The sequence below is a fragment of the Xanthomonas sp. F14 genome, assembly GCF_014199865.1.
Window position 1 is genome coordinate 283,234 of sequence record NZ_JACHOM010000005.1, and the last position, 115,343, is coordinate 398,576.

The 115,343-nt window shown below is 65.3% G+C and carries 85 protein-coding genes (1 of these 85 running past the window's edge); 57 read left to right on the top strand and 28 right to left on the bottom strand.

What is annotated here, in order from left to right:
* The 11 genes from GGR73_RS17935 to GGR73_RS17985 all read left to right on the top strand — a co-directional run.
* Window positions 1-274 carry the end of a pyridoxal-phosphate dependent enzyme gene (locus GGR73_RS17935; protein ID WP_046344410.1) on the top strand. 1,097 nt of this gene lie to the left of the window's left edge, so 274 of the gene's 1,371 nt are visible here — the last part of the coding sequence; the start codon falls outside the window, past its left edge; it ends in the stop codon at window positions 272-274.
* 89 nt (window positions 275-363) lie between these two features.
* Entirely contained in the window at window positions 364-1,563 is a 1,200-nt protein-coding gene (locus GGR73_RS17940; protein ID WP_024938366.1) for a cystathionine gamma-synthase, read from the top strand.
* Window positions 1,560-2,939 (top strand): glycosyltransferase family 4 protein, encoded by a 1,380-nt coding sequence (locus GGR73_RS17945; protein WP_184458172.1) that lies wholly within the window; start codon window positions 1,560-1,562, stop codon window positions 2,937-2,939. The genes GGR73_RS17940 and GGR73_RS17945 overlap by 4 nt, the downstream gene beginning before the upstream one ends.
* 91 nt (window positions 2,940-3,030) lie before the next feature.
* Window positions 3,031-3,816: an ABC transporter permease gene (locus GGR73_RS17950; RefSeq protein ID WP_042827951.1), complete on the top strand. Its 786-nt coding sequence runs from the start codon at window positions 3,031-3,033 to the stop codon at window positions 3,814-3,816.
* Window positions 3,813-5,099 carry an ABC transporter ATP-binding protein gene (locus GGR73_RS17955; RefSeq protein WP_039525339.1) on the top strand — a complete coding sequence of 429 codons (1,287 nt, stop codon included), beginning with the start codon at window positions 3,813-3,815 and terminating at the stop codon, window positions 5,097-5,099. Before GGR73_RS17950 ends, GGR73_RS17955 begins: the two co-directional genes overlap by 4 nt.
* Before the next feature lie 39 nt (window positions 5,100-5,138).
* A complete protein-coding gene (locus GGR73_RS17960; protein ID WP_456363002.1) occupies window positions 5,139-7,427 on the top strand; it encodes a methyltransferase domain-containing protein in 2,289 nt (762 codons plus the stop codon).
* 49 nt (window positions 7,428-7,476) lie between these two features.
* Window positions 7,477-8,538 carry a glycosyltransferase family 4 protein gene (locus tag GGR73_RS17965; protein ID WP_039525345.1) on the top strand — a complete coding sequence of 354 codons (1,062 nt, stop codon included), beginning with the start codon at window positions 7,477-7,479 and terminating at the stop codon, window positions 8,536-8,538.
* Between the two features lie 20 nt (window positions 8,539-8,558).
* Window positions 8,559-10,307, top strand: coding sequence for a glycosyltransferase (locus tag GGR73_RS17970; protein ID WP_184458253.1), 1,749 nt, complete (start codon window positions 8,559-8,561; stop codon window positions 10,305-10,307).
* Window positions 10,307-10,942 carry a glycosyltransferase gene (locus tag GGR73_RS17975; protein WP_236613602.1) on the top strand — a complete coding sequence of 212 codons (636 nt, stop codon included), beginning with the start codon at window positions 10,307-10,309 and terminating at the stop codon, window positions 10,940-10,942. The genes GGR73_RS17970 and GGR73_RS17975 overlap by 1 nt, the downstream gene beginning before the upstream one ends.
* 77 nt (window positions 10,943-11,019) lie before the next feature.
* On the top strand, window positions 11,020-12,054 hold the full coding sequence (gene gmd / locus GGR73_RS17980) for a GDP-mannose 4,6-dehydratase (RefSeq protein WP_184458174.1): 1,035 nt from the start codon (window positions 11,020-11,022) through the stop codon (window positions 12,052-12,054).
* Window positions 12,038-12,979 carry an NAD-dependent epimerase/dehydratase family protein gene (locus GGR73_RS17985; protein ID WP_184458176.1) on the top strand — a complete coding sequence of 314 codons (942 nt, stop codon included), beginning with the start codon at window positions 12,038-12,040 and terminating at the stop codon, window positions 12,977-12,979. Before gmd ends, GGR73_RS17985 begins: the two co-directional genes overlap by 17 nt.
* 899 nt (window positions 12,980-13,878) lie before the next feature.
* Here GGR73_RS17985 and GGR73_RS17990 read toward each other — a convergent pair.
* From GGR73_RS17990 to GGR73_RS18015, 6 genes are all read right to left on the bottom strand, one after another.
* Window positions 13,879-16,059: a hypothetical protein gene (locus tag GGR73_RS17990; RefSeq protein ID WP_184458178.1), complete on the bottom strand. Its 2,181-nt coding sequence runs from the start codon at window positions 16,057-16,059 to the stop codon at window positions 13,879-13,881.
* 40 nt (window positions 16,060-16,099) lie between these two features.
* Window positions 16,100-16,516 carry a GtrA family protein gene (locus tag GGR73_RS17995; RefSeq protein ID WP_164739457.1) on the bottom strand — a complete coding sequence of 139 codons (417 nt, stop codon included), beginning with the start codon at window positions 16,514-16,516 and terminating at the stop codon, window positions 16,100-16,102.
* Window positions 16,513-17,463, bottom strand: a complete 951-nt coding sequence (locus GGR73_RS18000) for a glycosyltransferase family 2 protein (protein ID WP_039525359.1) — start codon at window positions 17,461-17,463, stop codon at window positions 16,513-16,515. Before GGR73_RS18000 ends, GGR73_RS17995 begins: the two co-directional genes overlap by 4 nt.
* Window positions 17,453-18,151, bottom strand: coding sequence for an NAD-dependent epimerase/dehydratase family protein (locus GGR73_RS18005; protein ID WP_039525362.1), 699 nt, complete (start codon window positions 18,149-18,151; stop codon window positions 17,453-17,455). Before GGR73_RS18005 ends, GGR73_RS18000 begins: the two co-directional genes overlap by 11 nt.
* Window positions 18,152-18,361: 210 nt before the next feature.
* A complete protein-coding gene (locus GGR73_RS18010; protein ID WP_047129352.1) occupies window positions 18,362-19,306 on the bottom strand; it encodes an electron transfer flavoprotein subunit alpha/FixB family protein in 945 nt (314 codons plus the stop codon).
* Complete coding sequence (locus GGR73_RS18015; RefSeq protein WP_016903938.1) at window positions 19,306-20,052, bottom strand: electron transfer flavoprotein subunit beta/FixA family protein; 747 nt, start codon at window positions 20,050-20,052, stop codon at window positions 19,306-19,308. Before GGR73_RS18015 ends, GGR73_RS18010 begins: the two co-directional genes overlap by 1 nt.
* 229 nt (window positions 20,053-20,281) lie before the next feature.
* On the opposite strand from GGR73_RS18015, the gene rfbB reads away from it, so the two are divergent.
* From rfbB to rfbD, 4 genes are all read left to right on the top strand, one after another.
* A complete protein-coding gene (gene rfbB, locus GGR73_RS18020) occupies window positions 20,282-21,337 on the top strand; it encodes a dTDP-glucose 4,6-dehydratase (protein ID WP_102253397.1) in 1,056 nt (351 codons plus the stop codon).
* A 62-nt stretch (window positions 21,338-21,399) separates the two neighbouring features.
* Complete coding sequence (gene rfbA / locus GGR73_RS18025) at window positions 21,400-22,287, top strand: glucose-1-phosphate thymidylyltransferase RfbA (protein WP_005991848.1); 888 nt, start codon at window positions 21,400-21,402, stop codon at window positions 22,285-22,287.
* Window positions 22,284-22,841, top strand: coding sequence for a dTDP-4-dehydrorhamnose 3,5-epimerase (gene rfbC / locus GGR73_RS18030; protein WP_039525371.1), 558 nt, complete (start codon window positions 22,284-22,286; stop codon window positions 22,839-22,841). Before rfbA ends, rfbC begins: the two co-directional genes overlap by 4 nt.
* Window positions 22,838-23,746 carry a dTDP-4-dehydrorhamnose reductase gene (gene rfbD / locus GGR73_RS18035; RefSeq protein WP_039814617.1) on the top strand — a complete coding sequence of 303 codons (909 nt, stop codon included), beginning with the start codon at window positions 22,838-22,840 and terminating at the stop codon, window positions 23,744-23,746. The genes rfbC and rfbD overlap by 4 nt, the downstream gene beginning before the upstream one ends.
* Before the next feature lie 115 nt (window positions 23,747-23,861).
* Here the strand turns inward: rfbD and GGR73_RS18040 are convergent, their stop codons facing one another.
* Both GGR73_RS18040 and GGR73_RS18045 read right to left on the bottom strand, forming a co-directional pair.
* Window positions 23,862-25,265: a mannose-1-phosphate guanylyltransferase/mannose-6-phosphate isomerase gene (locus GGR73_RS18040; protein ID WP_024938345.1), complete on the bottom strand. Its 1,404-nt coding sequence runs from the start codon at window positions 25,263-25,265 to the stop codon at window positions 23,862-23,864.
* A 45-nt stretch (window positions 25,266-25,310) separates the two neighbouring features.
* Window positions 25,311-26,657: a phosphohexomutase domain-containing protein gene (locus tag GGR73_RS18045; protein WP_024938344.1), complete on the bottom strand. Its 1,347-nt coding sequence runs from the start codon at window positions 26,655-26,657 to the stop codon at window positions 25,311-25,313.
* 141 nt (window positions 26,658-26,798) lie between these two features.
* Here GGR73_RS18045 and GGR73_RS18050 point away from each other — a divergent pair, with 141 nt between their 5' ends.
* A complete protein-coding gene (locus GGR73_RS18050) occupies window positions 26,799-27,530 on the top strand; it encodes a CoA transferase subunit A (protein WP_184458180.1) in 732 nt (243 codons plus the stop codon).
* Window positions 27,530-28,168 (top strand): CoA transferase subunit B, encoded by a 639-nt coding sequence (locus GGR73_RS18055; RefSeq protein ID WP_102580555.1) that lies wholly within the window; start codon window positions 27,530-27,532, stop codon window positions 28,166-28,168. The genes GGR73_RS18050 and GGR73_RS18055 overlap by 1 nt, the downstream gene beginning before the upstream one ends.
* 23 nt (window positions 28,169-28,191) lie before the next feature.
* Here the strand turns inward: GGR73_RS18055 and GGR73_RS18060 are convergent, their stop codons facing one another.
* Both GGR73_RS18060 and GGR73_RS18065 read right to left on the bottom strand, forming a co-directional pair.
* A complete protein-coding gene (locus tag GGR73_RS18060) occupies window positions 28,192-30,927 on the bottom strand; it encodes a rhamnan synthesis F family protein (protein WP_456363003.1) in 2,736 nt (911 codons plus the stop codon).
* Between the two features lie 109 nt (window positions 30,928-31,036).
* Window positions 31,037-32,686 carry an electron transfer flavoprotein-ubiquinone oxidoreductase gene (locus GGR73_RS18065; protein ID WP_154832653.1) on the bottom strand — a complete coding sequence of 550 codons (1,650 nt, stop codon included), beginning with the start codon at window positions 32,684-32,686 and terminating at the stop codon, window positions 31,037-31,039.
* Between the two features lie 127 nt (window positions 32,687-32,813).
* Here GGR73_RS18065 and GGR73_RS18070 point away from each other — a divergent pair, with 127 nt between their 5' ends.
* Window positions 32,814-33,413 (top strand): alpha-ketoglutarate-dependent dioxygenase AlkB family protein, encoded by a 600-nt coding sequence (locus GGR73_RS18070; protein ID WP_184458182.1) that lies wholly within the window; start codon window positions 32,814-32,816, stop codon window positions 33,411-33,413.
* Between the two features lie 467 nt (window positions 33,414-33,880).
* Here GGR73_RS18070 and GGR73_RS18075 read toward each other — a convergent pair whose 3' ends face one another.
* The 4 genes from GGR73_RS18075 to GGR73_RS18090 form a co-directional block, all read right to left on the bottom strand.
* The gene (locus tag GGR73_RS18075) at window positions 33,881-34,525 is read right to left on the bottom strand and encodes an ABC-type transport auxiliary lipoprotein family protein (protein ID WP_184458184.1); all 645 of its coding nucleotides are present in this window, start codon (window positions 34,523-34,525) and stop codon (window positions 33,881-33,883) included.
* Window positions 34,522-35,448, bottom strand: coding sequence for an MlaD family protein (locus GGR73_RS18080; RefSeq protein ID WP_011035876.1), 927 nt, complete (start codon window positions 35,446-35,448; stop codon window positions 34,522-34,524). Before GGR73_RS18080 ends, GGR73_RS18075 begins: the two co-directional genes overlap by 4 nt.
* Window positions 35,449-35,450: 2 nt before the next feature.
* On the bottom strand, window positions 35,451-36,293 hold the full coding sequence (locus GGR73_RS18085; RefSeq protein ID WP_054592900.1) for an ABC transporter ATP-binding protein: 843 nt from the start codon (window positions 36,291-36,293) through the stop codon (window positions 35,451-35,453).
* Between the two features lie 85 nt (window positions 36,294-36,378).
* The gene (locus GGR73_RS18090) at window positions 36,379-37,608 is read right to left on the bottom strand and encodes an MlaE family ABC transporter permease (RefSeq protein WP_372358572.1); all 1,230 of its coding nucleotides are present in this window, start codon (window positions 37,606-37,608) and stop codon (window positions 36,379-36,381) included.
* A 49-nt stretch (window positions 37,609-37,657) separates the two neighbouring features.
* On the opposite strand from GGR73_RS18090, the gene GGR73_RS18095 reads away from it, so the two are divergent.
* Window positions 37,658-38,917, top strand: a complete 1,260-nt coding sequence (locus GGR73_RS18095; RefSeq protein ID WP_024938335.1) for a threonine/serine exporter family protein — start codon at window positions 37,658-37,660, stop codon at window positions 38,915-38,917.
* A 60-nt stretch (window positions 38,918-38,977) separates the two neighbouring features.
* Here GGR73_RS18095 and GGR73_RS18100 read toward each other — a convergent pair whose 3' ends face one another.
* From GGR73_RS18100 to GGR73_RS18110, 3 genes are all read right to left on the bottom strand, one after another.
* On the bottom strand, window positions 38,978-39,430 hold the full coding sequence (locus tag GGR73_RS18100) for an H-NS histone family protein (protein ID WP_102251252.1): 453 nt from the start codon (window positions 39,428-39,430) through the stop codon (window positions 38,978-38,980).
* Window positions 39,431-39,574: 144 nt separating this feature from the next.
* The gene (locus GGR73_RS18105) at window positions 39,575-41,269 is read right to left on the bottom strand and encodes a proline--tRNA ligase (protein ID WP_184458186.1); all 1,695 of its coding nucleotides are present in this window, start codon (window positions 41,267-41,269) and stop codon (window positions 39,575-39,577) included.
* Between the two features lie 114 nt (window positions 41,270-41,383).
* Window positions 41,384-41,785, bottom strand: a complete 402-nt coding sequence (locus GGR73_RS18110; RefSeq protein WP_104626241.1) for a DUF4124 domain-containing protein — start codon at window positions 41,783-41,785, stop codon at window positions 41,384-41,386.
* Window positions 41,786-41,905: 120 nt separating this feature from the next.
* Here GGR73_RS18110 and pssA point away from each other — a divergent pair, with 120 nt between their 5' ends.
* The 4 genes from pssA to GGR73_RS18130 all read left to right on the top strand — a co-directional run bounded on the left by pssA (window position 41,906) and on the right by GGR73_RS18130 (window position 45,558).
* Window positions 41,906-42,679, top strand: coding sequence for a CDP-diacylglycerol--serine O-phosphatidyltransferase (pssA, locus tag GGR73_RS18115; RefSeq protein ID WP_016902892.1), 774 nt, complete (start codon window positions 41,906-41,908; stop codon window positions 42,677-42,679).
* Window positions 42,676-43,146 carry an alanine acetyltransferase gene (locus GGR73_RS18120; RefSeq protein ID WP_184458188.1) on the top strand — a complete coding sequence of 157 codons (471 nt, stop codon included), beginning with the start codon at window positions 42,676-42,678 and terminating at the stop codon, window positions 43,144-43,146. The genes pssA and GGR73_RS18120 overlap by 4 nt, the downstream gene beginning before the upstream one ends.
* Complete coding sequence (gene rimI, locus GGR73_RS18125) at window positions 43,143-43,625, top strand: ribosomal protein S18-alanine N-acetyltransferase (RefSeq protein WP_024939133.1); 483 nt, start codon at window positions 43,143-43,145, stop codon at window positions 43,623-43,625. Before GGR73_RS18120 ends, rimI begins: the two co-directional genes overlap by 4 nt.
* Window positions 43,626-44,424: 799 nt before the next feature.
* The gene (locus GGR73_RS18130) at window positions 44,425-45,558 is read left to right on the top strand and encodes a pectate lyase (RefSeq protein WP_024939132.1); all 1,134 of its coding nucleotides are present in this window, start codon (window positions 44,425-44,427) and stop codon (window positions 45,556-45,558) included.
* A gap of 85 nt (window positions 45,559-45,643) precedes the next feature.
* Here the strand turns inward: GGR73_RS18130 and GGR73_RS18135 are convergent, their stop codons facing one another.
* From GGR73_RS18135 to GGR73_RS18150, 4 genes are all read right to left on the bottom strand, one after another.
* Window positions 45,644-48,478 carry a valine--tRNA ligase gene (locus GGR73_RS18135; RefSeq protein WP_184458191.1) on the bottom strand — a complete coding sequence of 945 codons (2,835 nt, stop codon included), beginning with the start codon at window positions 48,476-48,478 and terminating at the stop codon, window positions 45,644-45,646.
* Between the two features lie 207 nt (window positions 48,479-48,685).
* Window positions 48,686-49,111, bottom strand: a complete 426-nt coding sequence (locus GGR73_RS18140) for a DNA polymerase III subunit chi (protein ID WP_016902887.1) — start codon at window positions 49,109-49,111, stop codon at window positions 48,686-48,688.
* Window positions 49,111-49,482 carry a hypothetical protein gene (locus GGR73_RS18145; RefSeq protein ID WP_024939130.1) on the bottom strand — a complete coding sequence of 124 codons (372 nt, stop codon included), beginning with the start codon at window positions 49,480-49,482 and terminating at the stop codon, window positions 49,111-49,113. The genes GGR73_RS18140 and GGR73_RS18145 overlap by 1 nt, the downstream gene beginning before the upstream one ends.
* Window positions 49,482-50,954: a leucyl aminopeptidase gene (locus GGR73_RS18150; protein WP_184458193.1), complete on the bottom strand. Its 1,473-nt coding sequence runs from the start codon at window positions 50,952-50,954 to the stop codon at window positions 49,482-49,484. Before GGR73_RS18150 ends, GGR73_RS18145 begins: the two co-directional genes overlap by 1 nt.
* Before the next feature lie 107 nt (window positions 50,955-51,061).
* On the opposite strand from GGR73_RS18150, the gene lptF reads away from it, so the two are divergent.
* Genes lptF through GGR73_RS18165 form a run of 3 tightly spaced genes read left to right on the top strand, consistent with a single transcriptional unit; the run spans window position 51,062 to window position 53,552 of the window.
* The gene (gene lptF / locus GGR73_RS18155) at window positions 51,062-52,144 is read left to right on the top strand and encodes an LPS export ABC transporter permease LptF (RefSeq protein WP_039814671.1); all 1,083 of its coding nucleotides are present in this window, start codon (window positions 51,062-51,064) and stop codon (window positions 52,142-52,144) included.
* Complete coding sequence (gene lptG, locus GGR73_RS18160) at window positions 52,141-53,247, top strand: LPS export ABC transporter permease LptG (protein ID WP_024939127.1); 1,107 nt, start codon at window positions 52,141-52,143, stop codon at window positions 53,245-53,247. The genes lptF and lptG overlap by 4 nt, the downstream gene beginning before the upstream one ends.
* Before the next feature lie 5 nt (window positions 53,248-53,252).
* Window positions 53,253-53,552 carry a hypothetical protein gene (locus tag GGR73_RS18165; RefSeq protein ID WP_154832648.1) on the top strand — a complete coding sequence of 100 codons (300 nt, stop codon included), beginning with the start codon at window positions 53,253-53,255 and terminating at the stop codon, window positions 53,550-53,552.
* A 130-nt stretch (window positions 53,553-53,682) separates the two neighbouring features.
* On the opposite strand, the gene GGR73_RS18170 is transcribed toward GGR73_RS18165, so the two are convergent.
* Entirely contained in the window at window positions 53,683-54,144 is a 462-nt protein-coding gene (locus tag GGR73_RS18170; protein WP_046344347.1) for an RDD family protein, read from the bottom strand.
* Between the two features lie 187 nt (window positions 54,145-54,331).
* Between GGR73_RS18170 and xerD the strand changes: the two genes are divergently transcribed.
* From xerD to GGR73_RS18265, 19 genes are all read left to right on the top strand, one after another.
* Window positions 54,332-55,303 carry a site-specific tyrosine recombinase XerD gene (xerD, locus tag GGR73_RS18175; protein WP_046344346.1) on the top strand — a complete coding sequence of 324 codons (972 nt, stop codon included), beginning with the start codon at window positions 54,332-54,334 and terminating at the stop codon, window positions 55,301-55,303.
* Between the two features lie 135 nt (window positions 55,304-55,438).
* Entirely contained in the window at window positions 55,439-56,242 is an 804-nt protein-coding gene (locus GGR73_RS18180) for a DsbC family protein (RefSeq protein WP_016902881.1), read from the top strand.
* 391 nt (window positions 56,243-56,633) lie between these two features.
* On the top strand, window positions 56,634-60,683 hold the full coding sequence (gene purL / locus GGR73_RS18185) for a phosphoribosylformylglycinamidine synthase (protein ID WP_184458195.1): 4,050 nt from the start codon (window positions 56,634-56,636) through the stop codon (window positions 60,681-60,683).
* Window positions 60,684-61,429: 746 nt separating this feature from the next.
* On the top strand, window positions 61,430-65,398 hold the full coding sequence (locus GGR73_RS18190; protein ID WP_184458198.1) for a YadA-like family protein: 3,969 nt from the start codon (window positions 61,430-61,432) through the stop codon (window positions 65,396-65,398).
* A gap of 83 nt (window positions 65,399-65,481) precedes the next feature.
* On the top strand, window positions 65,482-67,365 hold the full coding sequence (locus GGR73_RS18195; protein ID WP_184458200.1) for a S8 family peptidase: 1,884 nt from the start codon (window positions 65,482-65,484) through the stop codon (window positions 67,363-67,365).
* 547 nt (window positions 67,366-67,912) lie between these two features.
* Window positions 67,913-74,440 (top strand): ESPR-type extended signal peptide-containing protein, encoded by a 6,528-nt coding sequence (locus GGR73_RS18200; RefSeq protein WP_184458202.1) that lies wholly within the window; start codon window positions 67,913-67,915, stop codon window positions 74,438-74,440.
* 221 nt (window positions 74,441-74,661) lie between these two features.
* Window positions 74,662-76,545 carry a diffusible signal factor-reguated S8 family serine peptidase gene (locus tag GGR73_RS18205; RefSeq protein WP_016901936.1) on the top strand — a complete coding sequence of 628 codons (1,884 nt, stop codon included), beginning with the start codon at window positions 74,662-74,664 and terminating at the stop codon, window positions 76,543-76,545.
* A gap of 129 nt (window positions 76,546-76,674) precedes the next feature.
* Window positions 76,675-78,402, top strand: coding sequence for a type II secretion system ATPase GspE (gene gspE / locus GGR73_RS18210; protein ID WP_167709711.1), 1,728 nt, complete (start codon window positions 76,675-76,677; stop codon window positions 78,400-78,402).
* Window positions 78,403-78,577: 175 nt separating this feature from the next.
* The gene (gene xpsF / locus GGR73_RS18215) at window positions 78,578-79,795 is read left to right on the top strand and encodes a type II secretion system protein XpsF (RefSeq protein ID WP_047129329.1); all 1,218 of its coding nucleotides are present in this window, start codon (window positions 78,578-78,580) and stop codon (window positions 79,793-79,795) included.
* Between the two features lie 123 nt (window positions 79,796-79,918).
* A complete protein-coding gene (gene gspG, locus GGR73_RS18220; RefSeq protein WP_024939118.1) occupies window positions 79,919-80,350 on the top strand; it encodes a type II secretion system major pseudopilin GspG in 432 nt (143 codons plus the stop codon).
* Window positions 80,351-80,360: 10 nt separating this feature from the next.
* Window positions 80,361-80,870, top strand: coding sequence for a type II secretion system protein XpsH (gene xpsH / locus GGR73_RS18225; RefSeq protein WP_184458204.1), 510 nt, complete (start codon window positions 80,361-80,363; stop codon window positions 80,868-80,870).
* Complete coding sequence (xpsI, locus tag GGR73_RS18230; protein WP_029218999.1) at window positions 80,867-81,283, top strand: type II secretion system protein XpsI; 417 nt, start codon at window positions 80,867-80,869, stop codon at window positions 81,281-81,283. The genes xpsH and xpsI overlap by 4 nt, the downstream gene beginning before the upstream one ends.
* Window positions 81,280-81,915, top strand: coding sequence for a type II secretion system protein J (locus GGR73_RS18235; RefSeq protein WP_016901925.1), 636 nt, complete (start codon window positions 81,280-81,282; stop codon window positions 81,913-81,915). The genes xpsI and GGR73_RS18235 overlap by 4 nt, the downstream gene beginning before the upstream one ends.
* Window positions 81,912-82,763, top strand: coding sequence for a type II secretion system minor pseudopilin (locus GGR73_RS18240; protein ID WP_016901924.1), 852 nt, complete (start codon window positions 81,912-81,914; stop codon window positions 82,761-82,763). Before GGR73_RS18235 ends, GGR73_RS18240 begins: the two co-directional genes overlap by 4 nt.
* Window positions 82,760-83,881 (top strand): PilN domain-containing protein, encoded by a 1,122-nt coding sequence (locus GGR73_RS18245; RefSeq protein ID WP_024939114.1) that lies wholly within the window; start codon window positions 82,760-82,762, stop codon window positions 83,879-83,881. Before GGR73_RS18240 ends, GGR73_RS18245 begins: the two co-directional genes overlap by 4 nt.
* Window positions 83,865-84,518: a type II secretion system protein GspM gene (gene gspM / locus GGR73_RS18250; RefSeq protein WP_184458206.1), complete on the top strand. Its 654-nt coding sequence runs from the start codon at window positions 83,865-83,867 to the stop codon at window positions 84,516-84,518. Before GGR73_RS18245 ends, gspM begins: the two co-directional genes overlap by 17 nt.
* A complete protein-coding gene (gene xpsN, locus GGR73_RS18255; RefSeq protein ID WP_184458208.1) occupies window positions 84,508-85,299 on the top strand; it encodes a type II secretion system protein XpsN in 792 nt (263 codons plus the stop codon). The genes gspM and xpsN overlap by 11 nt, the downstream gene beginning before the upstream one ends.
* Window positions 85,296-87,587: a type II secretion system secretin GspD gene (gene gspD, locus GGR73_RS18260; protein ID WP_184458210.1), complete on the top strand. Its 2,292-nt coding sequence runs from the start codon at window positions 85,296-85,298 to the stop codon at window positions 87,585-87,587. The genes xpsN and gspD overlap by 4 nt, the downstream gene beginning before the upstream one ends.
* Window positions 87,584-88,423: a glycosyltransferase family 2 protein gene (locus tag GGR73_RS18265; RefSeq protein WP_046344326.1), complete on the top strand. Its 840-nt coding sequence runs from the start codon at window positions 87,584-87,586 to the stop codon at window positions 88,421-88,423. The genes gspD and GGR73_RS18265 overlap by 4 nt, the downstream gene beginning before the upstream one ends.
* Before the next feature lie 302 nt (window positions 88,424-88,725).
* Here the strand turns inward: GGR73_RS18265 and GGR73_RS18270 are convergent, their stop codons facing one another.
* The 4 genes from GGR73_RS18270 to GGR73_RS18285 form a co-directional block, all read right to left on the bottom strand.
* Window positions 88,726-89,454 carry a UTRA domain-containing protein gene (locus tag GGR73_RS18270; RefSeq protein WP_104541638.1) on the bottom strand — a complete coding sequence of 243 codons (729 nt, stop codon included), beginning with the start codon at window positions 89,452-89,454 and terminating at the stop codon, window positions 88,726-88,728.
* A 105-nt stretch (window positions 89,455-89,559) separates the two neighbouring features.
* The gene (gene pnuC, locus GGR73_RS18275) at window positions 89,560-90,135 is read right to left on the bottom strand and encodes a nicotinamide riboside transporter PnuC (protein ID WP_046344324.1); all 576 of its coding nucleotides are present in this window, start codon (window positions 90,133-90,135) and stop codon (window positions 89,560-89,562) included.
* Between the two features lie 199 nt (window positions 90,136-90,334).
* Window positions 90,335-92,500: a TonB-dependent receptor gene (locus GGR73_RS18280; RefSeq protein ID WP_184458212.1), complete on the bottom strand. Its 2,166-nt coding sequence runs from the start codon at window positions 92,498-92,500 to the stop codon at window positions 90,335-90,337.
* A gap of 32 nt (window positions 92,501-92,532) precedes the next feature.
* Entirely contained in the window at window positions 92,533-93,693 is a 1,161-nt protein-coding gene (locus GGR73_RS18285; RefSeq protein ID WP_184458214.1) for a phosphotransferase, read from the bottom strand.
* Between the two features lie 355 nt (window positions 93,694-94,048).
* On the opposite strand from GGR73_RS18285, the gene GGR73_RS18290 reads away from it, so the two are divergent.
* From GGR73_RS18290 to GGR73_RS18345, 12 genes are all read left to right on the top strand, one after another.
* Entirely contained in the window at window positions 94,049-94,888 is an 840-nt protein-coding gene (locus GGR73_RS18290) for a glycosyltransferase family 2 protein (RefSeq protein WP_184458216.1), read from the top strand.
* A gap of 129 nt (window positions 94,889-95,017) precedes the next feature.
* On the top strand, window positions 95,018-96,040 hold the full coding sequence (locus GGR73_RS18295) for a hypothetical protein (protein WP_184458217.1): 1,023 nt from the start codon (window positions 95,018-95,020) through the stop codon (window positions 96,038-96,040).
* A 13-nt stretch (window positions 96,041-96,053) separates the two neighbouring features.
* Window positions 96,054-97,961 (top strand): glycosyltransferase family 2 protein, encoded by a 1,908-nt coding sequence (locus GGR73_RS18300; RefSeq protein WP_024939104.1) that lies wholly within the window; start codon window positions 96,054-96,056, stop codon window positions 97,959-97,961.
* A 49-nt stretch (window positions 97,962-98,010) separates the two neighbouring features.
* Window positions 98,011-99,294 (top strand): hypothetical protein, encoded by a 1,284-nt coding sequence (locus GGR73_RS18305; RefSeq protein WP_184429086.1) that lies wholly within the window; start codon window positions 98,011-98,013, stop codon window positions 99,292-99,294.
* Window positions 99,276-100,244 carry a glycoside hydrolase family 113 gene (locus GGR73_RS18310; protein WP_126966652.1) on the top strand — a complete coding sequence of 323 codons (969 nt, stop codon included), beginning with the start codon at window positions 99,276-99,278 and terminating at the stop codon, window positions 100,242-100,244. Before GGR73_RS18305 ends, GGR73_RS18310 begins: the two co-directional genes overlap by 19 nt.
* A 156-nt stretch (window positions 100,245-100,400) precedes the next feature.
* Window positions 100,401-101,597: a nicotinate phosphoribosyltransferase gene (gene pncB, locus GGR73_RS18315; RefSeq protein ID WP_126966653.1), complete on the top strand. Its 1,197-nt coding sequence runs from the start codon at window positions 100,401-100,403 to the stop codon at window positions 101,595-101,597.
* Between the two features lie 175 nt (window positions 101,598-101,772).
* On the top strand, window positions 101,773-102,228 hold the full coding sequence (bcsD, locus tag GGR73_RS18320; RefSeq protein WP_104567975.1) for a cellulose biosynthesis protein BcsD: 456 nt from the start codon (window positions 101,773-101,775) through the stop codon (window positions 102,226-102,228).
* Between the two features lie 28 nt (window positions 102,229-102,256).
* Window positions 102,257-102,742, top strand: a complete 486-nt coding sequence (locus GGR73_RS18325) for a hypothetical protein (RefSeq protein ID WP_102580766.1) — start codon at window positions 102,257-102,259, stop codon at window positions 102,740-102,742.
* A gap of 92 nt (window positions 102,743-102,834) precedes the next feature.
* Window positions 102,835-104,979: a UDP-forming cellulose synthase catalytic subunit gene (bcsA, locus tag GGR73_RS18330; RefSeq protein WP_184458219.1), complete on the top strand. Its 2,145-nt coding sequence runs from the start codon at window positions 102,835-102,837 to the stop codon at window positions 104,977-104,979.
* A 44-nt stretch (window positions 104,980-105,023) separates the two neighbouring features.
* On the top strand, window positions 105,024-107,339 hold the full coding sequence (gene bcsB / locus GGR73_RS18335) for a cellulose biosynthesis cyclic di-GMP-binding regulatory protein BcsB (RefSeq protein ID WP_184458221.1): 2,316 nt from the start codon (window positions 105,024-105,026) through the stop codon (window positions 107,337-107,339).
* On the top strand, window positions 107,336-108,517 hold the full coding sequence (gene bcsZ, locus GGR73_RS18340; protein WP_243849256.1) for a cellulose synthase complex periplasmic endoglucanase BcsZ: 1,182 nt from the start codon (window positions 107,336-107,338) through the stop codon (window positions 108,515-108,517). Before bcsB ends, bcsZ begins: the two co-directional genes overlap by 4 nt.
* The gene (locus GGR73_RS18345) at window positions 108,499-113,034 is read left to right on the top strand and encodes a cellulose biosynthesis protein BcsC (RefSeq protein WP_184458222.1); all 4,536 of its coding nucleotides are present in this window, start codon (window positions 108,499-108,501) and stop codon (window positions 113,032-113,034) included. Before bcsZ ends, GGR73_RS18345 begins: the two co-directional genes overlap by 19 nt.
* A 238-nt stretch (window positions 113,035-113,272) precedes the next feature.
* Here the strand turns inward: GGR73_RS18345 and GGR73_RS18350 are convergent, their stop codons facing one another.
* Both GGR73_RS18350 and GGR73_RS18355 read right to left on the bottom strand, forming a co-directional pair.
* A complete protein-coding gene (locus GGR73_RS18350) occupies window positions 113,273-114,931 on the bottom strand; it encodes a PA domain-containing protein (RefSeq protein WP_046344304.1) in 1,659 nt (552 codons plus the stop codon).
* On the bottom strand, window positions 114,924-115,337 hold the full coding sequence (locus tag GGR73_RS18355) for a post-PEP-CTERM-1 domain-containing protein (RefSeq protein WP_024940595.1): 414 nt from the start codon (window positions 115,335-115,337) through the stop codon (window positions 114,924-114,926). Before GGR73_RS18355 ends, GGR73_RS18350 begins: the two co-directional genes overlap by 8 nt.
* Window positions 115,338-115,343: the final 6 nt, after the last annotated feature.

The window sequence follows — 115,343 nt, forward strand, 5'->3', positions numbered from 1 at the left end:
GCAGCTGCCGGTCATCGATGACGGCGAGCTGGTCGGCATCGTCGACGAGAGCGACGTGCTGCTGCATGTGTACGGCGACGAGGCACGCTTCCGCGACCCGATCTCCACCGCCATGGTCAGCAAGCTCGATCGCCTGGATGTCGCTTCGCCGATCGAAGCGCTGCTGCCGGTGTTCGACCGCGGCCAGGTCGCCATCGTCATGGACGGCAACCAGTTCCTCGGCCTGATCACCCGCATCGACCTGCTCAACTACCTGCGCCGCCGCGTGCAGTGATCGCAGCTGGCCGCGCGCCCGGATGGGACGCGCGGCACCGGCCATTCAGACCTGCTTGCTACAATCCGCCACTTTTTCCGGGAACCTCCATGTCCAATCGCACCACACCCAGCCACGATGGCGAGCGCGAACTCTCGCTCGCCACGCTGGCGATCCATGGAGGGCAGTCGCCGGACCCCAGCACCGGGGCGGTGATGCCGCCGATCTACGCGACGTCCACCTATGCGCAGTCCAGCCCGGGCGAGCATCAGGGCTTCGAGTATTCGCGTACCCACAACCCCACGCGCTTTGCCTATGAGCGCTGCGTCGCGTCGCTGGAAGGCGGCACGCGTGCGTTCGCGTTCGCCTCCGGCATGGCCGCCACCTCCACGGTGATGGAGCTGCTGGACGCCGGCAGCCACGTGGTAGCGATGGACGACCTGTATGGCGGCACCTTTCGCCTGTTTGAGCGGGTGCGTCGCCGCACCGCCGGCCTGGATTTCAGCTTCGTCGACCTGACCGATGCGGCCGCCTTCGAAGCCGCGATCCGTCCCGACACCAAGATGGTGTGGATCGAAACCCCGACCAACCCGATGCTCAAGCTGGTCGATATCGCCGCCATCGCTGCGATCGCGCGCAAGCATGGCCTGCTGATCGTGGTCGACAACACCTTCGCCTCGCCGATGCTGCAACGCCCGCTCGGCCTGGGCGCCGACATCGTGGTGCACTCGGCCACCAAGTACCTCAACGGCCACTCGGACATGGTCGGCGGCATCGCGGTGGTCGGCGACAACGCCGAACTGGCCGAGCAACTGGCCTTCCTGCAGAACTCCATCGGCGGCGTGCAAGGCCCGTTCGACAGTTTCCTCGCCTTGCGCGGCCTCAAGACCCTGCCGCTGCGCATGCGCGCACATTGCGAGAACGCCCTGGCGCTGGCGCAATGGCTGGAAACCCACCCCGCGATCGAAAAGGTGATCTACCCCGGCCTGGCCTCGCACCCGCAGCACGCACTGGCCCAGCGCCAGATGTCCGGCTTCGGCGGCATCGTCTCGATCGTGCTCAAGGGCGGCTTCGAGGCGGCCAAACGTTTTTGCGAGAAGACCGAACTGTTCACCCTGGCCGAATCGCTCGGCGGCGTCGAAAGCCTGGTCAACCATCCCGCCGTCATGACGCATGCCTCCATCCCGGTGGCCCGCCGCGACCAGCTTGGCATCAGCGATGCGCTGGTGCGGTTGAGCGTGGGGGTTGAGGATGTGGGGGATTTGCGGGGGGATCTGGCGCAGGCGCTCGAGGCATCCAGTTCTCCATGACCGCGTCGCCGCAACGTCAGGGCATCTTCGCGTATTGGCGGAGCGGGCTGGCCGGCCTTCGACTGCAGTCGTGGGTACGCCAACAGTCCTGGTTGCAGCGTATCTATCGCGTTTTCCCGCAGAGTTGGCGCGACCGCGTTTCTTCCACGCTGTCCGCCCGCTCTTTGGTTCAAACGCGGTTTCAGCGCACCGCCGCCTGGGAGCTGCGCGCGAAAGGCGCTGACACTTCCTTGCCGATGGACGCTGATTTCTCCGTCACCCGGATTCCATCGGTGGGGATCAACATTGCCGGCTATCTCCGTGGCGAATTCGGGCTGGCTGAGAGCGCAAGGATGTATGCGCGTGCGCTGATCAGCGCTCGCGTTCCCGTGTCGTTGTATGACCTGGACATGGGGCTTCCACACTCCTGGGACGACCGGAGTCTGGATGGTCTCATCGACCAGCGCATGCCGCACCAGGTCACCGTCGTCTTCGTCAACCCCGACTACCTCGAAGCCGCCTTAGAGAAGATCGGCCGGGCCCGTATGGACGGGCATTACGTCATTGCGTGCTGGTTCTGGGAACTTGAAGTGATTCCGCCAAGTTGGCTGAGTGCCATTGCGCTGGTGGACGAGATCATGGTGGCCTCACGATTCATCGAGGATGCGTTCCGCAACGTGACCGACAAACCGATCATGCGACTTCCGCTGCCGCTTTCTGACCAGCCTGATAGCGGCTTGCAGAGACAGGACTTCGGGCTGGATCCGGAAACCTTCGTCTTTCTTTTCACTTTTGATTTCCACTCCTTCGTGGCCAGGAAAAATCCCCAGGCCGTGGTCAATGCATTCAGGCATGCGTTTCCGGACGGCCGTGACGACGTGCGTTTGGTCGTGAAGTCAAGCAATGGGCATATGTATCCCGAACAAATGGCAGAACTCCTGGGCCTGGTCGCGGCAGACAAGCGGATCCTGCTGCGGGACGAGGTGATCGACAGGATGCACGTGCGGGCGCTGCAGCGATGCTGTGACGTGTATGTGTCGCTGCATCGGGCCGAAGGCTTCGGGTTGGGGCTTGCCGAGTGCATGTCACTTGGCAAGCCGGTCATTGCGACGGGCTGGTCGGGCAACATGGAGTTCATGACGGACAGCAACTCCTGCCTCGTAGACTACGACCTGGTGCCGGTTGCGGGGCGATATCCGGAGTCGGATGGCGCGCGCTGGGCAGAGCCCAGCATCGCATCTGCCGCAGCTGCGATGCGTCGGCTTGCGGACGACCCGTTACAGGCGCGGCGGCTGGGCGAAGCAGCCAGGGCCGATATCTGCATAAGGCTTGCTCCCCGAAGCGTAGCGGGACACCTGCTGGCAAGGGCTGCGAAGGTGGTCGCGTCAACGCACTGACGGTGACTGTTTTTGTCGATCCTGTGATGTAGCGATTTGGTTGCCCGCTTCACCAAAGTAGTGAACACTTTCAGAGGTAGTAACGTTGGACATGATCCGGTCCGTATGGGCCTTCCGATACTTCATCCTGTCGTCGATCAGGAATGACCTGCGTCTGCGCTTCCTGCGCAGCAAACTCGGCGCATTGTGGATGATCATCCACCCGCTCATGCAGGTGCTGATCTTTGCGACGATTCTTTCCGAGGTGCTGGCCGCGAAGCTGCCAGGCGTCAATAACAAGTTTGCTTACGCACTGTATCTGATGGCCGGAACGCTTTGCTGGACCCTGTTTGCCGAATGCATTGGCAAATGTGTTTCATTGTTCGTGGATAACGGCAATCTGATGAAGAAGCAGGCCTTCCCGCGGATATGTCTCCCACTCATTGCCGGCGGCACCGTCATGGTGAACAATCTGTTGCTGTTCCTGGCAATCATCATTGTGTTCGCTATCCTGGGGCACACCTTGGGCCCGCAGGCAGCTTGGCTGCCGCTACTGATGCTGCTGACGTTGGCTTTCGCGATGTCGATTGGATTGCTGCTCGGCGTCTTCAATGTCTTCGTGCGTGACATCGGGCAGGTTGTACCGGTCGTTCTGCAGGCAATGTTCTGGGTGACGCCTATCGTTTACACCATCGATATCCTTCCCGCGCAGACCCAGGAACTCTTCAAGCTCAATCCGCTGTTCCCGCTTGTCAGTGCATATCAGGGAGTACTTCTTTACGGACGTTCCCCGGCGTGGATCGAGCTTGTCCCGCTCATGCTGGCCACCCTCGTCCTGTGTGTCCTGTCGTTGGTTGTTTTTCGCCGCGCGAGTGCCGAAATGGTGGATGCCCTATGAGCCCTGTGTTGATGGTTGAGGGGCTTGGGAAGTCCTACCGTGTCTGGGGCAGCGAGTGGCTACGCGCTGCCAGCTGGTTCGGGTTGAAGGTCAAGCCGCGAGAGGAGCACTGGGTTCTGCGGAATGTCGGGTTCTCAGTCGCTCCGGGTGAGTCGATCGGGATCATGGGGCGCAACGGCGCCGGAAAGAGCACATTGCTCAAGCTGATCACCGGTACGTCGCAACCTACCGAGGGACGCATCATCCGGCACGGCCGTATCGCCGCGATTCTTGAGCTCGGCATGGGTTTCAATCCGGACCTGAGTGGCCGGGAGAATGCCAGACATTCTGCCGGGCTCATGGGTTACACATTGGAGCAAATCGACAAGGTGTTGCCCGAGATACAGGAGTTTGCCGAGATCGGAGAGTACTTCGATGAGCCGGTACGCACCTACTCAAGCGGTATGCAGGTGCGCGTCGCGTTTGCGGTGGCCACGGCATTCCGGCCCGATGTACTCATCGTCGACGAAGCATTGTCGGTGGGCGATGCGTATTTTCAGGCGAAGTGCTTCAAGCGCATCCAGTCTTACAAGGACGAGGGCATGACGCTCATCCTCGTCAGTCACGCGGTCGGAGATGTTGTCAAACACTGCGATCGTGCCATTTTGATCAAGGACGGTAGTGTTCATGCCGATGGGCCCTCGCGTGAGGTCTCCAACCTTTATCTGGACGAGTTGTTCGGCAAGAAGCCTGCATCGCTTCAAGCACAGGCCGATGATGCGCCAGGCCAGATGCACGCTGGCGATGAGGATATCTTTCATACGCGCCCTTACTACAATGCCGGCGAACACCGTTGGGGGCAGGGCGGTGCGCGAATTCTCGATTATGTCGTTGTCAGCGGCGGGGAGGAATTTCCTGCTCGCGTAGAGAGCGGTACCAGGACGGTATTTTACGTCAAGATCGCTTTCGATCAGGATTTTGACAGTGTGGTGCCCGGGTTTTTGATTAAAACCCTCGAGGGTCTATTCCTCTACGGCACCAACTCCTTCCTTTCCAGCGAAGGGCGGGCCGGGATTTCGGTAAAAGCGGGACAGGTAATCGTCTGCAAGTTCAGCATGCCTCTCGACCTCAATGAAGCGAACTATCTGGTCTCGCTCGGCATTTCCAGTGGTGACCCGCTTGTGGAATTGACGCCGCTGGATCGTCGTTACGACGCCATCGTGCTGAACGTCGCAAGGGGGATGCAATTCTGGGGGATGATGGACCTCAAGGCCGATTTCGAAATCGTAGAAGCGTTGTCATGACGGCGTCAGGATCTACCATCACATCAGAGAACATTAGTCATGACTGAGACAATGCATATTGGCGCGCGGGTGGCCGCTCTGCCTGAGAAATATCAGCCAATTTTCGGACATCCCGAGCTTTCGGAGGGAAGTTCGCGCGGCTGCGAAGACAGGTTTGTGCTGATTCGCGAATGTGCGCAAAGGCTCCAGGGAGAACTTGGCCGCCCACTGCGGGTGTTGGATCTCGGCTGCGCCCAGGGATTCTTTTCATTGAGCCTTGCGGCCGAGGGGCATCAGGTCCACGGTGTGGATTTTCTGGATCTCAATGTCGATGTGTGCCAGGCGTTGGCCCAGGAGCACCGGATGTTCGCTGCGTCTTTCGAGCACGGCACCGTGGAAGACGTCATCGCGCGGCTTGATCCAGACCAGTACGATCTGGTCCTGGGGCTGAGTGTCTTCCATCATCTGGTGCATTCCCAGGGAATTGCGCGAGTGGCTGGATTATGCCGCAAGCTCTCCGAGGTCACGGACGCCGGGATCTTCGAGCTGGCATTGCGTGAGGAGCCGCTGTACTGGGGGCCCTCCCTGCCGCACGACCCGGCGGAGTTGTTGGCCGATTATGCCTTCACCAGGTTGTTGTCGAGGCAGGCAACCCATCTGTCTTCGATTTCCAGGCCGCTGTACTTCGCCAGCAGCAAGTTCTGGTACGTGGGTGAGGCTGTCGGCAGGTTCAGTTCCTGGTCGGGCGAGGCGCATGCCTATGGACGTGGAACGCATCAGTACAGCAGACGCTATTATTTCGGCGACAAGGTGTTCGTCAAGAAGATGACAATGGGCATCGGTGGGCGCGCCGAAATCAATTGGCAGGAATTCAATAACGAGGTCGAGTTTCTCAGAAATCCTCCTGCATCGTATCCCGTACCACGGCTGATTGCGGCCTTGGACGATGCATCGGATTTGTTCCTCGTCAGGGAAATGGCCGGCGGACGCCTGCTTTCGGAGTTGATCGACGACGGCTCGCCCTATGATCCGGACAAAGTAGTCTCCGAATTGCTTGAGCAATTGGTAATGCTCGAGCGCGTGGGTCTTTATCACAATGACGTGCGTTGCTGGAATGTTCTGATTTCGCAGGAAGGCAAGGCCATTCTGATCGACTACGGCGCCATTTCTGCCGAAGCCACCGATTGCTCCTGGCTGGGCGACTTATTGTTGTCCTTCCTGATTACGGTCAAGGAAATCCTGCAACGTCGCATTGTTCCGGCCAGTCCCGGTCGGGAACCGGCTTTGGACTTCATGACGCTTCCTCCTCGTTATCGCAATGCTTTCATTCAGGCATTTGGGGGAGACCAGGCACGCTGGACGTTTGCAGAGCTGCAAGAGTGCTTGGCGCGTTCTGAACCGGTTGCATTGCATGCGCCTGAGTGGACATCGCTTTACAGCCACATGCAACAGGCGTTGCTGAGCTACAACACACGCCTTGGCGCCCTCTATACCCAGAACGAGCATGACCGTGTTGAGCTTGCGGCACGCGCATCCTTGATTGAGCGCCTGCAGGTAGGGGCTCAGCAGGCCCAGGACAAGCTTGCAACCCTTCAGCTGGAAGCAGAGACGGCCGATAACCGCTACCGCGATTTGGAAAAGGTGAGTAGCGAACTTCAGGAGTGGGCAAAAGATCTGGAAAAGCGCACTGCCGAAGCCGAGGACAGGGAGAAACAGCTCAACAATGGCATGGCGGATCGGGAGGCGGAGAACGCAAGGCTCGTCTCGCAGATTTCGATGCTTGAGTCCGAACTGGAAGAGCGTCAACGGGTTCGTGAACTGTCGGAACTGCTTGCCGCTGACCTCAGTCGACTGGTCGAGGAGCGCGATGGCATGCAGGCCAGCATGTCGGAGATGGAGCGCGTCAACACGCAGCAGCAGTCAACCATCGACGAACTTCAGGCGAAAATTGTTTCCCTGGTTCAGCGCGTCAATAGGTCGGAGACCATCAGCGCAGCGGACGCACGCAGGGTGAAAGAGCTGCAGCTGGATCTGTCCCATCGCTTGCAGGCGCTCGAGGACGCGCGTAGCCGCATTCGTGAACTTGAGTTGGCAGTGGATATGCTGGAGGGCCAGATCGGAGAGCTTCATACGAGCCGCTCATGGCGTGTGACAGCACCTTTGAGATGGGTCACCATGAAGGTAACCAAGCGTGGCGGACCTTTTGTGGTTCACGCACCGCAGCGGCTGGAGCGCACAGAGCCTGTGCTTGCGGAGGATGAGGTGGCAACGCCCGCCGATGTGGCAATCGACAAGCAGCTGGCAGCGCTGGATCAGTTGGGTAGCCGGATCAGGAAATCGAAGAAATAAGGACAGGGATTGCCATGTACCGGCAAGGACATCATGAAGGGGAATGTAGGTGAAGAGAGTTATTGTGCTTGGCGCGCAAGTGCCGTTTGTCAGAGGCGGCGCGGAGCTGCTTAACGAAGAGCTTGTCAAGCAAATCAATCTGTGGGGCAAGCAGCGCCAGGTCGTCGCAGAGCTGGTGCAGTTGCCCTACAAGTGGTATCCAGAAACAGAAATTCTGTCTTCCATGCTCGCATGGAGGTTGTTGAATTTGAACGAAAGCAATGGTCAGAAAATCGACCTGTGCATCTGCACCAAGTATCCGACCTATGCCGCCTCGCATGCCAATAAGGCGCTTTGGCTCGTGCATCAGCATCGAGTGCTTTACGACCTGGAACGTACGCGCTTCGATCAGCCCCACCTGACCGCGAAAGATTCGGCGGTGCGTGATGCCCTGCGGGCGTCCGACCGGGAGTTGCTGGCGGAGATCGAGCCTCGATATACCATTTCTCAGACGGTTACCGACCGTCTGCAGCAGTACAGCGGTCTGGGCTCTGAGGTTCTCTATCCGCCGTCGAAGCTGGCGCCATTCATCACCTCGGGAGACTATGGCGACTACGTGCTGTGTATCGGTCGTCTTGAATTGATGAAGCGTCCCGATCTGCTGATCCGGGCCGCGAAGCATGTCCCCCATGCCAAGGTGGTCATCGCCGGAACCGGCGCCAGCGAGTATGCCCACTCTCTGGCACCGCTGATCCGCGAGCTGGGCCTGACGGATCGCGTCGAGCTTGCGGGCTTCGTGGAAGACGAGAAGCTGCTTGAGCTGATTGCCAACTGTCGTGCGGTCTTCTACTCGCCGGTGGATGAGGATTACGGATTTGCGACGTTGGAAAGCTTCGCTGCCTACAAGCCGGTCATTACAGTTGACGATAGCGGTGAAGTGGGCAGGATCGTCGAATCCACCGGCAGCGGTTGGGTTACAAGTCCTACGCCAGAGGCGATCGCTGAGAGCCTGCTCGATTGTTATGCGAAAGGACCGGCACAACTTCGTGCACTGGCTGAGGCTGGTCAGCACATGAGTACCTCCATTACCTGGGATCGCGTGATAAGCAATCTGGTGGAGAGTCGGCTTTGAGTACGCCGTTTCGCATCGCGATGGTCGGGCCGCATCCTCCGGAGCGCTCAGGCATTGCAGAATACACGGCAGGTCTGTCAAACCTGCTGCGAGATCAAGGGCTGCAGGTCGATGCGATTGCCCATGCCGATCTTGTTCACCTCGGGATGAACAACACCGTCCATAGACTGCTTGGAGCGGACGCGATCGTTTACCAGATGGGTAACCATCCAGTGTTCCATGGATGGATGCTTCCATTGATGGCAGCAGCGCCGGGAATCGTGCATCTGCATGATCTTGTGTTGCATCATATGGCTGCAGGGGTTCTGAATGATGAAGGCCGCCTTCTCAACGGCGACTATTTCAATCTGCTGGAAAAGTGGTTATCCAGCACCGACGTCAGAACCGCCAAACTGGCGCTTCGTAGCGGATCGCCTGTCTGGAATCGGGAAGATGTGGTGCGTTTTCCGCTGCATCAAGTGGCCACCAAACTGGCCACTGAGGTAGTAGTGCACTCACGATATGCAGCCGATCAAATCGTCAAGGATTTTCCCTGGCTCCCCGTGACGGTGGTGCCGCAGTTGTACCCGGCGGTCGCTCAGCATCGCATTCGTGACAATCTGCGCACCATCGCGCTGCTGGGCGGTGGGCATACGAATCGTCGCTTCGATTGGATTGTGCAGGCGCTGTCGGCGATCGACTCCGAACTGAATGGGCTGATTACGTTGGAAATCGCTGGTCAGGTAGAAGCAGTCGTACTCGACCAGCTGGAGAGTATTGCAGACCTGCGTAACGTGCAGCTGATCAATCATGGCCATCTCGACGACGATCAGTTCAGTAAGGTATTCGAGCGTGCGGATCTGATGATTGCCTTGCGCCAGCCAACGATGGGCGAGGCTTCGGCTGTCGTATGCAAAGCGATGCAGGCGGGTCTCCCCGTCATCGTATCGGATCACGGTTGGTATGCAGAGCTGCCCGCTTCGGTAAAAAAAGTCGCGCCGGATGCAGAATGCCCGGACGCTCTGGCAGCGTTGCTGCGTCAGTTGACGCTCGCCCCTGCAACCTATGCCGCCTGGGCTGAAGAGTGTTCCGATGCATCAAGACGGCTGGCGCTTGATCCTTATGCAGCCGCGGAAGGATATGCGCGGCTGTTGAGACGCCATCGGGTTGTTTCCGATTTCAAGGACTGTGCGGCTGATGCGGTCGCAAGCCTGAAGGTCGACATCGATTCTCCGCTTGCCGAGGAGCTGCATCGAATCGACGTGCTGAGCAGCCTGCGCGGGGATCGTTGGGTTAACCCAGCCCTGGCAGCATTGAAGGATCAGGAGCTGGATTCGCATGCGCGTGTGGTGGGGGCAACAGTGGGACCCTATCCCTACAGTGAGCCGTTGCCGGAAGAGGCCTTTCAGGGGCAGGCTGCCGTTGCTGAGCAGGAGGTGCTGGTTGCCGAGCCGTCCAGCATAATCTCCTTGCGTGTCGAATTGACCAACAACAGCGAATACTCCTGGTTCAGTCCGCTCGGTCACGCATTGCGGCCGTTCGGCATTTATCTCGGACACTTCTGGATTCATGCCGAAACACCGACGGCGGTAGCCGAACAACCTCGCCATTTTATTCACGATGCGGTCGCGCCGATGTCTTCTGCAGTTCACGATCTCACAGTGCGCGCTCCGGCAGTCGCAGGTGACTACTACCTGGAGATTGATCTAGTCCAGGAGTCGGTCTGCTGGTTCAAAAGCCGTGGGTTTTCACCGGCCCGACTTCTCATTCGAGTAGAAGCCGCTCAATAATGAGCGGCGTGCTCATCCACCACAGGTCCTTATCCATGAAAAATAGTATGAAATCTCCTGTTTCCTTCGGTTCCGTTGCCGTCCTGGCGACGGTGATTGCGTTCACCGGCTGCTCAAAGGCTCCCGAGGCAGAACAGCCAGTGAAGGCCGAACCCCAGCAGGCTGCCCAGACCACCGAAGCAGGCGGCATGTCGACTCCGTTGACGCAAGAGCAGGTTGGCGCACGCTACGCCATTGCCTCGGAGCCGGTACTGGCCAATAACGGCGAACTGGTACGGGTTGCAGTGTCTGTCACCAATTCGGGCAAGGTCGCCATCAACTCGAAGGGCACACTGCCGGTCAATCTTGCCATCTCCCTGGTGGATGATTCCGGCAATGTCTCGAACCGGGACTTCCTGCGCGCTCCGCTTCCTGCCGAGGGCATTCCGGCGGGTGGCTCCGCTGAAGTGATCGCAGATGTGCCCAGCCAGGCAGTGATTGGGAAAACGCTGCGATTCGGCCTCGTCCAGGAATCGGTGGCGTGGTACAGCGACTTCAAGGTGGATTCGCTCGATTATGGCCCCCTGACTTCGTGCCAGGACCAGGGCAAGGAAACGGTTTGTGGTGCGGGCGGAAAGCCTTTGGCCACGCGCTGAGACTCAATGATCATCGGAACGAGCCGCGTTCAATCTCGGCTTGATTCCGGAATTTATAAGTAACCAAGAGAGGGATGATGAAAACTGCGTTGATTACCGGCATTTCCGGCCAAGACGGTGCCTACCTGGCCCAGCTGTTGTTGGATAAAGGCTACCGTGTGTTCGGCACATACCGCCGTACCAGTTCGGTCAATTTCTGGCGTATCGAAGAGGTGGGAATTTCAAATCACCCTAATTTGCACCTGATCGAGTACGACCTGACCGACCTTGGTTCGAGTATCCGTATGCTTGAAAGCACGGGCGCCACCGAGGTTTACAATCTGGCGGCTCAAAGTTTCGTGGGCGTATCGTTCGACCAGCCGACGACGACCGCGCACATCACCGGCATCGGCCCGGTCCACCTGCTGGAAGCCATTCGGCAGGTGAACAAGGACATCCGGTTTTACCAGGCCTCGACATCGGAAATGTTCGGCAAGGTGCAGGCGGTCCCGCAGATCGAAAGCACGCCGTTCTATCCTCGCAGCCCTTATGGCGTTGCCAAGCTGTACGCGCATTGGATGACGGTCAATTACCGTGAGAGCTATGGCATCTTCGGCTCCAGCGGGATTCTGTTCAATCATGAAAGCCCGCTGCGCGGCCGCGAATTTGTGACACGAAAGATCACCGACTCGGTGGCCAAGATCAAACTTGGACGCTTGGAATGCCTGGAGCTTGGCAATCTGGATGCCAAGCGCGATTGGGGTTTTGCGCGCGAGTACGTGGAAGGGATGTGGCGCATGCTTCAGGCCGATGAGCCGGATACCTTTGTTCTGGCGACAAATCGCACTGAAACCGTCCGTGATTTTGTCAGCATGGCCTTCAAGGGGGCCGGAATTGACGTCGAATTCCGCGGCAAAGATGCAGATGAAACTGCAGTGGATGTCGCTACCGGCAAGGTGGTGATGCGCATCAATGCGAAATTCCACCGTCCTGCAGAAGTGGATCTGCTGATCGGTGATCCCGAGAAGGCAACGCGCGTCCTCGGCTGGAAGCCTGAAACCACGCTGGAGCAGCTCTGCCAGATGATGGTCGAGGCCGATCTCAAGAGGAACGCGCATGGCTTCTCGTTCTGATCTGAACGGCAAGCGGGTTCTAGTCACTGGCGCGTCCGGTTTCACCGGCCGCTATGTGGCTGATGAACTAAAAAATCTAGGCTGCGAAGTGCTGGGGCTTGGCGGCTCCGATCACTCCGCACCGGACTGGGCTAGCGGCCTGGCCTCTGTCGACCGTCATTACCAAGTCAACCTGCTCGATCAGGATGCCCTGCGTGAGGTGCTGAAGACTACCCGTCCGGATATCATCATTCACCTGGCTGCGCTTGCGTTTGTAGGTCACGGGAGTGCAGATGATTTCTACAACGTAAATTTGATCGGCACGCGTCATCTGCTGCAGGCAGTGGAAGAGGCTGAAATTTCTCTCGAGCGGCTCCTCATCGCCAGCAGTGCCAATGTTTATGGCAACTCCTCGGAAGGGCGTTTGGATGAGTCGGTTGCTCCGGCACCAACAAACGATTACGCCATCAGCAAGCTGAGCATGGAGTACGTGGTTCGGCTTTGGCAGGGTCGGTTGCCTGTCACCGTAGTCAGACCATTCAACTACACGGGTAAGGGGCAGTCGGAGAACTTCCTCATTCCCAAGATTGTCTCGCACTTTGTCAGGCGAGAGCCACGGATCGAGTTGGGAAATCTGGATGTGTCGCGTGACTTCGGTGACGTCAGGGCAGTGGCATCGGCCTATGGCAAGCTGTTGCAATCAGCCGATGCCATCGGTCGTACAGTCAATGTGTGCTCCGGAACGGCTTATTCCCTTCGGGAAGTGATCGACCTGTGCACACAGATCACTGGCCATTCGTTAGAGGTCTCTGTGAACCCGAAGTTTGTGCGTAGCAATGAAGTCAAGATGCTATGTGGCGATAACCGATTGTTACAGGAACTTACCGGGAGCTGGACGTCTCCGCCGTTGCGGAAAACCCTGGAATGGATGCTCGAAGAAGGCTGAGTGAAGCTCGGCCTCGCGAAATGCTGGCAGCTGGCTGGCTTCCGTGATCTATCTACGCGTATGCGACGCACAGAAGCCTGAGGTGCGGTGACTGATGTGGCCAGACAGCCTACGTCACGTTGGATATGACGTGACGTAGGTTGCTTGGTAGACGTGCGATCAATGGTCGATCTGAGATACATGATTCCGCGGCGTGCGCTGTCACCAGGTGCAGAGGCGCGCACCGGATACGGGTCAGGTAACGCCAGGCCTGATTGCATTTGCTGGCTTGCCCGTCCACGGCCAGTGACTGCTAGGGCGTGGGGCCCAACAGCTGCATAGACCTGAGTGAAATGCCCAGAGCGCGCGCGTCCGGAGATATTCCAAGCTCGACTGGTGAGGCTGGACGATCGAAGTGCAGTTCGACCCTGACTTCATCGCCAGCCGCCAATTTTGGCAGGGCAATACTGATTAGTTGCGGCTCTGGAGCCGATGCTGTGAGGGCTTGGTGCTGCCAGTTGCCACCATTCACACGAATACCAACATCCATGGATTGGCGTCGTGGAGCCCAAAGGCCACCAGCCTGCATGACCAGTCGACCGCCTGCGTTTGCCGACGTTTCCATCCGCATTAAAAGGCCTGCATCCTCGCCGACGGACCATACTCCGAAGGGTTCATCTGTTGACCAGCCATTTGTCAGAAATGGCCTCAGGTCAGCAGGACCTATCCTATCACCTGCGGAAATAACCGCAGGCCTGGTTGAAGCAGCATCCAGGGGGGACTCGGTCTCTCTTGCCGTACAGCCAGGAAGTAACAGGCATAAGACGGAAGCTAGTAGTGCAGCCTTAATGTCGCGATTGATGGAAATCATTTTGAATTCCGTATGCCAGTTGTGCTGAAGCGATGCATATTTCGTTAGGTTAGTCAGTCGACTCGATCGGAGCGAATTTGATCCAGTCGAACGCCATGCCGAATCCAGAAGAGTGATTATCGACTGGAAGCAGGAAGGTAGCCCTGTTATTGCCATCCTTCAGGAAGGACGAGGGCAATTCTCCATAAAACTCATTAGAAGTGAGCCAGCGAACCGGGACCACATGGCCGTTCACTGAAATCGCGAGCTTCTCAGGGTGTATGCCGGGGGCGATGGACATGACCTTTCCCCGAACTCGATAAACCCGGCCAGTTGGTTTCAGCTGGAATTGAAGCCATGGATTCTCAACGACGGTCCACGAGAATGAACCATGTTCTATAGGTCCTTCATGTTGCCACTGGGCATCCTGCCATCCGCGTCCCGGCGCAGGCACGTCCAAATTCCACCAGCGGCCGAAATCCCACCTGAAGCTGGTCTCTTGGTCCCTGTGGCGAAATTGATCGAAAGCCAGAAGCCAGGGGGAGGGAGCAAGCATGGCGCGATAGCGCCGCGAAAGGGCGTCGTTGCGCAACGAAAGCTCGTCTTTACGCGCACTACTCAGCGGTACAACGCCCTCTTCGGGAATGCGCACAATCTGCGTCCTGCTTTTGTCTGCGCGATACAGAACGCTTTGCGGCGGCGACGTATAGTCTGGCCCATCAATGGATGGGCCTGAACTGAACTCCCAATGGTCAGGGTATTCTGCGCATCGGCCGGTGCGGCCCCTTTCATCTGTGTGTTGCCAGTCGTTCTCAGGTTGATTGCAGATCTGTACCACGTCGATCGGCTTGCCGTACAAATAGGTTAGCGCGTTCATCATGTTTTCCCGGAGCATCCACACGCTGTTGATAAGGTGGGAGCCATCAAGAATGAGAAGATCGCGGTCGTTGGCGATATCCGGCAGGCTTACAGCTACGTCCTGGAGGACTTGGCGTTCTGTATCAGAAATCTGTGAGTAGTGATGGAACTGGAACATTTGTGCCGCCATGCCCAGTACGATCAATACGGTGCCGAACAACATTGCCAGGGTTCGACGGGCTCCAGAAAACAGCATGACCAGAGCCACCGTGGCCAATGCTCCGCCTGGAGTTGCGAAGAGGAAGGTGCGTTGACTGATGCTGGTATGCGCCGGTGATGCAAGAAAGGGAAGATAGCCGACGGCGGCAAATGCCACGCCGGTAAAGAGCACCCGTAGCGACCAACGCACGCCGATTTGCTTTTCCGGGGTTGGTGCGGAAAAGGGTTCGCGTATGTAGAGGAGCAGAGCCAACGCCATCAAAGCAATGGCCGACAGATACCAGAAGCTTCTGTACTCGACGAAGAGAATCCTTCCGGCGTCGATCCAACCGCCCACTACGCTTCGGCCGATGCCTGTGTAAAACATCACGAGGGCGCGCTCTTTAAGCAGGGCAATGCCACCCGCCTGGCTCTCTAACAGATGCCCTTGGTAGGTCGAGCCAGTCTTGGCAACGTAGTAGATGTAGGCTAAACAAGCCAATATGCCTATGCACCAGACCAGCGAAACATACCAGCGACGGAGGGGAAGTCTGACCGTCTCCACCAATCCCAATCGGCACCAGAGCAACAGCAGAGGCAAGATGGCGTATGCCAATGCCACTTCATAGATCAGCGTAGCAACAACCAACATTGCGGTAGACACAAGCGATACCAGGATCGCCCTGCTCTTGCCCATCAGTTGGCTTTCATATGCATGCACTATCCCTGTCACGCCGGCAAACGCCAGCAAGACAGACCAGTTGATATGGAAGGAGCGGAACGACAGCTGCATTGTATCTGCGGGATAAATGACCACCAGCAGCGCCAACAACACGGCATGGAGCCGCGAGCGCAGCAGCCACCACCCCAGGATTCCGCCGCAAACACCCTTCAACACCAAGGCCAGCATTTGCAACAGATGCATGGCGAAAAAGGAGTTTGGCGATAGTTGGTACGCGATCGCATTCGGCAACAACATGAGAGGCCGCATGCGGTGGCTGGGAAGCGGCCCGCCCTCACCAACCACGTAGAACACGCCGTGGCGAGTGAACAGGTTCAGAAGATCCCATTCCTCGATATGTCCCATCATGTTGAAGCCGAAGGGAAGCCAAAGCAGCATGACGATCGCTGTGGAGCAAGCGATGAACAACATGGTGCGCTGGGAAGCGTCGTTGCGGATAACGGGATTAGACATTCGATGGCTTGTTTGGTTGCAGTTGCGGCGTAGGTTGGATTTAGACGTGATCGCGACGTCGGTCCCGGTTGAAGACCCAGAAATTCATCACGAGAAACACCACGACAGGCACGACGACGGCCGAGAACGCAATGCCCCACGCGTAATGCAAGTGCAGACTGTTCACAGCCACGCCCATCCCGATGATGGACAAGGCGAGGTTGAAGCTGTGCAGCAAAATGAAGCGCAAGCCTTCCGAACTCAGATGACCCGAGGACACGAACGTAAAGTTGCGATGCGCGACGAAATTGATTGGCACCAACACCAGGTAGCAGAGCGCCGTCGCCATGGTCGGCTGCATGCCGAGCTTTGATACAGCCAACCAAGTGAGTGCACTGAAGGCGACGGTACTGGCGCCGCCAACGATGCAAAAGCGCAAAAAGCGTGCAGCCAGGGCGCGATGGCGCTGCGATATCACTGCACGTTCTCTTGCTCTTGGCCTACGTTGAGCTGTTGGCCCTTTATGTATTGGGGACGATTGCTGACGTTGAGCAGCACGCGCCCCACGTACTCGCCCACCACGCCCAGCGCGAGTAGCTGGATGCCGCCCATGATCAATACCGCGACGATCAATGAAGTCCAGCCGATGACGGTGTGTGGCCAAAGCAGCTTCTGCACGATCAGCACGATGGCGCACAGGAAGCCGAGGCCCGAAGAGACGATGCCTGTCAGCGAGGCTACCCGTAACGGCGTGATCGAGAAGCTTGTGGCCATCTGCATCCACAGCGAGATTGATTTGCGCAGGCTGTATCCAGACTTGCCGTCGCTTCGGGCGTGGTGCTCAGCCTCTATGGTGGTGATATTGCTGGTGCTCTGGACGATAAGGCCATCGACATAGACGAAGGGGCCGCCGTAGCGCAATATTTCGTCACGAACTTCGCTGATCAAGCCGCGAAATGGCGAAAGATAGAGCCCGCGGGGTTTGGCGAGCAGCCATGAAGCCATGCGGTCATTGAACTGGCTGCCGAGGCGTTTCCAGAGAGCGTGTCGCCGGCTCTTGAACTGCACGTAGCAAACATCTGCTCCACTGCGCAGCTCTGCCACGACGCGCCCGATGTCGGACGGGGAGTGCTGTAGGTCGTCGTCCATGGTGACGATGTAACGGCCGCGTGCCACACCGAATCCCGCCATTAATGCATTGTGCTGCCCCGCGTTCTTGCGCAGCCGGACTCCCTTCAACCAGGGCCGGGAGGCGCACAGCCCTGTTATGACCTGCCAGGAACTATCCGGGCTGCAGTCGTACACCAGTACAACTTCGAATCGGTCGGTGAGCGCAGTCAGCGACTCCTCGAGTTTCTCGGCAAGCGTAGGCAGGATGGTGGCGCTGCCATAGACCGGGATGACGACGGAAATATCAGGTTGCATCGCTCGTTCCGTAGTATTTGCGAATCAGCCTGGCGATGTATCCGGGAGAGGAATCAATGCCGATGGCGGTTGCATAACGAACAAATGGCGCCGGATCAGGCATGGCACCACCGCCTCGGTCCACAAAATCGATGGTTGCTTTTTTGCCCAGAGTGGCCTCCAGCATCGAGACCAGCTCGAGCAGGGTGACGTTTTCTGGCGGAGCCAGATCCAGCACAGCATTGGTTTCGAGGCGGCGCTCCACGAGATGAAGGGTCACTCGGGCGACATCTTCTACGTCGATCAGGCAGCGCACTGCCTTGACCCAGATGCGCAAGGGCTCCGCATTGCGGATGCCACTGGCGAGATAGTTGGACAGAGTGTGAGGGTTGTCGGTGCGTCCCACGACTTGAGGCAGGCGCAGAATCAGATACTCGTCCCGTTCCGCAATCAGTCGTTCCATTCTCAGCTTGTGGCGGACGTAATGGGTTTCTGCGCGATCGGGGTCTGTCACGCTGCACGTGCTGAAGTACACGAACCGGCCCCGCGCCTCGTCCAGAGCCTTGACCAGCAGACGTGCTTCCCTTTCGAATGCCGCAGGATCGGTCTCGGACGAATTGGACACCCCGGAGGCAAATACCGTGGCGTTGAGCTCAGCGAGCCTATCTGCTGTGAAGGATCTGGCCAGCAGGCCATTACCGATGATCACTTAATTACCAATTCCCATTTATCGACGTTGCCCTTATGCAGCGCTGGACAACTACAAGGCCGCCGACGCCATACGATCGTCCCGGGCCAACACTTGCTTCGGCCGCGGCGTGTCCCCATCAGGCATGAAAGTGGCGAGTAGTGGCGCCGCCACGCTGACGGGGCAGTATACCGTCAGCCGTGGCGCCCATCGTAATCTTGAGAGTAGCGTTTAGCCCAACGCCTGTTCCAGCTCCGGCAACAGCGCAAACAAATCCCCCACCAACCCGATATCGGCAATCTCGAAGATCGGCGACTCCGGGTCCTTGTTAATCGCCACGATCGTGCCGGCGTCCTTGATGCCGGTCAGATGCTGGATCGCCCCGCTGATGCCGATCGCCACGTACAGCTCGGGCGCGATGATCTTGCCGGTCTGGCCGACCTGCAGCTCGTTCGGTACGTAGCCGGCATCCACGGCGGCGCGTGAGGCGCCCACGGCGGCGCCGAGTTTGTCGGCCAGGCTGTAGATGTGCTGGAAGTTCTCGGCCGAGCCGACGCCGCGGCCGCCGGAGACCACGCGCTTGGCGCTCTGCAGGTCCGGGCGGTCGGAGCTGCCTGCGGCCAAGCCGACGAAGCGGGTATGGGTGGGCAGCGCGGCATCGACGGTGACTGCTTCGACCGTCGCACTGCCGCCGGCTGCCGCTTCCGGCCAGGAGGCGCTGCGCACGGTGGCGACCACGACCTGGTCGGCCGGCGCTTTCACCGTGATGATCGCATTGCCTGCGTAGATCGGGCGCTTGAAGGTGTAGGCATCTTCGACCGCCATCAGGTCGGAGACCTGGTTGACACCCAGCAACGCGGCAACCACCGGCATCAGGTCCTTGCCGAACGTGGTCGAGGGGCCGAACACATGGGTATAGCCCTGGCCGGCGAGCTGGGCGATCTGCGGCCCCAGTACCTGCGCGATGGCATGTTCGTTAGCGGCGTTTGCCACTGTCAGCACGCGAGCAACACCCGCCAGCTGCGCGGCCTGCGCCGCAACCGCGGCCGGATCGGCCGCCAGCACGACGATGTCGATGGACTCGGCCGACACGGCCAGCGCGGCGCTGAGGGTCTTGGCGGTGGCCGCGTTGAGCTGGCCGTTGAGATGTTCGGCAACAATGAGAACCTTGGCCATTACAGCAACCCCTTCTGCTTGAGTGCGGCCACCAGCTCGGCGGCGTCCTTGACCATCACGCCGCGGCTGCGCTTGGACGGCGGCGCGTAGTGGGTAGTGGCCAGGCTGTCGTGCGCATCGACGCCGAGATCGGCAAAGGCCAGCGTTTCCAGCGGCTTGCTCTTGGCCTTCATGATGTCCGGCAGCTTGATGAAGCGTGGCTCGTTCAGGCGCAGATCGGTGGTGACCACTGCCGGCAGGTCCACTTCCAGCGTCTCCAGGCCGGCATCGACTTCGCGGGTCACCGTGGCCTTGCCATCGGCGACCACCAGCTTTCCGGCGAAGGTCGCCTGCGGGCGGCCCCACAGGGTCGCCAGCATCTGGCCAGTCTGATTGGCGTCGTCGTCGATCGCCTGCTTGCCCAGGATGACCAGGTCCGGCTGTTCCTTCTCGACCAGCTTGAGCAGGGTGCGCGCGGCGGTCAGCGGCTGGATCGCCGCGTCGGTGACCACGTGGATGGCGCGGTTGGCGCCCATCGCAAGCCCGTTGCGCAGGTGCGCGGCCGCATCGGCCGGGGCCAGGGTGGCGACCACCACCTCGGTGGCGATGCCGGCGTCGCGCAGGCGCAACGCCTCTTCCAGGGCGATTTCGTCGAACGGGTTCGGTGAAAGCTTGACGCCGTCGGTGACCACACCGGAGCCATCGGGCTTGACCTGAATGCGGACGTTGTAGTCCACCACGCGCTTGTAGGCGACGAGGATTTTCATCGTGTACGAGATCCTTCAGCTGTTGCGGGAAGGCCCGGCCGCGGCGGCAGGCTCGGGAGTGGGGCCATTCTAACCGGGCAAGCAGCACCATGCGATGGCGTATGGATGCTGCGGCGCAACAGTTCCGCGTAGTGTTTGGGCAATGCTTAGGCCCGGTATTGCCCGGACCGTATATCCTGTGTGGTTTGAAAATGCGGCGCCGCGCGCGCGCGACCAGGAGGGGTAGACAGTGGCGACTTGGCTAGTGACCGGCGGGGCCGGTTTTATCGGCGGAAATTTTGTTCTTGAGGCAGTCGCGCGCGGCATCCGCGTGATCAATCTCGACGCGCTCACCTATGCGGGAAACCTGAACACGCTGGCGTCGCTGGAAGGCAATGCCGACCACGTCTTCGTCAAGGGCGACATCGGCGACGGCGCGCTCGTGACCCGTCTGCTGCAGGAACATCAGCCGGACGCAGTGTTGAACTTCGCCGCCGAAAGCCATGTGGATCGCTCGATCGAAGGCCCTGGCGCGTTCATCCAGACCAACGTGGTCGGCACCCTGGCCTTGCTCGAGGCCGTGCGCGACTACTGGAAGGCGCTGCCGGATGCGCGTCGCGAGGCCTTCCGGTTCCTGCATGTGTCCACCGACGAGGTCTATGGCACGCTGGGCGAGACCGGCAAGTTCACCGAGACTACGCCGTATGCGCCCAATTCTCCGTATTCGGCTTCCAAGGCGGCCTCGGATCACCTGGTACGCGCGTTCCACCACACCTACGGGCTGCCGGTGTTGACCACCAACTGCTCGAACAATTACGGCCCATACCATTTCCCGGAAAAGCTCATTCCGCTGGTGATCGCCAAGGCGCTGGCCGGCGAGGCGTTGCCGGTGTACGGCGATGGCAAGCAGGTGCGCGACTGGTTGTTCGTCAGCGACCACTGCGAGGCAATCCGCACCGTGCTGGCCAAGGGCAAGGTCGGCGAGACCTACAACGTGGGCGGTAACTCCGAGCGCCAGAACATCGAGGTCGTGCAGGCGATCTGTGCGCTGCTGGATCAGCACCGCCCGCGTGAGGATGGCAAGCCGCGCGCGAGCCAGATCACCTATGTCACCGATCGCCCCGGACACGATCGTCGCTACGCGATCGATGCCTCCAAGTTGAAGAGCGAGCTGGGTTGGGAGCCGGCGTATACCTTCGAGCAAGGCATCGCGCAGACGGTGGAGTGGTACCTGACCAACCAGACCTGGGTGCAGGGCGTGCTGGATGGCAGCTATCGGCTGGAACGGATCGGCGCCGCGGCCTAACGCGAGCCCTTAGCAAGAGCCCGCGCATGCAAGCGTGTGCGGGCCTCAACAGGACATCCCTGATGACACAACGTAAAGGCATCATTCTGGCGGGCGGCTCCGGCACGCGCCTGTACCCGATCACCAAGGGCGTCAGCAAGCAGCTGTTGCCGGTGTACGACAAGCCGATGATCTACTACCCGCTGAGCGTGCTGATGCTCGCGGGTATCCGCGACATCCTGATCATCAACACGCCGCACGAGCAGGCGCTGTTCCAGTCGCTGCTGGGCGACGGTTCCCAGTGGGGCGTCAATATCCAGTATGCCGTGCAGCCCAGCCCTGACGGCCTGGCGCAGGCCTATCTGATCGGTCGCGAGTTCGTCGACGGCAAGCCGAGTTGCCTGGTGTTGGGCGACAATATCTTCCATGGGCATGGTCTGACCGATACCTTGCGCCGCGCCGATGCGCGTGAGCAGGGTGCAACCGTCTTCGGTTACTGGGTCAACGACCCGGAGCGCTATGGCGTTGCCGAATTCGATCAACAAGGCAAGGTCATCGACATTGCCGAAAAGCCGGAAAAGCCCCGTTCCAACTACGCGGTCACCGGCTTGTATTTCTATGACGGCAAGGCCAGCGACTACGCGGCTGCATTGAAGCCCTCGCCGCGCGGCGAGCTGGAGATCACCGATCTCAATCGCTGCTATCTCGATGCCGGCGACCTGCACCTGGAGCCGCTGGGCCGCGGATATGCATGGCTGGATACCGGCACGCATCAGTCATTGCACGAAGCGGCCAATTTCATCGAGACCATCCAGATGCGTCAGGGCCTGCAGGTGTGCTGCCCGGAAGAAATCGCATTTGGTCAAGGCTGGATCGATGCCGAGCAGCTGGAGCGCCTGGCGGCGCCGTTGTTGAAGAACGACTACGGCAAGTATTTGACTGCATTGGCCAAGCGTGGGGTCGTCCATTGAACGTGATCGAAACGACATTGCCCGGCTGCGTCGTCATCGAGCCTGCGGTCTTCGGCGATGCGCGCGGTTATTTCTTCGAAACATGGAATGCAGAGCGCTTCGGACAGCATGGCCTGCCGACAAGCTTTGTACAAAGCAACGTCTCCACGTCCGCCAGGGGCGTGCTGCGCGGTCTGCATTACCAGTGGCCCCGGCCACAGGGCAAGCTGGTGAGCGTGCTCGAAGGCGAGGTGTATGACGTCGCGGTGGATATCCGCGCCGGGTCTCCCCACTTCGGGCGTTGGACCGCCGTTTTACTGAGCGCAGAAAACCGACGCCAGGTCTGGATACCTGAAGGCTTTGCACATGGGTTTGCCGTGCTTTCAGAGAAAGCATTATTCAGCTATCTGTGCACCGACGTTTACGTCAAGGAAGCAGATGCAGGCGTGCGTTGGAACGATGCGGCGATCGGGATCGATTGGCCGATCAGCGATCCAGTGTTGTCCGCCAAGGATGCCAAAGCGCCGTTCCTTGATGAGGTGCCAGTCGATCGACTGCCGGTGTACATGCCGTGACCACGGTGTTGTTTGGTGCCAATGGGCAGGTCGGGACGGAACTGCTGCGCGCACTGGCAGCTGATGACGCAGTATGGCCAACGACGCGCAGCGGCCGGTTGGCCGATGGAAGTGCGTGCGAGACGGCGGATTTCGACGCGCCGGAAATGCTGGCCGCCTTGTTGGACCGGGTCGGCCCGTCGCGCGTGGTTAATGCGGCCGCCTACACCGCAGTGGATCGCGCCGAACATGAGCGAGATAGCGCCATGCGCGCAAATGCCATGTCGCCCGGCGTCATCGCGGCATGGTGTGCATCCAACAACGTACCGCTGGTGCACTACTCGACCGACTACGTCTTCGACGGTCAGGGCACCGCGCCGTATCCGGAGGATGCGCACACCTCGCCGCTGGGCGTGTATGGCGAGACCAAACTTGCTGGCGAGGAGGCGATCCGTGCTTCGGGCGCGCAGCATCTGATCCTGCGCACGGCATGGGTGTACGCCGCGCACGGCGCGAATTTCCTGCGCACCATGTTGCGTGTCGGTGCCGAGCGCGATGAGCTGCGGGTGGTGGCCGATCAGGTTGGAACACCGACACCCGCCGCCCTGATTGCCGATGTCACTGCGCAGTTGCTGCGCCAACGCACACCCGACACGTCGGGTACCTGGCACCTCACGGCGGCAGGGCAGACCAGCTGGCATGGTTTTGCCGAGGCGATCTTCCAGCAAGCTGTCAGCGCAGGCCTGTTGTCGCGCGCACCGCGCGTGGTGCCGATCACGACCGCCGACTATCCGACGCCCGCAAAGCGGCCGGCGTACTCGCGGCTATCGATCGACAAACTGCAGCGCGATTTCGATATCGTATTGCCGGACTGGCAGGTCGGCCTGCAGCGTGTAATTGCCGAAATCGCCGCTGCCAAAGAGTAAATCTGCAACTCTGGTCGTTGGCAATAGCTCCACCGATCAATGCGAGCCGCAAAAACAAACAGCCGGGAATCCCCGGCTGTTTGCTGATACGTCGGAAGGACCTGCAAGCGACCGATCAGGCGCGCCCGTAGGTGTCTTCGAAACGCACGATGTCGTCTTCGCCCAGGTAGCTGCCGGACTGCACTTCGATCAGCTCCAATGGCAACTTACCCGGATTGCGCAGGCGATGGGTCACGCCCAGTGGGATGTAGGTACTCTGGTTTTCGGTCAGCAGCAGCACCTCGTCGCCACGGGTGACTTCGGCGGTTCCGCTCACCACGATCCAGTGTTCGGCGCGATGGTGATGCATCTGCAGGCTCAGCACCGCACCGGGTTTGACGGTGATGCGCTTGACCTGGTGGCGCTGGCCCATGTCGATCGAATCGTAGGCGCCCCACGGCCGATAGACCTTGCGATGCCAGGTGGCCTCTGAACGGCCAGCCGTCTTGATCTGGCCGACCACGTCCTTGACCTCCTGGATGCGATCGCGATGACCGACCAGCACGGCGTCCGGCGTCTCGACGACGACGACGTCTTCCAGGCCGACCATGGCGATCAGGCGCGAGCCGTACGCATAGGTGTTCTTGCAGTCCAGCTGGATGACATCGCCGTGGTGCGCATTACCCTGGCCGTCCTGTTCGGAGACGTCCAGCAGCGACGACCACGAACCGACATCGTTCCAGCCGGCATCCAACGGCACCACCACTGCATCGGCAGTCTTTTCCATCACCGCATAGTCGATCGAATCCGACGGGCTGGAGGCGAACGCGTCCTTGTCCAGACGGGTGAAGTCGGCGTCGCGCTTGCCGCCTTCCCACGCCTTCTGGCACGCATCAGCGATGGCAGGCTGGAACTTGCGCAATTCTTCCAGATAGCGCGAGGCACGGAACAGGAACATGCCGCTGTTCCAGTAGTACTCGCCGCTGGCCAGATAGCCTTGCGCGGTGGCCAGGTCGGGCTTTTCGACGAAGCGCTCGACCGCGGTGGCGCCGGTGCCGGCACCGGCCTTGATGTAGCCGTAGCCGGTTTCGGGCGCGGTGGGCTTGATGCCGAAGGTGACCAGCTTGCCTTGCGCTGCGGCAGCTGCCGCAACTGTCACGGCAGCCTGGAAGGCGGCTTCGTCACGAATCACGTGGTCGGACGGCAGCACCAGCAACAGCGGATCGTCGCCATTGCGGGTGGCTTCCAGGGCGGCTACAGCAATCGCCGGGGCGGTGTTACGTCCCTTGGGCTCGAGCAGGATGGCAGACGGCTTGACACCCAACTGCTGCAACTGCTCGGCGGCCATGAAGCGGTGTTCCTCGTTGGCCACCACGATGGGGGCATGCGCCGCCACCGGAGCGGAACGCAGCCAGGTGGCCTGCAGCATGCTGTGCTCGCCGACCAGCGGCAGGAACTGCTTGGGATAGGATTCGCGCGACAACGGCCAAAGGCGCGTGCCGGAACCGCCGGACAGGATGATCGGAAGGACGTCGCTCATGAGCGGGGGAAACTCCAATGCGTCAAAGTGGGGGAAGATGTTAAATCAGCCGCGCAGCAGGTTGGAAATTTCCTGCGTACGCGTTTCCAGCAGGGCGGCGTCGCCGCGCGTTTCCACGTTCAGACGCAGCAGCGGCTCGGTGTTGGAGCTGCGCAGGTTGAAGCGCCATTGGCCGAAGTCGGCACTGATGCCGTCGGTATAGTCCAGCTCCGGCGACTGATCGCCGTAGTGATCCATTACGCGGGCAACCGCCGCCTTGGCGTCGTCCACCTTGAAGTTGATCTCGCCGCTGCAGGGGAATTTCTGCATGCGCGCCTCGACCAGATCCGCCAGCGAACGACCGGACTGCGACACCAGCTCGGCGATCAACAACCACGGGATCATGCCGGAGTCGGCGTAGGCGAACTCGCGGAAATAGTGGTGCGCGCTCATCTCGCCGCCATACACGGCGTTTTCGCTGCGCATCTTTTCCTTGATGAAGGCATGGCCGCTCTTGCACAGCACCGGGATGCCGCCGGCGTCCTCGACCATCTCGACGGTGTTCCAGGTCAGGCGCGGGTCGTGCACGACCTTGCCACCGGGCTGCTTGGCCAGGATCGCCTGGGCCAGCAGGCCGACCAGGTAATAACCTTCGATGAAGCGGCCGGTGTGATCAAAGAAGAAGCAGCGATCGAAGTCGCCGTCCCAGGCGATACCGAAGTCGGCGCCATGCTCCTTGACCGCCCTGGCGGTGGCGTCGCGGTTTTCCGGCAGCAGCGGGTTGGGGATGCCGTTGGGGAAGTTGCCATCGGGTTCGTGGAAGACGCGGATGAACTCGAACGGCAGCTGCGGAGCAAGCAGGTCGACGATCAGGCCGGCGCCGCCGTTGCCGGCGTTGACCACCAGCTTGAGCGGCTTGAGCGTGCTGCGGTCCACGTAGCTGAGCAGATGCTCAAGGTAGGCGGTCTTGTCGGTGCGGCTCTGCTCGCTTGCGGTTGGCTCGCCCGGTGCGGCGGTATCGGCAGCGACGGTGTCGCGGATCGCGAACAGGCCGGTGTCGGAGCTGATCGGTCGCGCCTGCTCGCGGACCAGCTTCATGCCGTTGTAGTCCATCGGGTTATGGCTGGCAGTGACCATCACGCCGCCGGCTGCCTTGAGGTAATCGGTCTGGAAATAGACCTCCTCGGTGCCGCACAGGCCGATGTCGATCACTTCGCGGCCGCTGGCGCGTAGGCCGGCGGAGAGCGCTTCCTGCAGGCCGGGACTGGCCAGGCGCACGTCGTGGCCCAAGACCACGGGCCCTTGCTCCAGCTGCGCCGCCAGTGCCACGCCGATGCGGCGCGCCAAGTCCTCGTTGAGTTCATCCGGCACGCGGCCGCGAATATCGTAGGCCTTGAAGGCGGGTAGCGTCATGGGCAATTCCTGGGATGTGGGATGGGGGAATTACGAGTTTAGCGGCTGTGCCGTGTCTTGGGTGTGGCGGAATTGCGATCGGGGACAGGGAACAGTCAGCGGCTAGAATGGCCGCTTCACATCAGCGAGGCGAGGGCGGTGATGAGCAATGGTGGACGTGGTGCAGCAAGCGGCAAACGCTATGCCGACGCCGGGGCGGCGCTGGATGGGGTGCTGGCCGATGGCCAGACCCTGGCGGTCGGCGGCTTCGGATTGTGCGGAATCCCGGAAGCGCTGATCGCGGCAGTGCGCGCGAGCGGGGTCAGCGGATTGACCGTGATCTCCAACAATGCGGGTGTCGACGGATTCGGGCTGGGTCAATTATTGGTCACCCGGCAGATCCGCAAGATGATTTCGTCCTACGTGGGCGAGAACAAGGAATTCGAGCGGCAGTACCTGGCCGGCGAACTGGAGCTGGAGTTCAACCCGCAAGGCACGCTGGCCGAGCGCCTGCGCGCGGGCGGTGCGGGAATTCCCGCGTTCTACACGGCAACCGGTTACGGCACCATCGTCGCCCAGGGCAAGGAAACCCGGCAATTCGACGGCAAGCAGTACGTAATGGAAACCGCGCTGCAGGCCGACGTCGCGCTGGTCAAGGCCTGGCGTGCGGATACGGCCGGCAATCTGGTGTTCCGCAAGACCGCGCGCAACTTCAACCCGGCCTGCGCCATGGCCGGTCGCGTCTGCGTCGCCGAGGTCGAGGAGATCGTGGAGGTGGGTGCGGTCGATCCGGACCAGGTGCATCTGCCCGGTATCTATGTCGACCGGCTGGTGCTCAACGCCACCCCGGAAAAACGCATCGAACAGCGCACCGTGCGCGAAGGACAGCACTGATGGCCTGGACCAGAGACCAGATGGCCGCACGTGCGGCGCGCGAGTTGACCGATGGTGCCTACGTCAACCTGGGCATCGGCCTGCCGACGCTGGTGGCCAACCACATTCCCGATGGCGTGGACGTATGGCTGCAATCGGAAAACGGCCTGCTCGGCATCGGCCCGTTTCCCAGCGAGGACGAGGTGGATGCGGACCTGATCAATGCCGGCAAGCAGACAGTCACCGCGCGTGCCGGCGCCAGTTATTTCGGTAGCCACGACTCGTTTGCGATGATCCGCGGCGGGCACATCGATCTGGCGATTCTCGGTGCGATGCAGGTGACCGAGCGCGGCGACCTGGCCAACTGGATGGTGCCCGGCAAGATGGTCAAGGGCATGGGCGGCGCGATGGACCTGGTGGCCGGCGTCAAGCGCGTTGTCGTGCTGATGGAACACGTCGCCAAGGACGGCAGCCACAAGATCCTACGCGAATGCGACCTGCCATTGACCGGCGTCGGCGTGGTCGATCGCATCATCACCGACCTGGCGGTATTCGACGTCACCGATCGCGGGCTGGTGCTGGTGGAGGCGGCCGAGGGAGTGGCGCTGGAGGAATTGCGCCAGAAGACCGGTGTGACAATTCTGACGCCTCAATCGTGAGGCAAGGCCGGACGGCCGTCAGGTCATCCGGCCCGCACCACGCCGCGTCCGGTGAAACGGTCGTCCAGTTGCAGATCCGCCAGCCACGGCGCCTGCCAGCGTCCGGAACCGATGCATTGCAGCGGGATCTGGACCGAGGGTCGGTCGAAGTCCAGCAGGTAGCTTTGGTCCTGCGCAACCTGGCAGACGTCTGCAATGAATGCCAACGCGCCTTCGTGCACCTGCGCGATCGTCGCCCATTGCGCTGTCGACAGTTCCGGATGGGCGTAGACCGCAGTCGGAACGTCGTTGCTGGCTGTGAAGCAGGAAAATTGCGGCGAAGGAGCGGTGAGCAGTGTTTCCAAGAGCAGATCGTGGCGCAGGATCGCTGACTGCTCCGGGTCGCTCTCGGTACGGCCATCGAAATAGCGGGCGGCTGCCCAGCTCTGCGCAGTAATCTTTGTGGCGCGCCCGTTCAATGCAAAATAAGCGCCACCCAGCGGCTGTCCGGTCAATCTTATGAGGTTGGCCTGGATGGTGCCGGAATAACCTATGTCGGCCACCATGGCGGTGCCGTCGCCTGCAATCGCTCTCCAGTAATGCAGGTAAGCCGTCCTTTCAGTTTCGGCGAGCGCCAGCAGTTCGTTGATCGCCGGCGCAATCAGTTCCAGCAGCTCGGCATGCATCTCCGGCAGGTAGACATCGCGTTGCATGACCGGGCGGCCCAGGCGACGTTCCAGAATATGTGCTGCAGCCTCTCCCAGGCGCGCCTGTACCAGGTTGCCCAGTGTTCCGGTGTAGGTGCTATCCAGCAGCAGTGCAAGATCATCCGGCGCATGCAGTGAAGGGGTTCCGGTTCCCCGCCGCGACGCCAGCAGATACTTGCCATGCAGCTGCTGCAGTGCAGGGGATGTCTGCCTCACCAGCTGGAACCCCTGCTCCAGCAGGTGGCCTTCCCGGCTCAGGAACAAGATCGTTTCGATATTGCGTTGCTTCGCCGTGCGGATCAGCCAGGCGAGATAATCGAAGATCAGCGGGCCGATCACCACATAGCCAAGACAGGCCGGTGAAAGAACCGGCACTGGCATCAACGTGTCCGGGTGCCGGTCGGCAAGATCGGCGAGCCGATTGGCCAGCAGGCCAAGCCACAACTGGTCCTGCCACCGGGTTGCCGCCCCCGAAGCGGCTCTCAGCGGGCGCAATGCAGGAATCACCTCCAGCAGTGCGGATGGCCGAAGCACATGCACCGGTGTCAACAGCTTGTGCATCTGTGGACGCTGGACATCTGCATGTTCGTTGTCGCCGACATGCAGCCACTGGGAGGCATCGATTTTCTCGAGGGCCGGCAGCTCCCTCCAGACATTGTCGGCATCCTTGCGCCAGCCCGTCTCGCAGGACACATACCAGGCAGCCGGCAGTGCGCTGACTTCTGGTGGCAGGACCTGCTGCAGCAATGCGCTATCCAGATACATGTCCGAAAGCGCAACCAGGCGGATGCCACGTTGCTTTAGTTGCGTCGCTGCTGCGATCACGCCCTGGCGTGGTCGCAGCAGCCGGGCTTCCAGGGCCACTTCCAGTGCCTGGAGGGCGCTGGTCGGAAGTCCCTTCGCATCGGGCAGGCCAGCCAGTGTGGCGTAGATGCTCGATAGATCGACATCGGCGCCACGTTGATGGCGCGCTTTTGACTCGGCAAGTTCGCGTAGTTCGAGAAAATTTCCGATCCCGAATTGGCGTGCTATCAGGTGGGCAAGAAAGGCGCGGGCGCCGGCCGGAAACAGGAACGGCCTCACTACCAAGGTGTCGAAGATATCCAGCGACACCAGTCGAGCCTGCAGGGACGACAGTGTCAATCGTGTGGCGATCGGCGTCTCGAGCGACGCCTGCCAGTTGCGTCCACCCTCGTCGCTGAGTGACAGCGTCCCGTCTTGCGGCAGGATGCCGATGCGATACCGCTGATGGCGCACCACAGCGACGAACAAGCGTTCCACTGCGTGGTGCAGGGTGCCGTCGATCTGCCCGTGCTCTTCGGGGAAGTCCTTGAGTTCCAGATTCAGTGCGTACAACGGCCGCAGTGCATCCACCTTCGCCCAGAACATCGATCCGGCAGGAAAATCGATGTACTCCGAGGGGCTGATGTCGAATCCAAGTCGCTGGGCAAGTGTGCGACAGACGCTGAAATTGCTGAGCCAGGTATGCGCCCACAGCAGCACCCGCTCGTAACTTTCGGGATAAAGCATGCCGAGCCGCGGCTCGGCCTGAAACATCCCCAGTTGCCAGGCGATACGCTCCGGGCTCCCCATCAGGGATGACACCAGGTAGCGACGCCACTCGCCTTGTTCGCTGCCGGTATACAGCGATTTTTTCGTATGCAGATGGCCGACAACATCCAATGCCAGGATCTGCTCGCGAAACGTCACCAAGAGCGGTGCGATGTCACGGCCGCGATTGGGCACGACGCGTATCTCGAGCTTCTCGACCTGCGGCAGCTTTGAAAAGCGCTCGCGCGCCTGAGCTGCGGCTGTGTCATCCATCACCGATACCAGCAGGTCATAACCCACCGGCATGTGCTGGAGCGACTGCGCGAATTCGTCGATCAGGTCGGGATAGAAGACGTGCAGCATCACGCCAATCTTGAGCTGCAGCTGCGACAGGGGAGCAGGCGCGGGGAATGGGTGTTGGTCAGGCAGGCGATGAACCGCCGGGCGTGCGCGCCCGGCTAGCTGTAACCGCCCCACCAAGCCACGAATTCCCAAGGCGCGTATCAGCTTGAGTGCCCGTATTGCGACTGCGGTTGTGCCAGAGAAACCGCCGCCATGGAGTTCTACCGAGCGACGCGCCGCAGCCATGAGTTTGGAAAGACTGCCGGTCACGCGGTACGCCACTGGCTACTCACAGATTCTGGTAGTTCGGGCCCGAACCACCCTCCGGGGTGACCCAGGTGATGATCTCGTACGGGTCCTTGATGTCGCAGGTCTTGCAGTGCACGCAGTTGGCGGCGTTGATCTGCAGGCGCTTGCCGGAGGGGCTACCGGTGTCTGCGACCATTTCGTAGACGTTGGCCGGGCAGAAGCGGGTGCAGGGGTTGTCGTACTCCTGTACGCAGCGGGTGGCGCAGACGTCGGTGTCGAGCACCTTCAGATGCACGGGCTGGTCTTCGTCGTGCTCGGTGGCAGCGAAGTAGACCGCCTGCAGGCGGTCGCGCGGGGCGAGCTCGCGCGTGCCGTAGTCGCGGTTGGGTTGCTCGTAGTCGCCGATCTTGTGCAATGCCGACCAGTCGGGTTTGTTCTTCAGCGTCCATGGCGAGGCGCCCTTGAGCGCGGTTTCCCAGGCGGCATTGAGCAGGCCGAACCACAGGCCCTTCTTGAAACCGGGCTTGATGTTGCGCACCTGCTTCAACTCGGCCATCGCATCGGACGCGCGCAGTTTCGCGTCGAAGCCCTGCGGCGCCAGCTGCGATTGCACCAGATGTTCGGCGGCCAGCATGCCGCTGCGGATCGCCTGATGGGTGCCCTTGATCTTGGGCACGTTGAGCAGGCCGGCGGTGTCGCCGATCAGCAGGGCACCGGGCATTTCCACCTTCGGCAGCGATTGCCAGCCGCCGGTGACGATGGCACGCGCGCCGGCCGAGAGGATGCTGCCGCCTTCCAGCAATGGCTTGATCAGCGCGTGGTTCTTCCATTGCTGGAAGGCTTCCCACGGCTGGTACTTCGGGTCGCTGTAGTCCAGTCCGCTCACATAACCGAGCGCGATCTGGTTGTTGTCCAGGTGATACAGGAAGCTGCCGCCGTAGGTGCGGTTGTCGGCCGGCCAGCCTAGCGTGTGCACGATCTTGCCGGGACTGACGCGCCCCTCCGGTACCTGCCACAGCTCCTTGATGCCGATCGAATAGCCCTGCGGGTCGGCATCGGCGGTGAGGTCGAAGCGTTTGAGCAGGCGCTTGGTCAGATGCCCGCGCGCGCCTTCGGCCAGTACGGTGACCTTGGCACGGATATCGATGCCGGCGGTGTAACCGGGCTTGTGCGAACCGTCCTTGGCCACGCCCATGTCGCCTATACGCACGCCGATGACCTGGCCGTTGTCGTCGTGCAGGGTTTCGGCGGCGGCAAAGCCGGGGTAGATCTCCACACCCAGCGCTTCGGCCTGCGGCGCCAGCCAGGCGCACATTGCGCCCAGGCTGACGATGAAATTGCCGTGGTTGCGCATGCCTGGCGGCACCACCGGGAACTTGCGCGCGCTGTCCTTGCCGAGAAACCAGAATTCGTCCTCGGTGGCAGCCACGCAGATCGGCGGCGGGTTGTCGCGCCAGCCCGGCAGCAAGGCATCCAGCGGGCCCGGCTCGATCACCGCGCCGGACAGGATATGCGCACCGATGGTGCTGGATTTTTCGATCACGCAGACGCTGATGGCCGGATCGAGCTGCTTGAGCCGGATCGCAAAGGCCAGCCCGGCCGGACCGGCGCCGACGGTGACGACGTCGTACTCCATCACGTCGCGCTCGACCGTCTCTGGCGCATTTGCGCCGACTCCTGCTTCCGACATTGCTCCGCTCCCGTTGGCTCGATGGCTGCCGCGCATTTTCCGGGATTCGATGTGACGGCGGCAAATCGGATCGATTCATCCGCGCCGCGCAGCCTCCACTCAGCGGGCGCGTGCTAGCGTTTGATGCATGAAGATTCGGGTGGCATTGCCGCAAGCGGAGATCGCCTGGTGTCGCGGCTGGTTGCCGCGCGCGCAGGCCGATGCGCTGCTGCAGGCGCTGCTGACGCAGGTGCAGTGGGAGGTACATCGCATCCGCATGTTCGGGCGCACGGTCGATTCGCCGCGTCTGAGCAGCTGGATGGGCGACCCGGACACCAGCTATCGCTACTCGGGCACGCAGTTCGCGTCGCAGCCGTGGCTGGAGGTATTGCAGCCTCTACGCACGCGCCTGCTGGCCGAGACCGGGGCGCCGTTCAACAGCGTGCTGGCCAACCGTTACCGCAGCGGCAACGATGCGATGGGCTGGCATAGCGACGACGAGCCGGAGTTGGGGGCGCGACCATTGATCGCCTCGGTAAGCCTGGGCGCGACGCGGCGCTTTGCATTCAAGCATCGTGACGATGCTGCGTTGAAGCAGACGCTGGAATTGGGGCACGGCGATCTGCTGCTGATGGCAGGCGAGACCCAGCGCCACTACAAGCATGCATTGCCGCGCACCGCAAAGCCCATCGGCGAGCGCATCAATCTGACCTTTCGCCAGATTGCGCCGCGCGTGTCCCCGCCATAAGAGCGGCTAACGAAGCGTAGCGAGCGCTTGGCTGGCAGTGAGTGCAGTGGTTTTGTTGTCCACATCTGGGGGGATGTAGTCAGCAGTGCGAGTCAAACGCTGAGTGGGTCGAGGGCGCGGTGCCCTCACCGCTCGCGGGACACGCCGTGAACCCGTCCCTGGGGGCTCGGTGGCGGCATCCATGCCGCCACACGGTCCCGCAATCGGTGAGGACACCGCACCAGACAGTTTGTTGGCTGCTTTGTTGAAAGCCATGCACACCGACCATCTTGACTGGTCCTTGCCCGCCCACCGTCGCGGGACCTTCTGCGGCATGGATGCCGCAGAAGAGCCTACATGGACGTACTTGCGGCGTGTCCCGCGACGGTGGGCGGGCAAGGGCCCTGCAGCCAGGCCGCAGATCAGCCGCCCCGCGGTAGACCGGCGTGAAGTGCTTTGTTAACCGCTCTAAGATCTGTCGCCTGCGCTTACAACGAACGCGGTAGGCTCTGGCTGTCCTGCTGGCCGGTGACCAAGGTCCAGCCGACCAGTTCGGTGGTGGCCTGCGTCATCGCCTGTTCGAATGCCGCTGCCACCGCAGCCGTGTCGGTGCCGCTGGACGGGCGTGCGATCAGGAAAGTGCGCGAGGCCACCACGCGCTGATCGGCGGCGTGCAGCAGTTTGGCATTGAGTTCGATGGTGGCCGAGGGCAGCGACTGGCCGGCGTAATCGGACTCGAAGCGGCGCAGGTCGATCGCCAGCTTGTAGTCGGAGCGGATGCCGGTGCCGATACGGGCGACGGCGGCGATCTTGCCGGAGTCCTCGAACGCGCGGACCACGCTGTCTTCCAGCATATCGGTGGCCGGCTGCGCCCAGCCTGCGCCGTGATAGACCTGCAACTCGCCCGGGGTCGGGCGTACGTTGATGCGCGGGCTGTCGATCACCCGCGCGGCGCTGGGCTTGGACACCGACAGCTGCCAGCTCACCTGCGGCCAGGACGGGTTCGGCGCAATCCGCACGTTAGGTGCGTAAATGGTGGCCGGTTTCTTGTCGCCGCCGGTCAACACCGAGCAGCCGCCCAGCGCCAGCAACGAGACGCACAACATGGGACGCAACAGGCGCATGGCAGTCATTTCGGTTCGAACTCCTTGGGTGCGTCGCGGCCGAGCAGGTAGCGCGCAGGGTTGTTGTCCAGTTTGTCGCTGACCCGGCGCAGGTCGCGGATCAGGCCGCGCAATTCGGTCAGCGTGGGCCCGAGCTGGCCCAGTCCGTCGTTGGCAAAACTATTGATGGCCGCGCGGTTCTCGCCAAGGATGTTGTCGGCGTTGCCGGCTGCCGAATCCAGCTTGACCAGGGTGGCGTCGAGCTTTTCCAGGATGCCCGGCAGCTGCTGCACCAGGTTCTGGTCCAGCCGCTTGATGGTGCCGTTGGTGGTGGTCAGGGTGGTGTCCAGATTGCGTGCGGCATCGCGCGCGCTGACGATCAGCGCCTGCATGCCTTCGTCGCGGTCGGCGATGCCACCACTGATCTTTTCCAGATTCTGCAAGGTGGCGGTGATGCTGGCCACGTTCTTGTCCGAGAGCATCTGGTCCATGCGCTCGACGATGCGGTTGGCGGTGTCGGTGATGTTCTGCAGCGCCGACGGCGTGGTCTGGATGATCGGCGCATCGCTCTTGTCGATGGTGGTCAGCGACGGGGCCTCGGGCGTGCCGCCGGAGAGCTGGATGATCGACGGGCCGGTCAGGCTGGTGATGGCCAGCTTGGCGCGGGTATCGCTCTTGATCGGCGTGGTGGAGTTCACCCGCACGTGCGCGACCACCTGGCGCGGGTCGTTCGGCGCCAGCGTCAGCTCGGTGATCGAGCCGACCGCGATGCCGTTGTATTGCACCGGGCTGCCGACCGACAGGCCGGTCACCGCCTCGCGGAACACCACCCGGTATTGCTGCCAGGTACGGTCGGAGGAGTATTTCGCGGCCCATAGCCCGAACAGCAGCAGGGCCAGGCCCGCCACGATGGTGAAGGCGCCGATCAGGACGTAATTGGCTTTGGTTTCCATGCTCAGGCGGTCTCGGTGGAGTCGGTCTTGGCCGCGCGCGCGGCGCGGGCGCGCGGACCGTGGAAATATTCCTGGATCCAGGGGTGGTCGATCTGCTCGACTTCGGCCAGCGGCGCGTTGGCGATCACCTTGCGATCGGCCAGCACCGCGATGCGGTCGCAGATGGCGTACAGCGTATCCAGGTCATGCGTGATCAGGAACACGGTCAGGCCCAGCGCCTGTTGCAGGGTGCGGATCAACCGGTCGAAGGCGGCCGCGCCGATCGGGTCCAGCCCGGCGGTGGGCTCGTCCAGAAACAGCAGCGGCGGATCCAGCGCCAGCGCCCGCGCCAGGCCGGCGCGCTTGCGCATGCCGCCGGACAATTGCGAGGGCAGCTTGTCCAGCGCATCGGCCGGCAGGCCGGCCAGCTTGATCTTCAGCAGCGCCAGCTCGAAATACCAGCGCTCGGGAAACTCGCCGTGATGTTCCTTCAGCGGGACCTGCACGTTTTCGCCGACGGTCATCGACGAGAACAGCGCGCCGTCCTGAAACAGCACCCCGGTATTGCGGGTGATGTGCTGGCGGTCGGCGAAACGGCCCGAGCGTGCGTCCGCACCCAACACCTGGATGCTGCCGGCGTCGGGCTCGCGCAGGCCCAGGATGCTGCGCATCAGCACCGACTTGCCGGTGCCCGAGCCGCCGACCACGCCCAGGATCTCGCCGCGACGCACGTCCAAGTCCAGATCCTCATGCACAACCTGGCTGCCGAAGCGATTGGTCAGCCCGCGCACCGAAATCGCCAGCTGGTCGTCGTCGGCGTCGGTCTCTGTGCCGGGATTGGGGATTTGGGATTCGGGATTGGTCACAGCACGGCTCTCCCACATGTCAGGGCGCCAGCTGCGCTTGTGCCTTGCACGAATCCCGAATCCCGAATGTCGAATCCCGGTCTCATCACCACCCCATCTTCATGAACCACAGCGCGGCGACCGCGTCGAGGATGATGACCAAGGAAATCGTCTGCACCACCGAGGAGGTGGTGCGTTCGCCAACCGACTGCGCGGTGCCGCTGACCTTCAGGCCTTCCAGGCAGCCGATCAGGCCGATCACCAGCGCAAACAGCGGCGCCTTGGATAGGCCGACCAGGAAATGCCGCAGCTGGATGGTGTCGTGCATGCGCGCCAGGTACATCTGCGGCGGGATATCCAGATCGAATGCGCCCACGGTGACGCCACCGGCCAGGCCGGCGATCATCGCGATGAAGGTCAGCAGCGGCAGGGTGAAGATCAGCGCAAGCAGGCGCGGAATCACCAGCAGGTCGATCGGGTCCAGGCCCAGGGTGCGGATCGCGTCCACTTCCTCGCGCGATTTCATCGCACCGATCTGCGCGGTAAACGCACTGGCGGTGCGCCCGGCCAGCACGATGGCGGTCAGCAGCACCGCGAATTCGCGCAGGAAGGCGATCGACACCAGCTCCACCACGTAAATCTCCGCGCCGAAGTCGCGCAGGATGGTCGAGCCCAGGAATGCGATCACCGCGCCGACCAGATACGACAGCAGCACCACCAGCGGCACCGCATCCAGGCCGACCTGCTCCATGTGGTGCACGGTGGAGGTCAGGCGGAAGCGCCGCGGCTCGTGGATCAGCCGCGCGATCTTGACCAGGTTCTCGCCCAGAAAGCTGTTCAGCTCCAGAATGCCCTGGCCGACGCCGTGGGTGGTGCGGCCCAGACGGTCCAGCGCGGCGACGAAGCCGTAGTCGCGTTTGGGCTTGGGGCGTTCGTCGTTGAGTTCCTCGATGGTGCACACCAGCGCCTGGTGCTCATCGCGGAAGTCGATCGCGTCTTCCTTCAGGCCCATGCGGCTGGCGAAGCGCAGCAGCTGCAGCACCCCGGCCGAGTCCAGTTGCCCGATGCCGCGCGCGTCGATGCGCCGGATCCCTTCGGGCACGGCCTGCAGCAGCTCGGCCTGGGGCAACGCGGTCGCCAGGACCCAACTGCCAGCAAGGCGGACCTGTGCGTGATCCTGCGAGTCTTGTTCGATGCGTGGAGGTTGCGCTTTGATCATGGGTGGCCTGTCCGTGGCGCCAGCATACCGCGCCCGGCGTGAGCGAATGATGGGGACGCTTCGCCGCTGCGGTCCCGGCACAGACAATCGGCGCGCCGGCCAGGTGCGCTGCGGCATACACTGACGGTCTCGCCAGACGGCGTTTCTCCGATCCGACCCGCCACGCATGTCCGCTGCCACCGTCGTCCAACCGTCCGCCAGCGCCACCTATGCCCAGCGCGTCGCCTTTGTTTCGGAAATCGCCGGACGCCTGCATTCCTACGGCACCACGGCGCAGCGCCTGGAGGCCGCCGTGGTCGGGCTGTCGCACAAGCTGGGCCTGGACTGCGAGCCCTGGTCCAATCCCACCGGGATCATTTTGAGCTTCAGCGACCCGACCAAGGCCATCGGCTCCAGCGACATCACCCGGGTGATCCGGCTGGCTCCGGGCGAGAACGACCTTTACAAGCTCAGCGTGGCCGATTACGTGGCCGACGGCGTGGCCAACGGGCGCATGAGCATCGCGCAGGGCCACACCGCGCTGCGGCGGCTGGACCGCGAGGTCGATCGGCGCGGCAAGACCATGCAGGTGCTGGCATTCGGGCTGGCCGCCGCCGGCGTGGCAGGGCTGTGGAAACTGCCCTGGCTGGACATCGCCACCGCCGGCGCGATCGGCATGTCGATCGGCCTGCTGACCCAATACACCGACAGGCGGCCGGCGACCAAGGAAGCCGGCGAGGCGCTGGCCGGCCTGCTGGCCGGGGTGGTGGCCGCCGTGGTGGCGTCGCTGGTCGGGCCACTGAACCTCAACACGGTGATCATCGCCTCGCTGGTGGTGCTGCTGCCCGGCATGTCGTTGACCAATGCCTTCAACGAACTGGCCAGCCAGCACTGGGTCTCGGGCACGGCGCGGCTGGCCGGTGCGGTGACCACGGTGCTCAAGCTCACCGTCGGTGCAGTGATCGCGGTGACGCTGACCCAGGTGCTCGGCCTGCATCCGCAGGTGGCCGCATTGCGCCCGCAGGCCGGCTGGGTGGAATGGGCCTCGCTGCTGGTGGCCGCTTATGCGTTTGCGGTGTTGTTCAAGGCCAATCGACGCGATTATTTATGGATCATGGCGGCGGCCATGTCCGGGTATGTCATCGCGCGTTATGCCGGGCACGCCTGGGGCGGTCCGGCCGGTGTCTTTGCATCGGCCATGGCATTGACCGCCGCCGGTAATCTGTTCGGGCGGGTGATACAAAAACCCGGGGCATTGATCCGTTTGCCCGGCATCATCATGCTGGTTCCGGGCAGTGTCAGCCTGCGCGGCTTTCTGACCCTGATACAGCAACAGGATGTCAGTGTGGGGCAGGCCGCGCTATTGGCGGTGACCAATATCGTGATGGCCTTGATGGCCGGATTGCTGTTCGGCAATCTGTTGATTCCGGCCCGCAAGAATTTATGACCGGCAGAAAAACGCGCAATAAAAAACGCCGGCACTGCCGGCGTTTTTTATTGGTAACAATCAAGCCGCCTTGGGCTTCTTGGTCGCGCGCTTGGTGGCGGCTTTGCGCGGCGCGGCCTTCTTGGCCGGGGTCTTCTTGGCGCTGACCTTGCTGATCAGAAAGTCTTCGACCTTCTTGCCGGCGGCGGTCAGTTCGGCCAGCCAGCGCGGCTGCTTGCCGCGGCCGGTCCAGGCTTCCTGGGGATTGGCGGGGTTGCGATATTTCGGCGCAACCTTGCCCAGCTTGCGGCCGGCGCGCGGACCCGGCTTGGCAGCGGCAGCCGAACGGCCCGCACCGGCGCTGGCGCCAAACAATTCTTCGATGGAATAACCCTGGGCTTTTGCCGCGCGGGTCAGCTGCGTGCGGACCTTGGCAATCGGGGCGCGCTTGGCAACCACGGTCTGCTGCTTTTTCGCGTTTTTGATCAGGGCACCCAATTGCTTGGCCGACAGGCCGCTAAGATCGATCGACATCACTACTCCGGAAGATGAGAGAGAAAAGAATGCCGGTCCGTGGCAGCGCTGGCCATCATAATGTCAGAAAACCCGGGTGACAAATGCGCCGAAATACTCCGGCGCATTGTGTTCATCTAATCGAAGTAGTTTCGGGTGATTTGATCAACGACCCAGGCGGGAGAATAATCCGGCCTTATCCAGGTTTTCTGCTGCTTCCGCAGTACGGGCACGATATTCAAAGGTACCGGCGGCCAATCCGCGTTCGGAGACCACCACCCGATGCGGAATGCCCAGCAGTTCCATATCGGCAAACATCGCACCCGGGCGCAGGCCGCGATCGTCCAGCGCCGCTTCAATGCCTGCGGCAAGCAATTCGTCCAGCAATGCCTGAGCGGCGGCAACCACCTGCGCATCCTGCTTGGGGTTGATGATGCAGACCACCACCTGCCACGGTGCCATCGGCGCGGGCCAGACGATGCCGGCATCGTCGTGATTCTGCTCGATCGCCGCAGCCACGATGCGCGATATGCCGATGCCGTAGCAGCCCATCTTCATCACTGCGGGCTTGCCGTTCTCGTCGATCACGGTGGCCTGCAATGCCTGCGCATACTGGCTGCCGAGCTGGAACACATGCCCCACCTCGATGCCGCGGGCCAGCCGCAGCTCGCCGCCGTCGGCCGCGCGTTCGCCGTCGATGACGTTGCGCACATCGGCAACGGTTTCCGGTTCCGGCAGATCGCGGCCCCAGTTGACGCCCACCAGGTGCGCGCCGGGCACATTGGCGCCGACCACGAAATCGGCCAGCGCCGCGACATCGCGATCTGCCACCACGCGCACCGGGCGGGCGGTATTGACCGGACCCAGAAAGCCCGGCTCGCAGCCGAGGTGGTCGCGGATTTCGGTTTCGTTGGCCAGGCGGTAACCAGCCAGGCCGGCGACCTTGCCAAGCTTGATCTCGTTGACGGCATGATCGCCGCGCACCAGCACCAGCACGAAGCCGGCTTCGGTCATCACCGCCACCGACTTGACCGTGCGCTGCAGCGCGATGCCCAGCAACTGGGCGACGTCTTCGCAGGTCTTCTGGGTGGGCGTTGCGACCTGGCGCATTGCCTCGCCAGCCGCAGCGCGCGGGGCGGGCAGGGCGGCGCTGGCGGTTTCCACGTTGGCGGCGTAATCGGAGCCGGTGGAGAACGCCAGCGAGTCCTCGCCGGAGGCGGCGATGACGTGGAATTCCTGCGAGGCGTCGCCGCCGATGGCGCCGGAGTCGGCCTGCACGGCGCGGAATTCCAGCCCCAACCGGGTGAAGATGCGGGTATAGGCCGCGCGCATGTTGTCGTATTCGCGCGCCATGTCGGCATCGGTGAGATGGAAGGAATAGGCATCCTTCATCAGGAATTCGCGCGCGCGCATCACCCCGAAGCGCGGGCGGATCTCATCGCGGAACTTGGTCTGGATCTGGTAGAAGTTCAGCGGCAGCTGCTTGTAGCTGTTGATCTCCTGGCGCGCGAATTCGGCTGCAGCCTCTTCGGCGGTCGGGCTGTAGCAGAACTCCTGCTCCTTGCGATCCTTGATCTTGAGCAACTGCCCGCCGAACTTCTCCCAGCGGCCGGTGGCGTCCCACAGCTCGCGCGGCTGGATGGTGGGGAACAGCACTTCCAACGCCCCGGCGCGGTTCATCTCCTCGCGCACGATGGCCTCGACCTTGCGCAGCACGCGCAGACCCAGTGGCGACCAGGTGTACAGCCCGGAGGCCAGCTTGCGGATCATGCCCGCGCGCAGCATCAGACGGTGGCTGACCAGCTCGGCGTCGGCCGGGGTTTCCTTGGTGGTGTGCAGGTGGAACTGGGAAAGACGCATCGGGCTTCGCTTGGGCGGAAAGCCCATAGTTTGCCAGTCTCGCGCCCTGCCGGTCAGGGGCACCGGCCGATCGGCCGGATGCCGGGACCGGCCTGTGGTCGGTCCCGGGCCGGCTCAGGTGGCCGGATTGCCGCTCGCTGCCGGCTTGCAATAGGCCTTGGCGGCCGCCTCGGCGAGATTGCGCTGCGCCGCGCGCGCGTCCGGGTCCAGCGGGGTGCCGGGCTTGCCGTCGGCGCCGGCGCCCATGGTGACCTCGCCCTTGCCGCTGAGCAGTTCCAGGTTGCGGCGTGCGGTCAGGCAGTCGGCCGATTCGGGCGTGGTGGTTTCCGGCGCGGCGATGGCGGCGGTGCCGCTGCGCGCATCGATCCGGCGCGCTTCGTAGCGCTGGCCGGCCGGTGGCGGGGTTTCGGTGTAGTGGGTGACGCCCCTGGCGTCCTTCCATTTATACAGATCGGTCGCGCCGGCGGCGGCGCTGGCCAGCATCAGCAGGGCGCAAAGCCCGGACGACAGGTGCATGTGGCTTCCCCTGGATGATTCCCGCGGCGATTGCAGCATCCGCGGCCCGCGCTGGCAAGTGACGCTGCAGGCGCACAGGCGCGCTACCGCCGGACGGACCTCAGGCCCTACACTTGCCGGATGGATGAGATGAGACCGCCCCCGCGCTCGCGCACGATTTACCTGCTGCCGAACCTGTTCACCACCGCCGGGCTGTTTTCCGGTTTCTACGCCATCATCGCCGCTGCCAATGGGCAATTCGTCCAGGCCGCCATGGCGGTGTTCGTGGCCGCGGTGATGGACGGGCTGGACGGCCGGGTCGCGCGCCTGACCAATACCAGCAGCGAATTCGGCGTGCAGTACGACTCGCTGGCCGACCTGGTCAGCTTCGGCATGGCCCCGGCGTTGGTGATGTACCACTGGTCACTGTCGGCATTGAAGTACGACAGCAACGTGATGGGTCGGGTCGGCTGGTCGGCCGCCTTTCTGTATGCGGCCTGCGCGGCGCTGCGGCTGGCGCGCTTCAATACGCAGGTCGGCGTGGTCGACAAGCGCTGGTTCATCGGCCTGGCCAGCCCGGCGGCCGCCGGCCTGATGATGTCCTTCGTCTGGGCCTTTGCCGACGATAGCCTGGGCTTCGACGGCGAGCAGCTGCGTTACCTGGCGCTGGCGGTCACCGTGGTGGCGGCCTTGCTGATGGTCAGCCGGATCCGGTTCTGGAGTTTCAAGGGCGGCGCGCGTGGTCCGCGCGCCGACCGTGTGCCGTTCCTGGCGCTGGCGATTGCCACGGTGGTGATCGCGTTGCTGGTGATCGATCTGGCCCGTTCGCTGCTGGTGATCGGCGTGCTGTATGCGCTGTCCGGTCCGGTGATGTGGCTGTGGCGGCGCTGGCGGCGCACGCCCGAGTTGCCATGAGTCAATTGGCCTCCGAGCCGATGTGGTCCGATCTGCAGGTGTCGTATCTGCAGGCGTTGGGGCACACCGTGTATCTGGACCGCGACGCCGTGGACGCGGCGGCACCTGACGAGACGAGCGAGCATGCGCCGGCGGCGGCTGCACCGTCACGCGTGGAGCGCGCGCCGTCGATGCCGCCACCCGCGGCACCGCCTGTTGTCCGGCGCAGCGCACCCGCTGCGCCGGCCGACGCGCCGTCTGCGGTCACGACTGCGCCATCGGCAGCGCCGCAGCGGCGCAGCCGGGTCGGCATGCCCGATCGCCTGCAGATGGCATTGCTGCGCGCCTCCGGCTGCAATCCAGGCGATCCGAATACCCAGGCCTTGATGGCATCCTGGCCGCTGGCCGAGTTGCGCGGCAACCCGGTGGCCAAGCGCGCGCTGTGGCCGCAACTGCGTGCGCTGCGGCGGCGTCGGGATCCGGCATGAGCGCCTTGAACGTGCCGCTGCCCACCTCGCTACGCGCCATGCGCGAGAGCGATCTGGATGTGGTGATGGAGATCGAACACCGCGCCTATCCGTTTCCGTGGACGCGCAGCATCTTTCGCGACTGCCTGCAGGCCGGCTATCCGGGCTGGGTGATGGAGCAGGGCGGGCAGGTCATTGGCTACGGGGTGATCAGCATCGCCGCCGACGAAGCGCACGTGCTCAATGTCTGCATCGCACCGGAGGCGCAATCCCAGGGGCATGGCCGGGTGCTGTTGCGCGCGCTGATCAAGGGCGCCTGCGATCGCGGCGCGCGGCGGGCGTTTCTGGAAGTGCGCCCGTCCAACCCGTCGGCGATTGCGCTGTATCACTCCGAAGGCTTCAATGAAATCGGGCGGCGCCCACGCTACTACCCCTCCAACACCGGCCGCGAAGATGCGTTGGTGATGGCGATCGAGTTGTCCTTCGAAGGGTTTTCCTGAGCGGCATCGGCGGTTGCTGATGGGAGCGTTCGCGCACGTCCGGCTGGCACTGTCAGCCACTCACCTGACAGGCGCCGCGCGTTTGCCTTGGTCAGGGACCTGACGACCCGCAGATATTCCGCCCGGCGCTTGCGTCGCGGGCGAACAATTGCGCCGGTACTGCGCTGCCTCACGGCAGCTGCGGCTTCGTCGTTACAGCAGACGATCGGGTAAACAGGCAATCGCCGATGCCGTGAGCAACGCCCTTGCGCGTCACTGCAATCGATCGCAGCAAGGCGCACATCGTTCCTGACGCACCGCGTGCGTCGGCTGCTCGCGCGCCGCCATCTGGCATGACACGCTCGCACACATCATGGTGATTCTTTCGCCATCTTGCATTTCTCTTTTCGGTGACGTGACCGGTTGCGTCCTCGCATGCGAGATGCCGCTCGAAGGCGCTAGAGCGCATTGCGGCCGCTGTGCGCGTCAAAAAAACATGCAGGTCTGTGAGCGTGGTGGCACACCGTGCTGGACCCGCGCCCGTCTGTACTGCGCTGCAGATCATGCTGCACTGCAGTGTCCTCGCGACTGTCTCCACGTGTCTTGATTACAGCGTTTTGTCTTCTCTTGCGTGTCCCGCAACCGTTTGCGTGACTGCGCGTGCACATCGATGCATCGGCTAGATACAAGCCATTGCGATGCTCCTAGTATCGGCGTCGCGGAACTGAACATTACAGAGATGAAAAGTATGTTCCGCGCCTGCTAGACGAGGGGTGTGCCGCCGCGCGGCGCATCGAACCCATTCGAGGGAGACATCAAGATGAAGCCGAAATTTTCAACGGCGGCCGCCGCGTCGCTGTTTGTCGGGTCGTTGCTGGTCGTTGGCGTTGCCTGCGCCGATCCTGCACTGGAAGTTGCAACCACTGGTTGGGCAACCCAGAACGGGGGAACCAAGGGCGGCTCCAAGGCGGCCGCTGCCAACATCTACACGGTCAAGACTGCCGCCGAGCTGAAGAGCGCGCTGAAAGCCAGCGTGGGCAGCAACGGGCGCATCATCAAGATCAGCGGCATCATCGATGTCAGCGAGGGCAAGCCGTACACCACGACCTCGGATATGAAGAGCCGCGCGCGGCTGGACATCCCGACCAAGACCACGCTGATCGGCATCACCAGCAACGCGGAAATTCGCGAAGGCTATTTCTACGTCAAGGCCAACGACGTCATCATCCGCAACATCACCATCGAAAATCCATGGGATCCGGAGCCGGTCTGGGACCCGGATGACGGCAGTGCCGGCAACTGGAATTCCGAGTACGACGGCCTCACGGTCGAGGGTGCGACCAATGTGTGGGTGGACCATGTCACCTTCACCGACGGTCGCCGCACCGACGATCAGAACGGCACCGCCAACGGGCGCCCCAAGCAGCATCACGACGGTGCGATGGACGTCAAGAAGGGCGCCAACTTCGTCACCATTTCCTACTCGGCGTTCAAGTCGCACGAGAAGAACGACCTGATCGGCTCCAGCGACAGCGCCTCCAGCACCGACAGCGGCAAGCTCAAGGTGACCATCCACAACACCTTGTTCGAGAACATTTCCGCACGCGCGCCGCGGGTGCGCTTCGGCCAGGTGCACCTGTACAACAACTACCACGTCGGCAGCACCAGCAATAAGGTCTACCCGTTCTCGCACGCGCACGGCGTGGGCAAGGAGTCCAAGATCTTCTCCGAGCGCAACGTGTTCGACATCAGTGGGGTGAGCAGCTGCGACAAGATTGCGGCCGATTACGGCGGCAGCGTGTACCGCGACCAGGGCTCACTGCTCAACGGCAAGGCACTGACCTGCTCGTGGAATAGCAACATCGGTTGGACCCCGCCGTACACCTATAGCCTGCTGTCGGCCGACAAGGTCGCTGCGGACGTCAAGGCAAAAGCCGGCGCAGGCAAGCTGTAAGGCGTCTGCCACATGCAACGCATGCAGCGTTGCATCTGTTTCCGCAACGCCCGCAACACTGCGGGCGTTGTGCGTTTTGGCGGCGTTAGATCTTGGCGCGTTGCTCGCGTAGGCCGGTCAGCTGCGTGGTCCAGTCGTTCAGGCGCGCACGCTCCTGTTCGACCACCACGGCCGGTGCGTTCTGCACGAAGGTGGCGTTGCCCAGCTTGCCATTGCACTTGCCGATCTCGCCTTCCACGCGCTTGATTTCCTTGTCCAGGCGCGTGCGTTCGGCATCCATGTCGACCAGGCCTTCCAGCGGCACCAGCAGGGTCAGCTCACCGACGATGGCCGTGGCCGACGGCGGGGTGTCCTGGCCGGCCTCCAGCCAGTCGATCGCTTCGAGTTTGAGCAGGAACGACAGCTGCGAGGCAAAGCGGCCAATACGGGTGCGATCGTCGGCAGTGCCGGCCTGCAGCAGCAGGCGTACCTGTTTGGACGGCGGTACGTTCAACTCGCTGCGCACACGACGCAGGGCCGACACCATCGACTTCAGCCATTCGACATCGGCCTCTGCGCCGGTGTAGCTGGCGGTGTCGATATCGCCTGCCTGCGGGAATGCCTGCAACGAGATCGTGGCGGCGGTGATGCCCAGGCGCGGTGCGACCTGCTGCCACAGTTCTTCGGTGACGAATGGGGTAAGCGGGTGCAGCAGGCGCAATAACGCTTCGAGTACGTAGAGCAGGGTGTGCCGCGTGCTGGCGGCAGCTTCGCTGTCCTGGCCGTTGAGCGCGGGCTTGGCCAGTTCGACGAACCAGTCGCAGAACGCATTCCAGGCGAACTCGTACAGCGATTGCGCGAGCAGATCGAAGCGGTAGTTGGCGTAGTGCGCGTGGGTTTCGGCAGTGACCTTGTCCAGGCGCGCCAGAATCCATTGCTCGGCTTCGGTGCGCGGCTGCGGCACGCCGGCAAAGCGCGCGCCCTCGGTATTCATCAACACAAAGCGCGTGGCATTCCACAGCTTGTTGCAGAAATTCTTGTAGCCTTCGGCGCGGCCGAGATCGAACTTGATGTCGCGGCCATGCGTGGCGAGTGCGGCGATGGTGAAGCGCAGCGCGTCGGCACCGTGGGCGATGATGCCGTCCGGGAATTCCTTGCGCGTGGCCTTTTCGATCTTCTCGGCCATGCGCGGCTGCATCAGCCCGTTGGTGCGCTTGGCCACCAGGTCTTCGATGCTGATGCCGTCGATGATGTCCAGCGGATCGAGCACGTTGCCCTTGGACTTGGACATCTTCTGGCCCTGCGCATCGCGGATCAGGCCGGTGATGTAGACATCGCGGAACGGCACCTGGCCGGTGAAGCTGTCGGTGGCCATGATCATGCGCGCCACCCAGAAGAAGATGATGTCGAAGCCGGTGACCAGCACCGACGACGGCAGGTAGCGCTCGAAGCCGCGCTCGGCCATCGCGTTCGCATCCGGCCAGCCCAGCGTGGAGAACGGCCACAGTTGCGAGGAGAACCAGGTTTCCAGCACGTCACTGTCCTGGTGCAGCGCGACGTCGGCACCCAGGCCGTGTTTCGCGCGCACCTCGGCTTCGTCGTGGCCGACATAGCACTTGCCTGCCTCGTCGAACCACGCCGGGATGCGATGGCCCCACCACAGCTGACGGCTGATGCACCAGTCCTGGATGTTCTCCATCCAGTGACGATAGGTGTTGATCCAGTTCGGCGGCACGAATTTGACCTGGCCGCTTTCGACCAGCTCCAGGCCGCGCCTGGCCAGCGCGTCCATCTTTACGAACCACTGGTCGGTCAGATAGGGCTCGATCACCTGGCCGGTGCGATCGCCGCGCGGCACCTGCAGCTTGTGTGGCTTGGTTTCGACCAATACGCCCAGGTCTTCCAGTTCCGACAGCACCAGCTTGCGTGCGTCATAACGATCCAGGCCGCGATAACGCTCCGGCGCATTCTCGTTGATGGTGGCGGTGACGGTGAACAGATTGATCAGCGGCAGGTCATGTCGCACGCCCACCTGGTAATCGTTGAAGTCATGCGCAGGCGTGACCTTGACCACGCCGGTGCCGAAGGCGCGGTCGACATAATCGTCGGTGATCACTGGCACCTGCCGGCCGGTCAGCGGCAGCACGATGCGGGCGCTGTGCAGCGTGGCGTAGCGCGGATCTTCCGGATGCACCATCACTGCGGTATCGCCCAGCATTGTTTCCGGGCGCGTGGTGGCGACCACCAGGTAATCGCGGGTTTCGCGCAGCGTCTCGACGCCGTCGGCATCGTGCTCGACGTGCTCGTAGGTCACGCCGTCGGCCAGCGGGTAGCGGATCGACCACAGGAAGCCGTCTTCTTCGACGTTTTCCACTTCCAGGTCGGAGATCGCGGTCTTCAGCACCGGGTCCCAGTTGACCAGGCGCTGGCCGCGATAGATCAGGCCCTGCTCGTACCAGCGCACGAAGGCTTCGTTGACCGCGGCCGACGGCTGCGGGTCCATGGTGAAGGTGCTGCGCGACCAGTCGCTGGAGGTGCCCAGCCGGCGCATCTGGCGCTCGATGGTGTCGCCGGACTCGGCCTTCCATTCCCACACCTTGGCGATGAAGCCCTCGCGCCCCAGCGAGTCGCGTGTTTCGCCGTTGCCTTCCAGGGCCAGGTTGCGCGACACCACCATCTCGGTGGCGATGCCGGCGTGGTCGGTGCCCACCTGCCACAGCGTATCGAAGCCGCGCATGCGGTGATAACGCACCAACGCGTCCATCAGTGTCTGCTGGAACGCATGGCCCATGTGCAGCGTCCCGGTCACATTCGGCGGCGGCAGCAGCACGGTATACGGCTCACCCTTGCCGGACGGCACGAAATAACCGGCCGCCTCCCACTGCGCGTACAGGCGCGATTCGAAGGAAGAGGGTTCGTAGCTGGAGGCGAGGGTGGTCATAGAGGGGCGGCGATTCGTTGTTCGGGATTCGGGATTGGTTGCGTCATGGGGCCGGCGAGAAGCACTGGCAATCCACTCATCAACATCAGCGGTGGTGCGGTGGTGCGAAGATCGGCTATTGCGGATTTGTCGTTGGATGCAGCCCTGGGATGCGCAAAAAACCTGCTTTTGCCAATCCCCAATCCCGACTCCCCAATCCCCGCCCACTCACATGTCGTATTTGGTCAGTTCCAGGCCCAGGGCCTTGTACTGCTTCCAGCGCTCGCGCAGCGGTTCGCGGGCGGCGGGGTCGGCCGGGACGACTTCCAGTACGCGGTCGCAGGCGCCCAGGTAGGGGTCGTCGCGCAGGTTGATCACCAGCGGGCGCGAGGGAGCATCGAACTCCGGCGCGGCGATCAGCACCGGCGCCAGTTCGTCTTCCTCGTCGGTGCCGGCAATCTGGTGCGGGATGTAGGCCTCGTCGTCGAATGCCCACAGCAGGTCGTCCAGTGCCTCGGCCTGCGCGGCGTCGCGCGCCAGGATCAGCGTGGACAGGTTGGCGTCGTTGGCCTTGCGCGCCAGCTCGCAGACCAGCCGCAGCGGTTCGTTGAGGAAGCGCGGTTTGGCGATCAGGTAGAAATCGGCACGGGGCATCAGGCGGTCACAAAGCGGGAGGAGAGCAAGAATTCGGTGGCCATGCCGGCGGCCACGAACAGGGCAGCAAAGCCGAGCACGGCCAACAGCAGGCCGCCGAATGCACGCAGGCGGCGCCCCGGCGGGCGCGAACGGTACAGATACACCGGCAGGAACAGCACGGCGAACGCCACGATGCCGATATTCATCCAGGCCGGCCGGCGGTAGCCGAGCCGGCGGCTGTCGGCCGCCAGCCAGACAAACAACAGCACAATCTGCATGACGATCCAGAGCAGGTCGATGCCGGGGTTGGTCCAGCCCGGCACCGCGCTGGCTGCTCCGTTCACAACGGAGAAGCCGGCAATCAGCGCCAGTGCAGCGCGTGGCGACATCAGGCCGCGCGGTCCAGCAACCACTGGGTCAGCAGCCCCACCGGGCGGCCGGTGGCCATGCCGCGCTTGCCTTCGTCGCTGGCGACGCCGGCGATGTCCAGATGCGCCCAGCGCTGGTTCTCGGTGAAGCGCGACAGGAAGCAGCCGGCGGTGATCGCGCCGCCCCAGCGGCCGCCGATGTTGTAGACGTCGGCGAAGCTGGAATCCAGCAGGCCCTGGTACTCGTCCCACAGCGGCAGGCGCCAGGCGCGGTCGAACACGTGCTCGCCGGCGGCCAGCAGTTCGTTGGCCAGGTCGTCGTGCTTGCTCATCAGGCCGGCGGTCTGGTGGCCCAGCGCCACCATGCAGGCGCCGGTCAGCGTGGCCACGTCCACCAATGCTTCGGGGTTGAAGCGCTCGGCGTAGGTCAGCGCATCGCACAGGATCAGGCGGCCTTCGGCGTCGGTGTTGCCGACCTCGATGGTCTTGCCGGACATGCTGGTGATCACATCGGAGGGGCGGTACGCATTGCCGTCAATGGCGTTTTCCACCGCCGGCACCACCACCACCAGGTTGATCGGCAGCTCGGCCTTGACGGTGGCCACGAAGGTGCCGATGACGTTGGCGCCGCCGCACATGTCGTACTTCATTTCCTCGATGCCGCCCTGCGTCTTGAGGTTGACGCCGCCGGTGTCGAAGGTGATGCCCTTGCCGACCAGCACGTACGGACGCGCGTCGCCGCCGCCGTTCCACTTCAGCACGATCAGCCGCGGGCGGTTGGCCGAGCCACGCGCTACCGACAGCAGCGAGCCCATGCCGAGCGACTCCATCTGCGTCTCGTCCAGGATCTCGGCCTCGGCGCCGGGGAACTTGCCGGCGAACGCGGCGGCGGTCTCGGCCAGATAGGCCGGGGTGCAGTAATTCGGCGGCAGGTTGCCCAGCTCGCGGGCGAACTCCACGCCCTCGGCGGTGGCCACGCCCACGGCCAGTGCGCGGGCGTCGTCGCCGGCGATCGCCAGCGTGGTCAGGCCGGTCTCGTCGACCTTCTTCTTGCCCAGCGTGGCGGTGTAACGGTAAGCGGCGTGGTCGCTGACGATGATGGCCTGGCGGATGTTCCAGGCGCTGTCGCGCGCCTTGACCGGCAATTCGGTCAGGGTGAGCAGGGCGGTGCCGACCGGGCCGGTCTTCAGCGCGCGGGTCGCGTCGCCCACCGCCTTGAGGTACGGCGCCACGCCGAACTTGCCGGCTTCGCCCAGGCCGACCACCAGCACGCGCGGGGCGACGACGCCGGGCAGGTCGTGCAGCAGGCTGGTGCTGCCGGTCTTGGCAGCCACATCGCCGCGTGCCACCAGGGCCGTCAGACGGCCCTGGCTGGCGCTATCGAGTGCCTGGGCGGCGGGCGACAGGGTCTTGTCGGCGAACACGCCAACCACGATGCAGTCGACGGCGGCGCTTGCCGGCGCGTCTTGGTTCAGGGTGAATTGCAGGGCCATTGATCAGATTCCGTAGGCAAATCCGTACAATCGCGGGCTGTTTACGCCAACCTGACTAGGCTGGCGCCGCCGCGAACGAATCCGAGAGTTTAAAACAAGCCCACCCCATGCCGAAGCTCGATCGATACCTGCTTAGCGATTTCACCCAGAGCTTCCTGGCCACCTTGATCGTGCTGCTGGTCGTCAGCGTCGGCGGTGTGCTGGTGGATATCCTCGGCAATATCGCCGACGGCCGCATCCCTGCTCGCTTGCTGCTGTCTCAGGTGGGCCTGCAATTCGTTGCGTATCTGCCGATCATCCTGCCGCTGGCGCTGATGCTGGGGCTGTTATTGGCACTGGCGCGGCTGTACCGCGATTCAGAAATGGCCGTCATCACCGCCATCGGTGTGGGCCCGCGGCGCCTGCTGCGGCCGATGCTGATGCTGGTGGTGCCGGTGGTGGTGGTGATCGGGCTGTGCTCGCTGTGGCTGGGCCCCTGGGCCAGCCGCACCGCCGAGACCATGCTGGAAGACGCCAACCGCAGCATCGTGATGGCCGGCCTGGAGTCGGGCAAGTTCACCCCGTTGTCCGGTGGCGGCGTGGTGTACCTGACCACGATCTCGGCCGACGGCAAGGGCCTGGGCAAGGTCTTCATGCAGCGCCAGAAGGACGACCGCATCGATGTGGTCACCGCCGACCGCGGCGCGATGTTCTTCGAAGGCAAGGCCGACCGATATCTGCGCCTGGAGGACGGTTATCGCATCGAAGGCCCGGCCGCCGGCAACACCCTGGACTACCGCCTGATGAAGTTCGCCAGCAACGATGTGGCCTTGCCCGACCGGACCCAGGTGCACGATGCCAACGATCCGGAAGTGATGTGGACCACGCAGCTGCTGTCGGACCAGCGCCCGGCCGCGCGCGCGCAGCTGCATGAGCGCCTGGCGCCGCCACTGCTGGCGCTGGCCTTCGCGCTGTTGACCCTGCCGCTGTCGCGCAGCGCGCCACGGCAGCAGCGGTATGGCCGGATCATGCTGGCCTTCCTGGCGTACATGGTGGGCACCAATCTGATGATCGTCGGCACCCAGTGGATCGCCAATGGCAAGACGCCGGCCGCGCTCGGTCTGTGGTGGCTGACCCTGCCGCTGCTGGCGGTGGCGATCTGGGCGTATGCGCGCGATGGCCGCGTGCGTCGGCCGAGGGTGCGCGCATGAGGCTGATGCCACGCGTGCATGACTGGTACATCGGGCGTGCGGTGTTGTTCACCGTGCTGCTGACATGGGCGGTGCTGCTGGGCCTGGACCTGGTCAACGCCTTTGCCAGCGAGGCCAAAAGCATCGGCCAGGGCAGCTACAGCTTTGGCCATGCGGTGGCCTACGTGGCCTATACCGTGCCGCGCCGGGCCTACACCTTGTTTCCCACTGCGGCGGTGATCGGCGCCTTGATGGGCCTGGGCCAGCTGGCGGCAACGTCCGAGCTCACCGCGCTGCGCGCGCTGGGCGTGTCGCGCAAGCGTATGTCGGCCTCGGTGGTGGCGGCCATGGCGCTGCTGACCGCCACCATGGTGATCAGTGGCGAGACGGTGGGGCCGTGGGCACAGAACCAGGCCGATACCCTCAAGACCAGCGCCCGCTACAACAGCAACATGGCCGGCTCGCGCTATTCCGGCCTGTGGGCGCGCGAGGGCGACACCTTCCTCAATGCGCTCAGCGGCGAAGAAAAGCTGCTCGATGGCGGCGGCACCGCGCTGGACCTGCACGATGTGCGGCTGTACCACCTCGATGCCAGCGGCCGCATGCAGCAGCTGACCTATGCGGCACTGGCCGAGAACCGCAATGGGACCTGGACGCTGCGCCAGGTGCGCCGCGACACCTTCCAGGAGCGCTCGGTGCAGCGCGAAACCTTCCCCGAGCTGCCGTGGCAATCCCAGCTCAGCCCGGCGGCGCTGGCGGCCGGGCTGGCCAAGCCGCGCAACCTGTCCGCGCGCGATCTGGAACAGAGCATCGAGTATCGCCGCCGCAACGGCCTGGACGCGCGCGACTACGAAGACCAGTACTGGAGCCGCTGGTTCTATCCACTCAACGTGTTGGCGCTGTGCCTGGCGGCGATTCCGTTCTCGTTCGGTTCGCTGCGTAGCGGCGGCCTGGGCAAGCGGCTGTTCCTGGGCATCCTGTTCGCGCTGGGGTTCTGGCTGCTGCAGCTGTTCTTCGGCCGCATGGCCGGCGCACTCAAGCTGGATTACCGCATCGCCTACGCGCTGCCGCCGATGGTGATGCTGGGCGTGTCGGCATGGCTGTTCCGACGGCGCAGTAGCTGACGCCGATGCGTCGGTTCAGCGTATTCGGAACCGTGCTTTGCCTGCTATACGTCGCTGGAACTGCTCTATGCGTGTGGGCGGCCAGCGACGCTGGTGGCGACCCCAAGGGCCATTTTGTATTGCTGCAGTTGCCGCTGACACCACAGCTGACTGTGCTTGATGCCATGGGTGCTGACGCCTGGTTGACCGATATGCCCTGGGTGCACAGCTATGTGCTATTGGTTCCGCCATTTCTGGTGGCGCTGTATCTGGTTGGCTATGCCGTGCAGTGGCTGATTGAGCGCCCCTCGGCACGCGGGCATTGAGTCCACACCCGTCTCGGTTCGCCGCAGTTAACTGCCTGCACGCGAGCAGTTGCCTGGTGGGTGCTTCGCATGACGGCCGCACTCCGTTGTCGCCTGCCGTCGAGATCGGCAAGAGGGCGGTCTGGTCGTTTCAGCGCTTGGGCGTGCGCTGCAGCCGGGTGCCACTGGCGCGGTCGTGCCAGGCCAGGCGGTCGCGGTCCAGCCAGGCCCACCAGAATCCTGCGCCAGCCAAGGCCAGCGACAGCGTGCCGACGGCATAGCGGACCCAGAGCGCGCGCCAGTTGGCTTGCGGCCCGACCAGCGACAGCCGCCACGGGCGCATGCCCAGGGTCTGGCCACCCCGTCGCCAGCTGACGGTGGCGTACACCCCGGCGGCGATCCAGCAGCACAGCCACAACAGCCATTGCCAGCCGCTGAAGGGGGCGATGTTTTCGCGGGCCGGGTGCCCGGCAAGCGTGAAGCCCAGCGTGAACGCGGCGGAGATCAGCATCCATAGCGCCAGGACCGGCCAGGCGTCGTAGCACAGGGCCAGCAGGCGCCAGACCACCAGGGCGGGCGGTCGCGCGCTGCGCGGTGAAGGGGGCGAGGTCATGCCGCGAGCATAGCCGGCACAGCCGATCGGGCAACGTCGCGCTGCGGCAATCCCGCGCCGGGCCGGGCCTGTGCGTCGAGGCGGGAGCGATGTGGTGGCTGGCTTGTCGAGGCAAGCCGCACCACCAATCCCGCGCCTGGCCAACACGGCGCGCCGCAAATCGCATGTCACGCTCTATGCTGTTGCGATGTCAGCCAGCAGTCCCGCCGAACGTCGCCAACTGGCGCAACACCTGCCACCGGTGCAGGCCGCCGATGCCGCCGCCATCGAACGCTTCCTGGACCGGTTATGGGCCGAGCAGGGCGTGGCACGGCAGACCCTGGACAGTTACCGGCGCGACCTGGAAGGCCTGGCGCGCTGGCGCGACGGTGCCGGCGGCGGCCTGCTGGGTGTCGATCGGGCGGCGTTGTTCGACTATCTGCGCTGGCGCGCTCAGGCCAATTACTCCCCACGCAGCACAGCGCGGCTATTGTCGACGCTGCGGGCGTTCTACGCGCTGTGCCTGCGCGATGGGGTACGCAGCGACGACCCGACGGCGCTGATCGACCCACCAAAGTTGCCCCGTAGCTTGCCCAAGGCGCTGACCGAAACGCAGATCGAGGCGCTGTTGGCCGCGCCCGAGATCGACACGCCGCTGGGCCTGCGCGACCGCGCAATGCTCGAGCTGATGTATGCGGCCGGCCTGCGCGTCAGCGAACTGGTCAACCTGCCGGCGGTGGGGGTCAACCTGCGCCAGGGCGTGCTGCGGGTCACCGGCAAGGGCAGCAAGGAGCGGCTGGTCCCGCTGGGCGAGGAATCCCAGCACTGGCTGGAGCGGTATCTGAGCCAGGCGCGCCCGCTGCTGGCCAGCCACAAGGCGGTGGCGGCAGTGGACGGGCAGGTGCCGTTGTTCATCGATGCAGCACGGCAGCCGCCCAGCCGCCAGCAGTTCTGGGCGCTGGTCAAACGCTATGCGGCGGTGGCCGGGATCGACCCCGCCACGGTGAGCCCGCACGGGCTGCGGCACAGCTTTGCCACCCATCTGCTCAACCACGGTGCGGACCTGCGCGCGCTGCAGATGCTGCTGGGTCACAGCTCGCTGTCCACCACGCAGATCTACACCCTGGTGGCGCGTCAGCACCTGCAGAAGCTGCACGCCGCCCATCATCCGCGCGGCTGACTGCGGTCGCAGGCGCAGCGGCATCCCCCCGCGGCCCATTCAGCGGCTCGGCCGGCAAACAAAGCGTCCCGCTCGCTGCCTGGCTTCATCTGCGCTGTGCGAGAATCCAGGCACCCCATTCCACTGGATGCGTGAATGTATCGTCTTGCCATCGCCGCGCTGCTGGGCGCAATCAGCCTTACCGCCTGCGCGCAATCCTCGCAGCCTGCGGCAAGCAATGCCGGCGCCAAGCCAGCCGCCGCCGCTGCCCCCGCCGCTGCGGGCAATGTGGACCAGCGTGTGAGCGTCGCGCTCAAGGCGCTGGATCCGGATTTCAAGCCGGACTACATCGGCGCCGCGCCGTTTCCCGGTTTCCGCGAAGTGGTGGTCGGCGGGCAGGTGCTGTACGTCAGCGACGACGGCCGTTACCTGATCCAGGCGCAGCCGTTCGACATCCAGAACAAGCAGTTCGCTGCCAGCCCGGGCCTGCTGGCCTACCGCCGCAAGCAGCTGGAGACAGTGCCCAAGGCCGACCGCATCGTGTTCGCGCCGGCAAACCCCAAGTACACCGTGACGGTGTTCACCGACGTGGAATGCGGCTACTGCCGCAAGCTGCACAGCGAGATCGGCGAACTCAACAAGCAGGGGATCGCGGTGGAATATCTGGCGTTTCCGCGCATGGGCCTGGGCAGCCAGGACCACAAGGAAATGATCGCAGTGTGGTGCGCGGCCGACCGCAAGCAGGCCCTGACCGCGGCCAAGTCCGGGCAGCCGGTGAATGCCAAGGACTGCAAGAACCCGGTGTCCATGGAATACACGCTGGGCCAGCGTCTGGGCGTCAATGGCACCCCGGCGATCTTTGCGCCGGACGGCACCCAGCTCGGTGGCTACCTGCCGCCGGCGCAGCTGCGTGAGGCGCTGGAAAAGCGCGCGGTCAGCACTGCCGGCGGCAGCCGCTGAGGTATCCGGCAGCGGCGCCGGGATGCCGGCCGCTGCGGCGGTCGGTGTGATCGATCAGGAGGCCGGAATGCATGCATTCCGGCCTCCTGCGTTTCAGGGTCGTGCTGGCTGCACGGTTGATGCGGTGAGAGCGGCGGTGGACCGGTGGTGGCTAGCGCTGCGGACGTTGCTACCGCGCTGCGACCCGGCCTAAGCGCGGGCGTGCGCGTGACTCCCTGCCGGCATCGCCATCCGCCTTCGCCGTTGCCGCATCGGCCGGAATGCGCCGAATCCGGCCCGGGATGTGCGAATGATCACCGCATGGACCGGCGGCCCACCCACGCCGGGTCCGGCGCCGACGCATCAGCTCCGTTACAATCTGCAGCCCCGTTTCTGACACGGTTCCCCGGACATGATGGTCCTCGAGGGCGCTTCCGCCCTTTCGCCGTTCCGCCGCGCTCGGCTCGAAACCCGCCTGCAAACCCTCGTTCCCGCGCTGCGCATCACCGGCGCCTGGCACGTGTACTTCATCCGCGCCGAGGCCGGGCAAGCGCCCGACCAGGCCACCTTGCAGCGGATCCTGCAGGCCGAAGCCGCCCCCACGCCGCGGGCCGAGGATGCCTCCTCGCGCTATGTGGTGCCGCGTCTGGGCACCTTGTCGCCGTGGTCGAGCAAGGCCACCGAGCTGGTGCGTGGGGCTGGGCAGCCGATCCAGCGCGTGGAGCGCGGCACCCGCATCGATCTGGCCGGCTGGCCGGCCGACGAAGCGATGCAGGCCGCTGTGGCCAAGCTGCTGCACGACCCGATGACGCAGTCGCTGCTCGGCTCGGCCGCGGCCGCCGAGGCGCTGTTCAACGTGCCCGATCGCGGACAGTTGCAGCGCGTGCCGCTGGCGGCGCTGGAACAGGCCAACCGCGACCTCGGTCTGGCGCTGGCGCAGGACGAGATCGACTACCTGCGCGAACGCTTCGCCGAGCTGGGCCGCGACCCGGCCGATGTCGAGCTGATGATGTTCGCCCAGGCCAATTCCGAGCACTGCCGGCACAAGATCTTCAATGCCAGCTGGACCATCGACGGCAAGCCGCAGGAGCGCTCGCTGTTCCGCATGATCAAGCACACCCACCAGCAGACCCCGCAGCACACCTTGTCGGCCTACAGCGACAACGCGGCGGTGGTGGAAGGCGTGCCGGCCGCGCGCTATCGCGCGGATCCGGCCAGTGGCGAGTACCGTGCCGAGGCGGTGCTGCCGTCGGCGTTTGCGATCAAGGTCGAAACGCATAACCACCCGACCGCGATCGCGCCGTTTCCCGGCGCCGCCACCGGTGCCGGTGGCGAGATCCGCGACGAAGGCGCCACCGGCCGCGGCGGCAAGCCCAAGGCCGGGCTGACCGGGTTCACGGTGTCGCACCTGCGCATCCCGACCCTGCCGCAGCCGTGGGAGGCGCCGCGCGCGCTGAACCCGCGCATGGCTCCGGCGCTGGACATCATGCTCGACGGCCCGCTCGGCGGCGCCGCGTTCAACAACGAATTCGGCCGGCCGAACCTGCTCGGCTATTTCCGCAGTTTCGAGCTTGCCGAAGGTGCGGGCCTGACCCGCGCCTACGACAAGCCGATCATGCTGGCCGGCGGCCTGGGCGCGATCGATCGCAATCAGGTCGAGAAGCTGCGCCTGCAGCCCGGCGATGCGGTGATCGTGCTGGGCGGCCCGGCGATGCTGATCGGCCTGGGCGGCGGTGCGGCCAGCTCGGTGGCGGCCGGCGACAGCGCCGAGGCGCTGGATTTCGCCAGCGTGCAGCGCGAAAACCCGGAGATGGAGCGCCGCTGCCAGGAGGTCATCGACCGCTGCGTGGCGCTGGGCAGCGACAACCCGATCCGCTGGTTCCACGATGTGGGCGCGGGCGGCCTGTCCAACGCCATCCCCGAGTTGCTGCACGACTCCGGCGTGGGCGGCATCATCGACCTGGGCCGCGTGCTCACCGACGACCCCTCGCTGTCGCCGCTGGAACTGTGGTGCAACGAATCGCAGGAGCGCTACGTGCTGGGCGTACCGCAGGCACGCCTGGACGAATTCGCCGCCATCTGCGCGCGCGAACGCTGCCCGTTTGCCGCCGTCGGCGTGGCCGCGGCCGAGGAGCGGCTGGTGGTTGGCTATGGCGTGTTTGGGGACGGGATTGGGGAGCCGGGATTGGAGATTCGCAAAAGCGATTCATCAGTTGCCGGGTCCGCCGTTGCTTCCAACCAATCCCCAATCCCCAATCCCCAATCCCCGCTCCCGATCGACCTGCCGATGGATGTGCTCTTCGGCAAGGCACCGAAGATGCATCGCGATGCGGTGCATCCGCCGGCGCCGCAGTGGCCGGTGCTGCAGACCGCCGCGCTGGACCTGCAGCAGGCCGGCCTGCGCGTGCTGGCGCATCCCACGGTGGCGTCCAAGAGCTTTCTGGTGACCATCGGCGACCGCAGCGTGGGCGGCCTGACCGCGCGCGAGCAGATGATCGGGCCGTGGCAGCTGCCGCTGGCCGATTGCGCGATCACCCTGGCCGGCTTCGACACCTTCGCCGGCGAGGCGATGTCGATCGGCGAGCGCACCCCGCTGGCGTTGTTGAACGCCGCCGCGTCGGCGCGCATGGCGGTGGGCGAGGCGATCACCAACCTGTGCGCCGCGCCGGTGCAGACGCTGGACAGCATCAAGCTGTCGGCCAACTGGATGGCCGCCGCCGGTCACGCCGGCGAAGACGCGCTGCTGTACGACGCGGTGCGCGCGATCGGCATGGAGCTGTGCCCGGCACTCGAACTGAGCGTGCCGGTGGGCAAGGACTCGCTGTCGATGCAGGCGCAGTGGGTTGTCGGGAATGGAGAATCGGGAATCGGGAATGGCGAAACGCCGCAGCCTTCCGCCGTTGCGAATCCCCAATCCCCAATCTCCAATCCCATCGCCCACAAGAGCGTTTCACCGGTCTCGCTGATCATCAGTGCATTCGCGCCGGTCGGCGATGTGCGCACGCAGTTGACGCCGTTGTTGCGCAGCGACGAAGAGAGCGAGCTGTGGTTGATCGGGTTGGGCGGCGGCAAGCAGCGCCTGGGCGGTTCGGTGCTGGCGCAGGTGTATGCCGACGCTGCGGCATTGCCGGCGTTCGGCGGCGAGGTGCCGGATCTGGACGATGCGCAGCGGCTGCGCAGCTTCTTTGAACTGATCCGCGCGGCGCGCGAGAGCGGCCTGTTGCTGGCGTACCACGACCGCAGCGATGGCGGTGCGTTTGCGGCGCTGTGCGAGATGGCGTTCGCCTCGCGGCAGGGCCTGGACATCACCCTCGATGCCTGGGGCGACGATGCGTTCCGCAGCCTGTTCAACGAAGAACTGGGTGCGGTGGTGCAGATCGCCAGCGAGGACCGCGCCGCGTTCGCCGATCTGGTCGAGCGGCATGCGCTGACCGAGTGCGCGCAGCGCATCGCACGCCCCACCGGCGCGCCACGCATCCGCGTGAGCGGGCAGGGCCGGGTGCTGGCCGAGTGGCGTTGGGAAGCCTTGTTCGACGCCTGGTGGTCGGTGACGCACGCCATGCAGAAATTGCGCGACAACCCGGAAACCGCCGACGAGGAGCGCGCGCAGGCGCGCGACTTCCAGGCGCCGGGATTACGTCCGAAGCTGGTGTTCGACCCGTCCGAAGACGTGGCCGCGCCGTTCGTGGCGACCGGTGCACGGCCCAAGGTGGCGATCCTGCGCGAGCAGGGCGTCAACGGGCAGATCGAGATGGCCTACAACTTCGAACGCGCCGGATTCCGTGCGTTCGACGTGCACATGAGCGACCTGATCGAAGGCCGCGTGGATCTGGCGCAGTTCTCCGGGTTTGCCGCCTGTGGCGGCTTCAGCTACGGCGACGTGCTGGGTGCCGGCCGTGGCTGGGCCACCTCGATCCTGGAGCGCTCGGCCTTGCGCGATGCGTTCGCCGCGTTCTTTGCGCGCAGCGATACCTTCGCGCTGGGTGTGTGCAACGGCTGCCAGATGCTCAGCCAGCTCAAGGACATCATTCCCGGTGCCGAGCACTGGCCGCGCTTTTTGCGCAATCGCAGCGAGCAGTTCGAAGCGCGCACCGCCTTGCTGGAAGTGGTGGAGTCGCCGTCGATCTTCCTGCGCGGCATGGCCGGCTCGCGGATCCCGGTGGCGGTGGCGCATGGCGAAGGCCGCGCCGAGTTCGACACCGTGGTGGATCAGGCGGCTGCCCGGGTGGCCCTGCGCTTCATCGATGGCGATGGCGCGGTCGCATCGCAGTACCCGCTCAATCCGAACGGCTCGCCGGACGGCATCACCGGCCTGACCAGCAGCGACGGTCGCGCCACCATCCTGATGCCGCATCCGGAGCGCACTCCGCGCACGGCAAACCTGAGCTGGCACCCGGCCGACTGGGGCGAGGATTCGCCGTGGCTGCGGATGTTCCGCAACGTGCGGGTCTGGTGCGGTTGACGGTAGGGAGGTGTGCGGCGTGAGCTGAAGCGCCGTACCAACCGTGTCATTGGACGGTCGTGTGCAGCGATGCACACGGCCGTTGTCGTTTCCGGTGTCGGATCTGTGCGACGGCCTGCAGTGGTATCGAGTCCTTCGACCGTTGCCGCGAGCGGCGTGGCGATGCCTGGTGCTTTATGAGCAAGAAAATGCATGGCCGCGTTTGGGTCGACTGCAGGCTCCCAAGGAGCCAGGCTCGCCTGCGACGTCTGCCAATGGCAGCTACGTCCTTGCATACAGCGCGCGCAGCGGCAGGACACTCTAGAAAAACGCGGCTTTCCAGCCTGGCTTGCGGCCAGCACAAGGCTTGTCGCCATCACGTTGCATGCGTTGCTGGTGGGGGCGAACGCCTGCGGTCGCACTGGCACTGTTGCGATGAACTGCATTTAGTGAAGGTCGAAACATGGTTTACTTTAAGTAACTATCAAAACTACTAGGTATTTAGTCGAAGTATCTGGTGGTGCTGCTTGTGTGACGTCAATCTCAATTGAAATTTTGGTTTTTCAATAGATTCAGACCACGTTATGAATCTTCGATTCATGGCGTTTCTGCAGCACTTTATGAATTGATCGTGGATGCTTTTGCGCGGGTAGTTGCCGCTGCAGAAGCAGGACGAGTGCGTTTTCGATAAACCTCAGGGGGACCGTGCGATGCAATCGCACGGTGGTCGGTTTTTACATGCCAGACCAATGGGGAGTCAGTCGTTAATGAAGCGAATTCAATTGGATGCCGGTGGTGAGCAGCGTGCTCATCGCCGAACGGTAAGGCTTGCCCGCGACACGGGAAATCAAGCGCTATATCAATCTGCGGGGCATGCGCGCGGCAGGCTGGCGGCGGCACTGCTGCTGGCGCTTGCAGGCATGGCTGGAGTTGCCCAGGCCACGACCACGCAAGCCGACGCGCTTGCACATTGCACGGTGGTCCAAGGCCAACAGCGTTGCGACACCGATGCGGCGACAAGCGACAGCGCCGCGCCTGCAACAGCGAGCGCGCAAGCAGCGGCAACACCTGCGGCCGATGCCGATGCACCGGCGTTTGCAGATGGGCAGGATGCGCTGGCGCTGGGCAATGCGAGCAATGCACTGGGCGATGGAACCAGCGCGTTCGGCGGCGGAAGCCTGGCCTTGGAGCGCGACGCCACCGCGATCGGACACAACGTGTCGGCCGCAGGGGAATCGGCAACCGCCGTCGGCAGCGTGGCAACGGTCTACGACTACGACGCATCCGGATTTGTCATCGGGCAGCGCGAACAGGCCACGCAGGCGTCCGGTGTGGGGGCCACTGCCGTCGGCGGTGGTGCGGTGGCTGGGGACCCGTTTTCCAGTGCCGTTGGCAGCGGCGCCAGCGCCACTGGCGTGCAGAGCGCGGCGCTGGGTTATCGCGCACAGACCTTCAACGACGGCGCCACCGCGATCGGCGGGTTATCCACGGCAAGCGGTTTTCTCTCCACCGCCGGCGGCTACAGTTCGCGTGCCAGTGGAGACACGTCCACCGCCTTCGGTTACCGGGCGCGCAGCCAAGGCAGCAGCAGTATCGCGGTGGGCGATACCGCATTGGCCAGTGGCGTGCAGAGCGTGGTGGTCGGTGGCATCAGCAACTTCGGCTCGATCACCGCTGCCACCGGAACAGGTGGCATCGCGCTCGGTGCAGGTGCGCAGAGCCAGTCCGATTATGCGATTGCCATTGGCTACGATTCCAACATCTTTCCCAATGCGCCAGGCAATACCGATGCAGTGGCGATCGGCCACAGCGCCGGTTCGTTCGCGCCACGCACGGTGTCGCTGGGTGGTTTCGCCTTGGCGATGGGCGATGGTGGCATCTCGATCGGTCACGACAGCACCGCCTACACTGAAAACAGCATCGCATTGGGCGCACGTGCCGGCACCTCGTGGTTCAACGGCAACAACACCGCGATCGGTGCAGATTCCCAAACCAATGGCATCGACGCGGTGGCGATCGGCTATGGCGCGCGTGTGGGCGATTTTGTCGACGATGCCTGGAACCGCTCTGCCTCCAGCGCCGTTGCACTGGGCGCGCGTTCCTACGCGAACCGCAGCAACACGGTGTCGGTTGGCGATGTGCAGGCGGGGCTGACGCGGCAGATCACCAGCGTGGCGGCAGGCACCGAGGCCAATGATGCAGTCAATCTCGCCCAACTCGACAGCGTGCGTGCGGTGGCCGACCGTCTCGACAGCACGCTGGCCATTGGCAAGACCGATACGGACGAAGCCGCCGCCCATGTCGACGGACTCAATGCGCTGGCGTTGGGGAGCGCCAGCAACGCGATCGGCGATGGTGCCAACGCGCTGGGCTCGGGCAGTCTGGCACTCGGGCGCGATGCCGTGGCCGTCGGCCGCAACGCCAGCGCGGCCGATGCCTCGGCCGTTGCAGTGGGTGGCGTCGCGTCCGTGCCGGTATTCGATGCGGCGGGTTCCATCGTCGGTGCGCAGGAACAGGCCACCCTGGCCCAGGCGCGCGGCGCAGCGGCGCTGGGCAGCGGGGCGATTGCCACGCGCAGCTTCGCCACCGCGGTCGGCACGGGGGCAGCAGCCAGCGGTGAGCAATCGATGGCGGCGGGATTCAGCGCACGTGCGCAGGATGATGTCGCCACCGCGGTGGGCGCCTTCTCGACCGCGCGCAGTACGGCGGCGTCGGCTTTCGGCTTCGGTGCGCGGGCCGACGCGAGCATGACCACGGCGGTGGGCTTCAATGCCTCCAGTCTTGGCGAGAGCAGTGTTGCCATGGGCAGTCTGGCGGTTGCCGCCGGCGAGCGCAGCGTGACGCTCGGCGGCATGTCGCTGATCAGCTCCACGCTCAGGCCGGCGGGTGCGTTCCGGGTCGGTGGCGTTGCCATCGGCGCAGGTGCGCGCAGCGACGGCGATTACGCCGTTGCGCTCGGCTACAACGCCAACGTGTTCTCCAACGACAACAATACCGACGCGGTGGCGATCGGCCATAGCGCGGCGTCGTTCGCTCCACGCACGGTGTCGCTGGGAGCGTTGGCATCGGCCGAGGGCGCGGAGGGCATCGGCATCGGCTATGACGCGCGTGCCACCTCCAGCAGGAGCATCGCGATCGGGAGCGGCGCCAATACATCGATCCTCTACGGCGACAATATCGCGCTGGGAAGCAACGCCAAGGCGGATGCGCCCGATGCGATCGCGATCGGGCGCAATGCCAACGTGGGCGTGTTCGTCGGCGAAACGGGCAGCGCGGCGGTGGCATTGGGCGTGCAAGCCAATGCGCTGGGTAACAACAGTCTGGCAGTGGGTTACAACGCGTTTACCCGCCAGGGTGGTCGTGATGCCGTCGCACTCGGTGCCAATGCCGGTGCCAGCGGTGCCGATTCGGTGGCGCTGGGCGCGGGTTCGCGCAGCTACGAGGCCAACGTGGTGTCGGTGGGCAACGGCGATGGCCGCGGCGGCCCGGCCACGCGCCGCATCGTCAATGTCGGCAATGGTGCGATTGCCGGTGCCAGTACCGATGCGATCAACGGCGGCCAGCTGTTCCAGTCGCTCAGCAACGCCGCCAGCTTCCTCGGCGGTGGCGCGGCGATCGGTGCGCAGGGCGTGTTCGTCGCGCCGACCTACGTGGTCCAGGGCAGCAGTTACCGCAATGTGGGCGAGGCGCTGACTGCGCTGGACAGCAAGGTCAGCGAGCTGGATGCGCGTGGTGGTACGACGACGCCTGGCGCTGCGGCGCGTTCGGCTGCAGCGCGTGTGGCAACGGCGCCAGCCCCGGCTGCGGACGCCTCGGCTGGCGCCACTACCGCAGATGCGACAGCCGATGGCCTGCAGTCGATATCGCTGGCCGCTGACGGCATGGCCGACAGCGCGGTGTCCTCCGTCACCGCAACGGCGGGCGGGCTTGCCGCAAGCGACGCGCTCCAAGGCACGCCGACCGCCGCGGTGGTCGGCAGCATCACCCCGGCCGCAAGCTCCACCGCCGTGGGCACGGCAGCAGTGGCCAATCACGTGACCGGCACGGCGATCGGCGGCAGCGCGTATGCGCATGGCCCCAACGACACCGCGATCGGCAGCAACGCACGCGTCAATGCCGATGGCAGTACCGCGGTCGGCGCCAATACGCAGATTGCCGCGGTGGCGACCAATGCGGTGGCGATGGGCGAAGGCGCGCAGGTCAGTGCGGCCTCCGGCACGGCGATCGGACAGGGCGCACGTGCGAGTGCGCAAGGTGCGGTCGCGCTGGGTCAGGGGTCGGTTGCCGATCGTGCCAACACGGTGTCGGTGGGCAGCGTCGGCGGCGAGCGTCAGGTGGCCAATGTGGCCGCCGGCACGCGAGCCACCGATGCGGTCAACAAGGGCCAGCTGGACAACGGCGTTGCCGCGGCCAACAGCTATACCGACAGCCGCTACAACGCGATGGCCGACAGCTTCGAGACCTACCAGGGCGCTATCGAAGACCGTCTGCGTCGGCAGAACCGTCGCCTGGATCGTCAGGGCGCGATGAGCTCGGCGATGTTGAACATGGCCGCCAGCGTCGGTGGTATCGCCACACAGAACCGCGTCGGTGCCGGCGTCGGTTTCCAGAACGGCGAATCGGCGTTGTCGGTGGGCTACCAGCGTGCGATCAGCCCGCGCGCCACCTTGACGGTGGGCGGCGCACTCAGCGGTGACGACCGGTCGATCGGCCTGGGCGCCGGCTTCGGCTGGTAGCGCAGGTCTTGCCATCGCAGCGGCTGCGCTCGCGGCGGCTGCGTGCTCACTCATTTGCATTTCATCTTGAAGAGGACGTCATCGTGATTCAGACCCATCGTTCCCGAACCCTCGCCATTGCCTGCAGCGCGGTGCTGTCGCTTGCCGGCGGCATCGCCAACGCGGCCACGCCGGACGCCGGCATACGCAGCGCGCAACAGCTGCAGGCCATGCGCGATGCGCCGGTCGACGCCATCATCGTCACCTATCGCAGCGGCACAGTGAGCGCGCGCACCGTCGGCGCCGCGTCCACCGCCACCATCACTGCGGCGGCATCACGCGCGGCAGTGCGCCTGGCGCCGGCCACGCGCAGCGGCGCGCAGGCGGCGCCGACGCATGTGCGTACCCTGGCGGTGGGTGGAGAGTTGATCCGGTTGCCCACGCAACTCAGCCGCAGCGACGCCGACCGCCTGGTGCGCGAGCTGCAAGCCGATCCGGCGGTGGAACATGCACAGATCGATGCACGCGCCTATCCGTTGCAGAGCAGCGGCGGCAGCTTGCCCAACGATCCACTGCTGGCGAGCAATCAATGGCATCTCACCGATCCGGTCGGCGGCATCGATGCGCCGGCGGCGTGGAAGACCGCGCAGGGCGAGGGCGTGGTGGTGGCGGTGATCGACACCGGCATCCTGCCGGCGCACCCGGATCTGGCCGGCAATCTGTTGCAGGGCTACGACTTCATCACCGATGCCGGCCGGTCGCGACGTCCGACCGATGCACGCGTGGCGGGTGCGCTGGACCGCGGCGACTGGGAAGCCGAAGACGGCGAGTGCGGCATTTTTTCCGCGGCGCATGACAGCTCCTGGCATGGCACCCACGTGGCCGGCACGATCGCCGAAACCACCGGCAACGGCATTGGCGGTGCCGGCGTGGCCTACAAGGCCAAGGTGCTGCCGGTCCGCGTGCTCGGTCATTGCGGCGGTTCGTTCTCGGATATCAGCGATGCCATCGTGTGGGCGTCCGGCGGGCATGTGGAGGGTGTGCCGGACAATCGCGACCCGGCGGAAATCATCAACATGAGCCTGGGCGGCTTTGGCCCCTGCGATTCGGTCACGCAGGCGGCGATCGACGGTGCGGTGTCGCGTGGTACCACCGTGGTGGTGGCGGCCGGCAACGATGGCTCGGATGTGTCCAGTGCGGTGCCGGCCAACTGCGCCAATGTGGTGTCGGTGGCGGCCACCCGCCTGACCGGCGGCCTGGCGTACTACAGCAATTTCGGCAGCTTGATCGATCTGGCCGCACCCGGTGGTGGCGCACGCGATCTGGCAACCGACACCTTGTACGACGGCCCGATCGGCAGCTGGATCTGGCAGACCGGCTACACCGGCACGACCACGCCCACGTCCGGCCAATTCGACTATATCGGGCCCGGCTTTGCCGGAACCTCGATGGCCTCGCCACACGTGGCGGGGACTGCCGCACTGGTGCAGAGCGCGCTGATCGCCGATGGCAGGCCGCCGCTGACACCTGCGGCGCTGGAACGCCTGCTCAAGCGCAGTGCACGCGCGTTTCCGGTGCAGTTGCCGTTGAGCACGCCGGCCGGCAGCGGCATCGTGGATGCCGGCGCGGCGATCGATCGTGCACTGCGTCGCTGCGACAGCGGCGATCTGGGCTGCCAGCTGGATGCCCAGACGCTGCGCAACAGCGTGCCCGAGCGCGGCTTGTCCAATGTGGCCGGCGATGCCGGTGTATTCGCCTTCGAGGCGAACGCGGGTGCGGTGCTGAGCTTCATCAGCTTCGGCGGCAGCGGGCAGGCGGCGCTGTATGTCGCCTTGGGCCGCGCGCCGAGCGCGACCGACAACGACGGCATGTCCAGCCGCAGCGGAACCAGCCAGACGGTGCGCTTCACCGCACCGCGTGCCGGGACCTATTTCATCCGTCTCGACGGCAGCGGCTTCGATGGAGTGAGCCTGTTGGCGCGTCAGTGATCCGACACATGGCGGCGCGAGGGGGGGGGGCGCTGACGTCGGTTTCCTGACGCAACGGTGCGGGCAAAACCGCTCTCGTCCTGCACCATGATGGGCTGAGTGGTCGGCGCGGGGAGCGCTGGTCCGATTCGTGACCTGTTCGGCGCGCGGTTTTGCGCAACCAAGCCTGCTGGCGTCCTGCCAGCGGGCTTTTTTGTCTGCTGCGGACATGCGCATTCAGCTTGGAAATGTCTCTCAAGACATGACCTAGATCGCTGTTTTCCAAAGAATTATCAAAAAACGAATAAAAGCAAGCAGAAGTGTGATGGAACGCACGCTCAGCTTCGCTTTCTGTCAAAAACTTGACGCCTGATTTGACCGCTGTTAACACTTCGCTCAGTTCTATGGTTGGGTAGCGTTCACTTTTTGACTACCCAGGGTGCAGCTTCCGCGCACTGCCATTTGGCCCATGGCGCCAATCACCACGGGGAACCGCAGCGGCTGGAACGCCTCGCGATGGTGGGTGTTCGTCAAAAAACCAGTCCCAACATTCAGGAGCAGTGCGTCGATGAATCGGATTTATCGCAAGGTCTGGAACAAATCGTTAGGCGTGTGGGCCGTGGCATCGGAATTGGCCAGCGGCGACAGCCCGGGCGCAGTGAGCACCGCCGCATTCATCGACCGTCGCCAGAGCCGTTGCCTGGTTGCCGCGATCGCCCTGGCGCTGGGTAGCGCCGGCATCGCACTCCCCCTTTCTGCAATGGCGCAATCGGTCGAGGTCGGCCGCGGCGCATCGGCACCTGCCGCCAACGCCACTGCCATCGGCGCCGGCAGCCGCGCCAGCGCCACCGGCGCGCTCGCCAGCGGTGCCGACAGCAGCGCCAGCGGCGTGAACAGCAGCGCGATCGGCCGCCAGACCAATGCGATCGGCGAGAACGCGGTGGCCATCGGTTACAACAGCTTCGTACGCCAGAGCGGCGAAAACGGCGTCGCGCTGGGTGCAAACGCCGGCGTGACCGGTGCCAACTCGGTGGCGCTGGGCGCAGGCTCGCGCACCCACGAAGACGATGTGGTGTCGGTCGGCAGCGGCAATGGCCGCGGCGGCCCGGCCACGCGCCGCATCACCAATGTCGGCGCCGGCGTCAACGCCACCGACGCGGTCAACGTGGCGCAGTTGCGCGACGTGGCCGACGTGGCCGAAGACACGGCCACGTTCTTCAAGGCGACCCCCGGCGAAGACAGCGTCGGCGCCTATGTCGAAGGCGATAGCGCGTTGGCTGCCGGCGATGCCGCCAATGCAGTAGGCACGGCGACCACTGCGCTGGGAACCGGTGCCAATGCGGTGGCCGACAATGCCACTGCGGTCGGCGCCAATGCGCTCGCATCCGGGCAGAACAGCGCGGCATTCGGCCATAACGCGCAGGCCAACGGCCCTGGCAGCGTGGCCGTGGGCGGCGCTGCCGTGGACGAAGACGGCGAGCCGTTGGTCACCAACGGCGGCGTGCCGGTCACCACCGGCGCCACCAGTGCCGGCGTCGGCGGAACCGCAGTCGGCGCCAGCGCCAATGCCGATGGCTTCGCCGCCTCGTCGTTCGGCGTCGGTGCGTATGCGGCCGGGACGCAGTCTTCCGCGTTCGGTGCGGTAGCCAATGCGGCGGGCGATTACGCCACTGCGGTGGGCACGCAGACCAGCGCCAGCGGCACCAGCAGCACCGCTGTCGGTGGTCCGGTCGATTACATCCCGGGTCTGGGCTTCTTCGTACAGACCCAGGCCAGCGGCGAAGCCTCCACCGCGCTCGGCGCCGGTGCGATCGCATCGGGCAGCTACACCACGGCAGTGGGCACGCTCAGCGAAGCCTCCGGCACCGAAGCCACCGCGGTGGGTTACTTCGCCTATGCACCTGGCGAAGGTGCCACGGCAGTTGGCCCGGAATCCTGGGCCAGCGGCGAGCTGAGCACCGCGCTGGGTTACTACAGCACCGCACGCGGCGCCAACTCGGTGGCCTTGGGCGCCAATTCAGTGGCCACGCGCGCCAACACCGTGTCGGTGGGTGCGGCTGGCGACGAGCGTCAGATCACCAACGTCGCCGCCGGTACCGAAGGCAGCGATGCGGTCAATCTCGATCAGCTCACCGCCGTGTCCGACGTCGCCGCCACCACCGCGCGCACCTTCGTGGCCACCGGCGATGGCACCGCGATTGCCGAAGGCGTGGACAGCGTTGCGGCCGGTTCCAATGCATCGGCTTACGAGGATTACAGCACTGCGCTGGGTTCGAGCAGCCTGGCGTCAGCGGTCAACACCACTGCGGTCGGCAGTGGTGCGGTGGCCAATGTCAACAATGCCACCGCGCTCGGCTTCAACAGTATCGCCAGCGACCGCTATGCCACCGCCGTGGGTGCCGACAGCACGGCATCGGGCTTCTATGGCACTGCAGTCGGCGGCACCAGCGTGGCCAATGGTCGTGGCGGTACCGCGATCGGTTTCGAAAGCATCGCCAATGGCCTCGAATCCACCGCACTCGGCTTTGCCAGCGTGGCCTGGGGCGACACCAGCACCGCCGTGGGTGCGGAAAGCACCGCCTACGGCGCGGGCAGCGTCGCGGTGGGCATCACCTCGGCCGCCAGCGGCAGCGTTTCGGTCGCCATCGGCGACAACGCCTATGCCGGCGGTGGGCGTGCAATCGCCATCGGTTCGCAGTCAGTCGGCTATGGCGATCGCAGCATTGCGCTGGGCACCGAGGCAGTCGTCGAAGGCGCAGACAGCATTGCGATCGGCGACGGCGCGCGGATTGCGGTCGACAACAGCGTTGCGCTCGGCGTCGGCGCAGTGGCCGATCGCGCCAGCACGGTGTCGGTGGGCACGGTTGGCGGCGAGCGTCAGATCACCAATGTCGCTGCCGGTACCGAAGGCACCGATGCGGTCAATCTGGATCAGCTCACGGCAGTGTCCGATGGCGCCGCCAACACCGCGCGCACGTTCGTCGCCACCGGTGACGGCACCGCAATTGCCGAAGGCGCCGACAGCGTTGCGGCAGGTTCCGATGCGTCGGCGCTCGCCGATAACAGCACGGCGCTGGGTGCCAGCAGTATCGCCAGCGGGCGCGGCGCAACCGCACTCGGTTATGAAAGCCTTGCCAACGGTGCTGCATCCACTGCGGTGGGTGTGGCCAGCGTGGCGTGGGGCCAGGGCAGCACGGCACTGGGTACCGACAGCGTGGCCTACGCCGACAACAGCGTGGCGCTGGGTGCCGGCGCGGTTGCCGATCGCGACAATACGGTGGCGGTCGGCAGCGTCGGTGGCGAGCGCCAGATCACCAATGTCGCCGCCGGTACCGAGGGTACCGATGCGGTGAACCTGGACCAGCTCAACGCAGTCGGCGAAACCGCCGAAACCACTGCGCGTCTGTTTGCCGGCACCGGCACCGGCACGGCCGATGCGCAGGGCGAGGACGCCACCGCAGCCGGCTCCAACGCTACCGCAGACGGCGATTACAGCAGCGCGTTCGGTTCCAGCAGCCAGGCCACTGCGATCGGCGCCGTCGCCATCGGCAGCGGTGCCAGCGCCACCGCGCAGTACGCCAATGCAGCCGGCTACAACGCCGCTGCCAGTGGCTACGGCAGCATCGCCAACGGCGCCTTCAGTCAGGCCAGCGGCGATTACGCCGTGGCCGTGGGTGGCGAGAGCGAAGCCGCCGGCGCGCAGAGCACCGCGCTGGGTGCGGCGGCAGGTGCGTATGGCGATGGTTCCCTGGCCGCCGGCACGTTGAGCGTGGCCGATGGCAGCGAAACCACCGCGGTGGGCTATTTCGCCAGCGCCAGTGGCGAGTCGGCCACTGCGGTCGGCGCAGAGAGCGTGGCCGATGGCACCAGCGCGGCGGCGTTCGGCTTCGGTGCCGAGGCCACCTCCAACTACTCCACCGCCTTGGGCGGCTATTCCAGTGCGACCGGTTTCAACAGCACCGCGCTGGGCAATTTCAGCACCGCCAGCGGCTCCAATACCGTGGCCGTGGGTGGCGATGCCACCGCAACCGGCGACTACAGCGTTGCAGCCGGCCAGGGCAGCGTGGCCAGCGGCTACAACAGCGTGTCGGTCGGTGGCGCCCTGCTCGGCCTGTTGCCGACTGAAGCCTCCGGGGACTACTCCACCGCGCTCGGCGGCGCGGCATGGGCACCGGGCCTCAACAGCACCGCGCTCGGCAATTTTGCCGAATCCACCGGCGAAGGCAGCGTGGCGCTGGGTGCCGATTCGGTGGCCGATCGCGATTTTGCGGTGTCGGTGGGCAGCGCCGGCAACGAGCGTCAGATCACCAACGTGGCCGCCGGTACGCAGGGCACCGACGCGGTGAATCTGGATCAGCTCAACGCCGTTGCCGAAACCGCACAATCCACCAGCAAGTACTTCCAGGCCAGCGGCAGCGATGACAGCGATGCCGGTGCCTACGTCGAGGGCGACAACGCCCTGGCCGCAGGCGAGGGCGCCAATGCCACCGGTACCGGCGCCACGGCGTTGGGTGCCGGTGCGCAGGCGGTGGTCGATAACGCAACGGCGGTTGGCGTGAGTGCGCTGGCCAGCGGAACCGGCGCAGCTGCAGTGGGCAACAACGCCCAGGCCACCGGCGAAAACAGCAGCGCCGTCGGCAGCAATGCCCTGGCCAGCGATGTCGGTGCCAGCGCAAACGGTGCCGGCGCGCAGGCAATTTCGACCTATGCGACCGCGCTCGGCAGCGAAGCGGTGGCATCGGACAACCAGGCCACCGCGGCCGGTTTCCGCAGCACCGCCTCCAATGTCGGCAGCGCCGCCTTCGGTGGTTACAGCGAATCCAGCGGCAGGCTGTCGTCGGCGCTGGGCTATGGTGCGGTGGCGTCCAGCGACTACAGCACCGCCGTGGGTGCCGCCGCACTGGCCTCCGGCGCAAGTGCAGTGGCCGTCGGCGAATTCAGCGAGGCCACCGGCGAAGAAAGCGTGGCCGTCGGCGGCAGCACGTTCTTCGGCTTCATCCCGGCGCGTGCCTCCGGCACCGGCGCTGCTGCATTCGGTGCGGGCGCGTGGGCCACGGCCGACTACACCACCGCCATCGGCTGGAATTCGTATGCCGACGGCGTCAATGCCACCGCGCTCGGTCAGAGCGCGGCGGCCCTTGCCGACAATACGCTTGCCCTGGGTGGCGGCAGCCGCGCCGATGCGGTCGGCGCCAGCGTGGTCGGTGTGGATGCATCGGCAACCGGCATCAACAGCACCGGTGTCGGTCGTCAGGTCAACGTGATCGGCGAGAACGCGGTGTCGGTGGGCTACAACTCGTTCGTGCGCCAGAGCGCGGTCAATGGTGTGGCCCTCGGTGCCAACGCCGGTGCGACCGGTGCCGATTCGGTGGCGCTGGGCTCGGGCTCGCGCACCTACGAAGCCGACACGGTGTCGATCGGCAGCGGCAATGGCCGCGGCGGTCCGGCTACGCGTCGCATCGTCAATGTCAGCGACGGCCAGGCGGCGACCGATGCGGTCAACAAGGGCCAGCTGGATGCCCTGGCGGCCGATGTGCAGACCACCAACGGCATGGTGCAAACCACCGGTGAAGGGGTGGCCAGCGCAACCGGTGATCGCGCCACTGCCGCGGGCGCCGGTGCAACCGCCAGCGGCGCACGCAGCGTGGCGATCGCCTCCGGCAGCCGCGCCTCGGCCACCGGCGCCAGCGCCATGGGCGTGGACAGCAGCGCCAGCGGCGTGAACAGCACCGCGATGGGCCGGCAGACCAATTCCATCGGCGAAAACGGTGTGGCGTTGGGCTACAACTCCTTCGTGCGCCAGAGCGGTGCCAATGCGGTGGCGCTGGGTGCCAATGCCGGTGCCAGTGGTGCCGACTCGGTGGCGTTGGGCTCAGGCTCGCGTACCTACGATGCCAACGTGGTCTCGGTGGGTAGCGGCGATGGCCGCGGCGGCCCGGCCACGCGCCGCATCGTCAACGTCGGCAATGGTGCGATTGCCGGTGCCAGTACCGATGCGATCAACGGCGGCCAGCTGTTCCAGTCGCTCAGCAACGCCGCCAGTTTCCTCGGCGGTGGCGCGGCGATCGGTGCGCAGGGCGTGTTCGTCGCGCCGACCTACGTGATCCAGGGTGCCAGCTACAACAATGTCGGTGCGGCATTGACCGCGTTGGACAGCAAGGTCACCGAGCTGGATGCACGCGGTGGTACCGCAACGGCCAGCACTGCGGCACGCACGCTGTCGCTGCGCACTGCAGGGGTGCCTGCAGTGGCTGCGAGCGCAGTGAGCCCGTCGGGCAACGCCGTTGCCGATACCGGCGCAGGCGTGCAGGGCACGCCGACCGCCGCAGTGGTCGGCAGTATCACCCCGGCTGCAACGTCCACCGCCGTGGGCACGGCCGCAGTGGCCAATCACGTGACCGGCACGGCGATCGGCGGCAGCGCGTATGCGCATGGCCCCAACGACACCGCGATCGGCAGCAACGCACGCGTCAATGCCGATGGCAGCACCGCGGTCGGCGCCAATACGCAGATTGCCGCGGTGGCGACCAATGCGGTGGCGATGGGCGAAGGCGCGCAGGTCAGTGCGGCCTCCGGCACGGCGATCGGACAGGGCGCACGTGCGAGTGCGCAAGGTGCGGTCGCGCTGGGTCAGGGGTCGGTTGCCGATCGTGCCAACACGGTGTCGGTGGGCAGCGTCGGCGGCGAGCGTCAGGTGGCCAATGTGGCCGCCGGCACGCGAGCCACCGATGCGGTCAACAAGGGCCAGCTGGACAACGGCGTTGCCGCGGCCAACAGCTATACCGACAGCCGCTACAACGCGATGGCCGACAGCTTCGAGACCTACCAGGGCGATATCGAAGACCGTCTGCGCAGGCAGAACCGCCGCCTGGATCGTCAGGGCGCGATGAGCTCGGCGATGTTGAACATGGCCGCCAGCGTCGGTGGCATCGCCACGCAGAACCGCGTCGGTGCCGGTGTCGGTTTCCAGAACGGCGAGTCGGCGTTGTCGGTGGGCTACCAGCGTGCGATCAGCCCGCGCGCCACCTTGACGGTGGGCGGCGCACTCAGTGGTGACGACAGTTCGATCGGTGTGGGTGCCGGCTTCGGCTGGTAACGCACCGCTGCATGACACGCGGCGGCGCCGATGTGCGCCGCCGCGCCAGAGCAAGGCCTGAGGGGGCGGGCAAGGACCGTGGCTGGGCCGGCCAACGGATTCGATGGAGTGATGGCCTTACCAGGAGTGGCTGATCGAACGCAGCGCGCTGCACCGCAGTTGCGCCGCAGTTCGGAAGCCGCTCCCAGCTGATCGACGAAAAACACGAAGAGGACTTCACCGTGATCGACAAGAATTTCCGTCTCTCCCCGCTGACCGGCGCCATCCTGATGATGGCGCTCGGTGCATCGGGCACGCTCGCTGCTGCCCCGAAACTGCTGGTCAAGGAACCGACCCAGGCAGCATCGGCCGGCGCTGCGTTCAGTAGCCGCCTGATCGTGCGCTACAAGGACAACACTGCTGCCGCGACCGATCGCGCCAGTAAGCTGAGCGCGGTGCAGGCTGCGGTCGGCCGTGTCGGTGCGAGCACCGGCGCACGCAGCAGCGCAGCCGCCGCCAAGGCGACGTATGTGCGCAAGCTCGGCATCGGCTCGGACCTGATCAAGCTGTCCAGCACGCTGACCACCGCCCAGGTGGACAAGGTGGTGGTCGAGCTCAAGAACGACCCGTCCGTGGCCGACGTGCAGATCGATCGCATGCTGCGCCCGGTCGACATCAAGAAGAGCGTCGCCGCCACCGACGTGACCCCGCAACTGGTGCCTAACGATCCGCTGTACGCGCAGTACCAGTGGCATCTGAGCAACCCCAACGGCGGCATCAATGCGCCGGCCGCTTGGGATCTGTCGCAGGGCGCGGGCGTGGTGGTGGCAGTGCTGGATACCGGCATCCTGCCGGGCCATCCCGACTTTGCCGGCAACCTGCTGCAGGGTTACGACTTCATCACCGATGCCGAAGTCTCGCGTCGTCCCACCGATGCCCGCGTGCCGGGCGCGCTGGATTACGGCGACTGGGAAGAGGCCGACAACGTCTGCTATGACGGCTCGGTGGCACAGGAAAGCTCCTGGCACGGCACCCACGTATCGGGCACCGTGGCCGAGGCGACAAATAACGGTGTGGGCATGGCTGGCGTGGCGCCGAAGGCGACCATCCTGCCGGTGCGCGTGCTCGGCCGTTGCGGCGGCTACACCTCCGACATCGCCGATGCGATCGTCTGGGCGTCCGGCGGCACGGTCGCTGGCGTGCCGGCCAACACCAACCCGGCCGAGGTGATCAACATGAGCCTGGGTGGCGGCGAGCCCTGCGATTCGGCCACCCAGCTGGCGATCAACGGCGCGGTCGCGCGCGGCACCACCGTGGTGGTGGCGGCCGGCAACAGCGGCGAGGATGCGGCCAACCATTCGCCGGCCAGCTGCAACAACACCATCACCGTGGGTGCCACGCGCATCACCGGCGGCATCACCTACTACTCCAACTACGGCAGCAAGGTCGACCTGTCCGGCCCGGGCGGCGGTGGCAGCGTGGACGGCAATCCGGGCGGTTACATCTGGCAGGCCGGCTACACCGGTGCGACCACGCCGACCTCGGGCACCTATACCTATATGGGCTTGGGTGGCACCTCGATGGCATCGCCGCACGTGGCCGGTGTCGTCGCCCTGGTGCAGAGCGCGGCGATCGGTCTGGGCGATGGCCCGCTGACCCCGGCTGCGGTGGAAGCCCTGCTCAAGCAGACCAGCCGTCGCTTCCCGGTGACCCCGCCGGCCAGCACCCCGATCGGCAGCGGCATCGTCGATGCCAAGGCCGCGCTGGAAGCGGTGTTGGTGGAGCCCTGCGATCCGGCCACCGAGAGCTGCGCGCCGACCGCCATCGCGCTGACCAACAAGGCCCCGCTGACCGGCCTGAGCGGTGCTTACGCCAGTTCCACGCTGTACAGCTTCGAAGCCAAGGCCGGTGCCGTGCTCAGCTTCATGACCTATGGCGGCACCGGCGATGTGTCGGTGTACGTCAGCCATGAAGCCGAGCCCAGCGCCACCAGTTACGACGCCAAGTCGACCCGCCCGGGCAACAGCGAAACCGTGCGTTTCACTGCCCCCAAGGCCGGCACCTACTACATCAAGTTGGTGGGCGCTGCCGACTACGCGAAGCTGACGCTCGTCGCACGACAGTAAGCCGTCTCATAGTGTGACCGATGCCCCCGGCCAATCACCGGGGGCATCGTTTTTCAGGACGATTCAGATGCGTACGGTTGATCGTCGCGGCAAACTGCTACAGTCGGCGCCGGACCAGTGGAGACGAGTGTGAACGCGGTTGCCGTCGATCCAATTGAGCATCGCAGTGCGGAGACACGCATCGTCGAAGCGCTGCTTGAACGCCGTCGTCTGAAAGACACCGATCTGCTGCGCGCGCGCCAGTTGCAGACCGAATCCGGTATGGGCCTGCTGGCCTTGCTGGGCCGTCTGGGCCTGGTGTCCGAACGCGATCATGCGGAGACCTGCGCCGATGTGCTGGGTCTGCCGCTGGTGGATGCACGCCAGCTCGGCGATACCCCACCGGAAATGCTGCCGGACGTGCAGGGGCTGTCGCTACGCTTCCTCAAACAATTTCATCTATGCCCGGTCGGCGAACGCGATGGCCGGCTGGAGTTGTGGATCGCCGATCCCTATGACGATTACGCGATCGACGCAGTGCGGCTTGCGACCGGTTGCCCATTGTTGCTGCAGGTCGGCCTGCGCTCGGAAATCGATGACCTGATCGAGCGCTGGTACGGCCAGGGCCGCAGCGCGATGGGCACCATCGTGGAAACCGCCGATGGCGATGCCAACAGCAGCGACGATATCGAAGCGCTGCGCGACCTGGCGTCCGAAGCGCCGGTGATCCGGCTGGTGAATCTGGTGATCCAGCACGCGGTGGAACTGCGCGCATCGGACATCCATATCGAACCGTTCGAAAGCCGGCTCAAGGTGCGTTACCGCGTGGACGGCGTGCTGGTGGAAGGCGAAAGCCCGCCGGCCAAGCTCACCGCCGCGGTGATCAGCCGCATCAAGATCATGGCCAAGCTCAACATCGCCGAACGCCGGCTGCCGCAGGACGGCCGCATCATGCTGCGCGTGCAGGGCAAGGAGCTGGATCTGCGTGTCAGCACCGTGCCCACCGCGCACGGCGAGAGCGTGGTGATGCGCCTGCTCGATCGCGAAACGGTGGTATTCGACTTCTACAAGCTCGGCTTCACCGAAGAGTTTCTGCCGCAGTTCCGCAAGGTGCTGGAGCAACCGCACGGCATCATGCTGGTGACCGGCCCGACTGGTTCGGGCAAGACCACCACGCTGTACACCGCGTTGAGCCAGCTCAACACCTCGGATGTGAAAATCATCACCGTCGAAGACCCGGTGGAATACCAGATCGAAGGCATCAACCAGATCCAGGCCAAACCGCAGATCGGGCTGGATTTTGCCAACGCGCTGCGCAGCATCGTGCGTCAGGATCCGGACATCATCATGATCGGCGAAATGCGCGATCTGGAAACCGCGCGCATCGCGATCCAGTCTGCGCTCACCGGCCATCTGGTGCTGTCCACGCTGCACACCAACAACGCCGCCGGCGGTATCACCCGTCTGCTCGACATGGGCGTGGAAGACTATCTGCTCACCTCCACCATCAACGGCATCCTGGCACAGCGCCTGGTGCGCAAACTCGACCTGGCCAACGCCGAGCGTTATCTGGCATCGCCGGAAGAAATCGAACGCTTCAATCTGCGCCGGCTGCAACCGGACGGCGAGATCTACCTGTATCGTCCGCGTGCCTCGGCTGCCGCGCCGACCGGTTACCTGGGCCGCACCACCATCGTCGAATTCCTGGTGATGAACGACGAATTGCGGCGCGCGGTGATGCGCCGCGCTGGCATGGGCGAGATCGAACAACTGGCGCGCAAGGCCGGCATGCGCACCATGTACGAGGACGGCCTGTCCAAGGCCTTGCGCGGCGAAACCACCATCGAAGAAGTGCTGCGCGTGACGGAGGATGCGTGAGAGTCAACGGAGCCACAACGAGCATCGGATGCTCAGGATCGGAAGATAAGCAGAGCAGCGTCCTGGCAATGCGTTTTGCACGCGTGCGTGTGCGCCCGGTGGCGCCAACGCGGCGCAGGCTCCTGCTTTTCCCGATTCCCGATTCCCGATTCTCCACTCCCGGCCGTCCAGCCTGATGCCCCTGTACCGCTACAAAGCGCTCGACGCCCATGGCGAAATGCTCGATGGCCAGATGGAAGCGGCCAGCGACGCGGACGTTGCGCTGCGCCTGCAGGAGCAGGGCCACCTGCCGGTGGAAACGCGCCTGGCCACCGGCGAAAACGACTCGCCGTCGCTGCGCATGCTGCTGCGCAAGAAGCCGTTCGACAACGCCGCGCTGGTGCAGTTCACCCAGCAGTTGTCCACGCTGATCGGTGCCGGTCAGCCGCTGGATCGCGCGTTGTCGATCCTGATGGATCTGCCCGAAGACGACAAAAGCCGGCGCGTGATCGGCGATGTGCGCGACACCGTGCGTGGCGGCGCGCCGCTGTCCTCGGCGCTGGAACGCCAGCACGGGCTGTTTTCCAAGCTCTACATCAACATGGTGCGTGCGGGCGAAGCCGGCGGCAGCATGCAGGACACGCTGCAGCGCCTGGCCGATTACCTGGAGCGCAGCCGTGCGCTGCGCGGCAAGGTGATCAACGCATTGATCTATCCGGCGATCCTGCTGGCGGTGGTCGGCTGCGCGCTGCTGTTCCTGCTCGGCTATGTGGTGCCGCAGTTCGCGCAGATGTACGAAAGCCTGGATGTGGCCTTGCCGTGGTTCACCCAGGCGGTGTTGAGCGTGGGCCTGCTGGTGCGCGACTGGTGGGTGGTGCTGATCGTGGTGCCGGGCGTGCTGGGGCTGTGGCTGGATCGCAAGCGCCGCAATGCCGCGTTCCGTGCCGCGCTGGATGAGTGGTTGCTGCGGCAGAAAGTGGTCGGCAGCCTGATCGCGCGCCTGGAAACCGCACGGCTGACGCGCACGCTGGGCACCTTGCTGCGCAACGGCGTGCCGCTGCTGGCGGCAATCGGCATTGCGCGCAACGTGATGTCCAATCTGGCGCTGGTCGAGGATGTCGACGCCGCGGCCGACGACGTCAAGAACGGCCATGGCCTGGCGATGTCGCTGGCACGCGGCAAGCGCTTCCCGCGGCTGGCCCTGCAGATGATCCAGGTCGGCGAAGAATCGGGCGCCCTGGACACGATGCTGCTCAAGACCGCCGACACCTTCGAGCTGGAAACCGCGCAAGCCATCGACCGCGCGCTGGCCGCGCTGGTGCCGTTGATCACGCTGGTGCTGGCCTCGGTAGTGGGGCTTGTCATCATTTCGGTGCTGGTGCCGCTGTATGACCTGACCAATGCCATCGGATAACGTGGCGGCGGATTCACAACAACTTTCCGGTGACCGCGCGACACCCATGCGGGAACCATTGCAATGCCCGCCGTGTCATCTTCTGGCGGCAGCATCTTTCATCGACGTGCAAGGAAATCGTTCATGATCAAGCGCTCCATCACCCGTAGTCCGTCGCGTGCAGGCCAGGCCGGCATGAGCCTGCTGGAAATCATCATCGTCATCGTCCTGATCGGCGCGGTGCTGACCCTGGTCGGCAGCCGTGTGCTCGGTGGTGCCGATCGCGGCAAGGCCAACCTGGCCAAGTCGCAGATCCAGACCCTGGCCGGCAAGATCGAGAATTTCCAGCTCGACACCGGCAAGTTGCCGAGCAAGCTCGACGACCTGGTGACCCAGCCCGGTGGCAGCAGCGGCTGGCTGGGCCCGTACGCCAAGCCGGCCGAACTCAACGACCCGTGGGGCCACACCATCGAATACCGCGCGCCCGGCGATGGCCAGCCGTTCGATCTGATCAGCCTGGGCAAGGACGGCCGCCCCGGTGGCAGCAGTTACGACGCGGACATCAAGTACCAATAAGCCGTTTGCCATGCGCGTTGCGTGTCAGCCGTTGCGTCATCCGCGTGGAGTGGTCGGCCCTGGTCGTCCCCGCACGCGTGGCAGTTCGTTGCTGGAGATGTTGCTGGTCATCGCCCTGATCGCGATGGCCGGCGTATTGGCTGCCGCTGCGCTCAATGGCGGAATCGACGGCATGCGCCTGCGCACCGCCGGCAAGGCGATCGCCTCGCAGCTGCGCTACACGCGCACCCAGGCGATTGCCACCGGCACGCCGCAGCGGTTTCTGATCGATCCGCAGCAGCGCCGCTGGGAAGCCCCCGGCGGCCATCACGGCGATCTGCCGTCGTCGCTGGAGGTGCGCTTCACCGGCGCGCGGCAGGTGCAGTCGCGGCAGGATCAGGGCGCCATCCAGTTCTTCCCCGATGGCGCCTCCACCGGCGGGCGCATTGATCTGCGCGTCAAGGACGCGACCTGGCGCGTGGACGTGGGCTGGATCACCGGCGAAGTGCGTTCCGGGCAGTTGCGGACGCCTGCGCCATGAAGCGCCAGCGCGGTTACACGCTGATCGAGGTGATCGTCGCCTTTGCGTTGCTGGCGTTGGCGTTGAGCCTGTTGCTGGGATCGCTATCTGGTGCCGCACGTCAGGTGCGCGCGGCCGACGAGAGCACGCGCGCCACCCTGCATGCGCAATCGTTGCTGGCAGCGCAGGGCATGGACAAACCGCTGGTGCCCGAGCAGCAGCAAGGCACCTTCGAAGACGGGCATTTCCGTTGGTCGATGGATGTGCGCCCGTACGACGAGCCGCGACGCAATCCGCAGGCGCCGGTCTCCCCCGGCGCGCACACGCTGCTGCAGCTGACCCTGGTGGTGCGCTGGGGCGAGCAGCCCAACCAGGTCCTGCAGTGGCGCACCTTGCGGCTGGTGGCTGCGGCGCAGCCGGGCAGCGCGCCATGAGTCGCTCGCGCAGTGCCGGCTTCACCTTGATCGAAGTATTGCTGGCGACCATGTTGCTGGTCGGCGGGCTGGCATTGGCGTTTGCCACCTTGCGCTCGGCCAGCGCGGTCAGCCAGCGCGGCGAGGCGATCGCCCAGCGCAGCGAACGCGTGCGTGCGGTGGAAGAATTCCTGCGCCGGCGGCTGGCGGCGGCACTGCCGATCGCGATGGGCATCGACCCGCAGAGTCAGCAGCCGATGCTGTTCATCGGCGAGCCGCAGCGTCTGCGTTTTGCCGCCGATGTGCCGGATTACCTGGGCCGCGGCGGGCCGTACCTGCACGATCTGTCGGTGGCCGGCGATGGCGAGCAGCGCACGCTGCGGATCGCGCTGACCATGTTGCAATCGGGCAAGTCGATCGAAGAGGGCACCACGCTGCCGCCGGAAACACTCGCCGAAGACGTGCAGCAGGTGAGCTTTCGGTATCGCGGGATGGATCCGCAGAGCGGCCGCCTGAGCGCATGGTTGCCGCAGTGGGAATGGCACGACCGTCTGCCATTGCTGGTGCGCATCGAGATCCGTAGCGGCGGTGCCGCCTGGCCGCCGCTGGTGGTGGCCTTGCCGCAATCCAGCAACCCGGGAGCGGGGCAATGAGCGCAATGCGCGGTGCCGCGCTGGTGTTGGTGTTGTGGCTGATTGCGCTGCTCACCGCGATGATCGGCGCATTCGCGCTGACCGCGCGGGTGGAAGCGCTGCAGGGCAGCATGCTGCGCAATGGCGCGCAGGCGCAGGAATACGCGCGCTCCGGGCTGGAATACGCACTTTCCCGCCTGCAGAGCACCGACACCCAGGCGCGCTGGCTCGCAGACGGCCGGCGCTATCGTTGGCAGATGGACGATGCCACGGTGGAGATCCGCATTACCGACGAAAGCGGCAAGGTGGACTTGAACATGGCCGAGCCCGCGCTGCTGGCCGGCCTGGTACGCGCGGTCGGTGGCGAACAGGGCCGCGATACGCGCATTGCCGGCGCGATCGTCGACTGGCGCGATGGCGATTCGCTCAGCCAGCCCGGCGGCGGCGCGGAAGATCGCGATTATGCCGATGCCGGATTGCCGTACGGCGCAAAGGATGGCCCGTTCGAAACGCTGGGCGAGTTGCGCCTGGTGCTGGGAATGGATGGCGAGCTGTATCGCAAGCTATTGCCCAACCTCACCCTGTACAGCGGACGCTCGCGCCCCGAAGCGCGCTTTGCGCCGGGCCCGGTGCTGACCGCGATGGGCCTGGATGCGCGGCAACTGCTGGCCCAGCGTGACGCGCCGCCGGGTTTGCCGGGCAGCGAGGCGACGGTCGGTGGGTCGGACACTTATAGTATCGAGAGCCGGGCGCGACTGAGTCAGGGACGCGAGGCTGTGTTGCGGGCGGTGGTCTCCACCAGTGCGTCCGCATTACCTGGGTCGGCATATACCGTGTTGCGTTGGGAAGAGGGAGCAGCAGTGCAATGACCGCATGGCGGGACACCTTGGGTCGTATCGGCGTACGCGCCATGCCGGGAGCCGGAGGCTTCTGGCGTTGGTGGCAACAATCGCTGCTGGCCTGGCTGCCGCAGCGCTGGCAATGGCAGTTGGGCCTGTCGCCGTCGCGGCTGTTGTTGCAGCCCGATGGGCAGGCGTTGCAGTTGCTGCGTCAGCGCGATCACAGCAGCGAGACCATCGCCAGCCTGCCGTGGCCGGTGCAGCCGCAGGAAGTGCATGCCTTGTTGCCGACCGCGCTGGAAGGCCTGCCGCGGCATTGGCTGCTGCCGGCCGCGCATGCCTTGCGTCGTCCGTTGCGCCTGCCTGCTGCGGCAGCGGCGCGCCTGCAGGATGTGGCGCGCTTCGAGATCGATCGGCAAACCCCGTTCACTGCCGACCAGGTGTACTTCGATGCGCGCGTGCTGGACGTGCGCGAAGACGGCCAGCTCGATGCCGAACTGGTGGTGGTGCCGCGGCGCATGATCGATGGCCCGGACGGCGTGCCCGACGCATGGGCCAGCGCCCTGTCCGGCATCGATGTCGCCAATGCACAGGGCCTGCCATTGGGCGTGAACCTGCTGCCGCCGGCACGGCGGCTGCGGCGCAGCGACCCAATGCAGCGCTGGAATCTGTTGCTGGCCGCCGCCGCACTGGTGCTGCTGGCCGTGGCCGGCTGGCTGCTGCTGGACAACCGCCGCCAGGCCGCCGACGACTTGCGTGCCAAGGTGCAGGCCAACGCCGCGCGTGCGCGCCAGGTCGCCGCCGAACGCCAGCAATTGCTGGATCTGGTCGAAGGGGCCAACTTCTTTCAGCAGCAACGCGCCACCCGCCCCACCTCGGTGGAAATCTGGGACGAGCTGAGCCGGCGTCTGCCGGGCGGCACCTATCTGGAAAAATTCTCGGTCGAAGGCGGGCAATTGCAGTTGATCGGCTTGAGCAACGAAGCCTCCTCGCTGGTGCGGCGCCTGGAAGGCTCGCCACTGTGGCGCACGCCCTCGCTGACCGGCGTACTGCAGAGCGATGCCGGTCGCAACGTCGACCGCTTCACCATCACCGCCGAACTGGCCGGCCCCGATGCCAAGGAGGCGGCCGATGCCACGCAGCGTTAAGCGCGATCGCTGGATCGCTTTGGGCCTGCTGTTGCTGGTGATCGGCGTGGCCTATCTGGTGCTGGTGCACCCCTGGTTCACCCAGCCGATGATCGCCGTGCAGGACGACCTGCAAGCGCTGCGCGAGCGCGAGCTGCGCGTGCGCGTGCAACTGCAGCAGGCGCCGGAAATCAGCAAACGGCTACGCCAGGCGCGCCAGACCCTGGAAAGCCGCCCGGGCTTCCTGCCGGAAACCTCGGCCGAACTGGCATCGGCCGGCCTGGTGCAGCGGCTGGAACGCGCCGTGGTGGAAGCCAGCCCCGGCAACCGTAGCTGCGCGATCAGCAACCGCTCGCCGCTGCAGCCGGAAAGCAAGGACCGCTTCACCCGCGTCGCGGTGCAGGTGCGCCTGCGCTGCGGCACCCCGGAGCTGGCCTCGGTGCTGTACAGCCTGGAAAACGGCGCCCCGCGCCTGTTCGTGGACAACCTCAACGTGTCGGCGCAGCGCTACCAACTCTCGCCCAACGAAAGCGGCAACGGCCTGGACATCGCCTTCGAACTGGCCGGCTACCTGCGCCCCGGCGCCAGTGCCGCGCCGTTGAACACCGACGCCGCCCCCGCCGCCCCCGACGCCGCGGAGGCCAGCAATGCGCCTTGACATGATCGGCCTGCGCACCTGGCTGCTGGCCACCGTGGTCGGCTGGGCGCTGCTGGTGTGCGTGCTGTCCGTGGCCGGGCTGGGCAAGCGCGTGGAGCTGCTGCCGGACGACCCGGCCCTGGTGCAGCGCCTGCCCACCCTGCCGGCACCGGCACCCGAACGGCTGGGCGCGTTCGAAAAATATTCGGAGATCGCCGCGCATCCGGCCTTCGCCGAAGACCGCCTGCCGCATCCGTTCTTCCTGTCCGGCAACGACGGCAGCAGCGCCGCCTCGACGGTGCGCCTGACCGGCGTGCTGCTGACGGACAACTTCAAGATGGCCACGCTGACGCTGGACCCACAGGATTCGGTGCGGGTGCAGCTGGGCGGCGAAGCGGTCAAGGGCTGGCGCCTGCTCGCCCTGCAGCCGCGCAGCGCAACCATCGAAGGCCCCGGCGGCACCCAGACACTGGAGCTGCACGTGTTCAACGGCCTGGGCGGGCAACCGCCCACCGCCAATGCGGGCGCGCGTGGCGCTGCCGGCGCCGTCCCGCCATTACCGTCGCCCGATGCCGCCGCGGTCGCACCGACGCAGCCGCCGCAGACCCAGCCCGCCACGCCGCCACAGCAGCCCGGTGGGCAGACACCGCCGACGGTGCCGCCGCAGCGCAGCGATGGCGCCCAGGAAGCCCCACGCCCCTCCGATGATCAGATGCGCGCCATCCGCGAACGTATCGAAGCCCGACGCCGCCAGCTGCAACAGCAGCGCCAGAGCGGCTCTACCCCCGGTCAGACCCAATGAGTGAACGCATGACGCAGCGCCTGTTTCCCGTGTCCCTGCTGATCGGCCTGCTGGCCGGTTGCGCCACCACTCCGCCGCCGGACGTGCGCCGCGACGCGCGCCTGGACCCGCAAGTCGGCGCCGCCGGCGCCACCCAGACCGGTGCCGAGCAACGCGCCGAGGGCAATGCCAGCGCCAAGCCCACCCCGGTGATCCGGCGTGGCAGCGGCACCATGATCAACCAGAGCGCGGCGAGCGCGCCGGCACCGACGCTGGGCATGGCCAGCAGCGGCAGCGCCACCTTCAACTTCGAAGGCGAGTCGGTGCAGGCGGTGGTCAAGGCGATCCTGGGCGACATGCTCGGGCAGAACTACGTCATCGCCCCCGGCGTGCAGGGCACCGTGACCCTGGCCACGCCCAATCCGGTCTCGCCGGCGCAGGCCTTGAACCTGCTGGAAATGGTGCTGGGCTGGAACAACGCACGCATGGTGTTCAGCGGCGGCCGCTACAACATCGTGCCGGCCGACCAGGCGCTGGCCGGCACCGTCGCGCCCAGCACAGCATCGCCGTCGGCCGCGCGCGGTTTCGAAGTGCGCGTGGTGCCGTTGAAGTTCATCTCCGCCAGCGAAATGAAGAAGGTGCTCGAGCCCTATGCGCGCCCGAACGCCATCGTCGGCACCGATCCCTCGCGCAACGTGATCACCCTGGGCGGCACCCGCGCCGAGCTGGAAAACTACCTGCGCACCGTGCAGATCTTCGACGTGGACTGGCTGTCGGGCATGTCGGTGGGTGTGTTCCCGATCCAGTCCGGCAAGGCCGAAAAGGTCTCGGCCGATCTGGAGAAGGTGTTCGGCGAACAGAGTAAGACGCCCAGTGCCGGCATGTTCCGCTTCATGCCGCTGGAAAACGCCAACGCGGTGCTGGTGATCACCCCGCAGCCGCGCTACCTGGACCAGATCCAGCAGTGGCTGGACCGCATCGACAGTGCCGGTGGCGGCGTGCGGCTGTTCTCGTACGAGTTGAAGTACATCAAGGCCAAGGACTTGGCCGACCGCCTGTCGGAAGTGTTCGGTGGGCGCGGCAACAACAGCGACTCCAACGCATCGCTGGCCCCGGGCTCGGAAACCAGCGTGCTCGGCGGCGCCCTGGGTAACCGCGACAGCAGCATGGGAGGCAGCTCGGGCACCACCGGCGGCAGCATCGGCGAAAACAGCGATGGCAGCTCCTCCGGCAGCAGCTTCGGCGGCAGCAGCGGCAGTGGAAGCAGCAGCGGTGGACTGGGCAACGGCAGCCTGCAACTGTCGCCGCGCAGCAACGGCAATGGCGCGGTGACGCTGGAAGTGGAAGGCGACAAGGTCGGCGTGTCGGCGGTGGCCGAAACCAACACCTTGCTGGTGCGCTCCACGCCGCAGTCGTGGAATTCGATCCGCGACGTCATCGAAAAGCTCGATGTGATGCCGATGCAGGTGCATATCGAAGCGCAGGTGGCCGAGGTGAATTTGACCGGTGACCTCAGCTACGGCGTCAATTGGTATTTCGAGAATGCGGTGAATGCGGCGACAGCGACTGGAGGCGCAGGTCTGCCACCGGCAGTAGGCCGTAACATCTGGGGTGACATAGCAGGGACGGTTACCAACAATGGTCTTGGCTGGACATTTCTTGGAAAGAATGCCGCTGCGGTCATCAGTGCGCTTGATCGTGTCACCAACGTGCGCCTGCTACAGACGCCGTCGGTTTTCGTCCGCAACAATGCCGAAGCCACGCTCAACGTCGGCTCCCGTATCCCCATCAATTCCACATCGATCAACACCGGGCTGGGCAGCGATAGCAGCTTCTCTTCGGTGCAATACATCGATACCGGTGTGATCCTGAAGGTGCGTCCGCGTGTCACCAAGGACGGTATGGTGTTCCTGGACATCGTGCAGGAAATTAGCACTCCCGGCTCGCGTCCGGCAGCGTGTACCGCTGCCACCACTACGACCGTCAATAGCGCAGCCTGCAATGTCGACATAAATACGCGTCGAGTCAAAACGGAAGCTGCAGTGCAAAGTGGCGACACCATGATGCTTGCCGGTTTGATTGATGACAGCACGACCGACACAAGCGACGGCGTGCCGTTCCTGAGCAGACTTCCGGTCGTCGGTGGGTTGTTCGGGAGCAAGGGCAAAAACAACACTCGCCGCGAAGTCATCGTGCTGATCACTCCGTCGATCGTGCGCAACCCGCAGGAAGCGCGCAATCTCACCGACGAATACGGCCAGAAGTTCAAAGCCATGGAGCCGCTGAAACCCAGCCAGAAGCCGCAATGAGTGCGGCATTGCCCGTCGTGCTGGTGCCGGTCGGCACCGACGACGAGGCCCTGGATGCCTGTCTGGGCGCAATGGATGCCGCCACGCCCGCCGGCACGCGGGTGTGGTTGGCCGACGACGCGCAGGCCGGCCCGCGCGGCCGCGCGGTGATCGCGCACTGGTTGGCGCGCACGCGGCTGCAGGCGCATCACACCCGTCGTCAGCGCATGCTCGGCGAGGTGGCCCATCTGGACGAAATGCTCAGCGGCTGCGGCGATGCCGATGTGGTGGTGCTGGGTGTGGATGCCTGCCCGCTGCCGGGGTGGTTGAATCAGCTCGACGCCTGCTTTGCGCGTGATGCGGCGATCGCCACCGCCACCCCGTGGAGCAATGTGGGCGAAGCCTGCAGCTGGCCACGCCTGGGCGAACTCAATCCGATGCCTGCCGCGCCGGAGCGGCTCGCCGCTGCGTGCGCGGCGATGCCGCCATTGCATCCGGAACTGCCGTCGGCAATCGGCCACGCGGTGCTGCTGCGCGGCAGCGCGCGGCGCAAGGCCGGCGGCCTGGACGCCAGCAGCTATGGCTCCTGGTATGCGGCACTGGTGGACCTGAGCCTGCGCATGGCTGGCCTGGGATGGCGCAACGTGCTGTGCGACACCGCCTTCGTCGCCTCGCCGCACGAAGGCCGCCCTGCCGATGGCGACATGGATGCACTGGCCACACGCTGGCCGGCCTGGCACGCACGCCTGGCCAACTTCCTGATGCACGACCCGCTACGTGCGCAACGCGATCAACTCGCGCAACTGCTCGCCGACCTGCCGCCACCTGACCCACAGCGCAGGCTGTTCGACGCATAGTGGTATCGCGGCCGAGCCTGCCCGCTGCGTTGGGCGGGAGCGGCGATGGAATGACCAAGAGCCACTGACGCGAACAACAATGCAGTTGTTAGGCGGGCACAGATGCTGCGGCCTGCATCATCTTTTTGAGCATGTACCCATAGCCACCTCAGTCGGTTCTGCGACATGTGGTCAACCGCAGAGAGCATCGCAACGATGCACTACAGATGCAACGAAGAAAGCAGCGCGTGATGCTCACCATCGATTCCCGATTCCCGATTCCCGATTCCCGATTCCCGATTCCCGATTCCCGATTCCCGGCGCTAAAGCGCCGACCGCATCGGTGCCTCGGTCCGCACCACCACATCCAGTGCATCGTGACGCCAGGATTCGATATCCAGTTCCACCGCGCGGCCGTCTTCGGCGAAGCTGATCCGCTGCAGCCGGAAGCACGGTGTGCCGGTGGTGGACTGCAGCAACAGGGCTTGCGCGGCGTCCAGCCCGGCCGGATGCATCGACAATTGCGCGCGGCTCAGGAACAGCCCGAGTTTCTGGTTGAACACGCTCGATAGCGAGCCGGCCAGGTCGTGCTCCAGCAGGCCCGGCGCCCAGGCGGCCAGCACCACGTTGGTTTCCAGCAGCACCGCGCGGCGGTCGATCCAGCGCCGGCGTTGCAGCACGAAGACTTCGTCGTACGGCGTCTCCAGCCGTAGCGCGGCCGCGTAGACAGCCCCCGCTGCCTGCCGGGTGGCACTCAATAGCTCGGTGCGCGGTTTGCGCCCTTGCGCCGCCACGTACTGCATGAAACCGGCGATGCTGGTGGGGTCGTAGCGCACGCGCGGTGCGCTGACGAACCAGCCCCGCCGGTTCTCGCGGTAGATGCGGCCCTGCGCTTCCAGTTGCTGCAAGGCCTCACGCAAGGTGATGCGGGTGCAACCGAAGCGTTCGGCAAGCTCGCGCTCCACCGGCAGGCGCTGATCCGGGCCCCATTCGCCCGCGGCGATCTGCGCGGAGACGATTTCGGTGATGGCGTGTTGGCGCGACGCGCTCATGCGGCGACCTGCCGATGGTGGCTGCGGCGCAGATGCAAGGCAGGCGGATAAGAGAGGTGCATGCAGCGATGGTAAAGAAGAACGCGCCCGCAAACTGCAGGTGGCTCAGGCAAGGCCTGCCGGGTTCTGCTGCTGTTGGGTTTTCCAGCTGCGCCATCCATACATGGCCAGCAGCACGAAGCCTGCATACAGCAGTGCGGTGGGGTACAGCCCCTTGCTGACGAACACGCCCACGTAGACGCAATCGAGCACGACCCACAGTATCCAGTTGGCGATGCGCTTGCGTGCGGCCCAGACGCTGGCGACCAGGCTGAAGCTGGCCAGCGCCGCGTCCAGCCAAGGCAGTGCGGCATCGGTGCGGTGATGCATGTAGGCACCGAGCGCGGCGGCGAACACGGCACCGATGCACAGCGAGATCCACAGCTCCGCCTGCGGCATCGGCAACGGGCGAATGCGTGTCTGTGCCGCCATCCCGCGCTGCCATTGCCACCAGCCGTACAGCTGGGTCAGCACGTAGACGCCTTGCAGCAGCATGTCCGAGTACAGCTTCCACTCATAGAACAGCCAGGCATACAGCACCACCGCCACGATGCCGACCGGCCAGCACCAGCGAATGCGCCGCGCGGTCAGCCAGACGCCCAGCAGGTTGATCACGACGGCGGCAGATTCGAGCAATGACATGGAAGGTCTGGGAAGGATGTCTGATGAACGATGGATCGGTGGCTGGGACGCAGAACAGTTCAACGTGAGCGTGCGAGCAGGCCGAGCGCGTTCACCGCCTGCAGCCGATACCGGCAGCGCACTCGGCCCGCGCGGCACCGCTGTCGCGTAACTTGTGCAGCTCACACGTCAGCGGATCGCATGGCCGCATCGGCTGCGTTTAGAAGTCCACCTGCACGGTCAGACGTGCCGTGCGCGGCGCGCCCGGGAACAGATAGGCGTCACCCTGGTATTCGCCGCTATCGCGCCAGTACCGCTTGTCGAACACGTTGTCCACGTTCAGGCGCCAGGTGGTGGCCAGCCCGCCCAGCGCGGTGGCGTAACGCGCGCCCAGGTTGGCCACGGTGTAGGCCGGCACGCTGGCGTTGCCGAGCCGGTCGGCGAACTTGCGCCCGCTGTATTGCACGCCTGCCAGCAGCGCCAGGCCATCGATGCCGGGCACGCTGTAATCGGCCTGCAGGCTGGCGCGCAGCTTGGGCACGTTGATGGCCTGATGGCCTTCGTACTCGGCAATGTCGGTGTCTTCGGCACGGGCGCGGATGGCGGCAACGCTGGCGAACACGCGCAATTGCTCGGTGGCCGCGCCATCGGCCGACAACTCCAGGCCACGGTTGTGCAGGCGGCCCTGTTGCACATAGCGCAGGCCACCATCGGCCTGCGGCTGGGTGAACTGGTAGGCCTGGCGGATGTCGAACAGCGCCGCGCCCAGGCGCAGGCCGTCGAAATCGAATTTTGCGCCGGTCTCCAGCTGGTACGCATTGGTCGGCGGCAGGATCTCATCGGCGTTGTCGGCAAACCACGGGGCGGTGCCGCCGGCGGCCAGGCTCTTGGCGTAGCTGGCGTACAGCGATACCTGCTGCTGCGGTTTGAACAGCAGCGCGGCCTGCGGCAGCAGCGTGTCCTTGCGCGTGCGTCGCTCCAGCACGCCATCGCGGTCGAAGCTGCGCTCGTCCAGGCGCACGTAACGCGCGCCCAGCGACAGCTCCCATTGCGACCCAAGACCGATCCGGTCGGCCAATACCAACGCGCGTTGACGGCTGTCCAGGCGGCGTTGCTTCGGGTCCAGCGCGACGTCGGTCTGTGCAAACACCTCCGGGTCGCGGTCGATGCTGCCGCTGCCGACGAATTCGTTGACCGAACCGAAGCGATCGATGGTGCGGCGTAGCCAGTCGCCGCCGATGCTCAGGCGGTGATCCAGCGCGCCGGTGAGCACACGGCCTTCCAGCGTGGCGCGCAGTTGATCGTGCACGCGGGTGTCGTCGGGGCTGCGATAGTCGTAGACGTCGTACTCGCCTTGCGCGCTGAAGAAATTCGGGGTGACGCTGTCGGCGCAACTGGCCGCGCCATAACAGCCCCAGGCGAACGCGGAGAAATCGTTGATCACCGAGCGGCTGCGTGATGCTTCAGCGGTGGCGCGCCAGTTGTCGTTGAACTGGTAGGCGTAGCGCAGCTGCGCATTGAGCGAATCCATCTCCACCGGCCGCGACCACGGCTGGTAGCCGAGCAGGCGATGCACATTGATGTCGCGCGGTACCTGCGTGCCACCGAGCAATTGGTAGCCGGGCACCGAGCGTTGCTGCCGATGCTGATACTCCACATCCAGCTGCAGCAGCGACTGCGGGCTGATCTTCCAGTCGCCGGCCAGCGACAGGAAATTGCGATAACCGTCGGCGTGGTCGACATAGCTGTTGATGTCTTCGCGCGCGGCGTTGACGCGCAGGCCCAGGCTGCGCTCGGCGCCGAACCAGTCGCCCAGGTCGGCGGCGACATAGCGCGAGCCCTGCTCGTCGGTGCCCAGGGTCACGCTGCGCACGTGCTCGGGCCGCTTGGTGCGGTAGTCGATCAGTCCGGCCGGTTCGTTGACACCCGATTGCAGCCCGGCCAGGCCCTTGAGGATCTGTACCTGCTGCTTGTTTTCCAGTGCAATGGATTGCTCGCCCACCGCGCTCAGGCCGTTGATGCGGTAACTGTTGGCGGCGTTGAGCGAATAGCCACGCACGACGAAATTCTCGTAGTAGCCGATCGGGGCGTAGGCGTCGCCGGCGGAGGCATCCGCGCGCAATACCTCGCTGAGCACGCGTGCCTGACGGTCGAGCAATTGCTGGCGATCGATCACCGCGATCGAGGCCGGCGCATCCAGCAGCCGCGTGGCACCGAAGCCGGTCAAGGCCGTGCTGGCGTCGGCGCGCTCGCCACGCACGTTGACCGCATCCAGTTCGACCGCCTCGGCACCGGGTTGTTGCTGCGCGAGGGCAGGCGTGGCGATGCACAGCGCAAGTGCAAGCGCGAGCGGGCGGCGGTGGTGAAGAGGGGCGGGCAGGTGCATGCGCAGGGCTCGAAAAGGAGAAGGAAAAACGCTCATGGCAACCGACGCGCGCGCGCGTGCAGGTGATTGAGCAGATGCTGGCCATCGGCGCTGGCAAACCAGTCCGCATGGCCGAGCAGGTAACGGTGATAGGCGATGTCGGCGTTGTCGGCCGAGCGGGTGATGCCGGCGAAGTATTCGATCTCGCTCAGGGCGAAATCCGCATGCACGATCGGCAGCAAGGCGGCCAGCTGCCGCAGCTGCGCGGCGCCCAGTGCGCAGTACCGGGCGTAGCCGTCCAGCAAGGCGTCGAGCTGCTCCAGCTGCGGCTGCGCGCGCTGTCCCGCATCCAGGTTCAACCATGGAATCAGGTTGCGTTCGATCGCCGTGGCCAGGTCGAACATTGCAAAGCTGCGGTCGCACAGGCCGAAGTCGAACACCGCGCTGACCTCGACGTCGCCATCGTCGTGTGTGCGCCACAGCAGGTTGGAGGCATGCCAGTCGCCATGCGTCCACAGCGGCGGCAGCGCGCCAGGCGCCGACAGCACCGACCAGGCCCGGGCGTGCCAGGGCAACAGGTGGTCGGTCAGGTCGCGGCGCCAGGGCCGGTCCTGAAAATCGGCGGCCAGGCCGGGGCGCGACAGCAAGGCCTGTTCCACCGCCCGGAGCGGGTCGGCCTGCGCGAACAGGGCCAGGTTGGCCACCAGTACGCTGCTGCGGCGTGGCGGCGCATCGAATCCCTGCGCTGCCAGATGCAGGCGTGCCAGCGCGGCACCTGCCGCCGCCGCATGCGGGACGCTGATAAAGGGCGTCCACGACAGGGCATCCCGATACAGGTCCTGGCCGAGCCCGGCGCGCTGCACTTCGTAGACCCAGTCCGCATCGGCCAGGGCGGTGCGGCCAGCGGCATCGTGCAGCACCTCGACCACCGCTGCGCCGGCCCAGCGCAGATGCGCCATGAAGACGTGCTCTTCGCGCAACGCGGCGACATTGCGCACGCTGCGGTGATGTCGCTTGACGATGAGCGTGCCGCTGGCGGTGTCCACGCAGGCGGCGGCGGAAAACGGGCGGGCGCTATGCCAGCGAATCAGTTCGCTACCGACGGGAGCGGAAAAGTGCTGCAGCACGCGACGGATTTCGTCGGCGGTCAACACCGGCCAGTCCGGCAGCGCCAGCTCCAGGCTCATGCCATGCACCTGATGCGAGGTGCTCATGCGCCCGGCTCCGGCAATGCGGTGCGGGTTAGTGGTATAGACCAGTCGATCGGTGCCGAAGCGGCGGACCCGGCGCGCGCGCCGGCGACAACACGGACGGCGCTGCCAGGCCGTCGTTGCGGCGCGCCCGCCATCAGGCGGTTGCACTGCAGGGAATGAAAAGGCAGCGCAACACCGAAAGGTCGCTGGCCGTCATCTCGACACTAAAAATGTGGGGCGCGCCGTGGGCGGCGCCTGCGCAAAACCGCTGGGCGGTTCCGGGCGCGCAGTATGCCTGTTGCCGCTGCCAGCCGCCATGTCGGCGCTGGCAGACGCACGATGGCGTTGCGCCACCCCGGCACCGGATAATGGCCGGATGACTCCCGTCCAGATTGCCGCCGTCGTCGTCACCTATCAGAGCAGCAGCACCATCGATGCGTGCCTGTCGCGGCTGCGCGCGGCCGAGGGCATCAGCGAGATCCGGGTGGTCGACAACGCCTCCAGCGACGACACCCTGGAGGTCGTGCAGCGGCATGCGCTGGCCGATGCGCGGCTGCACTTCATCGCCAATCCGGACAACCCGGGTTTTGCGAGCGCCTGCAACCAGGGCGCGCGCGACTCGCAGGCGCCCTGGCTGGTGTTCATCAACCCGGACCTGATGGTCGAGCGCGACACCTTGGCGCAGCTGTGCGCACGCGCGGCCGGCCATGCGGCGGTGCTGTTGGGCGTGGAGCAGGTGGACGAGGACGGGCAGCCGGATGCCGCCGTGCGCCGTCGCGATCCGGATTTTGCCGCCATGCTGCGCGCACCGCGCGCTGCCGCCCAGCTGGCGGTGCCGGCCGATCCCGCTGCGCCCCTGCAGGTGGTGGACGCCATCTCCGGTGCCTTGATGCTGATGCAACGCAGCCTGTTCGACCGGCTGGACGGCTGGGACGGCGCCTACCGCCTGCATGCCGAAGACCTGGACCTGTGCCGGCGGGCACGCCAGGCCGGTGCGCTGGTGGCGGTGGCCAACGATCTGCGGGTCGTGCATGTGCGTGGCGTGTCCAGTCGTTCGCGGCCGTTCTTTGTCGAATGGCATAAGCACCGCGGCCTGTGGCGCTATTTCCGCAAGTTCGAGGCGGGTCATCGGGGGCTGCTCACCCGGCTGGGCGTATGGCTGGCGATCTGGACCCATGCCGTCGCCCAGGTACCGAAATTGTTGCGAAAGAGATGAGTTCGCTCGCGTTAAATTTGTGATAAATCAGTGATGGGTGGCGGGACTTATGTGTGATACGTTTCGCCTCGAAGTGTGATCAATCACTAGCTTCCTGTCCCTTCCGGGTCCCCCATCAGGAATCGTGCAATGTCTTTACAGAACGACCCGCAATTGCGGGGACGTCAGCCGTGCGCCGCCGCGCTGCAGTCCAGTCCGGTTGTCTCGCCCTCTTCTCTTGATTCCATCGCGCGCCGCGCGCCGGTAGCTGCGCTGTCGGCGCTTGCGCTGAGCTGCCTGATGGCGGCCTTGCCGGACACGGCCGTGGCAGGCGCCTGGACCCAGCCGCAGGGCGACACCCTGGTGATCGTCAAGGCGCTGCATAGCGATGGCACCGGCTGGTTCGACGATGCCCACCACCGTGGCGATTTCGGCAACAACGGACGTAGCCGCCAGGACCAGCTCAATGTCTACGTCGAGCATGGCCTGAGCGACAAGCTGAGCTTTATCGGCAATTTCTATTTCACCGAAGTCGGTTTCAACAACGACGAACCGGTGAACGGTGCGCCCGGACGGGCACGCCGCAGCACCACCGGCTTTGCCGATCAGGAGATCGGCCTGCGCTACGCACTGCCAGGTGCGGCCGACGATGTCTGGCGTAGCTCGGTGCAGGCCCTGGTCAGCATCCCGGCCTATGGCCGTAGCAAGACCTATCACCCGAACAATCCTGGGCGCGACCCCGCGCTCGGCCTTGGCGACTACGGTCTGGAGCTGCGTTACAGCCGCGGCCGTGGTTACACGCTGGGCGGGCGCAACGGCTACGTCGATCTGGGTGGCGCGGTGCGTCTGCGCGGCAGTGCCGCTTCCGACGAAGTGCGGGTGGACGCGTCCACCGGCCTGAGCCTGACCCCGAGCTGGTTGCTGCTTGGCGAAGTCAACGTGATCCAGGGCCTGGGTAACGGGCGTAACGACGCGTTTGTCGTTGGCTCGACACCTGGCGATTCCGGCTTTGTCGCCACCGGCACCAACTACGACCTCACCAAGCTGCAGCTGTCCACGCTGTACACCGCGCCGGGCGGCAGCCAGTGGCAGGTGGGATATCAGCAGCCAGTGATGGGCCGCAACACCGGCGCCGCAGGTGGGCCATTCGTGGCCGCCTGGTGGCGGTTCTAAGGACGCCACGACAATGACGGTCACCTGCGAAATGGACGCGCTGGGACGAGCACCGGACATCGGCCGCGAACGCGGTCTGTTGGGTCGCGCGCTGGTCACGGCAGGCGTCATCACCGACGAACAGCTGCGCTCGGCGCTGGCGTTGCAGCAACGCTGGAACTCGCGCCTGGGCGATGTGATCCTGGCCCAGCGCGGCGTGCCGGCGCAGCGGTTCTACGCCATCGTTGCCGCGCACTTCGGCCTCGAGTTCATCGATCTGGTGCAGCAGCCGCCGGATCCGGAACTGCTCACCCCGGGCGATCTGGAAAGTTACGCGCAGCGCCTGCTGCTGCCGTGGCGTCGCGAAGACGGTGTGCTGGTGCTGGCCGTGGCCGATCCCGACCCGGCGGTGTTTGCCTGGGCGCGCGCGCACTACGGCGAGGACGTGCGTTTTGTCGGCACCGCCAAGTTCGACATCATCTGGAGCCTGCAGCGTTACGCCGACGAGCAGCTCACCGACAACGCGCTGAACCTGCTCGCATCGCATGCGCCGACGTACTCGGCGCGCCAGGTGGTGACGCGCGGACAGAAGTTCACGCTGTGGGCGATCGCCGCGGTGATGGTGATCGCGATGGTGCTGTTCCCGGTGCCGGCCCTGATCACCGTCAACGTGCTGGTGGCGCTGGGCTTTCTGGCGACCTTCGGACTGAAGCTGTTGCTGGTGTGGTTCGGCTCGCGCCACCGTATCGACATCAAGGTCACCGAGGACGAAGTGGCCGCGCTGCGCGACGACGACCTGCCGGTCTATACCGTGCTGGTGCCGATGTACAAGGAGCCGGAAGTCCTGCCGATCCTGGCCAACGCGCTGCGCAAGCTGGATTACCCGATCAGCAAGCTCGACGTGAAGCTGGTGCTGGAGGCGGACGATTTCGACACCATCGAGGCCGCCAAGAAACTCGGCCTGGAGGCGTTCTTCGAAATCATCCGGGTGCCGCCGTCGCAGCCCAAGACCAAGCCCAAGGCCTGCAACTACGCGCTGCATTTTGCGCGCGGCGAGCTGCTCACCATCTACGACGCCGAAGACAAGCCCGAGCCGGATCAGCTCAAGCGCGTGGTGGCTGCGTTCCGCAAGGCCGACAAGGATGTGGCGTGCATCCAGGCGCGGCTGAACTACTACAACGCCGACGAGAACTGGCTGACGCGGATGTTCACGCTGGAGTACACGCTCTGGTTCGACTTCTACCTGCCGGCGCTGGAATACCTGCGCATCCCGATTCCGTTGGGCGGTACCTCCAACCACTTCCGTCTGGATGTGTTGCGCCAGGTGCGCGCCTGGGACCCGTATAACGTCACCGAAGACGCCGACTTGGGCGTGCGGCTGATCCAGAACGGCTACCGCGTCAACGTGGTCAACTCCACCACGTTCGAAGAAGCCAACGTCAGCATTCCCAACTGGATCCGGCAGCGCTCGCGCTGGCTCAAGGGCTACATGCAGACCTGGCTGGTGCACATGCGCGACCCGGTGCACCTGTATCGCAGCACCGGGTTCAAGGGCTTCTGGGGTTTCCAGTTCTTCATTGGCGGCGGCTTCTTCACCGCGTTGGGCGTGCCGGTGCTGTGGGCGCTGTATGTGGTCTGGGCAGTCACCGGGACAACCGCGTTCGAGCGCTTCTTCCCGCCGTGGCTGGCGACCGTGTCGTTGGTCAATCTGCTGTTGGCCAATGCGTTCTTCATCTACATCACGCTGGTGGCTGCGTTCAAGCGCGACTACTTCAAGCTGGCGCCCTACGCGCTGACCGTGCCCTTTTACTGGGTGCTGCAGTCGATCGCCGCGTACAAGGGTCTCTGGCAGCTGATCCACAATCCGTTCTATTGGGAGAAGACCACTCATGGCATCAGCAAGCATTCGGAAAACGAGCGCCGCGCCGCACTCGAAGAGTGAGTCGGCGGTCCCGCGCCGTCACAGCGGGCTGCCGGCGTTTCTGGTTGCCGTGGTGGCCCTGTCGCTGCTGAGCCAGCCGCTGCTGCTGCAGTCGGTCGGCTCCGCCACACCGGCAATCGCACCAGCAGCCGGCTTGCCGGCAACCGGTCTGTTGTCGTGGGCGATCAATCTGGGGCTGGACAGCTGGAACCTGCCGTTCCAGGTCTGGCCGTTCCTGGCGGTTGCCGCCAACGCGTTGTTCCTGTCGCTGCTGTGGCGCGATCTGGCCGGCGTGTTCGGGCGCGGCTGGGCCAGTGGTTTGACCGTGCTGGTGGGCTGCAATCCGCTGTTCCTGCTGCCGATCGCCGCAGGCGGAAGCCAGGCGGTGGGTCTGCTGGCGTTCTACGGCTTGTGCCGCACCTTGCGCCGCCTGCAGACGCCGGTGGAGGCCTTCACCTATCTGCGCATCGCCGGCTGGTTGTGCATCCTGCTGTGCCTGGATCTGCAGACACTGGCGCTGTCGACGATGGTGGCACCGTGGCTGCTCCTGGTGATGCCGCCGCAGATGCTGCGCAAGGCGCCGGGTTCGTTCTATCTGGTGTGCTATCTGCCGTTCGCGTTTCTGGTCGGCATGTGGGCCTACGTCAATCTGACCGTGTTCAACGCCCCGTGGCCGACGCTGTCCAGCATCGGGCAGGGCGCGCATCCGCTGCCGTTGCCGCTGGCCGAGCATGCGCAAGGCTGGTCGCCGGCCGTGCGTTGGGGCGTGGCGGCGGTGGTCTGCTTCCCGGTGCTGGCGTTGCTGGCCCGTAGCCGCAGCAGTGCGCTCACGCGCGGCGTGCTGGCCAGTGCCGGCACCGTGATCTGTGCGGCGGCACTGTCATTCGCCTTCGGCTGGGCCGGGTTCGACGCCTTGCTGCTGCTGTGGGTGCCGGCAGCGTTGCTGCTGCGCGCGCTGCATGCCGATCAGCGCAGTCAGGCCGCCGGCCTGCTGTTGCTGGGCCTGATCGGTGCGGCCTGGGTACAGCCGCAGGGCTGGGGCAGCTGGATGCGTGCGGCGCCTGCCGATGCGCAGTCCTTGCTGCAGGGCGAGGCGGTGGTCGTGAGCGCGCCGGTGTCGTTGCCGACCGGCGCGGCGACGCCGGCGATGGACGCCGTGCAGGCGCAGCCCACCGTGGCGACTGTCGCGGACGTGGCCGCGCCCACGCAGCCCGCGTCCGGCGTCAGCGCGCCCGCCACTGCTGCAATCGTGCAGCCGGACAAGAACACTGCGGTCATCGGTGCAATGGACTGCGCGCACACCACGACCGCGTCCACCACCAAGGCATCCGCCGCATGTTCAAACGCGTTCTGAGTACCGCGTTTCTGGTCGGGGCGTGCATGCTGGTCAATGGCTGCAACGCCGATGCATCGACGTGGATGGGCGCCAACGTCAAGGTCTCGGCCAATGCGCCGTGGGAGAGCGAGGCGGCGGGACAGTCGCTGGATGCGCTGGCCAAGACCGGCGCCAGCAAGGCCTTGCTGGTCGCGTTTGTGTGGCAAGCCAACCCGCAGGCGAACGATCCGGTGCTGGGCAGCGACAGCAGCGTGGAGGCCATGCGCGCGGCGTTGCGGCAGAGCCACCACGCCGGCCTGCAGGCCACGCTCAAGGTGCATGTGTGGATTCCCGGGCATTGGGCCGGCGACACCGCGCCCACCGACCAGGCAGCCTGGTTTGCCGCGTATCAGAACGCGTTGCTGCCGTTGGCCAAGCTGGCCGAAGACGAGCATGCCGAAGCGTTGGTGATCGGCACCGAACTGCGCAAGCTGCAGGACGCGCCGCAGTGGCCCGGTCTGGTGGCGGAAGTGCGCAAGGTCTACCACGGCAAGCTGCTGTATGTGGCCGACGGCATGGAGCACGCCGAAAGCTTCCGTTACTGGTCCTTGTTCGATGCGGTGGGCACCAGCCTGTATCCGCGGCTGTCCGAAGCGGCTGCCGCGCGCACGGCCGAGATGGATGCCGCCGCGCAGCGCCTGCAGCAACTGGGCCAGCGCGTGGGCAAGCCGGTGTGGGTGGCGGAGCTGGGGCTGCGTTCTGCACGCGGTAGCCTGGCCGCGCCCTGGGAGAGCCCGGAGCAACGCGCCGCTGCAGTGGACACCCGCCTGCAGCTGCAGGTGTTGCAGCAGTGGCGCAAGGTGCTGCAGGCGCACGGCGTGGAAGGTATCGCGCTGTGGTGCTGGTACACCGACCCCAAGGCCGGCGGCCCGGGCGACAGCGACTTCACCGTGCAGGGCAAACCAGCGCAGCAGGTGCTGGCGCGCTGAGCGATGGCGCCTGGCACTCTCCAAGAGAACGCCAGGCGCAATTGCCGAGGTGACTTGCCGGGGCGAAGCGCACTGCCGCCGCGCAGCGCATCGCCTCTCGGACGCATCGGCGGCTTGCACGCAGCGCGATCGCCGCTGCGGGCATAATCCGGCGGCATGATCATCCATTCGCTGCTCGACACCGACCTGTATAAATTCACCATGATGCAGGCGGTGCTGCATCAGCATCCGGCCGCGCAGGTCGACTACCGCTTCAAGTGCCGCACGCCCGGCGTGGATCTGGCCCAGTTCATCGACGAAATCTCGCGCGAGATCGATGCGCTGTGCCGGCTGCGGCTGCGCGAGGACGAGGTGGCCTATCTGCGTGGCCTGCGCTTCATCAAGCCGGACTTCGCCGACTTCCTGGCGCTGTTCCATCTGGACCGCAAGTATCTGCAGCTGTCGGCATCGACCACCCATCCGGGCGAGATCGAGCTGACCATCCGCGGCCCGTGGCTGCACACCATCCTGTTCGAAGTGCCGTTGCTGGCGATCATCAACGAGGTGTGGTTCCGCAACACCTCCGAGCCGGATTACGAAGAAGGCCGTCGCCGCCTGCGCGAGAAGGTGAGCAGCCTGCGCAGCATGCCGGCCGGCTGCAAGATCGCCGATTACGGCACCCGGCGGCGCTATTCGCGGCACTGGCACGGCGAGTTGCTGCCGTTGCTGCGCGATGGCCTGGGCGAGCAGTTCGTCGGCACCAGCAATGTGTATTTCGCCAAGCATTACGGCCTGACTCCGCTGGGCACGATGGCGCACGAGTATCTGCAGGCATTCCAGGCGTTGGGGCCGCGGCTGCGCGACTCGCAGGTGGCCGCGCTGGAATCGTGGGCGCGCGAGTACCGCGGCGATCTCGGCATCGCCCTGTCCGATGTGGTGGGGCTGGACGCGTTCCTGCGCGATTTTGATCTGTATTTCTGCAAGCTGTTCGACGGCATGCGGCATGATTCGGGCGACCCGTTCGAATGGGGCGAGCGCGTCATCGCCCACCTGCAGGCACACCGCATCGACCCCGCGACCAAAGTGCTGGTGTTCAGCGATGGCCTCAACATCGACAAGGTGATGCGGCTGTACGCGCACTTCCATACGCGCTGCCGGCTGGCGTTCGGGGTCGGCACCAGCCTCACCAACGACCTGGGGCCGACGCCGCTGCAGATCGTGATCAAGATGGTCCGCTGCAATGGGCAGCCGGTGGCAAAGCTCAGTGACTCGCCGGGCAAGAGCATGTGCGAGGACGCCGGCTACCTGCGCTATCTGCGCGATGTATTCGGCCTGCCGCCGATACCGGAAGCGGGTGACCACGCGCGGCAGTGACTGACGTGTAGCGGCAGCGTGTGCCGGGGCTTGGCGGCCCTGTCAGGGAATGGCCAAAAAAAATGCGATGCAGCGCTCAATTGGCCGCATGGGTTCGTTAACATTGGCATCACGCGTACTTCACGTTTGATGCACGCGACGTTGACGGACGGCTTCCTCCCCACGCGATGCCCGTATGACTGCACCCGACCCATTGTCGCTGTACCGCGCGCGCAGCTGCTCCCGGCAGTGGCTGGGCTTTGTGCGTGCGATGGCCGCCGAGTTCGGCGCCGAGTTGCCCGAGGACGATCTGGCCCCGTTGATGGCGCGCATCGGCCGGCGCTTCGCGCGCGAGCACCGGCTGGCGCACTGCACGACCCTGGACGAGATGCAGCAGGCCGCCAACGCCGTGTGGGAGCGCTGTGATTGGGGCCAGTGCGCGATGCACGACCACGCCGACCACGTGCGGATCCAGCACGCCAGCGCGCCGTTGAGCGTGGCACTGGATGGTGCGGCATGGAGCGATGGGTTCCTGCAGGGCGTGTACGAAGGGTGGTTCCAGCAACTGGGGATGCTGGCAGGCCTGGCGGTGCAGACCGCGCCAGGCGACAGCGTCGATCTGCGCAACCTCGTGTTGCTGCGGACGGCATGAACGGCTGAAGTCGGGCAAGGGGAGTGTGATGGCACCGAAGAACAACAAGGCAGCATCCGGGCATGACGATGTGTCCGGCCTGTTCGCGCGCTTGGGGACGCCGGCGAGCGCGGGCTATCAGGATTTCGCCCACACCCAGCTGCCGCCGCGCAGGCCGGAAGTGACGCAAACGCCGGTCCCGGCAGCGGTCGAACAGGCCCCCGCTGCGGCGGACGCCGTGCAGACACCAGCGCCGCTGCTGGCGCCTGCCGCATCGGTGCCGAGCGTTTCGATCGCCATGCAGGCAGTGCCGGCGGCGCACCGGTCCGTGCCTGCCGAAGAGACGGCAGGCCCGCCGCTCGATGCGCTCGCGCCGCTGCGCAAATTGCGCCAGCTCGACGAGCCCGCAGCGCCTGCAGCGCAGCCCGGCGAGCGCCAGGCGCAGACGCCGTTGGAGCGCTTGTTTCAGCGGCTGTTGCAGGCCGATGCGCCCAGCGCGACGCAAAGCCCGCTGCAGCGACTGCGCTCGCGTTGATCAGCACCACCGCGTGACCTTCGGCAAGCGCCGCTGCGCTCGCCCGTTTCGCCTCGTTTTGCCGCACGCCGCCACACTTGAAGGATTATCTGATGACTGCTGCCAGCCGCCGTTCCGGATCACCGCTGCCCATGCTGGCGACCTGGGCGCTGTGGTTGTTGGGCGGCTTGCTGCTGGTGTTCGTGGTTGCCGTGCCGATGGATGTCACCCAGCAACTGGTGTTCTCCGGGGTGCTGTTCGCCGTTGCGCTGGCGGTGCGCAAGCGCGGCGGGCGGGTGGTGATCCTGACGATGATGGGCATGTCGCTGGCGGTGTCGTGCCGCTACATCTGGTGGCGCACGACCCAGACCATGGGCGTGGGCAGCGCGGTGGATTTCATCCTGGGCCTGGGCCTGCTGGGCGCGGAGCTGTATGCGTTCGTGATCCTGGTGCTGGGCTATTTCCAGGTGTTGTGGCCGCTCGATCGCAAGCCGGTGCCGTTGCCGGCCGACCAAGCCTTGTGGCCGAGCGTGGACGTGTTCATTCCCACCTACAACGAGCCATTGTCGGTGGTGCGCACCACCGTGCTGGCGGCCAGCGTGATCGATTGGCCGGCCGGCAAGATCACCATCCATCTGCTCGATGACGGCCGCCGCGACGCGTTCCGCGACTTCTGTGCCGAGGTCGGCATCAACTACGTCACCCGCACCAACAACGTGCACGCCAAGGCCGGCAACATCAATGCCGCGCTGAAGAAGTGCAGCGGCGAGTACGTGGCGATCTTCGATTGCGACCACATTCCCACCCGCAGTTTCCTGCAGGTGGCGATGGGCTGGTTCCTGCGCGACACCAGGCTGGCCCTGGTGCAGATGCCGCACTATTTCTTCTCGCCCGACCCGTTCGAACGCAACCTGGGCACGCATGGCAAGGTGCCCAACGAAGGCGAGCTGTTTTACGGCCTGCTACAGGATGGCAACGACCAGTGGAATGCGACCTTCTTCTGCGGTTCCTGCGCGGTGATCAAGCGCAGCGCGCTGGAAGAGGTCGGCGGGGTGGCTGTGGAAACCGTCACCGAGGACGCCCACACTGCGCTCAAATTGCAGCGTCGCGGTTATCGCACCGCCTATCTGGCGGTGCCGCAGGCTGCAGGCCTGGCCACCGAAAGCCTGTCCGGCCATGTGGCGCAGCGCATCCGCTGGGCGCGCGGCATGGCGCAGATCGCGCGCATCGACAATCCGCTGCTGGGGCGCGGGCTCAGGCTCTCGCAGCGGCTGTGCTACCTCAACGCGATGCTGCACTTCTTCTACGGCTTGCCGCGCATCATCTACCTCACTGCGCCGCTGGCCTATCTGTTCTTCGGCGCGCACGTGATCCAGGCCTCGGCGTTGATGATCCTGGCCTATGCGTTGCCGCACATCCTGCAGGCCAATCTGACCAACCTGCGGGTGCAGAGCCGCTTCCGCCATCTGCTGTGGAACGAGGTCTACGAGACCACGCTGGCCTGGTACATCTTCCGTCCCACCCTGGTCGCGCTGCTCAACCCCAAGCTGGGCAAGTTCAATGTCACGCCCAAGGGCGGGCTGGTGGCGCGCAGTTATTTCGATGCGCAAATCGCCAAGCCATACCTGTTCCTGCTGTTGCTCAACCTGGCCGGTGTGGCTGCCGGCGTGCTGCGCCTGATCTATGTCGGCGGCAGCGGCGAGCAGCAGACGATCTGGTTCAACCTGGCCTGGACGCTCTACAACATGGTGCTGCTGGGCGCCACTATCGCCACGGCCAGCGAAACCCGCCAGGTGCGTAGCGCCCATCGCGTGCCGCTGGATGTCCCGGTCAATCTGTATCTGCCCGATGGCAGCGTGCTGCCCAGTCGCTCGCTGAATTTTTCCACCGGCGGCATGGCGATCAGGCTCGCCCAGCCGCAGCCGATCGAGCCGGGGTTGCCGGTGCAAATCGGCCTGAGTCACCGCGGCGTGGAGCAGACCTTGCCGGCGGTGGTGCGGCAGGACCGCGACGGCCAGGTCAGCGTGCAGTTCACCGCGATGTCGATGGAACAGGAGCGTTGGCTGGTGGCCTCGACCTTTGCGCGCGCCGACATCTGGCTGTCGCAATGGGGCCAGCACGACCGCGATGCGTTCTGGCGCTCGCTGGGTCAGGTGCTGGCCGCCAGCGCGCGCGGCTTTGGACGCCTGGGCGGACATATCGCACTCAGTGCGCGACAGGGCTTCCGCCCGGCGCGCGCGCTGGATCTGGAGTCGTGAGCGTGACGCCTGCCGTTTCCCTTTTCCCTGCCAAGAAGCAACCGATGCGAATGTCCCCGGCCGTGTTGACCTGTGTGCTCACCCTGCTGACCGGCCTGGCGCAGGCGCAGCAGGCCGTGCCGGCAACGGCGACGACCACGCCGACCGGGCAGGCCGGCACCGCCGCGAGCGCGCCGCCCGCACCGGCACCGATGCCGGCCGGCAGCACCCGCACCTCCAGCTTGCGCGAGCTCGGCATCGACTACGAGATCACCTTGCGCGGCGTGCAGGGCAGTGCCGGCGTGCCCTTCAGCGTGCGCAGCGACGAGATCGTCACCGCCGCCACGCTCAACCTCAAATACAGCTATTCGCCCGCGCTGTTGCCGGACCTGTCGCATCTGAAGGTCACCATCAATGGCGTCACCGTGGGCACCTTGTCCGCCGACAAGGCCAATGCCGGCAAGCTGCTCTCGGCCGATCTGCCGATCGACCCGCGGCTGGTCACCGATTACAACCAGCTCAACCTGCAGTTGATCGGCCATTACACGCGCGAGTGCGAAGACCCCGACCACAGCAGCCTGTGGGCGAATGTGGACGCGGCCACCAGCCTGTCGCTGACCACCACGCCGCTGGCGCTGGCCAATAACCTGGCGTTGTTGCCGGTGCCGTTCTTCGATGTGCGCGACACGCGCCGGCTGGAATTGCCGTTCTACTTTCCGCAGCGCCCGGACAACGCCACGCTGCAGGCGGCCGGCGTGGTGGCCTCGTGGTTCGGCACCCTGGCCGGCTACCGCGGCGCGGTGTTCCCGGCCTCGACCGAAGCGCTGCCGGCCACCGGCAACGCAGTGGTGTTCGCCACGCCCAGCACGCTGCCGGAGCAGTTCGCCACCGCCGACAGTGGCGTGGCCGATATCCGTGGCCCGACCGTGGCAGTGGTGGTCAACCCGACCGATCCCAACGGCAAGCTGCTGCTGGTGCTCGGCCGCAACAGCGAAGACCTGCAACGCGCGGCCACCGCGCTGGCCTTGCGCGCGCCGTTGACCGGGGCGGTCGCCCGCATCGGCGAGATCAGCGCGCCGGCGCCGCGTCAGCCGTACGACGCGCCCAAGTGGGTGTCCAGCCAGCATCCGGTGCGCTTCGGCGATCTGGTGACCCAGCCCGGCCAGCTCAATGTCAGCGGCTATCACCCGGACCTGATCCGGGTCGGCCTGCAGTTGCCGCCGGACCTGTTCGTGTGGGAGCGCGACGGCATTCCGGTCGCGCTGAAATACCGCTACACGGTGCCGGACGTGGAGAACAAGTCCGCGCTCAACGTCAGCATCAACGAGTCGTTCGTGACCACGCTGCCGCTGACCGGCCGCCCGTTCGCCGAGTCCACCCCGAGGCGCTGGTGGAACAGCCTGGGCGCGCGCGGCAGCATGCCGGTGCATCAGGATCTGACATTGCCGGTGGGTGCGTTCTCGGCCAACAGCCAGTTGCGCTTCCACTTCTTCTTCGATCGCCCGCAGGGCGAGCAGTGCAAGAACACCTTCCCGGATGTGTCCGGCGCCATCGACGCCGATTCCAGCATCGACCTGAGCGGTTTCCACCACTACATGGCGATGCCGAACCTGGCCGCGTTCGCCAATGCCGGTTACCCCTTCACCCGCCTGGCTGATCTGTCCGAATCCACCATCGTGCTGCCCGACAATCCGGGCGACCAGGACCTGGGCAATGTGCTGACCCTGCTTGGACGCTTCGGCGCCTCCACCGGGTATCCGGCGCTGCATGCGCAGATCATTGGTGCCGGCGCGGTGCAGCAGCATGCCGACCGCGATCTGTTGCTGCTCGGCAGTGCGCAGTCGCAGCCGCTGTTCAAGCAATGGCGCGCACAGCTGCCGGTGGGCCAGGACGGGCAGGCGACCCGCTTTGCGCTGACCGATTGGGTGCTGGAAAAGCTGCCGGGCTTCCTGTCCTTCGACGCGCGCCGCACCGACCTGCCGACCACCGCGGAAATCGCCCTGCAACCGCAGCCGGACGACGTGCTGTTGATGGGCTTCGAATCGCCGTTGAAGTCCGGCCGCAGCGTGGTCGCGTTCCAGAGCGAAGACCCGGCCAACATGAGCCGGCTGTTCGATGCCTGGTTCGACCCGACCCTGCTCAAGGACTTCCAGGGCAGCGTGGTGTTGCTGCAGCAGAAAAAGGTCATCAGCCTGGTCGGCAACCAGACCTACTACGTCGGCCATCTGCCGCTCCCGACCTGGTTGCGCTGGTACTTCTCGCACCACCCGGTGTGGCTGGCGTTGACCGTGGTGCTGCTGGCGCTGTTGCTGGCGCTGGCCGCGCGCGTGCTGCTGCGCCGGCATGCCGCCGAGCGGCTCAACGAAGGCGGCAGCGCATGAGCGCGCACGACAGCGCCGCAGCGATGACACGCCGCAGCCTGCTACGCGCCGGTGCGCTGGCCGGCCTGGCTGCGCTGCTGCCCACGCGCGCAGCGGCGGCGGCTGGCCAATGCGGGCCGTGGCCGCTGTGGAATGCCTTCGTTGACAAGCACATCCAGCCCGACGGGCGGGTGGTGGATTTCCTCAATCCGGACCAGCGCTCGACCTCCGAAGGTCAGTCGTATGCGCTGTTCTTCGCCCTGGTCAACAACGACCAGGTGTTGTTCGAGAAGGTGCTGGGCTGGACCCGGCACAATCTGTGCGGCGGCCGCCCGGACCTGAATCTGCCGGCGTGGTTGTGGGGCCGCGATGGCAGCGGCAACTGGCGCGTGCTCGATGCCAATACCGCCAGCGATGGCGAGCTGTGGATTGCCTACGCGCTGCTGGAAGCCGGGCGGCTGTGGAGCCGGCCCGGTTACGGCAAGGCCGGCCAGCAGATCCTGCAACTGATGCGTCAACAGGAAGTAGTCACGTTGCCGGGCCTGGGCGCGATGTTGCTGCCCGGCCGCACCGGCTTTGCCGAGAAGCAGCGCTGGACGCTCAATCCCAGCTACCTGCCGATCCAGGTGCTGCGGCGCTGCGCCAACGCCGACCCCAAGGGACCGTGGGCGGCGATCGCCAGCAATGCCGCACGCGTGTTGCGCGAGAGCGCGCCGGTGGGCTTTGCGCCGGACTGGACGGTGTGGGATGGCGAGCGCTTCAGCCCCGATCCGAAGCGCGGCAACGTCGGCAGCTATGACGCGATCCGCGTGTATCTGTGGGCCGGCATGCTCGATGCCGGCGAGCCGCTGCGCAGCGGCTTGCTGCGCGACCTGTCCGGCCCGGCCGACCTGCTCGCCGCACAGACCCCGTTTGCGGAAAAGATCGACACCGCGCGCGGCGTGGGCAGCGGCGCATTGCCGGTCGGGTTTTCTGCCGCGCTGCTGCCCTACCTGAGTGCGATGGGCCAGCCCGCGCTGCTCAAGGCGCAGGCGCAGCGCATTCCCGCCGCCGCACAAGCGGCAGCCGCTGCGCTGCCGTACTTCGAACGCACGCTGGCCCTGTTCGGACAGGGCTGGCTTGAGAACCGCTACCGCTTTGCCGCAGACGGGCGCCTGCTGCCCGCCTGGAGAACGCCTGCATGCTCCGCAAAAAACTGACCCCGCTGTACCTCGTCGGCATGATCGACCTGTGCCTGCTCGCCTTGCCGGTGCAGGCGCAGACCAGCGCCACCCAGCAACTGGTCGGGCAGGGCAATTACTGGCACGACCAGGGCCGCGACGATCTGGCCGCCGACACCTGGCGCAAGCTGCTCGGCGTCGATCCGGATCAGCCCGACGCCTTGCTCGGCCTGGCGCAGATCGATCTGGCGCAGGGCCGTCAATCCGAAGCACGCAAGCGCCTGCAGCAACTCGACGCCGCACACCCGCAATCGCCGCAGGCACAGCGCCTGCGCGTGGCGATCGGCGCCCGTGGCAGCAGCGCTGCCGGCGAAGATCCGAACCTGCGCAACGCACGCCGCGCCGCCGCGGCCGGGCGCTATGTCGAAGCCGCGCGCAATTACGAAGCGCTGTTCGCCGGCAAGCCGCCGCCGCCGGCGTTGGCGCTGGAGTACTACCAGTCGCTGGCCGGTACTCCCACCGGCTGGGAGCGTGCGCGTGACGGCCTGCAACGCCTGCAATCCAGCGAACCGGGCAACCCGTCCGTGCAACTGGCGCTGGCGCAGGTGCTGAGTTACCGCGAACCCACCCGCCGCGACGGCATCGCGCAGCTGCGCACGCTGGCGCAACGCGCCGATGTCGGCGGGCCGGCGCGCACCAGCTGGCGCCAGGCGCTGCTGTGGCTCAACGCCGGCATGGCCGATGCGCCGCTGTACCAGGCATTCCTGGCCGGCACCCCGGCCGATGCGGAAGTCACCGCCAAACTCGGCCAGCTGCGCGGACAACGCAGCGCGGCCACCGCCGCGCCGGCCGACCCCAATGGCGTGCTGCTGGGCGAAGGCTTCCGTGCGCTGGGCGCCAACAATCTGGGCGCTGCCGAACAACGCTTCACGCAGGTGTTGCGCGCACGTGCGCGTGATCCGGAAGCGCTCGGCGGCCTGGGCTCGGTGCGCCTGCGTCAGCAGCGCTTTGCCGAAGCGCAGGAGCTGCTGCGCCCGGCCGCGGCGAATAACGGCAAATGGAAAGGTGCGCTGGATAGCGCGCGCTACTGGCTGCAGCTGCAGCAGGCCGAGGCCGCACGCACACGTGGCGATCTGGCACAGGCGCGCCAGCTAGTGGAGCAGGCGGTGCAACTGCTGCCCAACGAGCCGGCCGCGCAGGTGGCGCTGGGCGGCCTGCAGGCCGCCAGCGACCCGGCCGCCGCCGAGGCCAGCTACCGCAAGGCGCTGTCGCACGATGCCGACAATGCCGGCGCGCTGCAGGGCCTGGTCGGTTTGTACAGCCGCCAGGGCCGCATGCAGGAAGCCAGCGACTTGTTCAATCGCCTGCCTGCCGCAGAACGTGCCAAAGCCGGTGGGCAAGCCCTGCTGCGTTCCAACGTGCAGCGCGCCCGTGCCCGCCAGGCGCTGGAAGCCGGCGATGCGGTCAGCGCGCAGACCGAGCTGGAAGCGGCGATGGTCGAGCGCCCGGGCGATGCCTGGATCCGTCTGGATCTGGCCCGCCTGTACCAACAGGCCGGCCGCCCCGACCAGGCCCGCAGCGTGATGGATGGCCTGCTCGCCGTGCATGGCGACCAACCCGAAGCGCTGCAGGCCAACGCCTTGCTGGCGCAGGAAAGCGGCGACTGGCAGGGCGCCTACGACAGCCTGGAGCGCATTCCGGTCGCCTCGCGCACGCCGGAGATGACCCAGCTGCGCACCACCGCCTGGATCGAACTGCAGGCGCGTCAGGCACGGTTGCTGGTGGAGCAGGGCAGGCCGGGCGACGCGCAGCAGTTGCTGGTGCGCACCGAAACCGCGCTGGGCAATCAGCTCGACGACCCGCAGTTGCTGGCCGCACTGGCCGGCGCGCATGCCGATGCCGGCAACGCCCCGCGCGCGCTGACCCTGGCCCAGCGCCTGGTCACCGGCGCCACGGTGCGCAGCGAAGATCGCCTGCAATATGCCGGCGTGCTGCTGCGCGCGCATCAGGACGCCGAACTGTCGGCGGTGCTTCGCCAGTTGCAGGCCACCACCCTGACCCCGGAACAACTGCGCCGTTATCAACGCCTGCGCAGCGCCTACACACTGCGCCAGGTGGATGCGCTGCGCGAACTCGGCAACCTGGAAAGCGCCTACGACGCGCTGTCGCCGATCCTGGCCCAGCAGCCGGACAGCGGCGATGCGCAGGCCGCGCTCGCGCGGCTGTATGCCGCCTCCGGCGACCAGCATCAGGCGCTGGCGATCTACCAGCAGATCCTGCAGCGTCATCCCGACGACCTGGACACGCTCACTGCCGCCGCCAACAGTGCGGCCGCGCAGTCGGACCTGCGCAATGCCGAGCATTACCTGCAACGCGCGCTGGCGCAGGCACCGGAGTCGCCGGAGGTGCTGGCCGCGGCCGGCCGCGTGTATCGCAGCGCCGGCAAGAACCGCAAGGCCGAGCAGTATTTCCGTGCCTCGCTGGCCGCGCAGCAGCGTCAGGCCGGGCAACTGGACAATGGCCTGCCGTCTGCGCGTGGTCCGTCCGCAGTCGCGTCCTCCAGCCGCCCGCTCAATCCGTTTTCCGGCATGACCGGCGGCATGCCGCGCTCGCCGGCGGTGTTGTCCGAGCGCATGGATGCCGGTAGCGCCTATGGCGACGTGGCGGTTGCACCGGTGGCAGCGTCGCCGGGCTCTGCACGATTCGCCACTGTCGCACCGATTGGTGCGTCTGCCGACAATGGTGGCGATACGTTGCCGCCGCCGGTCAGCGCCGGCGCTGCGCCCGCCATGCTGCCGGTCTCCAGCGGCCGCATGCGCGGTTCGTCGCGCGGCGACGGGCTGCTTGCCGCGCGCGCGGTTGCGCCGATCGCCGCGGACGCCGGTCCACGTCTGACCAAGCCCGCCGCACAGGCGTTGCCGCCGCTCGGCAGCGGCAACGGCGTGCTCGACGAGTTGCGTGCGGTGCAGTCGGAAAACAGCGACAACCTCGCCGGCGGCGCGTTGTACCGCTCGCGCGATGGCGAAGATGGTCTGGGCCGCCTGGACGATATCCAAATGCCGGTCCAGGCCGAATTCGCTGTCGGCGACGGCAAGCTTGGCGTCACCCTGACGCCGACCATCGTCGATGCCGGCACGCTGACCACCGATTACGTCACCGCTAGCCGCTTCGGCAGCGGCCCGCAGACCGCCATCAACGATGCGCTGGCGGCCGATCGCGGCCCGATCGATACGCTGGTCAGCTCGTCGATGTACCAGTTGCTCGCCACCGAAGGCGACACCGCCGCCACGCGTGAGCGCCTGCGTCGCTACGCCTTGAACACCGGTCTGTTCAACGAACTGCTGGTCGAGAACAACAACAGCAATGCCGCCGCCGTGGCGGCGCTGGCCAACGAACCGTTGCCGGCCTACCTGCTCGGCATCAACGCCTCCAACACGCCGATCGCCCAACTGGCGCGCGACATCCTCGGCAACGCTGCGCTCAGCGAACAGCTGGCCGCCGGCGATGCGGCCGCGTTGCGCGCGCTGGCCGGCAGCACCGCCGCCGCACAACAGACCCCGACCGGGTTGGCCGCCACGCTCAACACCATGGCCGCCACCGGCAACGGCGCGCGCCGGCTCAGCCAGGACGACACCGGAGTGGGCGTTAGTGTGCGCTATCGCAATGGCGGGTTCAGTGCCGACATCGGCAGCACCCCGATCGGCTTCCAGGAACAGAACCTCATCGGCGGCGTCGGCTATCGCGGCGAGCTTGGCGATGCGGTGAGCTGGTCGGCCGAAGCCTCGCGGCGCGCGGTCACCGACAGCGTGCTGTCGTTCGCCGGCGCGCAGGATGCCCGCAGCGGCCGCGAATGGGGCGGGGTGACCAGCAATGGCGTGTCGTTGTCGGCCACTGCCGACAATGGACTGCTGGGCGGTTATGCCAATCTTGCCGCGCACCGTCTGCTCGGCAACAACGTCGCCGACAACGACCAGCGCCAGCTCGACCTGGGCTTCTACGTGCATGCACTGGAAACCCGGCACCAGTCGCTGACGGCCGGCATCAATCTGACCGCCATGCAGTACGACAGGAACCTCAGCGGCTTCACCTATGGCCATGGCGGTTACTTCAGCCCGCAGGACTATGTGGACCTGGGTTTCCCGGTGCACTGGAGCGGCCGTAGCGCCGGTCAAACGGTCAACTGGAAGGTCGATGCCAGCATCGGCGTACAGCACTTCAGCACCGACGCCTCGCCGTATTTCCCGACCGATCCGACTTTGCAGCAGGCCGCCTACGATGCCGCCTCGCTGGCGGCCTTGCTCGGGCTGGTCAACCGCTACACCGACCCGGTGTATGCGGGCGAAAGCCGCACCGGCGTGTCCTACAACCTCAGTGGCGCGGCCGAATGGCAGGTGGCGCCGCAGCTGTTCCTGGGCGGGCGCATGACCTTCAACAATGCGCGCGACTACAACCAGTTCAGCAGCAATCTCTATCTGCGGTTCGTGATGGATCGGCTGGGCGCGGCACTGGGTCGCGCACCACAGGTGCTGACCTCGCCATACGCTGCCGATCGTTGAGGACAAGGCAGACCGACCGCGCGGCCATCGGGCCGTGGCGGTTGGTCTGCGCTGTGGTGGGTGTCTCTGGCCGGCGTTTTGCTGCGCGCTGTACACGCTTGCTGACGCGCGCGCGCCCCTCGGTGGGGCATGGGCATCGCCGCGTGTGGCGCAGCGCGAACAGTGTGAGCACGGATAAACGAACGGCGCCTCCCGGCGCCGTTCGCATTGCATCGATTAACGCAGACTGCGCCTGTTGTTACGGGCGCACCTTGGTGGCACAGACAAACACCGCTGCCTGTTGAATGCGGCTGATCGCACCCTGGTTCTGCAACTCGCGTGCGTGCTCGTCCATGCAGGTCAGATACCCCAGACGGTTGCCGGCATTCTGCGACTTGCACAGGCTATTTTCGGCCGAGATGTTGGCGCCGGGAATCAGCCCGCCGGTCTCCAGCGTCGGCACCAGCGTATTGCAGTTGCCCAGCTTGGCCAGCCCGCGATTGAGCGTCCAACCGATATCGGCAAACAGCGCCGGGGTCAGGTCGATGTTCAGATGCGCCTGCACTTCCGGCGTATCGAACGGTTCCATCAACGCATTCGGCTGCAGGTCGGTATCGAAGTGCGAGAACGTCGACCCGCCGGCCACCACGCTGGGCGAATACAGCCGCGTGCGGCCCGCGGTATCGGTGCCCTGCAACAGCTCGGGGTCTTCGTACAACGCCGCCACCACTCCGGCGCTGCCCTTCAGCCGCGCGCCATCGGTCTGCGAGACCATGATCGCCGGGATGGTGATGTCGGTGATCGGCGGGGCGGCATTGCCCATCGTCTGTACGCCGGCCGCGTTATTGGCCACGATCACGCCCACCGCACCGTTGAGCTGTGCGTTCTTGACCTTGATCGCGAACGCGCAGGTGCCACGGTCGATCAGCGCCACCTTGCCGGCCACCTCGGCCGCGTTGACGAACGGCGTTTCGCAACCATCGCTGGCCGATGCGGCAGCCACCCCGTCGTTGACCGTCACCACTGCGCGCGCCGGGAAATTGGCCGCCGTGGCCAGCGGCCCGAAGCTGGCAAAACCCACCTCGAACTTGCCCGCCGCGCTGGCCGGTGCGCTCACCTGCAACAGGGTGCGCGGATCCAGGATCAGCGCCGCCTCGCGGTTGACGCGCGTGCCGGCCCACACCGTACGCCCCGGCGTGCGCATCGCTTCGGCACGCAGCGCGTTGGTCATGGCCGGATCGTCGAAGCGCTTGTTCTGCACGTTGTCGAAGGCCTGCGCGGTGTAGACGTCGGTCAGGCCGCTGCCCGAGCCGAGCACGCCGGTGGTCTTGTTGAGGAAGCCCGCCGCACCCAGACCGTGGCCGATCTCGTGCATCACCACGTTGAGGAAGTTGATCTGGCCTTCGGGCGTCTTGCCGTCCAGGCCCAGGTACCAGCCCGAGCCGGCCAGGCAGTCGGGCTTGCCCAGATCGCCGTTGAATTGCGAGAACACGTCGGCCGGATCGCTGGGATCGGGGACCAGATCCTGCCCGGCGATCGCGTCGCCCAGCGCGGACGGATACAGCGTATTGGGCTTGGAACCGGGGAAGTCGTTGACGATCCAGTTCGGGCCGGCCTGGCCCAGCGTGCCGCCGGTGGCGGTACAGGTCAGCCGCGCGAACGAGGCATACACCTTGATCTCGACGTTGCTCTGCAGCACCGCGCCCCACAGGTCCATCGCGTACTGGTAGGCGATGCGACGCTGCTCGCCGACCGAGCGCCCCGGATTGCCGCCCAAGGGCGCTGCGCTGGTGGGATCGTTCAAGCCGACGCTGGTGCCGGCATCGCCATTGATCAGCGTGACATTGGCGGCGCTTGCATGCAGCGGCGCGATGGCCGCAGCCACCGCCAGGGACAACAGCAACAAGGGCTTATTCATGCGGCAGCGCTCCGTGCTCGGCGTGGGCGGGTTGGGTGTCGGCGTCTTCGCTGTGCTCGATGACGATGCGGCCATCGGCCTGACGGGTCGCCATCAGCGAGCTCATCTGCGTGGCCGGCAACTTGCGCGCCACGGTGCCGTTGGGCAGGCGTCGCTCGGTCGCGCGTGCGGCCGATTCGGTCTGCGGAACCGCGGTGCGGGCAGCGCTGCTGCGGGCAGCCGACGCGGCCTGCTGATCCAGCGCCGCGCTCTCGGCGTCGGTCAGCGGGCGCAGCTTGCCGGTGACGGGATCGATACCCACCTTGGAACTGCTGGTTGCAGCCTCTTGCGCCACGGCCAGGGCCGGTAGGCAGACGACACACAACACACCGGACAGCATCCATCCGGGCTTACGAAAGCTCATCATCGTTGG

Excerpts from the sequence above, each read along its gene's own strand:
- GGR73_RS17940 (WP_024938366.1), top strand. The coding sequence starts at position 364 with ATGTCCAATCGCACCACACCCAGCCACGATGGCGAGCGCGAACTCTCG.
- GGR73_RS17945 (WP_184458172.1), top strand. The coding sequence starts at position 1,560 with ATGACCGCGTCGCCGCAACGTCAGGGCATCTTCGCGTATTGGCGGAGC.
- GGR73_RS17950 (WP_042827951.1), top strand. The coding sequence starts at position 3,031 with ATGATCCGGTCCGTATGGGCCTTCCGATACTTCATCCTGTCGTCGATC.
- GGR73_RS17955 (WP_039525339.1), top strand. The coding sequence starts at position 3,813 with ATGAGCCCTGTGTTGATGGTTGAGGGGCTTGGGAAGTCCTACCGTGTC.
- GGR73_RS17960 (WP_456363002.1), top strand. The coding sequence starts at position 5,139 with ATGACTGAGACAATGCATATTGGCGCGCGGGTGGCCGCTCTGCCTGAG.
- GGR73_RS17970 (WP_184458253.1), top strand. The coding sequence starts at position 8,559 with ATGGTCGGGCCGCATCCTCCGGAGCGCTCAGGCATTGCAGAATACACG.
- GGR73_RS17975 (WP_236613602.1), top strand. The coding sequence starts at position 10,307 with ATGAGCGGCGTGCTCATCCACCACAGGTCCTTATCCATGAAAAATAGT.
- gmd (WP_184458174.1), top strand. The coding sequence starts at position 11,020 with ATGAAAACTGCGTTGATTACCGGCATTTCCGGCCAAGACGGTGCCTAC.
- GGR73_RS17985 (WP_184458176.1), top strand. The coding sequence starts at position 12,038 with ATGGCTTCTCGTTCTGATCTGAACGGCAAGCGGGTTCTAGTCACTGGC.
- GGR73_RS17990 (WP_184458178.1), bottom strand. The coding sequence starts at position 16,059 with ATGTCTAATCCCGTTATCCGCAACGACGCTTCCCAGCGCACCATGTTG.
- GGR73_RS18000 (WP_039525359.1), bottom strand. The coding sequence starts at position 17,463 with ATGCAACCTGATATTTCCGTCGTCATCCCGGTCTATGGCAGCGCCACC.
- GGR73_RS18010 (WP_047129352.1), bottom strand. The coding sequence starts at position 19,306 with ATGGCCAAGGTTCTCATTGTTGCCGAACATCTCAACGGCCAGCTCAAC.
- GGR73_RS18015 (WP_016903938.1), bottom strand. The coding sequence starts at position 20,052 with ATGAAAATCCTCGTCGCCTACAAGCGCGTGGTGGACTACAACGTCCGC.
- rfbA (WP_005991848.1), top strand. The coding sequence starts at position 21,400 with ATGACACAACGTAAAGGCATCATTCTGGCGGGCGGCTCCGGCACGCGC.
- GGR73_RS18040 (WP_024938345.1), bottom strand. The coding sequence starts at position 25,265 with ATGAGCGACGTCCTTCCGATCATCCTGTCCGGCGGTTCCGGCACGCGC.
- GGR73_RS18045 (WP_024938344.1), bottom strand. The coding sequence starts at position 26,657 with ATGACGCTACCCGCCTTCAAGGCCTACGATATTCGCGGCCGCGTGCCG.
- GGR73_RS18050 (WP_184458180.1), top strand. The coding sequence starts at position 26,799 with ATGAGCAATGGTGGACGTGGTGCAGCAAGCGGCAAACGCTATGCCGAC.
- GGR73_RS18055 (WP_102580555.1), top strand. The coding sequence starts at position 27,530 with ATGGCCTGGACCAGAGACCAGATGGCCGCACGTGCGGCGCGCGAGTTG.
- GGR73_RS18065 (WP_154832653.1), bottom strand. The coding sequence starts at position 32,686 with ATGTCGGAAGCAGGAGTCGGCGCAAATGCGCCAGAGACGGTCGAGCGC.
- GGR73_RS18070 (WP_184458182.1), top strand. The coding sequence starts at position 32,814 with ATGAAGATTCGGGTGGCATTGCCGCAAGCGGAGATCGCCTGGTGTCGC.
- GGR73_RS18075 (WP_184458184.1), bottom strand. The coding sequence starts at position 34,525 with ATGACTGCCATGCGCCTGTTGCGTCCCATGTTGTGCGTCTCGTTGCTG.
- GGR73_RS18080 (WP_011035876.1), bottom strand. The coding sequence starts at position 35,448 with ATGGAAACCAAAGCCAATTACGTCCTGATCGGCGCCTTCACCATCGTG.
- GGR73_RS18090 (WP_372358572.1), bottom strand. The coding sequence starts at position 37,608 with ATGCCGCAGCGCACCTGGCCGGCGCGCCGATTGTCTGTGCCGGGACCG.
- GGR73_RS18095 (WP_024938335.1), top strand. The coding sequence starts at position 37,658 with ATGTCCGCTGCCACCGTCGTCCAACCGTCCGCCAGCGCCACCTATGCC.
- GGR73_RS18100 (WP_102251252.1), bottom strand. The coding sequence starts at position 39,430 with ATGTCGATCGATCTTAGCGGCCTGTCGGCCAAGCAATTGGGTGCCCTG.
- GGR73_RS18105 (WP_184458186.1), bottom strand. The coding sequence starts at position 41,269 with ATGCGTCTTTCCCAGTTCCACCTGCACACCACCAAGGAAACCCCGGCC.
- GGR73_RS18110 (WP_104626241.1), bottom strand. The coding sequence starts at position 41,785 with ATGCACCTGTCGTCCGGGCTTTGCGCCCTGCTGATGCTGGCCAGCGCC.
- pssA (WP_016902892.1), top strand. The coding sequence starts at position 41,906 with ATGGATGAGATGAGACCGCCCCCGCGCTCGCGCACGATTTACCTGCTG.
- GGR73_RS18120 (WP_184458188.1), top strand. The coding sequence starts at position 42,676 with ATGAGTCAATTGGCCTCCGAGCCGATGTGGTCCGATCTGCAGGTGTCG.
- rimI (WP_024939133.1), top strand. The coding sequence starts at position 43,143 with ATGAGCGCCTTGAACGTGCCGCTGCCCACCTCGCTACGCGCCATGCGC.
- GGR73_RS18130 (WP_024939132.1), top strand. The coding sequence starts at position 44,425 with ATGAAGCCGAAATTTTCAACGGCGGCCGCCGCGTCGCTGTTTGTCGGG.
- GGR73_RS18135 (WP_184458191.1), bottom strand. The coding sequence starts at position 48,478 with ATGACCACCCTCGCCTCCAGCTACGAACCCTCTTCCTTCGAATCGCGC.
- GGR73_RS18140 (WP_016902887.1), bottom strand. The coding sequence starts at position 49,111 with ATGCCCCGTGCCGATTTCTACCTGATCGCCAAACCGCGCTTCCTCAAC.
- GGR73_RS18145 (WP_024939130.1), bottom strand. The coding sequence starts at position 49,482 with ATGTCGCCACGCGCTGCACTGGCGCTGATTGCCGGCTTCTCCGTTGTG.
- GGR73_RS18150 (WP_184458193.1), bottom strand. The coding sequence starts at position 50,954 with ATGGCCCTGCAATTCACCCTGAACCAAGACGCGCCGGCAAGCGCCGCC.
- lptF (WP_039814671.1), top strand. The coding sequence starts at position 51,062 with ATGCCGAAGCTCGATCGATACCTGCTTAGCGATTTCACCCAGAGCTTC.
- lptG (WP_024939127.1), top strand. The coding sequence starts at position 52,141 with ATGAGGCTGATGCCACGCGTGCATGACTGGTACATCGGGCGTGCGGTG.
- GGR73_RS18165 (WP_154832648.1), top strand. The coding sequence starts at position 53,253 with ATGCGTCGGTTCAGCGTATTCGGAACCGTGCTTTGCCTGCTATACGTC.
- GGR73_RS18170 (WP_046344347.1), bottom strand. The coding sequence starts at position 54,144 with ATGACCTCGCCCCCTTCACCGCGCAGCGCGCGACCGCCCGCCCTGGTG.
- xerD (WP_046344346.1), top strand. The coding sequence starts at position 54,332 with ATGTCAGCCAGCAGTCCCGCCGAACGTCGCCAACTGGCGCAACACCTG.
- GGR73_RS18180 (WP_016902881.1), top strand. The coding sequence starts at position 55,439 with ATGTATCGTCTTGCCATCGCCGCGCTGCTGGGCGCAATCAGCCTTACC.
- purL (WP_184458195.1), top strand. The coding sequence starts at position 56,634 with ATGATGGTCCTCGAGGGCGCTTCCGCCCTTTCGCCGTTCCGCCGCGCT.
- GGR73_RS18190 (WP_184458198.1), top strand. The coding sequence starts at position 61,430 with ATGAAGCGAATTCAATTGGATGCCGGTGGTGAGCAGCGTGCTCATCGC.
- GGR73_RS18200 (WP_184458202.1), top strand. The coding sequence starts at position 67,913 with ATGAATCGGATTTATCGCAAGGTCTGGAACAAATCGTTAGGCGTGTGG.
- xpsF (WP_047129329.1), top strand. The coding sequence starts at position 78,578 with ATGCCCCTGTACCGCTACAAAGCGCTCGACGCCCATGGCGAAATGCTC.
- gspG (WP_024939118.1), top strand. The coding sequence starts at position 79,919 with ATGATCAAGCGCTCCATCACCCGTAGTCCGTCGCGTGCAGGCCAGGCC.
- xpsH (WP_184458204.1), top strand. The coding sequence starts at position 80,361 with ATGCGCGTTGCGTGTCAGCCGTTGCGTCATCCGCGTGGAGTGGTCGGC.
- xpsI (WP_029218999.1), top strand. The coding sequence starts at position 80,867 with ATGAAGCGCCAGCGCGGTTACACGCTGATCGAGGTGATCGTCGCCTTT.
- GGR73_RS18235 (WP_016901925.1), top strand. The coding sequence starts at position 81,280 with ATGAGTCGCTCGCGCAGTGCCGGCTTCACCTTGATCGAAGTATTGCTG.
- GGR73_RS18240 (WP_016901924.1), top strand. The coding sequence starts at position 81,912 with ATGAGCGCAATGCGCGGTGCCGCGCTGGTGTTGGTGTTGTGGCTGATT.
- GGR73_RS18245 (WP_024939114.1), top strand. The coding sequence starts at position 82,760 with ATGACCGCATGGCGGGACACCTTGGGTCGTATCGGCGTACGCGCCATG.
- gspM (WP_184458206.1), top strand. The coding sequence starts at position 83,865 with ATGCCACGCAGCGTTAAGCGCGATCGCTGGATCGCTTTGGGCCTGCTG.
- xpsN (WP_184458208.1), top strand. The coding sequence starts at position 84,508 with ATGCGCCTTGACATGATCGGCCTGCGCACCTGGCTGCTGGCCACCGTG.
- gspD (WP_184458210.1), top strand. The coding sequence starts at position 85,296 with ATGAGTGAACGCATGACGCAGCGCCTGTTTCCCGTGTCCCTGCTGATC.
- GGR73_RS18265 (WP_046344326.1), top strand. The coding sequence starts at position 87,584 with ATGAGTGCGGCATTGCCCGTCGTGCTGGTGCCGGTCGGCACCGACGAC.
- GGR73_RS18270 (WP_104541638.1), bottom strand. The coding sequence starts at position 89,454 with ATGAGCGCGTCGCGCCAACACGCCATCACCGAAATCGTCTCCGCGCAG.
- pnuC (WP_046344324.1), bottom strand. The coding sequence starts at position 90,135 with ATGTCATTGCTCGAATCTGCCGCCGTCGTGATCAACCTGCTGGGCGTC.
- GGR73_RS18280 (WP_184458212.1), bottom strand. The coding sequence starts at position 92,500 with ATGCACCTGCCCGCCCCTCTTCACCACCGCCGCCCGCTCGCGCTTGCA.
- GGR73_RS18285 (WP_184458214.1), bottom strand. The coding sequence starts at position 93,693 with ATGAGCACCTCGCATCAGGTGCATGGCATGAGCCTGGAGCTGGCGCTG.
- GGR73_RS18290 (WP_184458216.1), top strand. The coding sequence starts at position 94,049 with ATGACTCCCGTCCAGATTGCCGCCGTCGTCGTCACCTATCAGAGCAGC.
- GGR73_RS18295 (WP_184458217.1), top strand. The coding sequence starts at position 95,018 with ATGTCTTTACAGAACGACCCGCAATTGCGGGGACGTCAGCCGTGCGCC.
- GGR73_RS18300 (WP_024939104.1), top strand. The coding sequence starts at position 96,054 with ATGACGGTCACCTGCGAAATGGACGCGCTGGGACGAGCACCGGACATC.
- GGR73_RS18310 (WP_126966652.1), top strand. The coding sequence starts at position 99,276 with ATGTTCAAACGCGTTCTGAGTACCGCGTTTCTGGTCGGGGCGTGCATG.
- pncB (WP_126966653.1), top strand. The coding sequence starts at position 100,401 with ATGATCATCCATTCGCTGCTCGACACCGACCTGTATAAATTCACCATG.
- bcsD (WP_104567975.1), top strand. The coding sequence starts at position 101,773 with ATGACTGCACCCGACCCATTGTCGCTGTACCGCGCGCGCAGCTGCTCC.
- GGR73_RS18325 (WP_102580766.1), top strand. The coding sequence starts at position 102,257 with ATGGCACCGAAGAACAACAAGGCAGCATCCGGGCATGACGATGTGTCC.
- bcsA (WP_184458219.1), top strand. The coding sequence starts at position 102,835 with ATGACTGCTGCCAGCCGCCGTTCCGGATCACCGCTGCCCATGCTGGCG.
- bcsB (WP_184458221.1), top strand. The coding sequence starts at position 105,024 with ATGCGAATGTCCCCGGCCGTGTTGACCTGTGTGCTCACCCTGCTGACC.
- bcsZ (WP_243849256.1), top strand. The coding sequence starts at position 107,336 with ATGAGCGCGCACGACAGCGCCGCAGCGATGACACGCCGCAGCCTGCTA.
- GGR73_RS18345 (WP_184458222.1), top strand. The coding sequence starts at position 108,499 with ATGCTCCGCAAAAAACTGACCCCGCTGTACCTCGTCGGCATGATCGAC.
- GGR73_RS18350 (WP_046344304.1), bottom strand. The coding sequence starts at position 114,931 with ATGAATAAGCCCTTGTTGCTGTTGTCCCTGGCGGTGGCTGCGGCCATC.
- GGR73_RS18355 (WP_024940595.1), bottom strand. The coding sequence starts at position 115,337 with ATGATGAGCTTTCGTAAGCCCGGATGGATGCTGTCCGGTGTGTTGTGT.